Genomic DNA, 115,343 nt, shown 5'->3' on the forward strand with positions numbered 1-115,343 from the left:
CGATCGTGCCGATGTTGCAGTGCGGCTTGGTGCGTTCGAACTTTTCCTTGGCCATTCTCTTCTCTCCGTCCCCTGAAAAAGGGGGCTTCAGTCCTTGGGGTTTTCAGGGGTCCGGCGGACCCGAAGGCCCGCCGGGATTGGTTGGTGCTTAGGCGCTGTACTTCTTGATCACTTCGTCGGCGACGTGTTGCGGCACCGCTTCGTAGTGGTCGTACTGCATGGTGAAGGCGGCGCGGCCCTGCGACATGCCGCGCAGCGTGTTCACATAGCCGAACATGTTGGCCAGCGGCACGAAGGCGTTCACGACGGTGGCGTTGCCGCGCATGTCCTGACCCTGGATCATGCCGCGACGGCCGTTCAGGTCGCCGATGACCGAACCCAGATACTCTTCCGGGGTCACGACCTCGACGGCCATGATCGGTTCCAGCAGCTTCGGTCCGCCCTGGGTGCGCAGTTCCTTGAAGGCGGCGCGGGCCGCGATTTCGAACGCCAGCACGCTGGAGTCGACGTCGTGGAACTTGCCGTCGGTCAGGGTCGCCTTGAAGTCGATCAGCGGGAAGCCGGCCAGCAGGCCGTTGTCCTTGGCCGATTCCAGGCCCTTCTCGACGCCCGGGATGTATTCCTTCGGCACGGCGCCGCCGACGATGGCCGACTCGAACACGAAGCCCGAACCGGGTTCGCCCGGCTCGAAGGTGATCATGACGCGGGCGAACTGACCCGTACCACCGGTCTGCTTCTTGTGCGTGTAGTCGATCTCGGCCTTGCGGCTGATCGATTCACGGTAGGCCACCTGCGGCGCGCCGATGTTGGCTTCCACCTTGTAGGTGCGCTTCAGGATGTCGATCTTGATGTCCAGGTGCAGCTCACCCATGCCCTTCAGGATCGTCTGGCCCGACTCGTGGTCGGTCGAAACGGTGAAGGACGGGTCTTCCGAGGCCAGCTTGGCCAGGGCGACGCCCAGCTTTTCCTGGTCCGCCTTCGACTTCGGCTCGACGGCGATCTCGATCACCGGCGCCGGGAACTCCATGCGCTCCAGGATGACCGGGTTCTTGATCGGGTCGCACAGGGTGTCGCCGGTGCGGGTTTCCTTCAGGCCGGCCAGGGCGACGATGTCGCCGGCGTAGGCTTCCTTGATGTCCTCGCGGTTGTTCGAGTGCATCAGCAGCATGCGGCCGACACGCTCCTTCTTGTCGCGCGACGAGTTCAGCAGGCCCATGCCCGTTTCCATCTTGCCCGAATAGATGCGGCAGAAGGTGATCGAGCCGACGAAGGGGTCGTCCATGATCTTGAAGGCCAGAACCGACAGGGGCTCCTCGTCCGACGCCTTGCGGGTCACCGGCTCTTCGGTCTTGTAGTCGATGCCCGGGGTCGGCGGGATGTCGATCGGCGACGGCAGGTAGTCGACGACGGCGTCCAGCAGCGGTTGCACGCCCTTGTTCTTGAAGGCCGAGCCGCAGAGGATCGGGTAGAAGGCGCCGGTCAGCACGGCCTTGCGGATGCACTTCTTGATGGTCGCTTCGTCGGGCTCGTTGCCCTCGAGGTAGGCTTCCATCGCCTCGTCGTCGAGTTCGACGGCGTTGTCGATCAGGTACTGGCGGGCTTCGTTGGCCTTGTCGACCAGATCAGCCGGGATTTCCTCGTCGCGGTACGACGCGCCCAGGCCGTCGTTGTCCCAGACAACCGCCTTCATGCGGACCAGGTCGACGAGGCCCTTCAGCTCGCTTTCGGCGCCGATCGGGAACTGGATCGGCACGGCCTTGGCGCCCAGACGGTCGCGGATCGACTCGACCGACTTGTCGAAGTCGGCGCCGATCTTGTCCATCTTGTTGACGAAGACGATGCGCGGCACGCGGTACTTGTCGGCCTGACGCCAGACGGTTTCGGTCTGCGGCTCAACGCCCGCGTTGCCGTCCAGCACGGTCACGGCGCCGTCGAGGACGCGCAGCGAACGCTCGACTTCAATGGTGAAGTCCACGTGGCCGGGGGTGTCGATGATGTTCAGGCGCTTGTCGTTCCAGAACGCGGTCGTCGCGGCCGACGTGATGGTGATGCCGCGTTCCTGCTCCTGGTCCATCCAGTCCATGGTGGCGGCGCCGTCGTGGACTTCACCGATCTTGTGGCTCTTGCCGGTGTAATACAGGATCCGCTCGGTCGTCGTCGTCTTGCCGGCGTCGATGTGCGCCATGATGCCGAAGTTGCGGTAGTCTTCGATTTTATGCGTGCGGGGCATGAGAGCGTGCCTTGCGGTCAGATGCGGCGCGGAAACGCGCCTCGGGAATGTTCGGATAAGCGAGCGCGGGCGATTTAGCTCAAACCGCCCGCGCCGGATAGTCACGTAAATAGGAAGCCGGTCGGCCTCCCGAAAGTCTTACCAGCGGTAGTGGCTGAAGGCGCGGTTGGCTTCAGCCATCTTGTGGGTGTCTTCGCGCTTCTTCACGGCGGTGCCGCGGTTGTTCGAAGCGTCCAGCAGCTCGGCCGCCAGCTTTTCGGTCATGGTGTTTTCGCCGCGGTTGCGGGCGGCGTTCACCAGCCAACGGATGGCCAGGGCCTTGCGGCGGTCCGGACGAACTTCGACCGGCACCTGGTAGGTGGCGCCGCCGACGCGACGCGAACGGACTTCGACCGCCGGGGCGACGTTTTCCAGCGCGCTGTGGAAGGTCGCGACGGCTTCCTGGTCCTTCTTCTTCTCGGCCAGGATGTCGAAGGCGCCGTACACGATGTTTTCGGCGACGGCCTTCTTACCTTCGTACATGACGTAGTTCATGAACTTGGTGACGGTCAGATCCTTGTACTTGGGATCCGGCAGGACTTCACGCTTCTGGGCGCGGTGGCGACGGGACATGGGCTCAGCCTTCTAAAGTCGTATCGTACGGCCGGTCCGCCACCCCTGGGGCGCGGACCGGCGAATGGAGTGAAGCGGTCGCTTACTTCGGACGCTTGGCGCCGTAGTGCGAACGGCGCTGCTTGCGGTCCTTGACGCCCTGCGTGTCGAGCACGCCGCGCAGGATGTGGTAGCGAACGCCCGGAAGGTCCTTCACGCGGCCGCCGCGGATCAGCACCACCGAGTGCTCCTGCAGGTTGTGGCCTTCGCCCGGGATGTAGCACACGGCTTCGATGCCGGTGGTCAGACGGACCTTGGCGACCTTACGAAGCGCCGAGTTCGGCTTCTTCGGGGTCGTGGTGTAGACGCGGGTGCAGACGCCGCGGCGTTGCGGGCAACCCTTCAGGGCCGGGACCTTGTTACGGACCGGCTTGGGGGCGCGCGGCTTGCGGATCAGCTGGTTGATAGTCGGCATCGAGTACTCGTTCTCTTCTAGTCGATGGGGGCGTGTGCCTTTCGGCCGGAGCGCCCCGGTGAGCCTTCTTTTCGGACGGCGGGAGCCGCCCTCGGGTGAGGTTCCGAGCCTTGACCGCGACAAACGCAAAAGCCGGAACGTGCGCTTTGGACGTTCCGGCGGGCAACAGCCCGTTCGCTCGATTGTCTCGATCTCGACGGAGGTCCGGAGACATCCTTCTCGAAAGTGGGCGGCTTCTACGCGCGCGGGGCCGTCAGGTCAAGGGCGCTGCGCGGCCCCAATACCGCCACGCTCGACCGATCACCTGCCGGTCTGACAGGGAGGATGGATGAGCGGGCGCCTGGAGCTCCGGACCGGGATACAGCGACGCTGGCGCAAGCCGGCGCTGATCGGTGTTTCCGCCCTCGCCCACCTCCTGATCCTCGGCGGCCTCGGCCTGCGGGTTCTGACTGTTGATCCGCCGCGCCTGCCGGACGCGCCACAGCCCCTCTACCTCGAGATCGAGCCTCGCCCCCTGCTGGAGGACGAGACGCCCCGTCCGCGCGTCCAGCCGACCCCGGCGCCGGTCGAGGCCGCCCCTTCCACCACGGAGAGCCGCCCCACCTTCCTGGGGCTCCCCCTGCCCCGCCCGCGCGATGAGGACGAGGAGGATCAACCGCCGTCTCCGCCCTCGCCCCGGGCCGTCGCCCCGGGCGCGCCGGCTCCGCCGCCGGACGCCGGGGCCTGGCAGGTGCGGCCCGAGACCCTGGGCGACCGGGTCGGGAGAGGCCTGCGCACGCGCGGTCCGGGCTGCGCGAGCCCGCAGCTGCTGAGCCCGGATGAACGCCGCATCTGCGAGGACCGGTTTGGCGAACGCGCCGCCGCCGCCCCGCCGATCAGCGGCACCGGCAATCCGGAACGCGACGCGCGCTTCGCCCGCGAGGGCGCCGCGGCCCTCGCCCAGTATGAGGCCCGCCGCCGTCCGCTCGCCGGCGGCACGGGCGTCGTCGGCCCGCAGGACGGCCCGGGCTCGAACTTCGGGATGGGCGTGGCCGGCGCCCATCTGGACCCGTCGCTCCGTCCGGACTCGACGTCCAATGTCCGCACCCGTCGCGACGGCGGCCGCGCCGCAGACCAGCCCCTGACGCCCGGCGGCGGCGGCTTCAGTCGCGAGTAGATCGCCGGGCAAAAAGAAAGGGCGGCGCCTTTCGACGCCGCCCCTCTTTCAGTTCAGGTCCGTGACCCGGATCAGCCTTCCGACTGCTCCAGCTCCAGGGCCAGATCGGCCGGCAGCGGCTCGACCGCGTCTTCGCGGGCTTGCGTCAGCTCGGCGTCACGCTCGTTGGCGATCTTCTGCAGGCTGCGCAGGTAGGCGCCCGTACCGGCCGGGATCAGACGGCCGACGATGACGTTTTCCTTCAGGCCTTCCAGGGTGTCGCGTTTGCCGTTGACCGAAGCGTCGGTGAGGACGCGGGTGGTCTCCTGGAACGACGCCGCCGAGATGAAGCTGCGGGTCTGCAGCGACGCCTTGGTGATGCCCAGCAGGACCGGCTGCGTGGTGGCGACACGACCGCCACGCTTCTCGACCTTGGCGTTCTCGAGCGCCGCTTCCGCCACTTCGACGGTGTCGCCGCGGATCAGGGTGGTCTCACCCGAATCCAGCACTTCCACCTTCTGCAGCATCTGACGGACGATGACCTCGATGTGCTTGTCGTTGATCGGCACGCCCTGCAGTCGGTAGACCTCCTGCACTTCGTTCACCAGATACTCGGCCAGCGCCTCGACGCCCTGGATGCGCAGCAGATCGTGCGGATCCGGGTTGCCGTCGATGATGTAGTCGCCCTTCTGGATCAGATCGCCGTCGTGGACGGAGATGTGCTTGCCCTTCGGGATCAGGAATTCCACCGCCTCGGCCTGGTTGCCGTCGGCATCCGGCTCCGGGGTGATCTTGATGCGGCGCTTGTTCTTGTAGTCGCGGCCGAACTCAACGCGGCCATCCATTTCGGCGATGACGGCGCAGTCCTTCGGACGGCGGGCTTCGAACAGTTCGGCGACGCGCGGCAGACCGCCGGTGATGTCGCGGGTCTTGGCGCCTTCGGTCGGAACGCGGGCGATGATCTCGCCCGGCTTGACCTCGTCGCCGTTCGCCACGGACAGAACCGCGCCGACCGGCAGCAGGTACCGGGCGTCAGAGCCCGAGGCCAGCTTGGCGTAGGCGTCGCCCTGGGTCACGCCCATGGCCGGACGCAGGTCCGAACCACGCGGCGAGGCCCGCCAGTCGCTGACGACGCGCTGGGCGATACCGGTCGCCTCGTCGGTTTCTTCCTTGACCGACAGACCTTCCACCAGGTCCTCGAAGCGCACCGTACCGGCGACTTCGGTGAGGATCGGGGTGGTGTACGGGTCCCACTCGGCCAGGCGTTGACCCTTGGCGATGTCGCCGCCGTCCTTGACGCGGATGCGGGCGCCGTACGGGACCTTGTGGGTCTCGCGGTCCTTGCCGTCCACGGTCACGACAACGGTCACGTTGCGGCTCAGGGCCACCAGATCGCCGTGCGCGGCCTTGACGACCGGTCCGTTGATCTTGGCCACACCGGCGTTGGTCGCCTCGTAGAACGAGGTTTCCGCCACCTGCGCGGTGCCGCCGATGTGGAAGGTCCGCATGGTCAGCTGGGTGCCCGGCTCGCCGATCGACTGGGCGGCGATGACGCCCACGGCTTCACCGATGTTCACATTGGTGCCGCGCGCCAGATCACGGCCGTAGCACATGGCGCAGATGCCGGCTTCGGCTTCACACGTCAGGGCCGAACGGACCTTGATCGACTGCACGCCGGCCGCGTCGATGACCTCGACTTCCTCTTCCTGCAGATAGGTGTCCGCCGGGAACAGGACCTTGTCGCCGCCGGGCTCCTTGATGTCCTCGGCCGCGTAGCGACCCAGGACGCGCTGGCCCAGCGAGACCAGGACGTCGCCGCCCTCGACCACGGCGCGCAGGGTGATGCCCCGGGTCGTGCCACAGTCTTCCTCGGTGACGATCGAGTCCTGCGCGACGTCCACCAGACGGCGGGTCAGGTAACCCGAGTTGGCGGTCTTCAGCGCGGTGTCGGCCAGACCCTTACGGGCGCCGTGGGTGGAGTTGAAGTACTCCAGCACGGTCAGGCCTTCCTTGAAGTTCGAGATAATCGGGGTCTCGATGATCTCGCCCGACGGCTTGGCCATCAGGCCCCGCATGCCGCCCAGCTGCTTCATCTGCGCCTGCGAACCACGGGCGCCCGAGTTGGCCATCATGTAGACGGAGTTGATGTCCGGGTTCTGACCCTTGGCCAGAACGCGCGGCTGCGCGATCTCGCCCATCATCGCGTCGGCGATCTTGTCGGTGACCTTGGCCCAGGCGTCGACGACCTTGTTGTACTTCTCGCCCTTGGTGATGAGGCCGTCAGCGTACTGCTGCTCGTACTCTTCCACCTGGGTGCGGGTTTCCGCGACCAGACCGGCCTTGGCTTCCGGAATGACGATGTCGTCCTTGCCGAACGAGATGCCGGCCTTGGCGGCTTCGCGGAAGCCCAGCTGCATCATCTGGTCGGCGAAGATGACCGTCGCCTTCTGACCGCAGTGACGGTAGACCTGATCGATCAGGTTGCCGATTTCCTTCTTGGTCAGGTTCTTCTCGAGCAGGCGGTAGCCGATGTTCGGGTTGTGCGGCAGCAGCGCGCCCAGCTTCATCCGGCCCGGGGTCGAGTCGATGACCTTGGTCACGGTCTCGCCGTCGGCGTTCATCTCCGTCCAGCGGGCCTTGATCCGGGTGTGAAGCGACACGGCCTTGGCGTCGAGCGCGGCGTCGATTTCGCCCATGTTGGCGAACAGCTTGCCTTCACCCGGCTCGCCGTCCTTGACCAGCGACAGGTAGTACAGGCCCAGGACGATGTCCTGCGACGGCACGATGATCGGCTTGCCGTTGGCGGGCGACAGGATGTTGTTGGTCGACATCATCAGGACGCGCGCTTCCAGCTGGGCCTCGAGGCTCAGCGGGACGTGCACGGCCATCTGGTCGCCGTCGAAGTCGGCGTTGAACGCGGTACAGACCAGCGGGTGCAGGCGGATCGCCTTGCCCTCGATCAGCTTCGGTTCGAAGGCCTGGATGCCCAGACGGTGCAGGGTCGGGGCGCGGTTCAGCAGGACCGGGTGCTCACGGATGACCTCGTCGAGGATATCCCACACCTGCGGCTGCTCGCGCTCGACCATGCGCTTGGACTGCTTGACGGTGCCCGACAGGCCCTTGGCGTCCAGACGCGCGTAGATGAACGGCTTGAACAGCTCCAGCGCCATCTTCTTCGGCAGGCCGCACTCGTGCAGCTTCAGCTCCGGACCCACGGTGATGACCGAACGGCCCGAGTAGTCGACGCGCTTGCCGAGCAGGTTCTGACGGAAGCGGCCCTGCTTGCCCTTCAGCATGTCGGCGAGCGACTTCAGCGGACGCTTGTTGGCGCCGGTGATGACGCGGCCGCGGCGGCCGTTGTCGAACAGGGCGTCGACCGATTCCTGCAGCATCCGCTTTTCGTTGCGGATGATGATGTCCGGCGCGCGCAGCTCGATCAGGCGCTTCAGGCGGTTGTTCCGGTTGATGACCCGGCGGTACAGGTCGTTCAGGTCCGAGGTCGCGAAGCGGCCGCCGTCCAGCGGCACCAGCGGGCGCAGTTCCGGCGGGATGACCGGAACGACGTTCAGGATCATCCACTCGGGCTTGTTGCCCGACTCGAGGAAGGCCTCGATCAGCTTCAGGCGCTTGGACGCCTTCTTGGCCTTCATTTCCGACGGATTGTCGGCCAGCTCGGCGCGGTGCTTCTCGGCTTCCGCGTTCAGGTCGATGCCCATCAGCAGGTTGCGGACGGCCTCGGCGCCGATCTCGGCGGTGAAGCCGTCGTCGCCGAACTCTTCCTGGTAGCGATAGAACTCGTCTTCCGTCAGCAGCTGGTTCTGCTTCAGCGGGGTCAGGCCCGGCTCGGTGACGATGTAGTTCTCGAAGTACAGGACGCGCTCGACGTCCTTCAGCGCCATGTCGAGCATCAGCGAGATGCGCGACGGCAGCGACTTCAGGAACCAGATGTGGGCGACCGGCGAGGCCAGTTCGATGTGACCCATGCGCTCGCGACGGACGCGGGCCAGGGTGACTTCAACACCGCATTTCTCGCAGATGATGCCCTTGTACTTCATGCGCTTGTACTTGCCGCACAGGCATTCGTAGTCCTTGGTCGGGCCAAAGATACGGGCGCAGAACAGGCCGTCACGCTCGGGCTTGAACGTGCGGTAGTTGATGGTTTCCGGCTTCTTGATCTCGCCGAACGACCACGAGCGGATCTTCTCCGGCGAGGCCAGGGCGATGCGGATCTGGTCGAAGGTCGGGGTGACCGGGACCGGGTTGAAGATGTTCAGGACTTCCTGGTTCATCTGTCAGTTCCTTCTGCGGCGGGAGGGCCGCGTAAAATTCAGTGTGGATCAGGTGAACGGTGGCAGTGAGTACTGAGTAGGAGGAAATGAGCGGGGCCTCGCCCTACTCACTCCTCACCACTCACTCTTCACTCGCGTCAGCCGTTCTCCAGCTCCACGTTCAGGCCCAGCGAGCGCATTTCCTTCACGAGCACGTTGAACGACTCGGGGATGCCCGCCTCGAAGCTGTCGTCGCCGCGGACGATCGCCTCGTAGACCTTGGTCCGGCCGGCCACGTCGTCGGACTTCACCGTCAGCATTTCCTGCAGGGTGTAGGCCGCACCGTAGGCTTCCAGCGCCCACACTTCCATTTCACCGAAGCGCTGGCCGCCGAACTGCGCCTTGCCGCCCAGCGGTTGCTGGGTGACGAGCGAGTACGGCCCGATGGAGCGGGCGTGGATCTTGTCGTCGACCAGGTGGTGCAGCTTCAGCATGTAGATGTAGCCGACCGTGACCGGACGCTTGAACTGGTCGCCCGTCTGACCGTCGAACAGGATCGACTGGCCCGAACGGTCCAGACCGGCCTTCTCCAGCAGGTCCTCGATGTCCGAGATGTGCGCACCGTCGAAGACCGGGGTCGCGAACGGAACGCCCTTCGACAGGTTGCGGGCCAGCTCGACCAGCTCTTCCTCGTCCTGCGGCAGCGGGGTGTCCTTGCCGTAGACGTCCGACAGATGGTCGATCAGCGCCTGCTTCTGGCCGCCCTGTTGCCAGGCTTCCAGCAGGCCCTGGATCTGCTTGCCGAGACCGGCGGCGGCCCAGCCCAGGTGGGTTTCGAAGATCTGGCCGATGTTCATGCGCGAGGGCACGCCCAGCGGGTTCAGAACGACGTCCACCGAGGTGCCGTCTTCCAGGTGCGGCATGTCCTCGATCGGCAGGATCTTGGAGATGACGCCCTTGTTGCCGTGACGGCCGGCCATCTTGTCGCCCGGTTGAAGCTTGCGCTTCACGGCGACGAAGACCTTGACCATCTTCATCACGCCCGGAGGCAGTTCGTCGCCGCGCTGCAGCTTCTCGACCTTATCCTCGAAGCGGCGGTCGAGGGCCTTCTTGGCGTCCTCGAACTGCTTCTTCATGGCCTCCAGCTCGCCCATCGCCTTCTCGTCGTCGAGGGCGATCTGCCACCACAGACCCTTGGACAGCTCACCCAGCTTCTCGAGGGTGACCTCGCCGCGGCCCAGACCCTTCGGACCCGAGACGGCGGTCTTGCCCAGCAGCAGCGGCTGCAGGCGGCCGTAGACGTTGCGCTCGAGGATCTTGAGCTCGTCGTCGCGGTCCTTGCCCAGGCGTTCGATCTCGGCACGTTCGATCGCCATGGCGCGCTCGTCCTTGTCGACGCCGTGGCGGTTGAAGACGCGCACGTCGACGATGGTGCCGGCGACGCCGGGCGGCAGACGCAGCGAGGTGTCGCGGACGTCCGAAGCCTTCTCGCCGAAGATGGCGCGCAGCAGCTTCTCTTCCGGGGTCATCGGGCTTTCGCCCTTCGGCGTCACCTTGCCGACCAGGATGTCGCCCGGCTGGACCTCGGCGCCGATGGCCACGATGCCGGCCTCGTCGAGGTTGCGCAGGGCTTCCTCACCGACGTTCGGGATATCGCGGGTGATTTCTTCCGGCCCGAGCTTGGTGTCGCGGGCCATGACCTCGAATTCGTCGATGTGGATCGACGTGAAGATGTCGTCGCGCACGATGCGCTCCGAGATCAGGATCGAGTCTTCGAAGTTGTAGCCGTTCCACGGCATGAAGGCGACGAGGGCGTTGCGGCCCAGGGCCAGTTCGCCCAGATCCGTCGACGGGCCGTCGGCGATCACGTCGCCGGCCTTCACCGCGTCGCCCACGCGCACGATCGGGCGCTGGTTGATGCAGGTCGACTGGTTCGAACGCTGGAACTTCGACAGGCGGTAGATGTCGACGCCCGAGCGGCCCGGCTCCAGTTCACCGGTGGCGCGCACGACGATACGGGTGCCGTCGATCTGCTCGACGACGCCTTCACGACGGGCGACCACGACGGCGCCGGAATCCACGGCCACGACGGCTTCCATGCCGGTGCCGACCAGCGGCGCGTCCGACTGGACCAGCGGCACGGCCTGACGCTGCATGTTCGCGCCCATCAGGGCGCGGTTGGCGTCGTCGTTTTCCAGGAACGGGATCAGGGCGGCGGCGACCGAAACGACCTGCTTCGGCGACACGTCCATCATGTCGACCGTTTCCTTGGTCAGCAGCTGGGATTCACCGTTGATCCGGCCCGGGACCAGATCGTCGACGATCTGACCGTCCTTCAGTTCGATGTTCGCCTGGGCGATCGTGTACTTCGACTCCTCCATGGCCGAGATGTAGACCACCTCAGCCTGGGCCTGACCGTCCTTCACGCGACGGTAGGGGCTTTCGATGAAGCCGTACTTGTTCACGCGGGCGTGGGTGGCCAGCGAGTTGATCAGGCCGATGTTCGGACCTTCCGGCGTCTCGATCGGGCAGATCCGGCCGTAGTGGGTCGGGTGCACGTCGCGGACTTCGAAGCCGGCGCGCTCGCGGGTCAGACCGCCCGGTCCAAGGGCCGACAGGCGGCGCTTGTGGGTGATTTCCGACAGCGGGTTGGTCTGGTCCATGAACTGCGACAGCTGCGAGCTGCCGAAGAACTCACGCACGGCGGCCGCGGCCGGCTTGGCGTTGATCAGGTCGTGCGGCATGACCGTGTCGATATCGACCGAGCTCATGCGCTCCTTGATCGCGCGCTCCATGCGCAGCAGGCCGACGCGGTACTGGTTTTCCAGCAGCTCGCCGACCGAGCGGACGCGACGGTTGCCCAGGTTGTCGATGTCGTCGATCTCGCCCTGGCCGTCCTTCAGGCCGACCAGGATCTGCAGGACCTTCAGCACGTCTTCCTTGCGCAGGACGCGGATCTCGTCCGAGACCTCCGGGCTTTCCAGACGCATGTTCATCTTGACCCGGCCGACGGCCGACAGGTCGTAGCGCTCGCTGTCGAAGAACAGCGACTGGAACATGGCTTCGGCGGCTTCCGGCGTCGGCGGCTCGCCCGGACGCATCACGCGATAGACGTCGAACAGCGCGTCCTCGCGGCCGGTGTTCTTGTCGATGCGCAGGGTGTTGCGCATGTAGGCGCCGACCGTGACGTGGTCGATATCCAGCACGTCGATGGTGGTGAAGCCCTGCTCTTCCAGCAGGTTGATCGCGGCCTGGTCCAGCTCGTCGCCGGCCTCGGCGTAGATTTCACCGGTTTCGTAATTGACCGCGTCAGCGGCCAGGTAGCGGGTCAGCAGGGCGTCGGCGGCCAGCGACAGCGACTTGGTCGTGTCACCCAGCTTCTTGGCCTGACGGGCGCTGATCTTGGTGCCGGCGGCGGCGATCACCTCGCCGGTGTCCGCGTCGACCAGATCGAACTCCGGCTTCACACCGCGCCAGCGTTCGGCCTTGTACGGCGTGACCCAGCCTTCGCCGCGCTTCTCGTAGGGCACGGTCTCGTAGAAGGTCTTGAGGATTTCCTCGCCGTCCATGCCCAGGGCCATCAGGAAGGTCGAGGCCGGCAGCTTGCGACGACGGTCGATACGGACATAGACGATGTCCTTGGCGTCGAACTCGAAGTCCAGCCACGAACCGCGGTACGGGATCACGCGCGCGGCGAACAGCAGCTTGCCCGAGCTGTGCGTCTTGCCCTTGTCGTGGTCGAAGAAGACGCCCGGCGAACGGTGCATCTGGGACACGATCACCCGCTCGGTCCCGTTGACGATGAAGGTGCCCTTGTCCGTCATGAGCGGGATGTCGCCCATGTAGACGTCCTGCTCCTTGATGTCCTTGACCGAACGCGCGCCGGTCTCCTCGTCCATCTCGAACACGATCAGGCGCAGCTTGACCTTCAGCGGCGCGGCGAAGGTCATGTCGCGCTGGATGCACTCCTCGACGTCGTACTTGGGCTCCTCGAACTCGTAGGAGACGTACTCGAGGATGGCGCGTTCGTTGAAGTCCTTGATCGGGAAGACCGACTTGAAGACCGCCTCGATGCCCTCATCGGTGCGCAGGCCCGGACGGCTCTCGCGCTGGAGGAACTGTTCGTACGACGCGCGCTGAACCTCGATCAGGTTCGGCATCTGCACCGCTTCCGGAATGCGACCGAACGAGTGACGGATGCGCTTCTTGCCGGTGAACGAGGTGGCGGTGAGGAACTGACCGTTGACGGTGAGCTCCGCTTTGGACTTGGCCATTCTGTCTTCCCAATACGAGCCGGGCAGCTCGTTTCAAATGCAGCAGCCACGGGCCGCCGGGTGGCGATCCGTGACAATCGGTTTCGGCGTCCACCCTCGGGCCTTGCGGTCCCAGGACACCTGAATTGTAAGGCTCCCTTGGGGAGGAGCGCGCCTTCGCACCGGTCGGAGGGCGACAAACCGGGCCTCGGCGCTTTCGCGCAGACTCATACGGAGTTAGCGGAACGGGCTGATATACTCGCTTTGACGGCGAAATAAAGGTCGCTGTGGAAAAACTTCGCGCCCTGTCGGAATTCGGCTTGCCCCGCCCGAAACGCCCGTTGCCGCCGGCGCATATGGGGTCCCTTCCCGTCCCCGCCAACTCCCGCTAGCGTCACCTTATGACGCGCCCCCTGATCGCCCCCGCCGCCACGTTCGCCCTCGCCGTCCTCGGCCTGTCCGCCTGCGCCTCTGGGCCGGCGGAACGGACCGCCCCGACCTCGGTCGTCCGCGCCCCCGTCGGCGAGTCGAGCCAGGCCAACTGGGACGCCGGAAACCGGGCCTATCTCGACTGGAACGGCGCGCAGAAGGGCTGGACCACCACCGCCAGCGGCCTGCAGTACCGCCGCATCGGCCGCGCCAGCCCCGAGGGCCGTCAGCCCGCCGCCACCGACACCGTTCGCGTCCACTATCGCGGGACCTTCATCGACGGGCGGGAGTTCGACAGCTCCTGGTCGCGCAATGAACCGACCGAGTTCCCCCTCAACCGGGTCATCCGGGGCTGGACCGAAGGCGTCGGCCTGATGCGCGAGGGCGAGCGGTTCGAGTTCGTCATCCCGCCGTCGCTCGGCTACGGCGAGCGGTGGATCGGCGGCGACGAATTGCCGCCCAACTCGACCCTGTTGTTCACGGTGGATCTGCTGGAAGTAAAGCCGGCGTCCTGACCCGAGCGGCCGGCCGACGCCGTCCGATCACCGCGAAAGGCCGCCCATGCTTCGCTCCCTCCCCCTCGCGGGTGTCATCGTCGCCCTCCTGGGTGTCGTCGCGCCGGCTGTGCAGGCGCAGACGGCGGTCCATCCGGTCTACGGCCCGCGGCTGGAGGGCTACGACTACCCCTTCCCCGTCCACATCTACGCCTTCACCTCGCAGCGCCAGACGCTGGAGATGGCCTATATGGACGTCGCGCCGACCGGTGCGCCGAACGGCAGGACGGTCGTCCTGCTCCACGGCAAGAATTTCTGCGCCGCCACCTGGGCCCCGACCATCAACGCCCTGACCGGCGACGGCTATCGCGTCGTCGCCGTGGATCAGGTCGGCTTCTGCAAATCGTCCAAGCCCGGGGCCTACCAGTTCTCCCTGCCCCAGCTGGCCGCCAACACCCGCGCCTTGCTGGACAGTCTCGGCGTCGAGCGGCCGATCGTGATGGGTCACTCCATGGGCGGCATGCTGGGCGTCCGTTACGCCCTGCAGAACCCGGAGGCCGTCTCGCGGCTGGTTCTGGTCAACCCGATCGGGCTGGAGGACTGGCAGGCCGAGGGCGTCCCCCGCGCCGGGCTGGACGACGCCTTCGCCGCCGAGCGAGGCGCCACCTTCGACAGCATCAAGGCCTATCAGCGCCGCTTCTACTACGACGGCGACTGGCGGGACCGGTATGACGAACCGGTGGCCATGCTGGCCGGACTGTACGCGGGGCCGGGCGGCGAGATCGTCGCCTGGAACCAGGCGCAGACCTCCGACATGATCTTCACCCAGCCCGTCGTGCACGAGTTGCCGGCCCTGCGGGTCCCGACCCTGCTCTTCATCGGCGAAACGGATCGCACCGCTCCGGGCGCCGCCCGCGCCACGCCCGAGGTTCAGGCGCGGCTGGGTCGCTACGACCAGCTCGGCCGGCGGACCGTGGAGGCCATCCCGCAGGCCCGGCTGATCGCCTTCCCGGACCTCGGCCACTCGCCCCAGGTCGAGGCGCCCGAGGTCTTCCACGCCGCCCTTCTGGCGGCGCTCGCCAGCGCGAGATGACAGGATTGTAATATCGTATCAGCCTCGCCGGGTTGACCCCCGCGTCAGGGCGAAGTGATCTGCACCCCCCGGTTTGCCCTGCCTGCGAGTCCCTCATGCGTCCATCCGCCCGCCTGCTCGTCTCCGCCTGCGCCGCGGCGCTCCTGCTGGGCGCGTCTCCCACCCTGGCCCAGGTCGGCACGCCGGCGCTTCCGGTGGCCCTCGCCCCGATCCCCACGCCGCGCGACGCGCCCTATCCCGGCGTGATCGGCATCACGGTGGACGCCACGGACATCGATCGCCGCATCGTCTCGGTGAAACAGACCGTTCCGGTCGCCGCGCCCGGCCCCCTGATCCTGCTCTACCCCCAGTGGCTGCCGGGCAATCACGGACCGGTCGGCCCGGTGGACGACATCGCGGACCTGCGGATCACGGCCAACGGGCGGCCCCTGCGCTGGGTGCGCAACACGGTCAACACCAACGCCTTCCAGGTCGAGGTGCCGGCGGGCGTGTCGTCGGTCGAGGTCGACTTCAAATGGTTGACGCCGCTGGACGGATCCCAGGGCCGGGTGGTCATCACCGACGAGATGCTGAACATCCAGTGGGAGAAAGCCCTGCTCTATCCGGCCGGCTACTACTCCCGCCGGATCACCTTCCAGCCGACCCTGCGCCTGCCGGCGGGCTGGCAGTACGGCACGGCGCTGGAGACGCAGTCCTTCGAGAACGGGGTGGCGACCTTCGCCCCGATCACCCTTGAGCATTTCGCCGACAGCCCCCTGTTCGCGGGCGTCCACTACCGTCAGATCGACCTTGATCCGGGCGGCCGCTCGCCGGTGCGTCTGAACGTCGTGGCGGACAGCGCGGAACAACTCGCCGCCACCGAGGCCCATATCGGGCAGCACCGCGAGCTGGTGCGGCAGGCCGACCGGCTGTTCGGCGCCCGGCATTATAATCACTATGACTTCCTGCTGGCCGTCACCGATCGCCTCGGCGGCATCGGGCTCGAGCACCAGCGCTCATCCGAGAACAGCGTCGACACCAAATACTTCACCGACCCGACCGGAACCCTAGCCGACCGCGACCTGCTGGGTCACGAGTACACCCACAGCTGGAACGGCAAGTGGCGCCGGCCCGCGGACCAGCTGACCCCGACCCTCAACGAGCCGCTGCAGAACTCCCTGCTCTGGGTCTATGAGGGCCAGACTCAGTACTGGGGCCTGATCCTGACCGCCCGCGCCGGACTGATGACCAAGCAGCAGGCGCTGGACGTGTTCGCCAATACCGCCGCGACCTACGCCGACGACAATCCCGGTCGCGCCTGGCGGGCCATGCAGGACACCACCAACGACCCGATCATCGCCCAGCGTCGGCCCCAGCCCTGGCCCAGCCGCCAGCGGGCCGAGGACTATTATCGCGAAGGCGCCATGATCTGGCTGGATGCCGACACCCTGATCCGGGAGCAGTCGGGCGGCCGGCGCTCGCTGGATGATTTCGCCCGGGCGTTCTTCGGAGTCCAGGACGGCAACTGGGATCCCGCGCCCTACACCTTCACCGATGTCACCTCGACCCTGAACGGCGTGGAGCAGAACGACTGGGCCGGTTTCCTGCGCGACCGCCTCGACGCCGTCGGCCCCGAGGCGCACGGGCCGCTGGCCGGCATTGAACGCGGCGGTTACCGGCTGGTCTGGCGCGAGACGCCGAACGCCTATTCGCGCGCCCTGAACACCGAGCTGGGACGCGTCGACTTCCAGTATTCCTTGGGCCTGTCCCTCAACGCCTCCAACCGCATCACCGGCGTCCGCTGGGGCTCCCCCGCCTTCGAGGCGGGCCTGACCTCGGGCTGGGAAGTCGTCGCCGTGAACGGTCGCGCCGCCAACGCCGCCGCGATCGCCGAAGCCATCACCGCCTCCAAGGCCAACACCACGCCGGTTCAGCTGATGGTGAAGCGGGGCGACCGGTTCCGCACCATCGATTTCGACTACCACGACGGCCTTCGCTACCCGCATCTCGAGCGGATCGAAGGCGCCCCTGACCGTCTCGGCGACATCCTCGCCCCGCGTCGCCGTTGATCCCGGGTATGCCTATGTCCAAGTCCGCCGCCCTCGCCCTGCTGCTCGCCTCCGTGGCCCTGCCCGCCATGGCCCTGCCCGCCATGGCCCAGACCGTCCCGGCCTCGCAGGCCCAGGCGCCCCTTCCCGCGCCGACCAGCCTTCCGCACGCCCTGCCGCCGATCCCGGCGCCGCAGGATCGGGACTATCCCGGCGTCATCGGCATCCGGGTCGACCTGACCGATCTCGATCACAAGGTCATCCGCACCCGCCAGACGATCCCGGTCTCGGCCGGCCATCTGGTCCTGCAGTATCCGAAATTCATTCCGGGCAACCATGCCGACACCGGCCCCATCCAGCTGATCTCGGGCCTGACCGTCACGGGCGGCGGCCGACGGATCGAGTGGGTCCGTGACACCGTCGACCCGCACGCCTTCCATCTGGACATTCCCGCGGGCGTCTCGACGATCGAGGTCGACTTCGAATGGCTGACCCAGCCGGACAATGCGACCTGGCGCGTGGTCATGACCCAGGAGATGGTCAACCTGCAGTGGGAAAAGGCCCTGCTCTATCCGGCGGGTTACAATCACAGCCGCATCACCTTCGCCCCGTCGGTCGTCCTGCCCGAGGGGTGGAGCTATGGCGTGGCTCTGGACACCACCGGCCGCGAAGGCGACGTCGCGACCTTCGCTCCCATCAGCCTCGAACATCTGGCCGACAGCCCGATGTTCGCAGGCCGACACTATCGCCGGGTGGATATCGACCCGGGCGGCCGTTCGCCCGTGCATCTGAATCTGGTCGGCGACACCGCCGCCTCGATCAACATCACGCCCGAGTGGACGGCGAAATACGAAGCCCTCGTCGATCAGGCCGACCGCCTGTTCGGCGCCCGCCACTATGATCGGTACGAGTTCCTTCTCGCCCTCACCAACCAGATGGGCGGCATCGGGCTGGAGCATCACCGCTCGTCGGAGAACACCGCCGCGCCCAACTACTTCTCCAGCGCCAATCCGGCCTACGGCGCCCGCGGCCTGCTTCCGCACGAGTATGTGCACAGCTGGAACGGCAAGTTCCGCCGGCCGTCCGACGAATACGTCGCCAATTTCAACGTCCCGACCCAGAACACCCTGATGTGGGTCTATGAGGGCCAGACCGAATACTGGGGCGACGTCCTGACCCCGCGATCCGGGCTCGGCACCGTCGAGGAGGCGATCATCAATCTCGCCGAGGTCGCCGGTTTCTACGACAACCAGCCCGGCCGCCAGTGGCGCGCCCTGCAGGACACCACCAACCACAACCTGCTGGGCTACCGCACGACCAATCCGTGGTCGTCGTGGATGCGCGGCACCGGGGACTATTACCGCGAGGCCCTGCTGGTCTGGCTGGACGCCGACACCCTGATCCGGGCCGAGACCAACAATCGCAGGTCGCTGGACGACTTCGCCAAGGGCTTCTTCGGCGTCGAGGACGGCGTCTGGGAGGCCCGCCCCTACACCTTCGACGACGTGGTCACGGCCCTGAACGCCGTGCACCCGCACGACTGGGCGACCTTTCTGCGCAGCCGTCTGGACGCTGTCGGTCCGGACGCGAAGGCCCCGCTGGACGGCATCGAACGCGCCGGCTGGCGTCTGACCTATGTCGACGAACTGACCCCGGTCGAGAAGCGGATGCTGGGCGGCTGGGCTGGCGACTTCCAGTATTCGCTCGGCTTCAGCGTGTCAGGCACGCGCATCACCGGCGTGCGCTGGGGGTCTCTGGCCTTCGAGCAGGGGCTGGGCGCCGGCTGGGAGCTGATGGCCGTCGGCGACCGGGTCGGCTCGGCCGAGGCCCTGCGCGCCGCCGTCACCGCGGCGAAGACCAGCCCGGAGCCGATCCGCCTGGTCCTGAAGCGCGGCGACGAGTTCCGCACCGTGGCCTTCGACTACCACGGCGGCCTGCGCTACCCGCGTCTGGTCCGCATCGACGGCACGCGCGACCGCCTGGCCGACATCTTCGCGCCGCGCAGCCGCTAGGGCGAGTCCGCCGCCCGGTTCACGGCATCGGGCGGATTACGGAAACATAATGCGGCGGCCGGCATCTGACCGCGCCGCCGCACGCCTCTGGTCTGCAGTTGTCACACTCAGGGGCTGTTCCGATGACCACCATCTCCACCCTCCGCGCCGGGGGCCGGTCGCTGCTGACCGGGCTGATCGCGCTGACGCTCACGGCCGCGCCCGCCTTCGCCCAGGACGTCGCCCGCATGGACGAGGTGATCCGCGCCTTCACCGACCGGGACGCCTTCTCGGGCGCCGTCCTCGTCGCCCGCGGCGATGAGATCCTGCTGGACCGCGGCTACGGACTGGCCAACCGCGAGTGGGCCATCCCCAATGACGGCGACACCAAATTCCGCCTCGGCTCGGTCAGCAAGCAGTTCACGGCGGTCGCGATCCTGCAGCTGCGCGAGCGGGGTCTGGTCGACCTCGACGCCCCGATCCGGGCCTGGTTCCCCGACGCACCGGCGAGCTGGAACGCCATCACCCCGCGCCACCTGCTGACCCACACCGCGGGCCTGCCCAACGTCACCGATCTCGACGGCTTCCAGGCCTACAAGATGCAGGACACCACCCCCGAGGCGACCATCGCCCTGTTCCGCGACCTGCCCCTGGACTTCCAGCCCGGCGAGGGCTGGGCCTACTCGAACTCCGGCTACCTGCTGCTGACCGCCATCGTCGAGAAGGCGTCCGGTCAGTCCTACGCCGACTATCTGGTCGAACACCTGCTCCGTCCGCTCGGGATGGCCGACACCGGCTATGACGTCTCCTCCGTCATCCTGCCGCGACGGGCGTCGGGCTACACCCCGACCCGGACCCGCGGCGTGGTCAACGCCGAATACGTCAACATGGTCATTCCGCAGGGCGCCGGCGCCCTTTACTCAACCACCCGCGATCTCCTGAAATGGGAGCAGGGCCTGTTCGGCGGTCGTCTGCTGTCCCCGGAGTCCCTGACCCTGCTGACCACCCCGGTCCGCAACGACTACGCCTTCGGCCTGATCGTCAAACCGGAGGGCGACGGTGCGATCGTCCAGCACAGCGGCGGCATCGAAGGCTTCAACACCTGGATGGGACGCGACACCGGCAGCGCGATGACTGTCATCGTCCTGGGCAACCTCAACGGTCGGGGTCCCGACCGGATCGGCGCCGACCTGCTGACGCTGGCGAACGGCGGAACCGTGGCCACGCCGGAGGAACGCGAGGCCGTCGCGCTTCCCGCGGAAACCCTGCGGGCGTACGCCGGGGTCTATGATCTCGCGCCTGATTTCGCGATCACCGTGACGGAAACGGACGGCAGGCTGATCGCCCAGGCCACCCGCCAACCGCCCTTCGAACTGTTCGCCGAAGGCCCGGACGCCTTCTTCCTGCGGGTGATCGACGCGCGCGTCACCTTCTCCCGCGACGCGTCGGGCGCGGTCGACGGCCTGATCCTGCATCAGAACGGCCGCGAAGCGCCCGCCCGCAAACGCTAGGCGGAAGCCCGACAGGGGACCGCCGGAACTCCCAAAGAAAACGGGCCGGAGGTTTCCCTCCGGCCCGTTCAACTGTTCAAGCTGCCGCTCCGAAGAGCGACACGCCAGAAGCCAGATTACTTGATCTGGATCTTGGCGCCGGCTTCTTCCAGCTTCTTCTTGATTTCTTCGGCGGTCTGCTTCGAGACGTTCTCGACGACGTTCTGCGGAGCGCCTTCGACCAGGTCCTTGGCTTCCTTCAGACCGAGGTCCGAACGCACGCCACGGACTTCCTTGATGACGTTGATCTTCTTGTCGCCGCCGTCGATCAGGACAACGGTGAACTCGGTTTGCTCTTCGCCGGCCGGAGCGGCTTCACCGCCGGCAGCGCCACCGGCCGGCATGGCCATGGCGACCGGAGCAGCGGCGCTCACGCCCCACTTTTCTTCCAGCAGCTTCGACAGTTCAGCGGCTTCCAGGACGGTCAGAGCCGACAGGTCTTCAACGATTTTGGCGAGATCAGCCATGGGGTAGTTCCTTCGGTAGGATGAGGTTCAGAGAGTGTGCAGAGATGAAAGGTGCGGTTCCGCTTACGCGGCGTCCTTCGTGGCGTAGGCGTTGAAAACGCGGGCCAGTTGGGCCGCCGGAGCTTGAACGACGCCGGCGATCTTGGTCGCGGGAGCGTTGAGCAGGCCCAGCAGTTGAGCGCGGATCTGGTCCAGCGACGGCAGCTTGGCGAGGGTGTCGACACCCTTCGCGTCCACGACCGTCTCGCCCATGAAGCCGCCCAGGATCACGAACTTGTCGTTGCCCTTGGCGAACTCGGACGAGACCTTGGCGGCCGTCACCGGATCGGAGGCGTAGGCGATGCCCACCGGACCCTTGAACAGGCCGTGGTAGTCGCTGCCTTCTTCGGCTTCGAGCGCCTTCAGCGCCAGGCGGTTCTTCACCACCTTGAACGCGCCGCCTTCTTTACGAAGACGGCCACGCAGGTCTTCCATTTCCGCAACGGTCAGACCCAGGTTGTGGGTCACGACCACGGCGCCCGCGTCGGCGAAAACGCCCTTCAGCGTTTCGATCGACTCGGCTTTTTGTGCGCGGTCCATTGCGGTCTCCAGTCTTGGTACTCGCCCCCGGGCTTATTCCCGGAAGCGTATGGCCAAAGCGCCGCGCATCGCTGCGAGACGTTCAGGCCGGTCGTATTGTCCGAAGGAAGCTCAAACCCCGTGCCCCCGTTTCCGGGTGACGGCGATCGTCTGCATCCCCATCTCCCCACGGCGCCAGAGGGCTCTCTGACAGTTACGGCGGTGGGTGGCCCCCACGCCCCGAAGTTCTCGGACAGGACCGCCGCGTCCCGAAGGCTGCGACGGAGAAGGCGCGCTCTATACACGCAATCGCCGCAAACTCAAGCGGGTTCGGCGTTTGCACCGCTTCTGCACCGGAAATCCTCGAGACAGCAGCGGGAATCCGGGGCAGGTTCGCTCTCATAAAGGGAGGGCACCCCATGAGCGACGCCATCGAGGCCACCGGCCGCAACAGCCTGGGCCGGGCCGGAACGCCCGCGCTGGCGGGCTTTCGACTCGCCGTCGGCCTGCTGCAGGGCGCGGCCCTGTGGTGGCTCTATCGCAGCGCCGAGGTCAGCGACTACAGCCAGGCCGCCGAGCAACTGAACTGGCCCGCCAACGTCCCGGAGCTGTTCGGCCCGCTGTCGATGATCCTCGTCATGGTCCCTGTCCTGCTGCTGGCGGGCGCCGGACGGATGCGCATCCGCACACTGGTTCTCTGGGCGCTCGGCGCCACCGTCTTCCTCGCCCTGCTGGGCTGGCACGGCGTCGCCGCCCAGTCGATCACCGAGTACGGCCCGCGCAGCCGTCCGCCCTACCTCCCCTGGCCCATGCCCCTGTTCGCCGGCGCCGCCCTGTTCATCGGTCATCACCTGGTCCTGCCCGCCGATCTGGAGCGCCGGTGGATCGCGGCCTTCCCGACCTATTTCGACACCGCGTGGAAGGCCGGGGTGCAACTGGCCCTCTCCGTCGGCTTCACCGGCGCCTTCTGGATTCTGCTGTTCCTCGGCGCCGCCCTGTTCAGGGTGATCGGTCTGACCTTCCTTTCGGACCTGATTGCGGAGGACTGGTTCTTCATCCCCGTCACCACCCTGATGTTCGCGACCGCCGTGCACCTGACGGACGTCCGGGACGCCCTGATCCGCGGCGTGCGCAGCGTCGCCCTGATGCTGCTGTCCTGGCTGCTGCTGCTCATGACCGTTCTGGCGGCGGGCTTCCTCGCCGCCCTGCCCTTCACCGGCCTGGACAGCCTGTGGGACACCGGCAGCGCCACCGCCCTTGTCCTGACCGCCGCCGCCGCCCTGATCATCCTGATCAACACCGCCTATCAGGACGGGCGCGCCGACAACCTGCCGCCGCGCGTCCTGCAGTGGGCCGTGCGCCTCGCCGCCGTCCTGCTGACGCCTCTGGTCATCCTCGCCTTCTGGGGCCTGGCCCTGCGCATCGGCCAGCACGGCCTGACGCCCGATCGGATCATCGCCGTCGCCTGTGCCCTGATCGGCGCCGCCTATGCGGGCGGCTACGGCTACGCCGCCCTGCTGCCCTTCACCCGCTCCCGTCGCGGCAAGGGCACCGACTGGATGCAACCTCTGGAGCGGACCAACGTCCTGACCGCCGTGCTGGAGGTCGCCGTCATCCTCGCCCTGTTCAGCCCCCTGGCCGACCCGGCCCGCCTGTCCGTCGCCGATCAGGTCGCCCGGCTCGAGCGGGGCGCGGTGAAGCCGGACCAGTTCGACTTCCGCTTCCTCCGCTTCGAAAGCGGCAAGGCGGGCGAGGCGGCGCTGGAGCGACTGACGCGGTCGTCCAGCGCCGACGTCGCTGAACGCGCCAGACGCGTCGCCGCCATCCGGAACCGCTGGGACTCTCGTGACGAAGGCGAGCCGGACCGGATTCCCGTCTTTGAAGTCGTCGGATCACCGCTCCCGGCGGATTTCGTCACCGGCGTCCGTCCCGACGACGACAGGTATGCTTGCGTGGATAAGGGAACCTGCGTCGCCCAGGCGATCGACCTCAACGGCGACAACGTCATGGAAGTGCTCATCGCCAGATCGTTCAGCATCGATCTTTGGGCCCGGAACAGTGACGGCGTCTGGACCCGTCAGGGCGCCTATCCGCACCTGCGTTGTGTCGGCGGGCGCCGCGAGGATGCGCGGGAGCGGCTGAAGCAGGGTGGCGTGCGGATCGCCGAACCCCGCTGGCCCGCGCTCGCCTTCGGCGACGGCCCGGCCGTGACGCCCCAGCTGGAGCAGGACATCCGTTGCGCGCCGGCGTCCGCCGACGCGACGGCCCCTGTCCCGGTTACGGTGACCGCGACGCCCGCGTCCTAACCCCTCGTTCACCCTGCCCGACCACCCGATCTTCACCTTGTGACGGTTAAAACGTCCCGGAATGAGCCAGCTCCGCTATCGAGAGCCGGCCGGGACGTGATGGAACAGGGGCCGTTCGCATGGCGAAGACCGTACTTGTCGTGGACGATGATCCGACCCAGCGCCGCATCGCGCAGGCCGTGCTGGAACGCGAGGGCTATATCGTCGTCCACGCCGAGGGCGGCGGTCAGGCCATCGACCGCCTGACCAAGGGCGGCGGGGCCGACGTGGTCCTGCTCGACATGGTCATGCCGGGCATGAGCGGCATGGAGGCCCTGGCCGAAATCCGCACCGCGGGCGTCGCCACCCCCGTCATCGTCCTGACCGCCAACGGCGGCGTCGACGCCGTGGTGAAGGCCATGCAGGCCGGCGCCCAGGACTTCTTCGTCAAGCCCGTCTCCGCCGAGCGCCTGCTGGTCGGCGTGCGCAACGCCCTGCAGCTGACCCAGCTGACGGCCGAGGTCGGCCGCCTGAAGAAGCACCACGGCGGCCGCACCTCCTTCGACGATCTGGTCGGCAACAGCCCGCCCATGCGTCTGGTGAAGTCGCTCGGCGCCCGCGCGGCCAAATCCGGCATCCCGGTCCTGATCACCGGCGAAAGCGGCGTCGGCAAGGAAGTCATCGCCCGCGCCCTGCACGGCGCTTCGGACCGCTCGGGCAAGCCCTTCGTGGCCGTCAACTGCGGCGCCCTGCCCGCCAACCTGGTCGAGTCGATCCTGTTCGGCCACGAGAAGGGCGCCTTCACCGGCGCCACCGACAAACACCTCGGCAAGTTCGCCGAAGCCTCCGGCGGCACCCTGTTCCTGGACGAGATCGGCGAACTGCCTCTGGACATGCAGGTCAAGCTGTTGCGCGCCCTGCAGGAAGGCGAGATCGACCCGGTCGGCTCCAAGCGCTCGGTCAAGGTCGACGTCCGCATCGTCTCGGCCACCAACCGCGACCTGGCCGAACAGGTGCGCGAGGGCCGCTTCCGCGAGGACCTCTTCTACCGCCTGAACGTCTTCCCCATCGAGGCCCCGGCCCTGCGCGAGCGTCGCGAGGACATCCCGGCCCTGATCGACCACTTCATCGGCCGCTTCAATGTCGAGGAAGGCAAGCGGATCGCGGGCGTGTCGCCGGCGACCGCCGCCCTGCTGACCGCCTTCGACTGGCCGGGCAATGTCCGCCAGCTGGAGAACGCCGTCTATCGCGCCATCATCCTGGCCGACGCCCCCTTCCTGCAGCCCCACGACTTCCCGGCCATTTCGGGCGTCTACTCGGCCCCCTCGGGGGAGATGGCCGAAGGCGACAGCCCCGAGACGGAGGGGCTGTTCGCCGACAGCTCGCTCCCCCACCAACCCGACATCGACCTCCCGCCCCTGCCGGACACGCCCATTCGCATCCTCGACGACCGCGGCCACCTGCGCACGCTGGAGGAGATCGAACGCGACCTGATCCAGCACGCCATCGAGGTCTACGCCGGCCACATGTCCGAAATCGCCCGCCGCCTCGGCATCGGCCGCTCCACCCTCTACCGCAAGGTCCGCGAACAGGGCCTGGAAGGCGCGCTGAAGGACGCGGGCTGAACGGGGCGCACACGCCGCCGTCGGTTGCGCCAGCGGCGGCCCGCCAGCGCTCGAATGAACGTGTCTCCCCAATTCCCGCCCCGTCTACGACATGGGGCAGTCAGGCCTTCCGAACGCTCAGGTAACTCACAACATTCGATCCGTCATAAACAACCGTTACGTTAATATTGCCGCCAAGATTTAGGTACTTGCTACCGACAAAATCGCGAATATCCGGCTCACCAAGTAGCCTATGTATATCCGCGTCAGACATGCCCACCTTTATTCCAAATGGAAGTTCGTCGGAGAATGGAGCATGGGTCTCAGATCGCTGGACGAAAAACTGGACATCCAAAACCTTTCCACTCTCGGAAAGTAAATCGACTCCCTTGGTTGACGACCCGACATAGATCCGTAGGGGCGGATCGTCGTAGACATCCGCAAGCCCGTACCGGCTCGTAACCTCGGCCACCTCCGCGCTCGCCGTGTCTTTTCCCAATGTGGAAATCAAATCTTCTGCAAAAGACACGGCTTCGGCTCCCATATGCTAGGACTAAAGAACTGCATGCTGCTGGACCGGATGACGGCGGAACTCCGCGGGACGCCGCCCGGCGAGGGTTAGCGTAGCGGCCAATCGTCCGGATTGGCCTTGAGGAAGTCCAGGAACCGTCGCGCCGCGACCTTCATGCCGGGCGTGACGACACCGGGCCCGGCATTGCGCTCGAGGAATTCCGCAAGCTCGGCCTGCGCGCCCCCGCTCAGGTCATACCGCGTCAGCGCCCCTGACAGGACGGCTTCGCAGATGACCTGCAGCTTCTGGAAGACGCTCCGGGATTTCTCTCGAAGGTACAGGGTGTCGAGAAGAAACAGGGAGTTCAGGCTGTCGATCTCATCCGGAGTCAGCGGCCCGCTGTGCTCGATCAGCATGGCCACCAGGGGATAGAGGTCCCCCGGCATGATCTCGAAATCCGGCGCGTCAAAGGGCCCGAGGGAGAGGGTCGGTATCACGGCTAGAGCCCCCTGGAGGTCACCTCGAACGCGCAACAAGTACACGTGATCGAGTATGCCGATCCGGCATCCGTGAATGACAATTCACCAGAACACCATGGACACTTCTTATCAGTTTCGCCGCCTGCCCTGTATTCGGCAAAAGCAGAGTTAGCATAGAAAAATTCCGCCTCAGTGAGGCTTCTATCGTTCTCAGCATTCATACAAGATTATGCTCTCCCCCGACGGCGGATCCACAAACTATCGAACGAGCGTGCCTCCCCGGCTCGTAAGAGCGTTCTCCCGGTTCTGTCCATATACATTGTGCGCCCCCGGTGCAGCCCCCCGTGCTCAAGGACACCGGCTGAGCCCGCGCCTGACCCTGCTGCAAATCGGCAACGCCTCAGGGAAGCCCTCAACCTGAACTAAAGTTCATTGGCATGGACACGCGCCGCCCTCGAAGACAGGCGGGACCGCGAACGGCAACTCCCGGTTTCATCGCTGCAATGCGACGGAAACACGAACGCCGTACGTTTGCCGCTTAGTTCGTTCTCCCCCGAGGCTCCTCGTATGCTGCTTGTGACCACCGCCTTGTCCGGCCTGATGGCCGGCGTGATCCAGACCGCGCCGACCCCGCCGCAAACGCCGCCGCAGCAGACGCCCGCCCCGACGACCGCGCCCGCGGCCGAGGATGACGACGCCTATGACCTCGGCACGGTGTCGGTCACGGCGGCGCGTCCGCGGGGCAGCGTCGACACCGACATTCCGGCGGACGTCACCCTCGACGCCAGCCAGATCCAGGCCTACGGCGCCTCGAACATCGCCGAGCTGATGACCTATCTGGAGCCGCTGACCCGCAGCTCCAGCGGCCGGTCCGACCTGCAGCCCGTCTTCCTGGTCAACGGCCGCCGCATCTCCGGCTTCCGGGAAATCCAGGGCATTCCGACCGAGGCCATCGAGCGGACCGAAATCCTGCCGGAACAGGTCGCCCTGCAGTTCGGCTATCGCGCCGAACAGCGGGTGGTGAATTTCGTCCTCAAGGCCAATTTCAACTCCTTCACCGGCGAGCTGACCGCCCGCCTGCCCGAACAGGGCGGACGGACGACCGCCGAGGCCAAGGGCAATGTGCTGCGTATCAGCGGCGCCAACCGCTGGTCGCTGGACGCCGAGCACACCCGCTCCAGCCCGCTGTTCGAGGCCGAGCGTGACCTGCGCCGTGACCCGGGCGCGACGCCGTACGATCTGATCGGCAACGTCACCAGCGCCGACTACACGGCCGCCTGCGCCGACGATCCGTCCGGCTGCACCGTGATCGACCCGGCGTTGGGCACGGCGATCACCCCGGTCCCCGGCGGGACCGCCAACCCGACCCTGGCGGACTTCGTCGCCGCGGCCTCCGGCGGCGTCCGCACCGGCGATCTGGGCGCCTATCGCACCCTGCTGTCCGAAAGCGACAGCACCACGGTGCGCGGCACCATGAAGCGGGACCTGAACAGCACGACCCAGCTGACTGTCAGCGCCAGCCTGCAGGACTCGTCGAGCCGCAGCTTCAACGGCCTGCCGGGCGTCGCCCTGAACCTGGCCGACACCAACAGCTATTCGCCCTTCTCGGAGGATGTGACGGTCTTCCGCTACCTCGACGACGCCGCCTCGCTGCAGCGCGAGACCGACAGCCTGAACGGCGAACTGGGCGTCGTTCTGGACGGCTATCTGGGCGAGGACTGGCGCTGGACCTTCACCGGCGAGTACGAGCGCACCGAAACCGACACCACCACCGGACGCGGCTATGACGCGAGCCTGTTCAACGCCCGGCTCGCGGCCGATGACGCCACCGCCAACCCCTTCGCGGCCCTGTCGACCGCCGACTTCACCCGCATCGCCAACGACACCGCCAACTCGGTTTCGGAAGTGCTCAGCGCCGAGGTCGTCCTGAACGGCGACCTGTATGAACTGCCCGCCGGCAGCATCTCCTCGACCTTCAAGTTCGGGGCCGACACCCGGTCGCTGGATTCGACCAGCGTCCGCAGCGGCGTCGTCACCGACCGCTCCCAGTCGCGCGACCGGTTCAACGGCCAGGGCACCTTCAACTTCCCGATCGCCAGCCGGCGCGCCGACGTGCTGCCGATGCTCGGCGACCTCTCGGTCAACGCCACGGTGGGCTACGAGGACCTGTCCGACTTCGGCGGCCTGTCCAGCTTCAACATCGGTGTGAACTGGTCGCCGGTCGAGCCCCTGTCCTTCCTGGTCAGCTATGCCGACGAACAGGGCGCGCCCAGCATCAGCCAGCTGAACGACCCCGTCATCCAGAACGTCAACGTTCCGGTCTTCGACTTCGCCACCGGCCAGACGGTGCTCGTCAGCCAGACGACCGGCGGCAATCCCGGCCTGGACGCCGACAACCGCCACGTCTGGCGGGTCGGCGGCACCTGGCGGCCGATCGACGGTCAGGACCTGTCGCTGCAGTCGACCTGGACCTGGAGCGTCACGGACGACTATCTGGCGGCCTTCCCGACCATCACCCCGGACCTCGAGGCCGCCCTGCCCGGCCGCTTCACCCGCGACACCGATGGAAACCTGCTGTCCATCGACGCCCGCCCGCTGAATTTCGACAAATACGAGCGTCAGGACATCCGGACCGGCATCAACTACTCGCGCGCCTTCGGCACGCCCAGCGCGGCGGCCAGCCAGTCTCCCCTGCCGGGCATGCCGGGCGGCGTCCGTCCGCCGGTCGGCGGCCCGATCCGCGTCGAGGGCGGCGGCGGGGGTGGCGGCGGCCGGATGGAAGTCCGCATGGGCGGAGGCCCGGGCGGCGGCCGGGGCCGCGGTCCCAGCATGCAGCCCGGTCAGGGCCGCTGGAACATCTCGCTGTACCACACCGTCCGTCTGCAGGATGAGATCACCATCGCCGACGGCCTGCCCGTCATCGACATGCTGGACGGCGGCGCCACCTCGGCCAACGGCGGCAGCCCGCGCAATGAGCTCCAGCTGATGTCGGGCGTGTTCCGCAACGGCTTCGGCGGCTTCATGTTCGCCACCTGGCGCGAAGGCACCACCGTCAACGGCGGCACGGGCCCGGACATCACCTTCGCCGACCGGACGACGGTGAATCTGAACCTGTTCATGGACCTGAACCAGCGCACGGAGTGGGTCGCCAAATATCCGATCCTGAAGGGCACGCGCATCCAGTTCGGGATCCAGAACCTGTTCGACAGCCGCGCCGAGGCCTCGACCTCGTCCGGCGACCTGCCGCTGAACTACCAGTCGGACTATCTCGACCCGCAGGGCCGGGTGATCAGCCTGACGCTGCGGAAGATCCTGTTCTAGGGTCGAGGGATGAGGGTCGAGGGGCGAGAACGCCGATCCCTCGACCCTCGCCCCTCGAATCTCGACCCTAACCTTCCCTCTTCTTCCCCCATCGCCGCTTCGGCGCCTCGCCCTTCGCCTTGGCGGTGATCTCCTTCAGCTTGCGGCCCTGCATGGCCGACAGCGCCTGACCGGGCGCGCCGAGTTCGGGATCGCCGAAGGCGCGGCCGTGGGTCTTCACCCGCTCGGACACCGAGTCCAGGAACTCGCCCTCCCAGTCAGACAGCGAAACGCCCGCCTGCTCGGCCGAGCGGCGGGCGCGTTTCAGGGCGTTCAGCGCCGCCCGCTGGGCGGCCTTGCGCTGGGCTTCAAAGGGAGATGCCGGCGGCTTGCGCTTCATCTGAGGGCGAGGGCTTGGGAACTAGGGAGTAGGAACTAGGGCGCTGAAGCCAGCTTGGCCCGCGACCGCGCTAATTCCTAATTCCTACGCCCTACGCCCTCAAACTTCGCCGAGCGCCGACAGATACAGGTCCAGGATCGCTTCCTCTTCCTGGCGCTTGGCCTTGTCCTGCTTGCGGATGCGGATGACCTTGCGCAGCGTCTTGACGTCATAGCCCTCGCCCTTGGCCTCGGCGAAGACCTCCTTCATGTCGGTCATGACGGCCTGCTTGTCCTCTTCCAGACGCTCCAGACGCTCGATAATCGAGCGCAGGCGGCCCTGGGCGGTGGCGGTCAGGACGTCGGGCGACGAATCGAAGGCGGCGTCATCGGCCATGGGAGAACTCCGGAGAAAGAAGACGCCCCACCGGTCAACCGAGGGGGCGGTTATCGCCCTCAAGTCGCCCGAAGGGCGGTAGGGCGAAAAGAATGTCGGACGCTAACCACGTCGCATCGCGCGACTCAACGCCGGACGCGAAAAAGGCTGCGGACAAAATCCGCAGCCCTGTTCATTCCAACCTGCGCTCAAGCAGCAGGCGACCGCGTCGCCTGCATTAGCGCATCAAGGCAATCAGCCTTGCTTGGCCTTGAAGCGCGGGTCGGTCTTGTTGATCACGTACACCTTGCCCTTGCGGCGCACGACCTTGCAGTCGCGGTGGCGGGTCTTCAGCGACTTGAGCGAGCTACGGACCTTCATGGTCGTACGTCCTGGGCAAATCAAAACAGAAAAGCCGCGGGCGGACCTGCGGCGGAGCGGTGCGTATAGAGAGGACTCGCCGGGAGGTCAACCGGGAGAGGACGTGTTCCGATAAACGCCCTGAGCCTCATGTCTGCAATGGGTGCGAAGCGGACCGTCAACCTTTCACCCGGAAGGGGTGGTCTGGATTGTCACGGATAAAAGCTTCCACCTCCCTCAGCCGCTCTGGATAGGGGGCCGCCTCCCTCCAGCCTTCATGGTTGATGAAGCGATACCCGGCGCTCCACAAGGAGCTAACCTTGTTCCACTGCTCCTTGTCGGTCTTCCTCGGCGCTTTGAACGCGCGACCCATCCAGTGCAGCGGATCTCCACACTCCGGGCACTTCGCGCTGGAGCGCTCATCAAGCTTCCAAGACTTGCGGCACGCAAAGCAAGCATGGGGCCAATGGCACGGGGCGGACATAGGACAAGTATGTAGGCTGTCGAGAATGCCAGCAACGGCTCGGGAGTGATCGTGGGGATTGTCCGCTGATCGCGCTCAAGCAGCGAGGCTCCACGAGCCGAGCGCTAGCGCCACTAAATATCCAGAGATCGCTCCGCGATCTCTGGAGGCCTGGCCTCCGAGTTGAACGGAGGGTCTGCGGAGTTGCACCTCCGCCGCGTAGCCCCTCCGCCACCAGGCCGTATCAGAGGACCCGGTTCTCCTACGCCCGCGCCCGTCACCGGACCAAAAAGAAAAAGGGTTAATGACGCTGAATGGGGAAGCGCACGGCAACGCTTTCTCCATCCGGGCGCTTTATGGCGAAAGCGGCGACTCGCGCACTTGTTATGAGGGCGCCGCACGTGGGGACACTAGACTCTTGATCATGCGTATCAGCCTCCGCCTTCTCCTGCTCGGAACCGTCGCCGCCTGCGCGCCCATGCTGCCGGAGCCGCCGCCGGTCGCGCCTACGCCCGCGCCGCCAGAGGCGCCCGCCCCGGCGCCGGCTCCCACGCCCGCTCCGCCCGCCGCGCCCGTCGTCGATCAGGCCGGGTTCGAAGGCTGGAAGCAGGGCTTCCTGGCTCGCCACGGCGGCGTCCGTCGCGCCCAGTACGAGCGCGAGCTGGCGGGCCTGACCCCCGATCCGTCCGTCATCCGTCTGGACCGCAACCAGCCCGAGTTCAGCCGCCCCGCCGGCGCCTATGTCCAGAACGCCGTCACCGCCACCCGCATCGCCCAGGCGCGTCAGCGGGTGGATCGCGTGCCGTGGGCCGTGGTCCAGCGCTTCGGCGTCCCGTCGGAAATCCTCGTCGGCATCTGGGCCCAGGAATCCGCCTTCGGCCAGGTCCAGGGCGACTATGACGTCATCCGCTCGCTGGCGACCCTCGCCTTCGACGGCCGCCGCCGCGACTGGGCCGAGGGCCAGCTGAAGAACGCCCTCGACATCGTCATCGACGGCAAGCGCGCCCGCGCGGGCCTGAAGGGCAGCTGGGCCGGGGCCATGGGCCAGACCCAGTTCATGCCGGACAACTACCTGCGTCTGGGCATCGACCAGGACAATGACGGCATCGTCGACATCTGGGGCGACGACGCCGACGCCCTCGCCTCGGCCGCCAACCTGCTGGCCTCCGCCGGCTGGAAGCGCGGCCAGACCTGGGGCTATGAGGTCACCCTGCCCGCCAACTTCGACTACGCCGAGGCCGAGGGCCCCCGCCACAACTGGTCGTACTGGGCCGCCCGGGGCGTGACCCTGGCGGGCGGCGGCCAGCCCAACGCCGCCGAAGCCGCCGAACAGGCGACCATTCTCCTGCCCCAGGGCGCGCGCGGGCCGGCCTTCCTGGCCCTGCCGAACCACTACGTCATCCGCGCCTACAACAACTCGGTCAGCTACGCCCTGGCCATCGGCCTGACCGCCGACGGCATCCAGGGCAAGCCGGCGCTCAGCAAGGCCTGGCCGTCCGACGCCCCCCTGTCGCGGGACCAGCGGATCGGGGCCCAGCGCGCCCTGACCGCCCTCGGCTATGACACCCAGGGCATCGACGGCGTCATCGGCGCGAACACCCGTGCGGCGCTCCGCCGCTGGCAGATCGCCAACGGACGACTGGCCGACGGCTATCTGACGGCTGATCTGGCCGATGAGCTGATCCGCCGGGCGGGGTAACCCCCTCTCCCGACGGGAGAGGGAGCGCACCCCCTACGTCCAAATCTGACGCACCGCCGTGTCACACTACACCCCGGTCTTTGACATCGCGGTCCGTGCAGTTCCCTCCGGGTCGAGCGCACGCTGCCTCCGCCACACAAAATCTCATCGCGGCGCCCCACGCCCGATCCCGGCCTTGCGCCCAGGCGCTCTCTCCGGCGGTTGAACCCGCGCCCCGCACACCCCGTCTCACGGGAAAAGTGCACAATGTGCACTCCATTTTTTCTCGAGTGCACTTTCGGCGTCTTGCCCCGACACCCGACACCCCACACCCCACACCCCACACCCCCACATGATCGTTGTTAACCGCCCCCGTCTTCGGTAGGCGTCTTCTATCCGTCCGCAGGAGCCGCCATGTCCCGCTTTGAAGGCACGTCGAACTATATCGCCACCGACGACCTCAAGATCGCGGTCAACGCCGCCGTCGCCCTGGAGCGTCCGCTGCTCATCAAGGGCGAGCCGGGCACCGGCAAGACGGTTCTGGCCTATGAGATGGCCAGGGCCCTGAACGCCCCCCTGATCACCTGGCACGTCAAGTCGACCACCAAGGCCCACAACGGCCTGTACGAATATGACGCCGTCTCCCGTCTGCGCGACAGCCAGCTGGGCGAGGAGAAGGTCCACGACGTCCGCAACTATCTGAAGAAGGGCAAGCTGTGGGAGGCCTTCACCTCCCCCGTCCGCCCCGTCCTGCTGATCGACGAGATCGACAAGGCCGACATCGAGTTCCCCAACGACCTGCTGCAGGAACTCGACCGCATGGAGTTCTACGTCCAGGAGATCGACGAGACGATCCGCGCCGAGGTCCGTCCCGTGGTCGTCATCACCTCGAACAACGAGAAGGAACTGCCGGACGCCTTCCTGCGCCGCTGCTTCTTCCACTACATCCGCTTCCCGGACGCCGAGACCATGCGGGACATCGTCGAGGTCCACTTCCCCGGCATCAAGGGCCGGCTGGCCTCCGAGGCGCTGAAGACCTTCTATGAAATCCGCGACACGCCGGGCCTGAAGAAGAAGCCCTCGACCTCGGAACTGCTCGACTGGCTCAAGCTCCTGCTGGTCGAGGACATCGACGCCGAGACCCTGCGCGAGAAGTCGCCCAACAAGCTGATCCCGCCGCTTCACGGCGCCCTGCTGAAGAACGAGCAGGACGTGCATCTGTTCGAACGCCTGGCCTTCCTGAACCGCCGCGAAGGCGGCCGTCCGGGCGGCTGACGCCGCGTTCGATCATGTCCAGTCTGCTTCGCAAGGGTCCGGGGGGATCGATGACGACACAGCACCGCTTCCCACCACGGCCCGATATCCGGTCGGGTTTCGTCACGCCCGTTACCGCGATTTCACTGGATTCGGATTTGTCCGGGCGCAGGATGGCTGTGAGTTGAGGATCCGGATCATGCCGCTGAGGCCCTACATCCTGCCCGTCGTCTGCGCCCTGGCCGCCTTCACCGCCGCCTGCGACGATGAGCGCGGGGTGCACATCACCTCCACCCGCACCGAGACCAACGACGCCAAGGGCGTGCTCAACGTGGTGCAGGCCCTGCAATGCCCCCAGACCCTCGGCTCGCTCACCCGCAAGGGCTCGGCGACCAATGAGGGCCGGGTCTGCACCTACGTCGGGCCCAAGGGCGCCGAGGTCACCCTGCAGCTGGTCCCCCTCGACGGGAAGACCCCGCCACAGGTGCTCAAGCCCTTCGAGGACCAGTTGTCCGCCTCCCTGCCCATGGCCCTGGCCGGGCTGAACCGCGCCTCGCCCGCGGGCGACGGGGCCGGCAACGGGGCTGGCGACGGGGCCGACGACGCGCCGTCGGGCGACAGGGCGACGGTCCAGGCGCCGGGCGTCGATATCCGGGCCGAAGGCGACGACGCGACCGTCAGCCTGCCGGGCATGAGGATCGAGGCCCGGGGCGACCAGGCCAGTGTCCGCATCGGCGGTCTTCACATCGACGCCAACGACAGCGACGGCTCGGTGAAGGTCGAGGGCTCGGGCGGCCCCGACGGCGACAACGTCAGCGTCCGCGCCCACAACGACGCCGCCGAAGTCCGCGCCGTCGCCTCGGGCGACGCCACCCGCGTCAGCTGGATGCTCAGCGACAACCGCGCCTCGGCTGAGGGCTGGCGCCGGGTCGGCTACGAGGCCCGCGGGCCGGTCGGCGGCCCCCTGGTCGTCGCCACCATCCGGTCCCGGGACCGCAACGGCGGGCGCGTCTTCGAGGACGCGAAGGAGCTGGTGACCCTCAACGTGGGCGAATAAGCCGGGGATGAACGCCCGTCGCCCTTGATCGCGGCGGCCCTATGCTCCACCACGTCCAGCCGACTGAACTGGATAACGTCTTGGCTTCCGCACCCCGATCCTCGTCCAAAGCGCCCCGCGCCTGGCAGCGCATGCTGTCCGGCCGCCGACTGGACCTGCTCGACCCGTCGCCGTTCGACATCGAGATCGAGGACATCGCTCACGGTCTGGCCCGGGTCGCCCGCTGGAACGGCCAGACGATCGGCGAACACGCCTTCTCCGTCGCCCAGCACTCCTGCGTGGTCGAGGAGATCGCCGCCTACATCAAGCCGGGCCTTGAGCCGAAATGGCGGCTGGCGGCTCTGCTGCACGACGCGTCCGAATATGTGATCGGCGACATGATCTCGCCCTTCAAGGCGGCGCTGGGCATGAACTACAAGGCCTTCGAGGCGCGGCTGGAAAGCGCCATCCATGTGCGCTTCGGCCTGCCGCCCAAGAACCCGGTGGCGATCAAGACCCTGATCAAGAAGGCCGACCGCGCCTGCGCCTTCTTCGAGGCGACCCAGCTGGCCGGCTTCAACCGGACCGAAAGCCTGCAGATCTTCGGCGCCCCGCCCGCCGGCTACGACCTCATCATCGAGCCCCTGCCCGCCCCGGTGGCCCAGCAGCGCTATCTCGAGCGCTACCGGGTGCTGGCCGAGGCCGTCGGCCTGATCTCCGCCCCTGACGCCTGGCACACCGAATAGCCATGGCCGAACAGGGGGTCCGCATCGGCCTGTCGGCCGTGGTCATCGCGCTTCGGGACGGCACGGCCTGTGTCCTGACCACCGGCGGCGACGACGGATCGGCGGCCCTGCCCTTCGGCCCCTTCGACCCGGCCCGGGACCGCACCTTTGAACTGGCCCTGCGCGCCTTCGTGACGGCCCAGACCGGCTTCAGGCTCGGCTATGTCGAGCAGCTCTACACCTTCGGCGACCTCGGCCGGGCCAGTCCCCGGGCGACCCCGGGTCCCGGCCACCATCGCGAGGTCTCGGTCGGCTACCTCGCCCTGACCCCGGACGCCGCCGACCCCGCCCTCGCCGGCGCCCGCTGGACGCCGGTCCTGGACTTCTTCCCCTGGGAAGACCGGCGCGACGGCGCCGCCGCCTGCCTGTCCCGCCTGATCGACGGCCTGCGACTATGGGCCGGTGACGACGCCCGGCGCGGCGGCCGGATCGACGCCCTCTTCGCCGCCGCGCCCGGCCAGCGCTGGAATGAGGGGCAGGTGCTGGAGCGCTACGAGCTTCTCTATGAGGCGGGTCTGGTGGCCGAGGCCGCCCGCGATCAGGAGCGGTCGCCGCCGCCCGCCTCGCCGGGGCTGCAAATGGCCTCCGACCACCGCCGCATCCTCGCGACCGGTCTGGGCCGATTGCGCAGCAAGCTGAAGTATCGCCCGGTCCTGTTCGATCTGATGCCGGAGACCTTCACCCTGTCCGGCCTGCAGGCCGCCGCCGAGGCCGTGGCGGGCCTGTCCCTGCACAAGCAGAACTTCCGGCGGGGGGTCGAACGCACCGGCCTCGTGGCGGCGACCGGCCGCCTGTCCGCCGCCACCGGAGGGCGTCCGGCCGAGCTTTTCAGGGTCGCCGACGGCGACCTGTCGACCGGCGAGGCCCTCGGCCTGCCGCTTCCCGCCCTGCGCTGACGATTTTCCTCAAATCGCCGCTTGCGGCGCACGGCCTCCCCCATTAGAGAAGCCGCTCTCGTTCGACCAATGAACGTTCGGCCCCGCGGAGAGGTGGCAGAGTGGTTGAATGTACCGCACTCGAAATGCGGCGTGCGTGAAAGCGTACCGGGGGTTCGAATCCCCCCCTCTCCGCCACCGGCCCTGCCCCTGAACCCGAACAACTGACCCCGCCCGCCGGGCCCGACGCGCGAGCGTCCGTACACGCGACTGACGTCACGGATCCGCCTGTAGAGAGCCGCGACATTGACCGGTCCGCGCCGGGGCAGCCCAGGACGATTCAGTACATCCGGAACCGGCGACGGCTCGCCGTCGTCCACCTCACGTCGCCCTGACCGACGCCCCCTATGTGATAATGATTTGCAAATTCATTTGATCCCGGATACGCCCACGCCGTTCAGCGTTTCGGGGTGTCTTGATGAGCGTGCGTTTTCTTCTGTCGTCCGCCGCGGCGGCGGCCCTTCTGTCTCCCGCCGGCGTCGCCGCCGCCCAGACGGCCCCGCAGCCGGGTCAGGCCATTCCCACCGTCGTGGTCGATGACCGCACCGCCCCGCCTCCGGCCGCGCCGGCCTATGGCTCCGGCGGAGACTCCGGGACCACCACGCTGAACCTCGAGGCGATCGAGGCCCGGGCGCCGGGCTCGGGCGACGCGAACGGCATCCTGCGCATCCTGCCGACCGCCCAGTTCAGCACCTCCGCCGGAAATGCGACCCGGGACGACCTGCAGGACCTGCGCCCGGAGACGGTTTCGATCTCCGGAGGCTCGATCAACGACAACCTGTTCATTCTCGATGGCGTCGGGGTGAACAACTACGGCTATGACGAGGACGCCAACCCGGGCGACTTCACCGGCGCCGGCGTCGCCTCCGCCTCGGCCCAGACCCATTGGGTGGACACCAGCCTCCTCGGCGAGGTGACGGTCCGCGATTCCAACATCCCGGCCCGCTACGGCGATTTCCAGGGCGGCGTGGTCGAACTGACCACCCGGGCGCCCGGCCCTGTCTTCGGCGTCCAGGGCTACTACGGCCTGACCAGTGACGGAATGGCGCAATACCGCATGTCCGACCTGGCGCGCGACAGCTTCGCAGGCGCCGCGCCGGACGCGCCGGAGTTCGAGAAAGAGCGCTTCGGTTTCAATGTCGACCTGCCGGTCAGCGCCCGCTTCCGTCTGCTCGCTGGCTACAACCAGACTACGGCCACAGTGACCAATTTCCCGGGCGCCAACTATGTGGCCTGGGGCGCGTGGGGCCAGCGCAGCCGGTCCGAAAACTACTTGCTGAAGGGCGAGTATGATCTGGCCGACTCGCTGCGGATGACCGCCCAGGTCAGCTATTCGCCCTATGAGAGCGAGGCCCGGCAAACCAACACCGCCTATGACAACCGGATCGTCTCGCGCGGCGGCGGCCTGACCACCCGTCTCGGACTCGAAGGCACGCGGGGTGAGGCGGCGTGGAGCCTGGACCTCAGCCATGCCGACACGGACAATGATCGCGACGCGCCGTGGGGCACCTTCAACATCTCCAGCGCCGCGCCCGGCCTGTCGGGCTGCTCGCTGAGTTCGTCCTGCACCATCGGTTCGGCCGGCGACTTCTACCAGGATCAGCAGCTCACGACCCTGAAGGGCGACTGGGAGCAGCCGCTGGGCTTCGGCGTCCTGTCTGCGGGCTTCGAGCTGTCACACGTCGAGGCGCACCGTGAACGACCACAGGAGCTGGTCTCGCACCTGACCACCGACATCAGCGCCAATACGGTCTGCACCACCGGTGAGAGCCTGGCCTGCCGCAACGGCGCCTACGCCCTGACGACCCAGCTCCGCTACGCCGCCTTCAGCGCCGACGCGGAGATCGACAGCTACGCCGTGTGGGGTGAGTACCAGTTCGATCTCGCCGGTTTCGACGTTCGCGCCGGACTCCGGTACGACCACGAGACCTTCCTGGACAACCACAATATCGCGCCCCGCCTGTCGGTGTCTCGCGACCTGCCCTGGGCCGGGGTCAACGTCACCGCGGGCGTGAACCGCTACTACAATCGCAGCTTCGTCGGCTACACCCTGCGGGAAGGGGCCGGCGTGATCCGCCAGTACCGCCGGACCCCGACCACCGTGGGCGCCGAGCGTCGCTGGGACGACACCTGGGTCCTGACCAGCCACACCGACAGCAATCGCTATTCCGGCCTGGGGCTGGACACCCCCTATTCGGACGAAGCCACCCTCGCCCTGACCGGCCCGTTCGCCTGGATCGGCGGCCAGTACCGCATCAAGGGCATCCTGCGCGAGGGCCGCGATCAGATCTCGCGTTCGGCCCGTTTCACCGAAATCTACGACCGCGAAACCGGCTCCACCGCGACCCGCAGCGTCTACTACGCCACCAACGACGGCGAGCGCAGCTACCGGGGCCTGTCCCTGGAGTACACCCGCCCGGTGGGCGAGGATCATACCCTGACCTTCAGCACCAATTTCTCGCACACCGACGCGACCAATCTCAGCCTGTTCGACATGGCGGACGAGAGCGAGTTGTCGGGCGTGATGGTCTACTACGACGGCGAGGTGGTCGACGTGCTGCAGGCGCTGTCCGACAACCAGGTCGAGGACTACGCCTCGCCCTTCATCGTCAATGCCGACTGGAGCGCGCGCTGGCTCGACGGTCGGGTCCGAACCAACCTCAACGCCCGCTATCGTCAGGGCATCGAGGTCGTCGCCGACACCGGCGCGAACATCAGCGTCGGCGGCGCCACCTACGACGTCTATGACAAGGTCGAGTACTCGGACTCGGTCGATGTGAACCTCGGCGTCGAGGCGGAGATCGTCCGCACCGCCTACGGCGTGGTGAGCGTCGACGCCCGGATCAACAACCTCTTCAACACCGTCCTGAACCCGGACTACCAATCGGCCACCCAGCCTTATCAGTTGGGTCGTAACGCATGGATTTCCATCAAATTCCGCTACTGAGCCCCGGCCTCCGGCGGGCGATCCCGACGGCCCTTGTCCTGGCGATCAGCGCGATCGCCGGGGCGTGGGCGTTCGACGGCGTGCGCGCCCAGGAACACGCCTCATCCGCCCGCGTGGTCCTGACCGGAGCGCCCACGATGGACGCCTTGCGCGCCGCCTATGCCGGCGCGCCCGAGACCTGGCCCGCGCCGGTCCTGAGAGAGGGCGCGGTCTTCGTGGAGTTCGGTCCGGTTCCGCCCACGCCCGCCCCGGCCGACAACCCGACGACGCCCGAAAAGGTCGCACTGGGCCAGCGCCTGTTCGACGACCCCCGCCTGTCCGCCTCGGGCCAGATCGCCTGCGCCTCCTGCCACGCCCGCGAGCTGGGCTTCGCGGACGGGCTTCGCACCTCTTTCGGTCACGACCGGCGACGCGGACGCCGCAACTCGCCGTCCGTCGCGGCGGCCGGCCACCTGCCGGTTTTGTTCTGGGACGGCCGCGCGGCGACGCTGGAGGCGCAGAGCCTGCACCCCATCGTCGACCCGCTGGAAATGGCCGGGACCCTGCCGGTGATCGAGGCCCGCATCGCCGCCGACACGACCTACGCGGAGGACTTCCGCAAGGCCTTCGGGGACGATGGGGTGACCGTCGAGCGGATCGCCATGGCCCTCGCCGCCTTCCAGCGCGATCTGCGCCCGGGTCAGGCGCGCTGGCGGCGGTTCATCGAAGGCCGGCGCAGCGCCCTGAATGACCAGCAACTGCGCGGCCTGCATCTGTTCCGGACCAAGGCCGCCTGCGCCAGTTGCCACAGCGGCCCGGTGTTCAGCGACGGGCGGTTCCACAATCTGGGCCTGACCTTCTACGGCCGCGAACGCGAGGACCTCGGCCGGTATGAGGTGACGGGGCAGGCGGCCGACGTCGGCGCCTTCCGCACGCCCAGTCTGCTCGGCGCCTCGCGGACCGGGCCATGGATGCACAACGGACTGTTCCCGACGATGGAAGGCATCGTCCGGTTTTACGACGCCGGCGGGGCCCGTCCGCGCCCCTCCCCCGGACAGGAAGACGATCCGCTGTTTCCGATGACGGACCCCATGCTTGAGCCGCTCGACCTGACCCGCGAGGAGATCGACGACCTCGTCGCCTTCCTGGAGACCCTCTAGGAGTCCGGCCGGCTGCGGTACTCGATGTTCACCGTGAACTCCCGCGTCGCCCATCGGACGCCGGGGTCGGGGCGCGGAAAAGGCTGGGTCGAGCGGATCTGCTCCAGCGCCGCCCGGTCCAGCGCCCGCACGCCACTGGAGCGTAAAAGGCGCAGGCCCGCGACCCGTCCGCCGCGATCCAGCCGGAACCGGACCGTCACACTCCCTGCGACGTCCCCGGGATGGCGCTTGTGCTGCTCGATCCAAGAGACGACGCGGGCGAAATAGGGATCGGCCTGGGCGGCCGCCGCGGCGCCCTGGACCCGCCCGCCGCCGCCCTGCGTCGCTCCCGCGACCGAGGCCTCGACGGATGACCGCCCCTGACCGGCGTCATCGCCGTCCTGCCGGGGGTCGCGCGCCTCGCCGGTTCGCCGGACGTCCTCAAACCCCGGGGCCGTCGCTGCCGGACGTAGCGCAGCCGGGATGACCGGATCGACCGGCGGGCGCGCGGCGACCTCCCGGGCGGGCGGCGAGGCCGGGACCGGGGGAGCAGTCGCGGCCGGAGCCGCCGACCGATCCGCGACGGCCTCCGCGGCGGGCGGCGTCCGGGACTCAAACCGGGGCGACGGTTCCAGGGTGAGATTGATGACCGGCGCCGCGCCGCCGTCCTGGACCGGCGCAACCTGGAGACCGACCAGAACCAGCAGTCCGGCATGGGCGGCCGCCGCCAGAATCGCCGCCCCGGTCCGACGACCCGCCGGGGCTCGCGACTGTCGGCCCTTGCCGAACGGACGGGGTTCAAGCGGGATCGACGCCATGCGTTCAGGTTGTCGGACGCGACAGGAAGAACGGGTCGGCGGGGGTGAAAACCATACACCTCGTTAGCGAGAATGACTCTCAATATCTACCCACATCCAGGATTTTCCTGACACGGGCCGGGCGGTGATTTACTGCCGGATCACGCCCCCTCGGGACCTGCCGCGCAAGAATTTTGCTTAACAGTCTTGTGCGACGCAGCGAGGCGTGGTTTCTTAACGGCGTTGAACAGGAGCCCCCGTGGCCAATCGCGTCCACATCGCTGACCGCAAGAGCGCCGCCAAGGCGATCGCGGCCGTGCGCGCGCCGTCGATTGAACTGGCCCTGAACACCCTTATTCTCTCGGTAATTCTCGTCCTCCTTACCGGAGCGGCGTGGACGCACGCGACCTGACCTAACCCAGCCTCAGGATCGCCCGCAGCCACCCGCTTCCACCCAGGAAGCGGGTTTTTTGTTGCGCGCGGTCCGGACACCCCCGGAACGACCCTTCGCAATGACGCAAGATTTCACCTCGAACGATCGGCCTCCCAACGCCAGAAGCCGCGCCGTCACCGCCGGTCCGAACCGCGCGGCGGCCCGCAGCTATCTGCGCGCGGCCGGCATGCAGGACGCCGACTTCGACAAGCCGATGATCGCGGTGGTCAACACCTGGTCCTCGGTCACCCCGTGCAACATGCACCTGGACCGCCTGGCCGCCGATGTGCGCGCCGGGATCATCGCCGCGGGCGGCTATCCGGTCGACTTCAACACCATCGTCGTCACCGACGGCATCTCGATGGGCACCCCGGGCATGAAGGCCTCGCTGATCAGCCGCGAGGTCGTCGCCGACAGCATCGAGCTGGCCGTCGAGGGCCACCAGCTGGACGGCGTGATCTGCATCGTCGGTTGCGACAAGACCATTCCGGCCGCCGCCATGGCCCTGGCCCGCATGGATATCCCGGGTCTGGTCTACTACGGCGGCACCATCATGCCGGGGACCATCGGCCAGAAGGAGGTCTCGGTTCAGGAGATCTTCGAGGCCATCGGCGCCCATGCCGCCGGAGCCCTGGACGACGCCGGCCTGAAGGCGGTCGAGACGGCGGTCTGCCCCGGCGCCGGCGCCTGCGGCGGCCAGTTCACCGCCAACACCATGGCCATGGCCCTGTCGGTCATGGGCCTGTCGCCGATGGGCGCCAACGACGTCCCCGCCGTCGATCCCGCCAAAGCGGCCGAGGGCGAGCGTTGCGGCCGCCTGATCGTCGAGCGCGTCTTCGCCGGCGACAGCGCCCGCAAATACATCACCCGCGCCTCGCTGCGGAACGCCGCCGTCGCCGTCTCGGCCTCGGGCGGCTCGACCAACGCCGTCATGCACCTGACCGCCATCGCCGCTGAAGCGGGGGTCGAGTTCGGCGTCGAGGACTGCCATCAGGCCTGCGTCGACGCCCCGGTCATCTGTGACCTGAAGCCGGGCGGCCGCTTCCTGGCATCGCACCTGTTCGCGGCCGGCGGCACCCGTCTGGTCACCCAACGGATGGCCGAGGCGGGCAAGATCGTGAACGCCCCCACCGTCTCGGGCCGCAGCCTGTTCGCCGAAGCCGCCGACGCCGAGGAGACCCCCGGCCAGCAGGTCGTCACCACCTTCGAGGCCCCGGTCATGGATCGCGGCAGCTTCGCCGTCATCTACGGCGACGTCGCTCCCGACGGCGCGGTCATCAAGCTGACCGGCCACAAGGTCGACCGGTTCGAAGGCCCGGCCTGCGTCTTCGACAGCGAGGAAGACGCCTTCCACGCCGTCCAGGACGGTTCGGTCGGCGAGGGCGACGTCATCGTCATCCGCTACGAAGGCCCCAAGGGCGGTCCGGGCATGCGCGAGATGCTGCAGGTCACCGCCGCCCTGAAGGGCCGTGGCGTGCACAACGTCGCCCTGATCACCGACGGCCGGTTCTCGGGCGCCAGCTACGGCTTCGTCGCCGGCCACGTCTCGCCGGAAGCCGCCGTCGGCGGCCCCATCGCCCTGATCCGCGATGGCGATCGCATCGCCATCGACGTCACCCACCGCCGCATCGACGTCATCGGCGTCGATCTGGCGACGCGCCGGGCGGACTTCGCCCCCCGATCGATCCGTCCGGCGCACGGGGTCTTCGCCAAATACCGCGCCGCGGTGGCCTCGGCCGCCCAGGGCGCCGTGACCATCCCCAACCCGCCTCCGGTCCAGCGTCCCGCCGAGACCGAAACCCGATCCGCCCGAGAGGACGCCTGACCCATGGCCATCACCATCTACACCAACGACGACATTCGCCCCGGCGCCATCGCCGGCCAGCGCATCGCCATCATCGGCTACGGCTCGCAGGGCCGGGCCCACGCCCAGAACCTGAAGGACTCCGGCCACGACGTCGTCGCCGGCGTCCGCCACGGCGGCAAGGGCTGGAAGAACGCCACCGCCGACGGCGTCCCGACCGCCGAGCCCGCCGAGGCGGTCAAGGGCGCGGACATCATCGCCATCCTGACCCCGGACATGATCCAGGCCGAGGTCTATCGCGACATCATCGAGCCGAACGCCAAGCCCGGCTCGGCCATCCTGTTCGCCCACGGCTTCTCGATCATCTACGGCCGCATCACGCCGCGCGAGGACATGGACGTCATCCTGGTCGCCCCCAAGGGTCCGGGCGATCTGGTTCGTCGCGAATACCAGCGCGGCCGGGGCGTCCCCTCCCTGTTCGCCATCGAGAAGGACGCGACCGGCAAGGCCCGCGACCGCGCCATGGGCTACGCCAAGGGCAACGGCGGCGCGACCGGCGGCCTGCTGGAGACCACCTTCCGCGAGGAAACCGAGACCGATCTGTTCGGCGAACAGGCCGTCCTGTGCGGCGGCGCCAAGGAGCTGGTCATGTCCGGGTTCAACACCCTGGTCGAGGCCGGCTACCAGCCCGAGATCGCCTATTTCGAGTGTATGCACGAGCTGAAGCTGATCGTGGACCTGTTCTACGAGGGCGGCATCACCAAGATGAACGAGTTCATCTCGGAGACGGCCAAGTGGGGCTCGGTCAAGTCCGGCCCGCGCGTCATCACCGACGAAACCCGCGCCCGCATGAAGACCATTCTGGACGAGATCCAGTCGGGTCAGTTCGCCAGCGAATGGATCGCCGAGAACGAGGCGGGCAAGCCCCGCTACGACGCCTGGGTCAAGGCCGACGGCGAGCAGGCCATCGAGCAGACCGGCGCCAGGCTGCGTGAACGCATGGCCTGGCTGCACGCCCCCAAATCGGAAGCCGCCTGAACCATGACCGCCTCCGCCGCCCGCATGACCGCGCCCGAAACCGCTCCCCGGAGCGGCGCCCGCCTGCTCGTCTCCACCCTGGAGCGACTGGGGGTGGAGGTCGTGTTCGGCTATCCGGGCGGCGCGATCATGCCCGTCTATGACGCCCTGGCCGGGTCGAAGCTGCGCCACATCCTGGTCCGGCACGAACAGGCCGCCGCCTTTGCCGCCGACGCCTATGCGCGCCGAAGCGGCAAGGTCGGGGTCTGCATGGCCACCTCGGGCCCCGGCGCCACCAATCTGATCACCGGCATCGCCAATGCGATGATGGATTCCATCCCGGTCGTCTGCATCACCGGCAATGTCGCCCAGGGCGTCATGGGCACCGACGCCTTCCAGGAGATCGACATCCTGGGGGTCACCCTGCCGATCGTGAAGCACTCCATCCTGGTCCGCGATCCGGCCGACGTTCCGGCCGCCATCGAGGAAGCCTTCCACATCGCCGCCTCGGGACGTCCGGGTCCCGTGCTGGTCGATCTGCCCAAGGACGTCCAGGTCGGCCAGACCACCGAGGATTTCGGCTTCAGCTATCCCAACGAGACCATCCCGACCGACCATGACGCCATCGCCGCCGCGGCCGAGGCGATCCGCGGCGCCCAACGCCCGCTGATCTATATCGGCGGCGGCGTGAAGATCGGCGGCGCCGTCGAACAGGTCCGCGCCTTCGCCGACGCCACCGGCATCCCGTCGGTCGCCACCCTGAACGCGCTGGGAACCATCCCGACGGACGCCCCCGGCATGCTGGGCATGCTGGGCATGCACGGCACGCGCGCGGCCAATGAGGCGGTGCAGGACGCCGACCTGCTGATCGTCTTCGGCGCCCGCTTCGACGACCGCGCCACCGGCAAGCTGGCCGAGTTCGCGCCCCATGCCCGGGTCATCCATTTCGACATCGACGCCTCGGAGATCGGCAAGCTGCGGGAGACCTGGATCCCGGTCCAGGGCGAACTGGCGCCGGGGATCGAGGCCCTGACCGCCCGTCTGGCCGGTCGCGGCCCGGCCATCGATCCGTGGATGATCCACTGCGCCAGCCGGGCCCGCAACACCGCCTTCCGCTATGACGCCCCGGGCGAGGGCGTCTACGCCCCGGCCCTGCTGAAGGCGATCTCGGAGGCCGCCGGTGACGACTTCGTCGCCGCCTGCGACGTCGGTCAGCACCAGATGTGGGCCGCGCAGCACTGTCGCTTCGCCCGGCCGGAATCCCACATCACCTCGGGCGGTCTGGGCGCCATGGGCTTCGGCCTGCCCGCCGGTATCGGCGCCAAGCTGTCCGACCCGGACGCCACGGTCGTCGTCATCGCCGGCGACGGCGGCTTCATGATGAACGTGCAGGAACTGGCCACCCTGCGTCGCTACGGCGTCGCGGTGAAGGTCCTGCTGCTGGACAACAGCTCGCTGGGCCTGGTCCGCCAGTGGCAGGAGCTGTTCTTCGACGGCAACTACTCGGAGATCGACCTGTCCGACAATCCGGACTTCGTGAAGGTCGCCGAGGCCTTCGGGATCGAGGCCTTCCGAATTAGCCGGCGCGAGGAGGTGGAGGCCGGGATCGCCCGCCTGCTGGCCGCCGACGGCCCCTGCCTCGCGCACGTGATCATCGATCCCCGGGAAAACGTGTGGCCGCTGGTCCCGCCCGGAAAGAACAACGCCGAAATGATGGAAGGCGCCTGACCATGAGCTCCGACACCCTGCACCTGCACATTGACCGCGCCGACGGCTCGCTCCAGCGCCTGATCGGTCTGGTGGAGCGCCGCGGCTTCCACATCGACGGCATCACCATGCGTGATGAGGGCCCCGCCCGCCGGATCGAAATGGCCGTGCGCGGCCGCGATGAGGCGCGCTGCACCCGAACCCTGGGCCGCCAGATCGACAAGCTGTTCGGCGTCACCCGCGTCAGCGCTCCCACCTCGACCTTCCATCCCGAGGTAGCGGCATGACCCGGGTCCAACAGGCCGTCGCCGCCGATCCGGACAAGGTCGTCGTCTTCGACACCACCCTGCGCGACGGGGAACAGGCGCCCGGCTTCTCCATGGGCCCGGACGACAAGGTCCGCATGGCCCACGTTCTGGCTGACCTGAAGGTCGATGTGGTCGAGGCCGGCTTCGCCGCCGCCTCCCCCGGCGACGAGGAAGGCATCCGTCGCGTCGTCGGCGAGGTCGAGGGCCCGGTCTTCTGCTCGCTGGCCCGTTCGAACGAGGCGGACATCGACGCCGCCTGGCGCGCCCTGTCGGGAACGGAGGAACGCCGCATCCACATCTTCCTGGGCACCAGCCCGATCCACCGGTCGGCCAAGCTGAAAATGTCCAGGGCCGAGGTGCTGGCCGCCGCCGAGCGCTCGGTCGCCTATGCCCGCACCCGGTTCGAGGATGTGGAGTTCAGCCCCGAAGACGCCATCCGCACCGAGCCGGAGTTCCTGGCCGAGGTGTGCGAGGTCGCTGCGGCGGCGGGCGCCACGACCCTGAACATCCCCGACACCGTCGGTTATTCGACCCCGGGCGAGATCGCCGAGATCTACCGCAACCTGATGGCCGCCGTTCGCGTGCGCCATCCGCACGTGGTCTTCTCGGCCCACTGTCACGACGATCTGGGCATGGCTGTCGCCAATTCACTGGCGGCCGTCGAGGCCGGCGCCCGTCAGGTCGAAGGCGCCATCAACGGCATCGGTGAGCGGGCCGGCAACGCCTCGATCGAGGAGATGGTCATGGCCATCCGCACGCGCTCGGACCGCTACGGCCTGCACACCGGCGTGGACTGCACCCACCTGGTTCGCGCCAGCCGCCTGCTGAGCGAGATCACCCACACCCCGGTCGTGCGCAACAAGGCCATCGTCGGCCTGAACGCCTTCGCCCACGAGGCGGGCATCCACCAGCACGGCATGATGGCCGATCCGTCGACCTACGAAATCATGCGTCCCCAGGACGTCGGCTTCGAAGGCACCTGGTTCGTGCTGGGCAAGCACTCGGGTCGCCACGCCGTGGCCAAGCGGGCCGAGGCCCTGGGCCAGCCCGTATCCGGCGCCCATCTGGCCGCCGCCTTCGCCGGCTTCAAACGCCGCGCCGACGAGATCGGCGAGATCAATGACAAGGAACTGCTGGCGATCATCGAGGCCTCGCGCCCGGACGCCACCCGCCCACAGGAGTACGCCTATGCAGCCGCTGGCTGAGCACATCTGGGTCAACGGCGAACTGACGCCGTGGGCCGACGCCAAGGTTCACGTGATGAGCCATGCCCTGCACTACGGCACCTCGGTGTTCGAGGGCATCCGCGTCTATGACACCCCCGACGGCCCCTGCGGCTTCCGCCTGACCGACCACGTCCGCCGCCTGTTCGACAGCGCCCGCATGTATCATTTCGAGCTGCCGTATACGGTGGACGAACTGGTCGAGGCCTGTCGCGCCACCGTGCGCTCGACCGGACTGAAGTCGGCCTACATCCGTCCCATCGCCTTCCTGGGCGCCTGCGGCATGGGCGTCACCCCGTCGCCCGACAACATGAACGTCGACGTCGCCATCGCCGCCTTCCCGTGGGGTGCCTATCTGGGCGAGGAGGCGCTGGAGAAGGGCGTCGACGCCTGCGTCGCCAGCTGGTCGCGCATCGCCCCTAACACCGTGCCCTCGGGCGCCAAGGCGGGCGGCAACTACCTGTCCTCCTATCTGATCGGGCGCGAGGCCCGCGTCGGCGGCTTCGGCGAGGGCATCGCCCTGGGCGTCGACGGTCGCCTGTCCGAGGGCGCCGGAGAGAACCTGTTCATCGTCAAGGACGGCGAGATCGTCACCCCGCCCGCCGCCGCCTCCATCCTGATGGGCATCACCCGCGACAGCGTGCTGAAGCTGGCCCGTGGCCTGGGTTACGAGACCCGCGAACAGATCCTGCCGCGCGAGGCCCTGTACGTCGCCGACGAGATCTTCATGACCGGCACCGCCGCCGAGATCACCCCGGTGCGCTCGGTCGACGGCATCACCACCCGCGCCGCCGGCCCGGGCCCGGTGACCAGGGCCGTCAACGCCGCCTTCCGCGGCCTGTTCACCGGCGCCACGCCCGACCGCCACAACTGGCTGGAGCCGATCGGCGCCCCTGCCCCGGCTCCGCAGCGTGAGGCCGAATATGCCTGAGACCCTGTTCGAAAAGGTATGGAACCGGCACGTGGTGCAGGCGGAAACGCCGGACGCCCCGGCGGTGCTCTACATCGACCTGCATCTGGTTCATGAGGTCACCAGCCCGCAGGCCTTTTCCGAGATCGAGAGCCGCGGCCTGAAGGTGCGTCGCCCCGACCGCACGTTCGCGACCCTGGACCACTCGACCCCCACCCTGCCCGCCGACGCCAACGGCGAGCGGCCCTACTACACGGCGGCGTCGAAGGCGCAGGTCGAGACGCTGGAGGCCAACTGCGCCCGCCACGGCGTGTCGCTGGCGGGCTGGGACTCGGCGGACCGGGGCGTCGTGCACGTCATGGGACCGGAGCTGGGCCTGACCCAGCCCGGCATGACTGTCGTCTGCGGCGACAGCCACACCGCCACTCACGGCGCCTTCGGCGCCCTGGCTTTCGGCATCGGCACCTCCGAGGTCGGCCACGTCCTGGCCACCCAGTGCCTGCTGCAGCGCAAACCGAAGACCATGCGCGTCACCGTCGACGGGCAGTTGCAGCCGGGCGTCTCGGGCAAGGACGTCGCCTTGGCCGTCATCGCCCGCCTGGGCTTCGGCGGCGGCACCGGCTTCGTCGTTGAATACGCCGGCGAGGCGATCCGTTCGCTGGACATGGAAGGGCGGATGACCGTCTGCAACATGTCGATCGAGGCGGGCGCCCGCGCGGGCATGATCGCCCCCGACCAGACCACGGTGGACTGGCTGAAGGGCCGCAAGCACGCCCCCGACGCCGCCGTCTGGGACCAGACCGTCGCGGACTGGCTGTCGCTGGCCTCCGACCCCGGCGCGACCTACGACGCCGAAGTCCACATCGACGGCGCCGCCATCCGGCCCATGGCCACCTGGGGCACCACCCCGGACGCAGGCTCGGCCATCGGCGAGCCCGTCCCCGCCCCGCGCGACGCCTCGGGTGAAAAGGCCCTGGCCTATATGGGCTTCACGCCCGGCGAGGCGACCACCGGCCATGCGGTCGATGTCGTCTTCATCGGCAGTTGCACCAACGGCCGCCTGCCGGACCTGCGCGCCGCCGCCGAGGTCCTGCGCGGCCGCAAGGTCAAGCCGGGCCTGCGCATGCTGGTCGTTCCCGGCTCGGAGGCTGTCCGCCGCGACGCCGAGGCCGAAGGCCTGGACCAGGTCTTCATCGAGGCCGGGGCCGAATGGCGCATCCCGGGCTGCTCCATGTGTCTGGCCATGAACGGCGACATGGTCGCGCCCGGCCAGCTGGCCGTCTCGACCTCCAACCGCAATTTCGAAGGCCGCCAGGGCCCCGGCTCGCGCACCATCCTGGCCAGCCCCGCCACCGCGGCGGCGACCGCCGTCACCGGCGTCCTGACCGACCCCCGCGTCTTCCTGCAGGAGAAGGTCGATGCCTGATCCCTTCAAATCCCTGACCTCAAAAGCCGTGGTCCTGTCGCAGTCGAACATCGACACAGACCAGATCATCCCGGGTCGCTTCCTGAGCACCACCAGCCGTGAAGGGCTGGGCGCCTGGGCCTTCTATGACTGGCGCTATGAGTCCGATGGCTCGCCGAAGCCGGAAGCGGTCCTGAACCGCATCGATCCGAGCGAGCGCCGCATCCTGCTGGCCGGGAAGAATTTCGCCTGCGGCTCCTCGCGCGAGCACGCCCCCTGGGCGCTGATGGACTACGGCTTCCGGGCCGTGGTCTCGACCGGGATCGCCGACATCTTCACCTCCAACGCCCTGAAGAACGGCTTCCTGCCCATCGTCGTCGATCAGGCGACCTGGGATGACCTCGCCGCCCACGCCGACCAGCCGATCACCATCGATCTGGAAACCTCCACCATCCAGCGCGGCAATGCAGCGCCTGTCGCATTCACGGTGGAGAGTTTCGCCCGCCAGTGTCTGCTGGACGGGGTCGACACCCTCGGCTGGCTGCAAGCCCGCCTGCCCGCCATTGAAGCCTTTGAACGCCAAACGGAAACCGCCTGATGTCCGCCCCCAAGACCTACAACATCGTCGTCCTGCCCGGTGACGGCGTCGGCCCCGAAGTGGCCCATGCGGCCCGCGCTGTTCTGACGGTGATCGGCGATTTCTACGGCCACACCTTCAACTTCAGCGAACACCTGATCGGCGGCGCGGCCATCGACGCCACCGGCGACCCCCTGCCGCCCGAAACCGCCGACGCCTGTCTGGCCGCCGACGCGGTCCTGCTGGGCGCCGTGGGCGGACCCAAGTGGGATGGCGGCAAGCGCCGTCCGGAGGAAGGCCTGCTGGGCCTGCGCAAGGTTATGGGCCTGTACGCCAACCTGCGTCCGCTGCAGGTCTCGCCGGTTCTGGCCCACCGTTCGCCGCTCAAGAAGGAGATCGTCGAGGGCGTCGATCTGATCGTCTTCCGTGAACTGACGGGCGGCATCTATTTCGGCGAAAAGACCCGCACCGCCGACCGCGCCACCGACCTGTGCGAATACACCGTGCCGGAGATCGAGCGCGTGGCCCGCGCCGCCTTCCAGACCGCACAGCAGCGGCGCGGCAAGGTCACCTCGGTCGACAAGGCCAACGTCATGGAGACCAGCCGCCTGTGGCGCGAGGTCGTCAGCCGCGTCCACGCCGAGGAGTTCCCGCGCAGCGAGCTGGAGCACGCCCTGGTCGACTCCATGGCCATGCACCTGATCCGCAAGCCGCGCGACTACGACGTCATCCTGACCGAGAACATGTTCGGCGACATCCTGTCCGACGAGATCTCGGTGCTGGGCGGCTCCATCGGCCTGCTGCCGTCGGCGTCGCTGGGCTCCGGCGGCCCGGGCCTGTTCGAACCGATCCACGGCTCGGCCCCCGACATCGCCGGCCAGGACAAGGCCAATCCGGTCGGCACCATCCTGTCCGCCGCCCTGTTGCTGCGCCACAGCCTGGGGCTGGAGGACGAGGCCGCCTCCATCGAGGCCGCCTGCGCCGCCGTCCTGTCCGCCGGGGCCGTCACCGCCGATCTGGGCGGAGAGCTGGGCACCCGGGCCGCGGCCAACGCGGTCATCGACGGCATCCGCGCCATCCACTGGGCCGCCGCCCATCGGGTCCAGATGCACTGGGCCTGACGAAAGAACCGTGCTCCGCCCGCCCGGAAGTGGCGGTCGGGGCGCAATTTTCCACCTTTCGGGTTGACGGACCCCCGTCTTGTCGGTCAGCCTCCCTTCCGAACTTCAACCGAGCAGGTCCGCCGTGAGCCGCCTCGACGCCCGTATCGCCATCGCCTCGACCGCCTCGTGCGGCGGCGCGACCGCGCGCGTCATCGGCATGACCACCGGCACCACCACCATCACCGCTCCGGCGGGGACAGGTTAGCGCGCACCGAAGCTCAGGAACGCAAAAACCCAGCCCCGCCCGGATCGCCCCGGGCGGGGTTTTTCTTTTCCAGATCTCTCCGAAAGACCCCCTCATGTCCGCCAGTCTCGCCGTCCTGGAACGCCCCGCTTCCGCCCCCCTGCCCGCCGCCGCCCCCGAGGTCGTGGTGATGAAGTTCGGCAGCTCCGTGCTCGTCGATCCCGCCGACGCCCCCAAGGTGGCGTCTGACATCTATGCCGAGGTCCGCAGGGGGCGCCGGGTGGTCGCCGTCGTGTCGGCCCTCGCCGGCGAGACGGATCGTCTTCTGGGCGAGGCGCGCGCCCTGGGCCTGGCGCACGACAACAGCCTCCTCCCCGCCTACGTCGTGCAGGGCGAGGAACGGTCCGCAGCCCTCGTCGCCCTGGCCTGCGACCGGGTCGGCCTCAGCGCCGCGACGCTGACCGTCCGCGAACTCGGGCTCGTCGCCGAAGGGCCGTGCGAGCACGCCCGCCCCGTCTCCCTTGATCGCGCCGCCCTCGACCGCGCCCTGCTGAAGCATGAGGTGGTGGTCGTCCCCGGCTTCGGCGCCGTTTCGCCTGAAGGACAGGTGGTCCTGCTGGGCCGCGGCGGGTCGGACCTGACGGCCCTGTTCCTCGCCGCCGAGCTCGAGCTGGACAGCGTTCAGCTGGTGAAGGATGTCGACGGCCTCTACGACCGTGATCCGAACCTCCACCCCGACGCCCGTCGCTACGACCAAGCCAGCTGGGCCGAGGCCAAGGCCCTGGGCGGCGGTCTGGTCCAGCCGGACGCGCTCGATCTCGCCGAAGCGCGCAAGCTGAAGGTCGAGGTCCGCAACTACCTCGACGGCCATCGCACGGTCGTCGGCCCGGTCGGCGCACCACCGAAACCCGCGCCCGCCCCTCGCCGCCTGCGCATCGCCGTGGCCGGCTGCGGCGTGGTCGGCGGCGGGGCCCTGGCGCGGCTGCTGGTCGACCCCCGCCTCGACGTCGTCGGCGTCCTTGTCCGCGATCCGTCCAAGCCCCGCGACGTGCCCGGCGCCGCCGACGCGCGGCTCGCTCCCCTGCTGGTCAGCGACGCCGAGGCCCTGCTGGACCGCCGCCCCGACATTGTCCTGGAGGCCTTGTCGGAAGCGAAGGCCGGCTACGACGTGATCGTGGCGGCGCTGTCCCGCGGCGTCGACGTGGCGACGGCCAACAAACAGGCGGTCAGCGCCGATCCCGACGCCCTGCTGGAGCTGGCCGACCGCAACGGCGCGCGCCTGTTGTGGTCCGCCTCGGTCGGCGGCGGCGTTCCCATGGTCGAAGCCGTCCGGGCGGCCCGCGACGAGGGCTGCATCGCCGCCTTCGAGGCCGTGCTCAACGGCACGGTCAACTTCATGCTGGCCCGTCTCGGTGAGGGCGCCTCCTTCGATCAGGCCCTGGCGGAATCCCGCGCCGCCGGCTTCGCCGAGGAGGATCCCTCCTCCGATCTGGAAGGCCTGGACGCCCTGGCCAAGGTCCGGCTCCTGTCGTTCGAAGCCTTCGGCGTCATGCCGGACGAGGTCGACATCCCCCGTGACGTCCTGGACCCGGCCGCCCTGCCGCCTGCCGGATCACGGCAGCTCTGTCGCTGCGAGCTGAAAGACGGCAAGCTGGTCGCCGCCGTGCGGCTGGTGTCGGGCCAGCTCGATCCGCTGTTCGCGGAGCTGAAGGGAGAGGGCAACGCCTTGAAGGTGGTTTCGTCTGACGGATCGGCCGTACGCCGCCGCGGCCGCGGCGCGGGACGCTGGGCCACGGCCGAAAGCCTGCTGGCCGACCTGTCCGATCTGGCCGCCGCCCGCCTGTCGAAAGTCGCCTGACGATGGCGGTCTTCACCCCTGTCGAGGAGGCCGACGCCGAGCCCTTCATTCGTCGCTACGGGCTGGGCCTTGTCGCGCTCACGCCCATTGCGGAGGGGGTGGAAAACACCAACTACCGGCTCGACACGGACCGGGGCCGTTTCGTCCTGACCCTGTTCGAGGGCCGCACCGACGCCGCCGCCCTGCCCTTCTGTCTCGGCCTGACCGCCCACGCCGCCGACCGGGGCCTGCCCTGCGCCCGCGCCCTCGTCGCCGCCGACGGCGAGGCGGTCGGCGCCCTGAACGGACGCCCCGCCGCCGTCCTCGAATGGCTGCCCGGCGCCTGGAAGCGGGGACCGACGCCGGCGCATCAGCATGCCGCCGGCGCCCTTCTGGCCCGGCTGCACCTCGCCGCCGTCGACTTCCCGCTGACACGGGACAACCCGGTCGGCCCCGCCGCCCGTCGCGCCCTGTTCGACCGCTGCCTGACCCGGGCGGAGGCCGCCGACAACGCCCTGCTGGATCGCATGGCTCCGTGGGTGACCGGACCCTGCGCCGATCCGGGCGCCGCCCTGCCGCGCGGGCCGATCCACGCAGACTACTTCCCCGACAACCTGCTGTTCGACGGCGACGCGCCCAGCGGGCTGATCGACTTCTATTTCGGCTGCACCGACGCCTTCGCCTACGACCTGGCCATCGCCCTGTCGGCCTGGGGGTTCGACGCCGACGGCCTGCCCCTGCCGGGCGCCCTGGCCGCGTTCCGCTCCGGCTATGAGAGCATGCGGCCGCTGGCGCCCGCCGAAGCCGCCGCCCTGCCGGCGCTCGGCGCGATCGCGGCGGTGCGCTTCACCCTGACCCGCCTGCATGACCGGCTGTTCCACGACCCGACGCGTCTGGTCACGCCCAAGGATCCCGCGCCCTTCCTGCGTCGGCTCGACTGGTGGACGGAGCAGGCCCTGGCGGCCTGAATACAAAAGCCCGCTCATCCCGGCGAAAGCCGGGCCCCGGTGCTTTGGATGACGGGAGCCTTCCGGCGGAGAGCGAACGCCACCCCCGATACGCCTGCGTCACGCTGGACAGGACTGGGTCCCGGCCTTCGCCGGGATGAACGGATCAGAAAATCACCCGATCGCGGCCAGCACGGCCTCCAGCGTCGCGTCCACGGTCTCGAACCGCTCGGTCTTCCCCTCCAGCCCCTGCAACTGTGGCGGACGTTCGGGCGCAAAGCCCAGGGCGGCTTCCACGCTGTCGGGGAATTTGGCCGGGTGCGCGGTGGACAGGGCCACCACGGGTCCGACGCGATCCACCCGCCGCGCCGCATGCAGGGCCACCGCCGTGTGCGGACAGATCACCCGGCCGTTCTCGCGCCAGGTCCGCTGCATCTCCGCCGCCGTCTCGGCCTCACTGACCGACACCGCCGCCACCTCGCGCCGCAGGGCCGCCAGCACGTCGTCGGGCAGGGTCACCCGCCCGGCCCTGTTGAAGTCCTCGAACAGCCCGCGCGTCAGGTCGGCGTCCCGTCCCGTGGCCTCGAACATCAGCCGTTCGAAATTGGACGGGGCCTGAACGTCCATGCTCACGCTGGCGGTGGGTTCGGCCTGCATCCGCTCATAGACGCCGGTGTGCAGCGCCCGGACCAGGGCGTCGTTGCGGTTGGTCGCTGCCACCAGATCGCCGATCGGCAGGCCGCACCGGCGCGCCACCCAGCCCGCGAAGGCGTCGCCGAAATTGCCCGTCGGCGCCACATAGGTCGCCGGCTCGGCCAGCCTGGCCGCCGTCGCCGCATAATAGGGCGCCTGCCCCGACAGCCGCGCCCAGTTGATCGAGTTGACCGAGCTGACCCGCCGGTTCGCCTTCAGCGCCTCCACGCCCAGCAGGGCCTTCACCAGCCGCTGGCAGTCGTCGAAATCGCCGCGCACCGCTAGGTTCAGCACGTTGGACGCGCCGGTCGTGGTCATCTGCAGCCGCTGCATCGGCGACACCCGGCCCAGCGGGTGCAGCACCACCAGATCGATCCGCTCGGCGTCTGCGAACGCCTTGACCGCCGCCGCGCCGGTGTCGCCGCTGGTCGCCGTCAGCAGCAGCAGCCGCTCGCCGGTGTTCGCCAGCAGGCTCTCGGCCATCCCGGCCACGAGCTGCATGGCCAGATCCTTGAAGGCCGCCGTCGGGCCGTGGAACAGCTCCAGCACATGCAGGCCGGGCTCCAGCTCGACCAGCGGAACCACGTCCGGATGCAGGAACCGGTCCTGCACCCGCCGCGTCGCGGTCGCCAGCGCGCCGTCCGGCAGTCCCTCGCCCACGAAGGGCGTCAGCAGCCGCTCGGCCAGGGTCGCATAGTCCGCCCCCCCGGCGGTCAGCGCCTCCAGCGACAGACGCGGCCAGGCGGACGGCGCGAACAGGCCGCCGTCCGGGGCGATGCCGTTGATCACGGTCCCGGCGAAATCGACGAGCGGGGAACGGCCGCGGGTGCTGACATAGGACGGGGAGGTCATCCCCTTTCGTCGGCGACCGGACCGCTGCCGTCAATGCATCTCAGCCCGCCGGAAGGAAGCGACAGGCCGATGCCGATGCGAGCGCCAGACACCGTTGCTGGAAGGTCGCGGGATCGGGACGCTGGCCCGTATCCAGCCACCGCTCCAGCGCGTCCAGAGCGGTGAGATAGCCGCCGTCCTGCAGCTTGCTGTGCTGGTCCTCGTCCGTCAGCGCCTGCGCCAGCAGGTGGGACCGACCGGCGGCGGCCACGGTCTGCGCGTATTGGGCATCCGCCTGCCAGGTCACGGTCGGATCGTGGCGGGCGTGGATCGTCACCGTCGGGGCCACGATCAGGCCGGACAGGTCGGCGTCATACGCCAGCCGGGCCACCGCCCGGGGATCGGCGCGGAAGCGCTCGACCCCGGCATTCAGCGCCGCATCGTCGCTCGACCCGCTGTAGACCGTCGCGCTGTTGTCGAACGGGTTCAGTCCGCCCAGACGCTTCTGCACCAGATCCTGGAACAGGAAGGTGGCCCAGCTCAGGTGGGCGACCAGCTCGTCCTCCTCGACCCCGGTGACCGCCAGGATGTTGCGCAGGCGGCGGGTCTGGTCGGCGTGGCGGTCCCGCTGCGACAGGCCCGCGCCGGTGCACGCCTCGACCCGCCGGCGCAGCTCGGCCCGCGTCATCGAGGCGTTGGCGGGCAGGCCCTGCCACACCGGATAGGCCCCGTCCTGCCGGGAGGGGTGGTTCCCGCAGTAGAACTGGTAGACCGCGCGCAGATCGGCCCGGAACTGGTAGGCGCGGGTGCCGCCCATCAGCACGCCGTTGGTCAGGAGCACGCCGTCATAGTTGGCCCGCCCCTCCACATCGAGGGCGTACAGCTCGGCCGCCTTGGCCGCGACATTCCCGCCCCAGGACTGGCCGTGCAGCAGGGTCCGCTCGGGTCGCCCGAAGCGGGCCCAGAAGATCTTGCGGCTGTTGTCGGCGTCCTCGGCCGCCATCCGCACGCCGTAGCCGCCGCGACGGTAGGTCGAGCCGATCCAAGCGTAGCCCTGCTTCACCATCACCGAGAAGCGGTCCAGATCCTCCAGCGAGTCCCCCGCTTCCGGATCGCCGGTCCGCGGCCCGCCGTGGGTATGGACGATGAGCTTGTGATTCCAGGTCGCCGGCAGGGCGATGATGTAGAAGGCCCCGTTCACGTCGCGGCCCGACAGGCATCGCACGTCACGCCCGACAGACGCCGGACAACCGATCGGCGTCGGCGCCGCGGCCTCCAGCGGCGACGGGGTCCCCGCCGTCTCCTGCGCCGCCGCGGCTGCGGGCGACGCCATCATCAGGGCCCCGAACAGGGCGGCCAGTCGTTTCATCGAAACCCTCTTGAGGAATGTCCGGCGCGGGTCGGGGGAGGAGCGACCCGCGCCGGTTCGACCCGGTTCAGTCTCAGAACGTCTTGGAGATATCGACGTACCAGTAGCGACCGTACGGCCGCTGGACCGAACCGAGATAGCCGTTGTCCGCCAGCGAGGGCCCCTCGTCCGTCAGATCGCGCACGCCGATCCGCAGTTCGGTGTCCGACGCCGCGCCGAAGCGTTCGTCGAAGGTGTACTGACCGTACAGATTGACCGTGGTCTGGTCGGTGACCTTCCACGGCTGACCCGTCGCGCTGAGCAGGCCCGTCTGGAACACCTCGCTGACGTACTGGCTGGACGCCCCGACCCGCCAGGGGCCGTGCCGCCAGGTGAAGCTCGCATTGATCTTCCACTCCGGACGGCCGTTCTGGGCGATCAGCTGGCTGGAGTCCGGCAGCGGCGTCAGCGCATCGATGATCCCGGCCTCGCGGGCGGCATACAGCGAGTCCACGATCGGACCCGGATCACGCGAGAAGGTCAGCATCTGCTGGGCGTTGGCGCGGAAGATGAAGGTCCCCCACTCCGTCCGGCGCTTGGCCCAGGTGAAGCCGAAGTCGAGGCCTTCCACAGTCTGCGGCAGCAGGTTGATGAACTGGTCGCTGATGGACTGCGCCGTGCCGACCGGCGCCAGGCCCGTGCCGTCGAACAGGTCGACGTCGTCCGAGGTCGGCGCGGACCGCACCACGTTCGGATTGGTCCCGCCCTGGACCCGGTTCAGGTACTCCAGCGCCAGGGCCGTCTGGGCGCCCAGCAGGCCGACGATCTGTTCCTGCTCGATCTTCCAGCGATCGACGGTGAAGGTGAAGTCGCCGAGGGCTTCCGGCAGGAAGGTCGGGCGGAAGACCAGACCGTAGGACTGGTTGGTGCTTTCCTCCGGCTGCAGGTCCGGATTGCCCGAGATCAGCAGCGAGACGCTGGCCGTGCGGCTGCACTGGCTCATGTTGGCGATGGTGCCGTTGCGGATGTCCGCCTCACAGCGGATGAAGTCCGGCGCGCTGGCCAGGCGGGCGTACTGGGTCGCGTTCACCTGTTCCAGGTTCGGCGCCCGGAAGCCTTCCGAATAGGAGCCGCGGATACGCAGGCCGTCGACCACATCCCAGGCGAAGGCGATCTTCGGCTTACCGACCGACCCGAAGTCCGAATAGTCCTCGAACCGGCCGGCCAGCTGGACGTCGATCGCCTGGACGAGCGGGATGTTCATTTCCGGCGAGACCACCGGAATGGCGAACTCGACGAAGGCGCCGGCGACCGTGCGGTCACCCTTGGTGTCCGGGTTCGGGCTGACCGCCGAGACGTTGGACAGATTGGTCTCGCCCGTCACCATGTCGACGAAGGTGAAGGTGCCGTCCAGGTTCTCGTCGCGATCATCCATCTGGGTCTCGCGACGGAACTCGACCCCCATGGCGATCCCGACCGGCCCGGCCGGCAGATCGAACAGATCACGGCGCGACATCTTGAAGTCGGCCAGGGCCAGGGTCGTCCGCGAGAAGCGCCGCATGTCGAAGACGATGGCGTCGATGGCCGCCTGCGAGGACGGCACGCAGTCGCCGACGCTGGTGCTGGTCACGCAACCGCCGTTGAAGGGATTGTAGGCGTCAGGCGTCGACAGGGCGAGCTGCTGCTGCAGCGCCGTCATGTTGATGTTCGGCGAGATGTCCTCGGCCTCGGCTTCCGAGTAGAGCAGCGCGCCCTCCCAGTTGAAGCCGCGCCATTCGCCGCGCAGACCGCCGAGGAACCGGGACTGGTAGTTCTTGACGGTGACGGTCTGGTAGCCCGCGTCGACAAAGCGATAGTTGCCCAGTCGCACCGGCAGGCCTTCCGCCGGAACGTTCGTCAGGTTGGGCAGCCGGTTCGGGTTCGGCGCGCCGTTCAGCATCGTCGGCCCGAACGGGTTCCAGTAGTTGTTGGCCGGGATCCACAGGCCGTTCAGGTTCACCACCGGCGGCTGGATCGCGCGGCTCTCGGCCCCGTAGAAGCCGATTTCACCGAAGACGGTCAGATTGTCCGTCAGGTCGTAGTGGCCGGTCAGGAACAGGTTTCCACGCTCGACCGACGGGCGAACCGTCGTCCCGGGGCGGGTGTCGAAACGCTGTTCCCGGTTCACGCCCGAATAGGCCGTCGTGCCGCTGACCAGGCAGGTGTCGCCCAGATCGACGCCGGTGCAGCCGAAGCTTTCCGGCTGATAGTGGAAGGCGCCCGCGGCGGTGGTTACCACCACGCCGTTCGACCGCGGCCGCAGGGCGGTCGTCGTCGCCGGAATGCTGAACTGGCCCCACGGCGAGTGGGACGAGCGGCCGTCCGGCACCGTCGAGGTCTCGTAGCCGGCGAAGCTCGAGAAGAAGGGCCGCATGTCGTCGCTGGACGTGAAGTCCTGCTCATCCGCCATCAGCTTGGTGCGGTCGGCGTAGTTGGCGAACAGCGACAGGTTGCCCCGCTCGAAATTCTTGCCGGTGAACAGGTTGAACTCGAACTCGCGCAGACCGGTGCCCTCGGCGCCGCCGTATCGCGTTTCGAAGGTGAAGCCCTCGAAATCATCCTGCAGGACCGTGTTGACCACGCCCGCCACGGCGTCTGCGCCGTAGATGGCCGCGGCGCCGTCCAGCAGGACTTCGACCCGCTCCAGACCGGCGACCGGGATGGCGTTGGAGTTGTAGCTCAACACCGGCACGGTGCCGGTGTCCGACGTGCCCTGGCTGGTCGGGTGCTGGACCATGCGGCGCCCGTTCACCAGAACCAGGGTGTTGCCGACGCCCAGCGAGCGCAGGTTGACGGAGTTGACGTCGCCCCGGGCCGAGTTGGAGGTCTGCGGACCGTTCGCGGCCTCGAAGAGCACGTCCCCCATCTGCGGAATGGAACGCAGGAGGTCATCGCCGGACACGGCGCCGACGGCGTCGATCTGCTCCTGATCGACCACGACCACCGGCAGGGCGTTGGTGGTGGAGGCGCCGCGGATCTGCGACCCGACGACCACCACCTCGCTCAGCTCCGACGACGGCGCATCCTGCTCGGGCGCCGTCTGGACCGGAGCCTCCTGGGCGGCGGCGGCGCCGGCGCTCAGCAGGGCCAGGACCGCCGCGCCGCCCAGCAGCGCGCTTCTGTGTTTCGACTTCATATCCGTTCCTCCCATTTACCCCCGCCGTTTCTCAGTCGGCTGTCAGGGCGTCCTTGTCTCCCGGCCCCGCGGCCGGATCCGGCGGCGCGGCGAGCGCCTTCGGTGTTGATCCCAGGGCCGCGTGCAGGGCGTCGCGATCCAGCTCGCCCTCCCAGCGGGCGACGACCAGGGTCGCCACCGCATTGCCCACGAAATTGGTCAGCGCCCGGCACTCGCTCATGAAGCGGTCGATGCCGAGGATCAGGGCCATGCCCGCCACCGGCACGCTCGGCACGACCGCCAGGGTCGCCGCCAGGGTGATGAAGCCCGCGCCCGTGATGCCCGCCGCTCCCTTGGAGCTCAGCATGGCGACCAGAAGCAGCAGGATCTGCTGTTGCAGGCTCAGCTCGATGTTCATGGCCTGGGCGATGAACAGGGCGGCCAGCGTCATGTAGATATTGGTGCCGTCCAGATTGAACGAATAACCGGTGGGCACCACCAGGCCGACCACCGACTTCGGCGCCCCGGCCCGTTCCATCTTCTGCATCAGGCTGGGCAGCGCGGCTTCGGAAGACGAGGTGCCCAGCACCAGCAGCAGCTCTTCCTTCAGATAGGCGATCAGCTTGAAGATCGAGAAACCGTTGGCGCGCGCGACCAGACCCAGGATGCCCAGAACGAAGACGATCGCGGTCAGGTAGAAGGTGGCGATCAGGGCGATCAGATTAGCGATCGAGGCCAGACCATAGGCCCCGATGGTGAAGGCGAAGGCCCCGAAGGCGCCGATCGGCGCGGCCTTCATCAGGATCGCCACCAGGCGGAAGATCACCTGGCTCAGCGACTCGAGCGCCCGCACCACGGGCTGGGCCGGCGCGCCGACGATGGCCAGCGACAGGCCGAACAGGATCGACACGAACAGGGTCTGGAGAATGTTGCCCTCGACGAAGGCGCTCACCAGCGTCGTCGGGATGATGCCAGTCAGGAAGCCGACGATGGTCGATTCATGGGCGGCCTGCGCGTATTGCGCCACCGCGCCGCCATCCAGCGTGGCCGGATCAATGTTCAGGCCGTGGCCCGGACGCACGACGTTGGCGATGACCAGACCGACGATCAGGGCCAGGGTCGAAAACACCAGGAAGTAGGCGAAGGCCTTGCCCGCCACGCGGCCGACCCGCTTCAGGTCGCTCATGCCGGCGATGCCGGTCGAAATGGTCAGGAAAATCACCGGGGCGATGATCATCTTCACCAGCTTGATGAAGGCGTCGCCCAGCGGCTTGAGGTCCTTGCCCAGCTCCGGCCAGAAATGGCCGATCAGTCCACCGGCGATGATGGCGCCGAGGACGAGCACGTACAGGCTACGGTACCAGGGCTTGCGCGTAGCGGCGCCCGCCTCCGGCGTGGATGCAATCTGGATCAAAAGACCCTCCCAGGTGAGACCGCTTGCCGGTCCCGGATTGGTTCACCGTCTGGCGCGGTGACGTGGAGCCATTATCGAAAGCCCCGCTCCGGCCTCGCAAGCGTGAGACCGAAATCGCCTAATGCGCTGACATTGTTTGACTAAAATCCGCTTTCGCGGTCGCAAAAAAGCCGTACTGAGCGGATTTCCGCACACCCTTTCTGGACTTGTGTGCGAAATCCCGCATTATTGCCCCCATGCCTCGCTTCCTCGATTCCGCAAAGGGCCAGTGGCGGGTTTTCGCCCTGTTCTGGTGTCTTGTCGCGGGGGTCGTGACCCTGTTCGCCGGTGAATTCGCCCGGCGCGAGGCCCGCGCCGAGGCCCTCGGCCAGTCCGCCACCGCCACCGCCCTGCATGCCGCCGTCCTGCGCAGCGAGCTGGAGCGGCATCGGTCCCTGCCGCTCGTGCTGGCGCAGGACCCCGACCTCCAGGCCCTGCTGGCCGCCCCCTCCCCGACCGGCGTTGATCGTCTGAACCGCAAGCTCGAGGGGCTGGCGCGCGAGACCCGCGCCGCCGTCATCTACGCCCTGGACGTCCGCGGCCGGGCGTTGACCGCCAGCAACTGGAACCAGCCCGCCAGCTTCGTCGGCTCCGACTACCGCTTCCGGCCCTACTATTCCGAGGCCATGCGCGACGGGCAGGCCAGCCTCTTCGCCCTGGGCACCGTCAGCGGTCGCCCCGGCCTTTACCTCGCCCGCCGGGTCGACGGGGCGGACGGTCGCCCGCTCGGCGTCGTGGTCGCCAAGCTGGAGTTCGACGCCCTGGAAACCGAATGGCGCGCCTCGGGCGAGCCCACCTATGTCACCGACAGCGACGGCGTGGTGCTGATCACCACCGTGCCCGAGTGGCGCTTTCACACTACGCGCGATCTGCCCGCGGATCGACGGCGGCGGCTGGAGGTCGATCAGACCGCGCGCCGGGCCGACCTGTCGCCCCTCCCCTTCGAGGCCCTCTCGCCCGGTCTTATCCGCCTGTCGCGCCACGTCCCGGCGGATGTCTACGCACGGACGGTCGCGCCCGTGCCCGACATCGGCTGGCGCCTGCACCTGCTGTCCCCGGCGGGCGCCGGCATCACCCGCGCCGTCGCGGCGGCCCGGGTCCTGGCCCTGCTCAGCGTCGCCCTTCTGGCCGGTCTGACGGGCATTCTCCTGCGTCGCCGCCAACGCGCCCGCGCCCGCGCCGCAGAGGCCGAGGCCGCCCGTCTGGTGCTTGAGCAGACCGTCGACGCCCGCACCGCCGAGCTTCGCGCCGCCAACAGCCGGCTCAATCGCGAGATCGACGAGCGCCGGCGTCTGGAGAAGAGCCGGCAGGACCTGCAGGACGAGCTCATCCAGGCCAACAAGCTGGCCACGCTCGGCCAGATCGCCGCCGGGGTCGCCCACGAGATCAACCAGCCCCTGGCCGCCATCCGCACCCACGCCGACACCGCCTCGGTCTATCTGGAGCGCCAGGACGCGGCGGCGGCGGGCCGCTCCCTCGAGCGCATCAACGCGCTGACCGAACGCGTCGGGACCATCACCGATGAACTGCGTGCCTTCTCGCGCAAGACCCGGTCCGGCGCCGTCGCCGTCGGCGTGGACGCGGCCATCGACGGCGCCCTGTTGCTGGTCAACCCCCGCCTCCGGGAACAGGGCATCGCCCTGAAGCGCAGCCGCGCGCCCGACGGCCTGGAGGTGCTGGCGGAGCGGAACCGCCTCGAGCAGGTCGTCCTCAACCTGCTCCAGAACGCCATCGAAGCGCTGGACGGCGTTTCCGATCCGGCCATCGCCATCGCCGTCTCGGTGCGGGGGGACAAGGTGACCCTTCGCGTCTCCGACAATGGCCCGGGCGTCGCGCCGGAGGTTCGGGACCGGCTGTTCACCCCCTTCACCACCGACAAGCCCGACGGCCTCGGTCTGGGGCTGGTGATCAGCCGGGACATCGTCGCCGGCTTCGGCGGCGAACTGCTCCATGCCGCGCCGCGATCCGGCGAGGGCGCCGTCTTCAGCATCGTTCTGGCGAGAGCCGCATGAGTTTCCAGCCCTGCAACCGCATCGCCCTGGTCGAGGACGATGACGCCTTTCGCGCCGCCCTTGCCGAGCGGCTGTCCCTCGCCGGCCTGGCGGTGTCGGAGTTCCCGTCCGGCGACGCGGCGCTCAAGGGGCTGGACGCCCGGTTCGACGGCGTCGTCGTCACCGACCTGCGCATGCCGGGCCTCGACGGCCGCCAGTTGATCGACCGCCTCGCCGCCGTCGACCCCGACCTGCCCGTGGTCGCCATGACCGGCCATGGCGACATCGCCGAGGCCGTCGATGTGATGAAGCGTGGCGCCTACGACTTCCTGGCCAAGCCCTTCGCTCCGGAACGTCTGCTGGAGACCCTGCGCCGGGCGCTGGAGAAGCGGGCGCTGGTGCTGGACAACCGTCGCCTCGCCGCCCTCGCCGTCGAGGACGAATGGTCCATTCCGCTCAGCGGGGAAAGCCGGGCCGTCACCGCCCTGCGCGCCGCCATCCAGCGCCTTGCCGACGCCGAGGTCGATGTACTGATCGAGGGCGAGACCGGGGCCGGCAAGGAGGCCGTCGCCCGGGCCATCCACAACGCCGGCCGCCGTCGGCTGAAGCCGTTCGTACCCGTGTCCTGCGCCACCCTCAGGGACGAGGGGCTCGAGAGCCAGCTGGTCGGACACGCCGCCGGCGCCTTCCCCGGCGCCCTGCGCCGCCGCGAGGGCCAGATCGAGCAGTCCCATCAGGGCAGCCTCTTCCTCGACGAGATCGACCTCGCCCCCCGCGCCGCCCAGTTGCTTCTGCTCCGGGTGCTGGAGGAGCGCGAGGTCATGCCCCTGGGCGCCGCCGAGGCTCACGCCCTCGACCTGCGCATCGTCGCCGCCACCAAGTCCGATCCGGCCGAGGCCGTCGCCCGCGGCGACCTGCGCGAGGATCTTTTCTATCGTCTGAACGTCGTCCGCGTGCGCATCCCGCCCCTGCGCGAGCGGCGCGAGGACGTGCCGGTGCTGTTCGCCCGTTTCCTCGATCAGGCCGCGCGACGGCTGGGCCGCGAGATTCCCGCCATCGACCACGCCATCCGTCGACGTCTTCTGGAGCACGACTGGCCAGGCAATCTCCGCGAGCTGTCGAACTTCGCCAGCGAAGTCGCCGTGGGCATCGCCGCGCCCGTCGAACGGCCACAGACCGACCGCAGCCTGTCGCGACAGGTGCAGGACTATGAGGCCGAACTGATCCGCGAGGCCCTGACCGCCCACGGGGGCGATATCCGCCGGGTCACCGAGACCCTGCAGATCCCGCGCAAGACCCTCTACGACAAGATGGCTCGCCACGGGATCCAGCCGTCGGAGCACCGGCGGCGATGATCGCAAACAACGCCGCTCAGAGCGCCTCCAGCCCCACCGCGATCGCTCCCATCGGCCCGGCTTTCGAGCCCAGCCCCGGCGGCTGGATGAAGGCCTCGATATCCGCCGCGACGGCGCCCGCCGTCCCGTAGCCTGCGAGGCTTTCGACCAGCGCCTTGCGCAGCCGTTCGAACAGCCAGGGCTGGCCGTCCGCCACCCCGCCGCCGATCAGCACCCTTTGCGGACAGGTCGTCAGCACCAGATTGTGCAGCATCCCGGCCAGCGCATGGACCACCATGTCCCAGGCCGGATCGTCCGGCGGGACCGCGATCCCCGGCCGGCCCGCCCGCGCCTCGACCGCCGGTCCGGACGCCAGCCCCTCGACGCAGTCGCCGTGGTAGGCGCAGACGCCCGGCCAATGGTCGCCCGGCAGGCGGCCGACCTTCAGGTGCCCCAGCTCCGGATGGCCCAGGCCCCGCACGGTCCGGCCGTTGACCACCACGCCGACGCCGATGCCCGTGCCCACGGTGGCGTAGGCATGGCTGTCCAGCCCCCGCGCCGCGCCCCAGCGCCCCTCGGCCAGCGCCGCGCCGTTCACATCCGTGTCCAGCGCCACCGGCACGCCGAAGCCCTGGTGTATGACGTTCAGATTCGCCCGGCGCCAGGCCCGCTTGGTCGTCTCGGTGACGTGGCCGTAGGTGTCAGACTTCGGATCCAGATCGACCGGGCCGAAGCTGGCGATGCCGATCGCGTCAAACCCCGGCCCCGCCGCCCAGCGCTCCAGCACCGCCCGGATCGCACCCAGGGTCTCCTCCGGCGTGGTCGTGGGAAGGCGCACCTCGTCGCGGATGTCGTCCGGCCCGGACGCCAGCACGCAGACGCATTTGGTCCCGCCCAGTTCGATGCCGGCGACCCGCGGAGATTCGTTTCCCTCGACCATGGCCGCACCCTGCCGTCTCGGACCGGAGTCCGCCAGACCTTGCGGGTCTCCGGGGTGAACAGCCGTCCGCCTTGGCGACGGACGGCCGTTCCGGCCCGGAAGCGAGAACGGTCCTAGCCGCCGAGCAGTTCGTCCGTCTGGGGCGGAACCAGGTGATCGCCGTGGCTGAGACCCGGCTCGAACGGCCTGTGGTGGGCCTGGAAGATCGAGCCCAGGTCGTCATTCTCCAGACCCGGCAGGACCAGGGCGGCGCCGGCCAGCTTGTCGAGAACGAACAGATCATCCGATCCCGGCAGGACCAGGGGCTCGTCCAACCCCTTGCCGATCGGCAGGAAGTCGTCGTCCACCAGCGCCGGGAGCACCAGCGCGCCGGCATCCTTGTCCGACAGCAGCGGCACGGACGCCTGCGCCGACAGCGCAAGGGTGAGGCCGTCGCCGAAACGGACCGTCTCGATCCCGTTCACCAGCGTCATGCCGTCACGGCCGCCGACGGTGTCCGTGATCCGGTAGGAGTCCCCGCCCAGCCATTCGACCTGATAGTCGGAGCCGACCCCGCGCAGAACCACGGTGTCCGCGCCCAGCCCGCCGTTCAGGGTGTCGTTCCCGCCGCCGCCGATCAGCACGTCGTCCCCGGCGCCGCCGGTGATGACGTTATCCAGCCCGTTGCCGGTCCCGGCGAACGAACCCGCGCCGAAATAGCTCAGGTTCTCGACATGGGCGCCCAGGGTATAGGCGGCCCGGTTGGTCTGGACCGTATCGACGCCTTCGCCGACGAACTCGGTGATCGTGTCGTTGGCGGTCACGACATAGATGTCGTCGCCGGCGCCGCCCTGCAGGGTGTTCGCCGCGCCGTCGCCGCCGATCAGGACGTCGTTGCCGCCCAGCCCCAGCAGGATGTCGGAACCGAGCCCGCCGTTCAGGACATTGTCGCCGCTCGAACCGAACAGCAGGTCGTCGAAGTTCGACCCCGTCGCGTTCTCGATCGACGACAGGGAGTCGGTCACCCCCGAGCCGTCGTCGAGCGTCAGCTGAATCCCAAGACGGACCGACACTCCGGCCGCGGCGTTGGCGTAGCTGACGGTGTCCGTCCCCGCGCCGCCCAGCAGGATGTCATGCCCGGCGCCCCCGGTCAGGACGTCATCGCCGTCCCCGCCGTCCAGGATGTCCGCGCCGGCGCCGCCCGTGATCGCATTGTCCGAGGCGTTGCCCACACCCACAAAGTCACCGGCGCCGGTGAAGATCAGGTTCTCGAGGTTGGCCGACAGGGTCCAGGTCGCGCGATTGGTCTGGACGGTGTCGACGCCCTCGCCGGCGAACTCGGTGATCGTGTCATTGGCGGTCACGATATAGAGGTCGTCGCCCAGACCGCCCTGCAGCGTATTGGCCGCGCCGTCGCCGCCGATCAGGGTGTCATTACCCGCGAAGCCCAGCAGGATGTCCGACCCCAGGCCGCCGTTCAGCACGTTGTCGGCGGCCGATCCGAACAGCAGGTCGTCGAAGGCCGAGCCCGTGGCGTTCTCGATCGAGGACAGCTGGTCCAGCGCCCCCGTGCCGTCGTCCAGCGTCAGCTGGAGACCGAGGCGCACCGACACCGCCCCCGCGGCGTCGGCGTAGCTGGCCGTATCCTGGCCGGCGCCGCCGATCAGGATGTCCGCGCCCGCGCCGCCGATCAGGATGTCGTCGCCCTCGCCGCCGTCCAGGGTGTTGTTCTGGGCGTTGCCCGTCAGGGTGTTGCCCAACGCATTGCCGGTCCCGTTCAGCGCCGAGCCGGTCAGGATCAGGTTCTCGACATTGCTGGTCAGGGCGTAGGAGATCGAGGCCTGAACCGTATCGATGCCGGCGTCCGCCTTCTCGACCACCAGATCGCCGACGTGGTTGACCACATAGGTGTCATTGCCGCCGAGGGCCGCCATCGTGTCCGCCCCGGCCGTTCCGGTGACGAGGTTCGCGCCCGCCCCGACCACGATCAGCTGGGCCAACAGGGCGTCGTGATCGCTCGCCTGGTCGGCCACGAAGCTGTTGATGTGCACGCCGTCGAACTGGGCGCCGGTCAGCAGCGAACCGGACACCAGCATATGGTCCAGCGTCTGCGAGTTGCCGCCGAACACATAGGAGTAGCGCTCCTCTTCCGGCAGCAGGCTCCAAAGGTTGTTCAGGCCGCCGTCCTCCAGCAGCCGCACCGATTGCTCGAAGTAGAAGGCGTTGAAGTCGCCCGACACCACGATGTGGGCATCCGGGTCCACCAGACGCAGCTGGTCCAGATAGGCCTCGATGGCCTGAGACTGGGCCAGGCGTCCGCCCTCCCCGGCGTTCGCCGGCGGCTGGGTCGAGCCCATGTAGGGGTCCGAGCCGATGCGGGAGGTCGAGTGGATCGACAGGGCGGTGACGATCTCGCCGTTGAACTCGAACTGGGCCGAGAGCGGCTTGCGGCTGCCGTTGAAGGCCGGGTCCAGCAGGGCCACGGCCGAGCCGGGGACGTAGTCCACCCGGTCCGGATTATAGAGGAAGCCATTGCGGATGTTGCCGCCGGGCTCGCCGCCCGACGAGCCTTCCGACGCGGGCTCGACCTCGACGTAGACGTAGGTCGGACCGCCCTGGGCGATGATCTGGTCGATCAGGGCCTGGGCCGAGGCCTGGCCGGACAGGGTGCCGTCATTGCCGTCCTGCACCTCGATCAGGCCGATGATGTCCGGCGTGCCCATGTTGGTGACGATGTCGATGGCCAGTTCGGTGATCCGCGCGCCGTCGCCCGGATCGAGGTTCTCGACGTTGTAGCTGGCGATGGTCAGATGCTCGTTGGCGCCGGTGTCGGCCTGGACGAGGTCGGTGACCTCGTCCGTCGCGGTCACGTCCTCGACCACGGTCACCGGGTCGCGCACGATCAGTTCGTACTCGCCGCCGAAATAGCTGATCACCCCGGTCACATCGCCCAGCCGGTCGCCGACGCTGTGGTTCGGCGAATAGGCGCCCGAGATGGTCGAGTCGTCGTAGATGATCAGGGCTTCGGGATTGAAATCGCCTTCCGAGTTGGTGATCCCGCCCCGGTCGTTCATCCCGGTCGCGTCGGCGCCCGAGTTGGCCACCACATAGGTCGAGCCGGAGGCGGTGTCGGACACCGCCTGGGCGTCCCGCACCGTGACCAGCATTCCCTCCATCGACTCATAGAAGTCGATGGCGTCCGTCTCCGGATCGAAGGAGGTGAAGTTGTCGTCGTCGACCTGGGCCGTCGGCGGCAGATATTCGCCCACCCCGTTGCCGATATAGGTCATCTGCACGACGCCCGTGCCGTTGGCGGCGTAGTTCAGGCCGTTCGCGCCGGCGGCGATCTGGGTGATGCTCAGGCTGCCGGCCGCGCCCACATACTCCTGCACCACGCCCGACACGGTCACGGCGCTGCCGATCACGATGCCGGTCGGCGCCGTCCCCGTCGAGATGAAGATGGCGTCCGAGGTGCGACGGTCGCCGTCGCCGTTGGGGTCCTGGATATAGAAGCCGTTGTTGTCGATGGCCGTGACGACGCCGGTGGTCGTCACCTCCTCGCCGACATAGCTCGACACATGGCCCGCGCCCTGGATGGTGTAGATGGCGGTCAGGTCGTCGTTGGTGATCGTGCCGGTCGCCGAACCGTCGGTGATCACCGCGTCATTGGTGGCGTTGGACAGGTTCAGGGTGAAGCGTTCGGTCGCTTCCGACGCCGTGTCGCCGTTGACGGTGATCGTCACGGTCCGGGTCAGCTCGCCGTCCGCGAAGCTCAGGGTTCCCGACGAGGCCACATAGTCCTCGCCCGCCGTGGCGGTGCCGTCGGCGGTGGCGTAGTCGACGCTGAAGGCGCCCGTGCCGCCGGCCCGGGTCACGGTGAAGGTCAGGGTGACCGTGCCGCTGTCGCCCTCGGTCACGCTGACGTCGGCGACCGACACCGTCGGCGGGGTCGCGTCATCATTGGTGATCGTGCCGACGCCGACGCCGTCGCCGACGACCAGTCCGCCGGTCGGGTTCGACAGATGGACCTCGAAGCGCTCCGCCAGTTCAGGGGTCACGTCGCCGTTCACCGTGACGGTGACCGTGGTGGTCAGTTCCCCGTCGGCGAAGGTCGCGGTGCCGCCGGCGGCCACATAGTCGACCCCGGCCGTGGCGTCGGCGCCGTCGCCGCGCGCCGAATCCTGGGTGTTCCAGTCCACGGTCGCCGCGCCGTCGGCCGTGGTGCGGCTCACGGTGAAGGTGATCACGCTCGTGCCGTTGTCGCCCTCGGCCACCGAGGCGTCGCCGATCGAGACCACCGGGGTGAAGGTCTGGCCGGTGTTGATCGCGCCGGCGGTGTCGCCCCCCGTGATCAGCTGCCAGGTGAAATTGTCCTGCCCGCCGGTGCCCACGCGGCCGATCGAGGTGCCGTTGGCGTCGCCCGGCTCCTCGACGCCGACGTCGACGCTGGTCAGGCCGCTGGCCGGACCGTTGGTCGCCGTCATCACGCCTTCGTAGCTGATGAACTCGACCACATTGCCGTTGTTGTCGACGAGGGCGATCCCGTCCGGCGAGCCGTTCTGGATGCCCGTGGCGGCGAAGCTCAGCACGCCCATGCCGTTCTGCATGTCGGCGAAGGCGCCCGACAGGTTGATGGTCGTGTACGACTGACCGTTGCCGCCGTTGTACAGCACCAGGGTCCAGCCGTTCAGGTTGGTCCCCGCGCTGCCGGCGATCTCGATGAACTCGCCGGTGTCGGTCGAGGCGTTGTCGTAGTGGAACTCGTTGATGAAGGGCGTCACCGCGCCGGCGGGCACGTCGTCATTGGTGATCGTCCCCTCGCCCGAGCCGTCCGAAATCGTTCCGGTCGACGGATTGGTCAGGGTGACCGTGAGGGTCTCGTCACCTTCGACGAGGGTGTCGCTGTTGACCGTCACGGTGATGGTCGTGGTCGCCTCGCCGTCCGCGAAGCTGACCGTGCCCGAGCCGGCCACATAGTCCACGCCCGCGGTCGCCGTGCCGTCCGACGTCGCCCAGTCCACCGTCGCGGCGCCCGCGCTGTTGGTCCGGGTGACGGTGAAGGTCAGGGTGACCGTCCCGCTGTCGCCCTCGGTCACCACGGCGTCGCCGATCGAGAAGGACATGCTGCCGCCGACGCTGAAGCTGCCCGGGGCGGTCTGGTTGACGCCGTCGTTCAGGGTCCAGTTCGACTGGTTGCCGATCAGGGCCAGCAGCTCCGCGCGGGTGCCCGACACGGCGCCCGAATAGGCCGCATTGTCGATCTCGTTCAGCGCGATGGCCGTCACGCCCTCGGTCAGGCCGGGCGGCAGGGCCGAGGTGTTGGCGTTGGTCGCCGAGGCCTGCCAGCCGGTGGCCTCGTTGTTCACCGCGTACAGGAAGGTCGGCGAGGCGTCGGCGCCCTGATAGGCCAGGATCTGGTCGCCCGACGTCGAGAAGTTGACGTCGCCGCTGTCGCTCACCGTGCCGAAGTTGACGGTCGAGACCGTCGCCGTCGTATCGATGGTGATGACCGTGCCGCGGGTGATGCCGCCCGCCGGAGCCGTCCAGGTGATCGTCCCCTCGCCGGTGCGGAAACTGCCGGTGCTGAGCCAGCCGTTGTCGGTGAATTTGATCACCTCCCCGGCCGGGATATCGACCAGGCAGACGAACGAGAAGGTCTTGTTGGTGTCCGCGTTCATCGAGATGATCGCGATATCGCCGGCGGCCAGGGTCATGATGCGTCCTCGGTTCTTCAAAAGCCGGACACACGAATGGCGCCCGGCGCAAATGCTCCGGGGCCGGACCACTTCACAGTGTGGCGACGATCCCCCTAGGGATCGCAGCTTTTACTGCTGACCTATTGGATTTCAAGACTTTCTTAAGACTTAAAACCGTCGCAAAACCGACAACTACATGAACATATCGCGTCCCGCGCGAGTCCCGGCTTCAGCGCCCGGCGGAGGGGCGGGACGGATGCTTCGACCGGGCCTTCGCCGGCGACTCCCCGGTCAGGTCCCCGACCCTCGGCGCCGGATCGCCCTTGATCGGTCCCGCGGGCTTGCCGCGGTGCACGGCGATCCCCCGCGCCTCGACCTCCCGCAGGATGGCGTCCAGCTCCGCGTCGGTCAGGTGCTCGATGCCGATGAAGCGGGCGTCGGCCTTGTGCTGGGCGTACAGCAGCTCGTCCAGCTTCGCCTGCATCGCCGCCCCGTCGCGGTTCTGGGTGTTCTGGATCAGGAACACCATCAGGAAGGTGATGATGGTCGTGCCGGTGTTGATCACCAGCTGCCAGGTCTCGCTGAACCGGAACACCGGCCCGGAGACAGCCCAGATCAGAACGATCCCGACACAGGCGATGAAGGTCCACGGCTTGCCGGCGATCTTCGCCGTCAGGGTGGCGAATTTGACGAACAGCTTTTCCATGAGGGCGAAACCCGGCGGTACGGTGAAGGTTGCGTCGATGCAGCGCGCGGGTTCCGGCGAGGTGCGGACAAGTGGTTAGGGGTTGGTGATTGGAGGGTGGCCGCTGAACCGCCGGTGCGAGTGCGGCCGCCGACCGGGAAGCTGCGATCCACTAGTCACCAACCACCAATCACTTCCCACGCGCCGCCCTCAAAAAGGGCCCGCCGCCTAAGGCATCTCCGGCGCCCGCCGCGCCCGCGTCAGCTGCTCGAAGGCGTAGCCCAGCGACAGGACCTTCGCGTCCTCCCACTTGCCGGCCATGACGCTCAGCCCCACCGGCATGCCGCGGTCGAAGCCCATCGGCACGGTCAGGTGCGGATAGCCGGCGATGGCCGCCAGACGGCTGGCCGAGCCCTGCATGTTGTCGTCGTCCTCCCGGTCATTGGTCCAGGCGCGCGAGGTGGTCGGCGCGATCAGGGCCACGACATTGTGCTCCGCCATCATCCGGTCGATGCCCTCCGGCCCGGCGGCGCGCAGAGAGCTTGCGCGGGCGTTCAGATAGACCGGATCCTCCAGCCCCGTCGTCGCCTCGGCCCGCAGGAAGAGCTCCTGCCCGAACAGGGGCGTCTCGCGCGGCTCGGCGTCGTTGAAGGCGATCAGGTCCGCCAGGGTCCGCGTCTTCACCTGTTCCGGGTCGGTCGAGGCCAGATAGGCGTTCAGATCGACCCTCAGCTCCGTCATCAGGACCTGCAGCTCCCAGGTCCCCAGATTGCGCCAGTCGGCGGGCGGCTCGGTGATGTCGATGATCTCGGCCCCGGCGTCGCGCATCACCTGCAGCGAGCGCTCGAACACCGCGCGGGTCTCCTCCGAATAGGACGGCAGCAGATAGCGCATCACCCCGATCCGGGCGCCGCGCAGCGACCCGGCGTCCAGCGCAGCCCGATAATCCACCTTGCGCGCATCAGCCTCGGCCGTCGCGGGATCCAGCGGATCGCTCCCCGCGATGACCGACAGCACGATGGCCGCGTCCTCGACCGTGGCGGTCATCGGTCCGGCGGTGTCCTGCGAGTGGCTGATCGGCACGATGTGCGTCCGCGACACCAGCCCGACGGTCGGCTTGAACCCGACAATCCCGTTCACCGAGGCCGGACAGGTGATCGACCCGTCCGTTTCGGTCCCGATCGCCGCCGGCGCCAGGCCGAGGGCCACCGCCGCCGCGCTGCCTGACGACGACCCGCACGGGGTGCGCGCCGGATCATAGGGGTTCAGCGTCTGCCCCCCGACCGCGCTCCAGCCGCTGATCGAGTTCGACGAGCGGATGTTGGCCCACTCCGACAGGTTGGTCTTGCCGAGGATGATCGCCCCGTTCTGACGAAGGCGCGTCACCAGCGGCGCATCCCGCCCCGGCGCATTTTCGGCCAGCGCCAGCGAGCCCGCCGTGGTCGGCATGTCGGCGGTCTCGATATTGTCCTTCAGGAGGATGGGGACCTGAAACAGCGGAGGCATTTTTCCGCCCATGAACGGATCATGCACCGGATCGAAAACCCAGGGTGACAGCCGGATGATGCTGTTCAGGTCCGACCTTTCGCCTTCCACGCGCGCCCTGATTCCGGCGGCATAGTCGGACGGGCTCTCATAAACCCGCCGCGCGGTCTGATACAGGGGCGAACCCGCGTCCAAATCAGAACTTGATGCGACATAGGCGTTGAAGTCACGGCGGATCACCGGCTGGTAAGTGCGATCCGCGATTTGCGCCTGCGCCGTCCCCGCCGCGAGCATCACCAGCGCGGCGACCGCCCCCGCCAAAGCCCTCCCCTCGAGGGGGAGGGTTGGGAGGGGTGGAGGCAGGCTGCGTCCGGATGGACTGCCAGAGGCTCCGTCGAACCGGAGCCCCAGCCGCTCGCGCCACATCCTGACCATCACTGCCTCCACCCCATCCCCCAACCCCTTCCCCCTCGAGGGGAAGGGGAGATCATCAATGCGACCGCGTCCCGATCGTCCGGTCCAGGAAGTCCAGATACGTCCGCCACTGCTGCAGCTGACGCTCGTTCCCGCGCACCCCGTGACGCTGTCCCGGATACAGCATCAGCTCGAACGGCTGGCTGTTCTGCTGCAGGGCGTTGATCACCCGCGTCGAGTTTTCCAGGATCACATTGTCATCAGCCATGCCGTGCATCAGCAGCAGCCGTCCCGTCAGGTTCGGCAGGCGCGGAATGACGTCCGAAGCGGCATAGCCTTCGACGTTCAGTTCCGGCGTCGACATGTAGCGCTCGGTGTAGGCCGTATCGTACAGGCCCCACTCGGTCGGCGGCGCGCCGGCCAGCGCCCCGGCCAGTCCCATCTTCGGCTCCGTCGCCGCCATCAGGGTCATGAAGCCGCCGTAGGACCAGCCCATCATGGCGATACGGTCATCGTCCACAAAAGGCAGCGTTCTCAGATAGTCAGCGGCCAGAACCTGATCCTCGATCTCAGGTTGCCCCATGCGCAGATAGAGCGCCTGCTTGAAGGCCGCCGACCGGTCGCCTTCGCCCCGGTTATCCAGGCGGAAGACGATGTATCCCGCCTCCGTCAACAGTTGATTGGTCGAACCCTGCCAGGCGCGTTTCACCCCGCCGCCCGACGGTCCGCCATAGACCTGCATGACCACCGGATAGGTCTTGGTCGGGTCGAAGCCCGGCGGGGTGGTCATCTGCCAGACGAGCGTCTCGCCGTGGCTCTCCAGCGTGCCGAAGGTCACCTCGCCGCGGCGCGAGGCGAACGGATAGGCGGGGTGCCCCGGCTCCAGACGGTTCTCCTCGATCCAGCGGATACGGGTCCCGTCGGCGCGGTACAGGGCCGATTGGGACGGCGTGTTCAGGTCGGTGTAGGTCCCGACGAAGGCCGTCCCCGTCCGGTTCATCGACGCGCCCCACCAGCCGCCGGCCGAGGTCACCGCCACCGGCGTCATGGTCCGGCGCAGGGAGGCGCGGAACAGCTGCTGCTCGATCGGCAGCTCTCGCCCGTCGCGCATGGAGGCGGTGAAGAAGACCTCGCCCGTGCGCTGGTTGACGCCCGCCAGACCCTTGACCGGATACTGGCCCGAGGTGATCGCGCGGATGCGGCGGCCGTCGCGGTTGTACAGGTACAGGTGCTTCCAGCCGGTCTCTTCCGTCGACCAGATGAAGTCGCCGTTCTCCAGCGCGCGGAAGTCGTGGCTCAGCGGCACCCAGGCGTTGGAGGTCTGGCTGACGATCACGCGCGAGGCGCCCGTGGCCGGATCAACGCTCAGCAGGTCCAGCGTCTTCTGGTCCCGCGACAGACGCTGGACGTACAGCACGCTGCCGTCCGACGACCAGTTCACCCGCGCCAGATAGATGTCGGCGTTCGCGCCCAGATCGACCTTGATCCGGTTCCCGGTCTCGCGGTCATGCACATACAGTTCGACCACCGCGTTCGGGCGGCCCGCCCGCGGATAGCGCTGCTCCACCGTCGTCGCCCCGCCGCCGGTGATGTCCAGACGCGGGATGATGTCGACGGTCGACTCGTCCGTGTGCTGCAGGGCGATGTAGCGCTCGGTCGGGCTCCACCAGTAGCCGGTGTCGCGATCCAGCTCTTCCTGGGCGATGAACTCGGCCGTCGCCCAGGTCTTCAGCCCGTCGCCGTCGGCGGTGATGGCCGTCTCGGTGTTGGTCGCCAGATCATAGACGACCAGATCCTGATCCCGGACGTATGAGACGAAGTTTCCACGCGGCGACACCTTGGCGTCGATCTCGTCCGCGTCGGTCTCGGTCAGGCGGCGCACCGAACCGTCCGCCCGCGTCGCCAGGAAGATGTCGCCCTCCAGCGGCGCCAGAATGTAGCGGCCCTGTTCGTCCCACGAATATTCGACCACGCCGCGGGCGCTGATGCGCATCCGCTCGCGCCGGGCCTTCTCGGCCTCCGACAGTTCCCCCGCGTCCGGGACCAGCGCGCGCGCGTCGATCAGCTTGAACGGCTCCCCGTCCCCGGTCGGGGCGGCCCACAGGTCCTGCACGTCGACGTCATCCGGGCGCGACCGCAGGAAGGCGACCAGTTCGCCGTCCGGCGACAGGCTCACGCCCTTGGCCACCGGCCCGGCCAGCGACGGGTTCGCGAACACCCGCTCGGGCGTCAGGATCGCGCTTTCGGACGGCGCCGCGGCGGGCGCGGCCGCCGACTGGGCCATCGCGGCGGTGAAGGGCGACAACGTCGCCACGAGCAGGGTGGAGGCCAGCAGAAGATTACGCATGAACGCCCGACGATGGATTTTTGAACCGGACCCGGACGCTAGAGCCGGAATCCGGTTCCGTCACCCCCTCCGCGACACCGCCGCCCTTTCCCCCCGCCGCGACGCGTCCTAAGAAGCGCGGCAATGACCGACGCCGTCGCCCCTCCCCCCGCCAAGGCCTCGCCGTTCCACGAACTCGAGGTCCTGTCCGTCCATCACTGGACTGACCAGCTGTTCAGCTTCCGCATCCGCCGCCCGGAGGACTTCCGCTTCCGCTCCGGCGAGTTCGTGATGATCGGCCTGCCGGGCGAAGACGGCGGCAAGCCGGTGCTGCGCGCCTACTCCATCGCCAGCCCGCACTGGGACGAGGAGCTGGAGTTCTTCTCGATCAAGGTGCCCGACGGCCCCCTGACCTCGCGTCTGCAGAAGATCCAGGTCGGCGACACCGTCCTGATGGGCAAGAAGCCGACCGGCACCCTGGTCCTCGACGCCCTGACCGGCGGCGAGCGCCTCTGGCTGATCGGCACGGGCACCGGCCTGGCCCCCTGGCTCAGCGTCGCCCGCGACCCGGACACCTACAGCCGCTTCGGCCAGGTCATCGTCTGCCACACCGTCCGCAACGTGGCCGACCTCGCCTACCGCGACTTCTTCACCTCGGGCATCCACGAGGACCCGCTGGTCGGCGACGAGGCGAAGGCCCAGCTGGTCTACTATCCGACCGTCACCCGCGAGAAGTTCGAGACTCCGGGCCGGATCACCGACCGCATCAAGTCGGGCGACGTCTTCGCCGACCTTCAGCTGCCCATCGGCTTCTCGCCCAACACCGATCGCGTCATGCTGTGCGGCTCGATGGCCATGATCAAGGAAACCGGCGAACTGCTGGAGACCTACGGTCTGAAAGAGGGCTCGAACGCCGAGCCCGGCGACTATGTTCTGGAGCGCGCCTTTGTCGGCTGAATCCCCCGCCACCGTCCCCATCGACGCCCGGACCGCGCCGGAAGCCTGCCAGTCCATGGCCGAGGTCCGGCAGGGCGTCGACGCCCTGGACCGCGCGCTGGTGACCCTGCTGGCCGAGCGCCAGCGCTATATGCACGCCGCCGCCCGCATCAAGCCCGACAGGGGCGCCGTCCATGACGACGCCCGCATCGAGGATGTGGTGTCAAAGGTCCTCGCCGCCGCCGGTCCGGCCGGGCTCTCGCCCGCCATCGCCGAACCGGTCTGGCGCACCCTCGTGGACCGCTGCATCGCCCACGAGTTCAGCGTCTGGGATCGGACGCGGGTCTAGCTCCCGGGCGACGCCACGGGGCGCAGGGAGGCGATCCGGCGCAGACCCGTTCTCGAGACGCTGTCGTAGCGCCCCTCGATGACCCGGCACTCGCCCTCGAAATTGGGCCGATCGCAGACCTCGAAGGCCCCGCCCACGGTCCGCAGGCTTTCAAAGCGGCGCATCGGCGGCAGCCGGTCGGCCTCGGCGACCCAGAAGCGGTGGCCGTTCAGTCCGTGCTGCTCGTAGATATAGACGTAGGTCGCGGGGGCCAGCGACGACCTCACCGTCCCTTCCGGCTCCTGCGCGACCACGGCGGTGGCGGCGGCGGCGGTGGCGGTGGCGGCCAGGGCGCAAACGGCGAGCTTCATCTTCAGCATGGGAGCACCTCGTTTATGGACACCCGAGCTTCCTCCCGCTTTTGGAGAAAGTCAAACGCCGCTCAACCCTTCAACGATCTCAGCATGAGCTCGTGCCGGTAGGCCGCCACGTCGGCCAGGGCGACTTCCAGCTGATCCCGGACCCGGTCCAGCAGCGGCGGCGCCTCGGCCTTCTGCGCCGCCTCCGCCGTCTGGCAGGCCTGCGCCAGCGCGTCCGCTCCGATGCCTGACGCCGCGCCCCGGATCGTGTGCACGGCGTCGCGCCAGCCCTCCTCGCGGACATCCAGCATCGGCGACCACATCGCCGCCTGCTGGCCGAACAGGCCCAGGACCTCGTCGGTGATCGCGTCCTCGCCCCCGGTCATCCGCTCCAGAACGGCGAAGTCGACCGCCCCCGACAGGTCCCTGCGCGCCATCAGCCCTCGACCTCTTCGCCCTTCGCCAGCCGCGAATGGCGCGATGACCAGAGGAGGTAGACCACGAGGCCCAGCACGTTCCAGCCGAGGAAGGCCAGTTGGGTGAAGGGTTTCAGGCTCAGGAAGAAGGTCACACAGCCGATCATGGTGATCGCCCCGACCAGCCACCACAGGGGGGCCTTGAAGACCCGGGGCCGGTTCGGATCCCGCACGCGCAGCACGATCAGGCTCAACCCGACCGCAAAGAAGGCCGCCAGTGTCCCGGCGTTGGCCAACGAGGCCAGTTCGTCCAGCCGCATCACCCCGGCCAGCAGGGCGACGACGATGGCGGTGAAGATGGTCACCACCGCCGGGACGCCCCGGGTCGAGACCTTGGCGAGTCTGCGCGGCAGCAGGCCGTCCCGCGCCATCCCGAGGAAGATGCGGCTCTGGCCGAACAGGAAGGCCAGCAACACGGTCGGCAGCGCGATGACGGCGCTGGCCGCGATCCACTGGGCTGCCGTCCCCTGCCCCATTTCGCGCAGGATCAAAGCCAGGGGCTCGGGACTCTCGGCAAAGCTGGCGACGGGCCGGGCGCCGATCGCGGCGGCGGCCACGATCAGATAAAGGGCCGTGCAGACGACCATCGAGCCGACGATGCCGATAGCCAGATCGCGCTCGGGCCGCTTGGTCTCCTCCGCCGCCGTCGAGATGGCGTCGAAGCCGTAGAAGGCAAAGAAGATGATCGCCGCCGCCGCCATGACGCCGGTCTGCACGAAGGGGGCGCCGAAGCCGTTCGGCATGAAGGGGGTGAAGTGGCTCTTGTCGAAGGCCGGCAAGGCGATGGCCACGAAGGCGATCAGGGCCACGATCTTGATGACCACCAGAACGGCGTTGAGCGTCGCGCTCTCGCGAGTGCCCAGCAGCAGCAGGCCGGTCACCACCGCGATGATGGCGACGGCCGGAAGGTTGATCACCCCGCCCGGCACATGCGGCCCCACCGTCAGGGCCGTCGGCAGATCGATCCCCAATCCGCCCAGGAAGCCGATCGCATAGCCGGACCAACCGACCGCCACCGCCGAGACCACCAGCGAATACTCCAGGATCAGGCTCCAGCCGACGATCCAGGCGATCATCTCGCCCAGCACCGCGTAGGAATAGGTGTAGGCGCTGCCCGCGGCGGGCATCATGGTCGACAGCTCGGCATAGGCCAGGGCCGCGCAGGCGCAGACCAGTCCCGCCAGCGCAAAGCTGATCAGCACCGCCGGCCCCGCCAGCCCGGCGCCCACGCCGATCAGCGTCAGGATGCCGGTGCCGACGATGGCGCCGACGCCCAGCGCCATCAGGTGCGGCCAGCCCAGCGTTTTCTTCAGCGCCGGTCCGTCGTGCGGCGCCAGCATCGCGTCGATCGAGCGACGGCGGTTCCAGAAAGCCATGTCTGCGTTTCCCCTGCGCCGCTCCCCGGCGGCTGATTCCGCAGCGACCCTAGAGCAAAATCGGCCGGGTTGGACATCGTCCAACCCGGCTCGGATTTTACTCAAGCACGGCGCCGGGCCATTTTTCTGGAGTCAGGTCGGATCGACCCGAAGCAAAAGCGGCCCGGCTTCTCCTGCGACAAACCGAAACGGACACGAAAAAGCCCCTTGCCTTCCGTCCGGCGACCCTCTATCTCCCGCCCCTCGCCGACGCCGGTCCCGACCGGATGTCAGCGGGATGACGATGAGTCCGGGTGATTAGCTCAGTTGGTAGAGCAGCTGACTCTTAATCAGCGGGTCCACAGTTCGAACCTGTGATCACCCACCATCGTCCCCCTCCCCCGCAAAATCTGACCGGCGCCCGCGAGGGCCGTCGCGGTGGCCCGGGTTGATCTAGGGATAGTTCGCCCAGGGCAGCTGGAAATGCGGCCCGTCCCTGAACGTCCGCCAGTCGCCGCCCCATTCGATCGGAACGCCGACCTTGGCCGCGCCGGCCTTCATGGCCGCGGCCAGCTGCTGGTACAGGGGCCAGTCCCAGCGGATCTCGCCGTTGACCCGCGCCGCCAGATCGACCGCATGGCCGTTCAGATGCCGGCTCTTCATCGTCCGCGAGGCCCCGCTGGCCACCAGGGCGCGCTGTCGCTCAAGCGTGCGCAGCCCCTCGGTCACCACGAAGTCGATCGGCGACAGATGGGCCGCAGCCCGCACCACCCGGACCAGGTCAGGATGCACGCCGGTCAGGTTCTTCTCGGACCGGGCGTCCAGGACCACCGCCGTCGTCGCCGCAACGGCGTCCGTCGCCTTCAACCCGGACAGCGCCTGCCTCAGCGCCGCCCGGGTGTCCTTGCCCGCCACACCGTCGACCTTCAGTCCGTACTTGCGCTGGAAGAGCCGAACCGCGGCCTTCGTGCGGTCGCCATAGTCGCCGTCCGCGGGGCCCGGATCGAAGCCGAGCTGCGCCAACGCCTGCTGTATCTCGATGACCGTCATCGCTCACCTCGAGTAACGTTGATACTCGAGAATGCCTGACCGCACCCCGGCTGACAACCCATGATGGAAACTGAACTCGCCCTGAAGAGGCATGAACCGGCCGGCCACGGGCGCCGGCGTCGCCCGCCGGGCCGCGCCGCTGGCGTCCGCCGCGCAGGATGCTAGGGTCGCGCCCGTCTTGAATCGGGGGAGAAGGCGATGCAGCGCTTCGGTCGGAACGCGGTCCTGTCGGCGGTCATCGCCTGCACGCTCGCCGGCTGCGCCACAGCGCAGGAGGCGCCGCCCGCCCCGCCGACTCCCTATGACGCCGTCGACCCCTTCATCGGCACGGCGGGCAAGGGCCACACCTTCCCCGGCGCCGTCGCGCCCTTCGGCATGGTGCAGCTCAGCCCCGACACCGACTTCCGGCCCTTCCGTCAGTCCTACGACTGGGCCGCCGGCTATCGCTTCGACGACCCGACCATCCTCGGCTTCTCCCACACCCATTTCTCGGGCACCGGCCACTCGGACCTGGGCGACGTCCTGATCACCCCCGTCTCGGGGGAGGTGCGCTGGGACGCGGGCGATCCCGCCGTACCCAACTCCGGCTATCGCTCCCGCTACAACAAGGCGTCCGAGCGGGCCGAGCCCGGCTATTACGCCGTCAGCCTGACCGACTCCGGCGTCCGCGCCGAGCTGACCGCCGGGGTCCGTGTCGGCCTGCATCGCTACAGCTTCCCGCGCGCCCAGCCCGCCCGCATCCTGCTCGACTTCCGCCCGTCCATCTATGACTACCCGGGCAAGGTGCTGTGGTCGCGCATCCGGGTGCATCCGGACGGCACCGTCACCGGCTTCCGCGAGACGCGCGGCTGGGCCCCGGGCCGCCAGCTCTATTTCGCCATGCGCTTCTCCAAGCCGCTGGTCGGCTATCAGCTGCAGGACCGCGACAGCGAGGTTCCCTACCGCGGCTTCCGCCAGCCGGGCCGCACCATGGATGACCGGGCCCAGGTCCAGGGCCGCCAGCTCGAGGCCGCCTTCGATTTCGGCTCCATCACCGGCCCCCTGCTGGTCAAGGTGGCCATCTCGTCCGTCGACGAGGCCGGTGCCATCCGCAATCTGGACTCCGAGGGCGGAACGTTCGACTTCGACGGCGTCCGCGCCGCCAGCCGCGCCGCCTGGACCGAGGCCCTGGGCGCCGTCGACATCACCGCCCCGGAGGAAATGAGGACCAGCCTCTACACCGCCCTCTATCACTCGCTGATCGCGCCGTCGGTCCACGGCGACGCCGACGGACGCTGGCGCGGACCCGACAACGCCGTCCACGACGCGGACTTCACCGTCCACTCGACCTTCAGCCTGTGGGACACCTTCCGCGCCCAGCACCCGCTGCTGACCCTGGTCCAGCCGGACGCCCGCAACGCCGACATGATCAACTCCCTGATCGCGGCCCGGCAGGTCAGCCCCTACGGCATCCTGCCGGTCTGGTCCTTCGCGGGTCAGGAGACCTGGACCATGATCGGCTACCACGCCGTTCCGGTCATCGCGGACGCCTACCTCAAGGGCGTGCAGGGCATCGACGGCGAGGCCGCCCTGGACGCCATGGTGGCCAGCGCCACCTACCGCCCCTACGGCGGGCTGGGCGACTATATGGACTTGGGCTGGGTGCCCATCGATCGTGAGCCCGAGGCGGCGTCCAAGACCGTCGAATACGCCTATGACGACTGGACCATCGCCCGCATGGCCCAACGGCTGGGCCGCACCGATGTGCAGGCCGTCTTCGACCGCCGCGCGGGGAACTGGCGCAACACCTTCGACCCGGAGACCGGCTTCGTCCGCGCCCGTCTGGCCGACGGAACCTTCCGCACCCCCTTCGACCCGACCGCCATCAACTACGGCTCGGACTACACCGAGGGCAACGCCTGGCAGTATTCGTGGTTCGTGCCGCAGGACATGGCCGCCCTCGTCACCGCCATGGGCGGGGATCAGGCCACCGTGGCGAAGCTCGACGCCATGTTCGATTACGACAACACCGGGCTGGACTACTCCCACGCCGAGGACATCGCGGGCCTGATCGGCCAGTACATCCACGGCAACGAGCCCAGCCACCACTCGGCCTACGCCTATGTCTTCGCCGGCGCCCCGTGGCGGACGCAGGCCCGGCTGAAGCAGATCATGGACACCCAGTACCACCCCGGCCCGGCCGGTCTGGCGGGCAATGACGACGTCGGCCAGATGTCGGCCTGGCTGATGTTCACGGCGCTGGGCTTCTATCCGGTCACACCCGGCTCGGGCCAGTACGTCATCGGCCGCCCCTTTGTGGAGCGCGCGGTCCTGAACCTGCCCAACGGCAATCGCTTCACCATCTCCACCGAGGGCCTCGCCGACGAGAACCTCTACGTCCAGTCCGTCAGCCTCAACGGCCGCCCCCTCGGCCGCACCTGGATCGGCCACGACGAAATCCAGGCGGGTGGAGAGCTCCACTTCGTCATGGGCGCGGAGCCGAACCTGATCTGGGGCACGACGGCGGCGGAGCGACCGTATGCGATGAGCGGTTACGGGGGATCGGCTTTGGGATTGAGCCAGTAGAGCCCGATGTCCGACAACGACCTGATGGCTGCGCTTGAGCAGTTCGACATTACCGAGGCAAATCTCTCCAAGCTCGAACGACTCTGGTCGGAGATGGAAGCATTGCTTCCGACGGGCCCTGCATTGGGTTCAAGCCTAGAATACGATGAACGCCGCCGTGCGTATGATCTCGTGCTGCGAGAGTTGCCATCCGCTAGCGGCTTCAAGCCGAACGATGATCCGCCGACACCGGATGCAGTAGGTCAAGCTCGCTTAGACTACATGGAGCTTGGCGAACCGGGAGCCGAGTTTGCAGTCGATCGCTGGATTGAAGAAACTTCGCAAAGCCTCAGCGAGTACCGCTTTCACCTACAGTCACTCCGCCGGGCGTTAGTTCGGGATGCTATCGTCGGGTTGATTTCCGATGTGGACGACGAATTGCCGCGTATCCGCGCAACAATCGGCGAAGCTGCATCGCATGTGAAAATCGGGGACGGGCTCGCCCCCTTAAAATCGCTCATCGAACAAATAGGTGTTCTCATCGGCAGCGGATCAAAGCCCGCGCGGTGGGGCATGCTTCATCGCCATCTACACTTCGGAATGGTGGGCGATCTCACCGACATCGAAACGTCCGATTGGCCCGAAGTGAGGGCTGGCCTTCAAGCTGATCTGTACGGGCAGAACGAGCCCAAACCGGTCGCGGTTAAGGAGTTAGGTGATCTAGTCGCGGCGAAGCCGACAGGCGTTGTAACGAGCAAACTTGCTTGGAAGAATATCGACGACGACGGGTTCGAACGTGTCTTGTTTGAACTTATCGCGAAAACGCCGGGATACGAGAATCCGCAATGGCTAACCGCCACACGTGCGGCTGATCGCGGGCGCGATCTCTCTGTCTGGAGAGTGACTGTTGATCCCTTGGCGGGCACGATCCGACAGCGCGTCATCATTCAATGCAAGCACTGGCTGTCCCGAAGCCTAAACATCGCGGACATCGCCGCGACGAAAGAGCAAATGCCGCTATGGGGTAACCCGAAAGTCGAGGTTCTCGTCTTTGCAACGAGCGGCCGCTTCTCAACCGATGCTGTTACCTGGATTGAACAGCACAACGCCGAAAACAAATCCCCCCGCATCGAGATGTGGCCCGACAACCATCTTGAGCACCTATTGAGCTCTAGACCCGGAATCGTCGGCGCACACGGCCTTCGTTAGCCCCGCACAACCCCCCTCAGCACACACGCCTCCGTGCTCAGCTGCAGCCGGTCCAGATCGACCCGCCGCGGCTCGGCGAACATGATGAAGTAGTATTTCATCTGCTCCGACCACCAGTAGCCGGGGCAGTTGTCGCCCTGCTCCATCGGGCGGGTCGTGATGTCCTTCAGTGAGGTGTAGCCATAGGCCGCCTTCGAGGTGGCCTTCATGTTGCGATAGTGGATCGCCGTCAGGGCCCGGTAGCGGTCGTCGCGGTCGCCCAGCCACAGGTTCAAACAGGCGTCGGCGAACTCGGGGCGCAGGCCGGTGCCCTTGCCGCGCGGGGTGCGGGTCCGCACGTCCGTCGATTCCGGGATGATGACGTACTGCTCCTGCATCTCCGTATAGGTGGCCAAGAAGTCGTCGCCGGCGGCCTTCAGCCCCACCTGCCCCAGCAGCCCGGCCAGATAGGCGCCCAGCACCGTCTGTGAGTAGCCGGTCGTCTCGGCGGTCTCATAGTCCACCATCGGGAACCACAGGCGGCCGTCGAAGCGCTTGCCCTGATGGGCCACCATCGCGCCCATGCACTCCTCGGCCCAGCGCTTCATGTCGGTGTCGCCGAACAGCTCCCAGCTGTCCCACAGATATTCGTAGAAGCTGTCCGCATAGACGTCGATCGAGGCGTTGCGGCTGGTGAACAGGCCCGTCTCGGCGTGGATGTTGGCGGCCATCAGCCCCTTGTCCGACCGCATATCCAGCGCGTGCTTCATCGCCCGCTTGGCCGCCGCATAGTAGCGGTCGTCGCCGGTCAGCTGGCCCAGCACCCCGAACTCGGTCGCATAGGTGCCGATCTCGGCCAGGTTGGTCTCCGGGTCGCGCACCGCCCCGGTCTTCAGGTTCACATAGCGGTACGGCAGGCCGTGCGGCGACGCGTCGAACGCCTTCATCAACCGGTCCGCCAGATCCTTCGCCTTCTCCAGCAGCACCGGATCGCCGCACGCCAGGTGCGCCGACACCAGACCGCCGACCAGACGGATGTTGGTCTCGAACACCTGCGAGAAGGCGTCCACGTCGAAGTTCAGGCTGGACTTCACCCAGTCCACGCCCGCCTGGAACTCCTCGTCCAGCTCCATGATCCACAGGGTGTCCAGCGCCTCGACCAGCGACAGGCCCAGATCATGGCCCTCGATGAAGAAGGAGCGCGCCGTGCCCGAGACCGGGTTGATCTCGTCCTTGCCCCAGGCCTTGGCGACATAGTGGTCCCAGGCCCATTTGAACTCGGCCTTCACATCGGCGCCGAGCGCGGCCCAATCTTCAGACTGCGCGGCGGCGCGGGCGGGAAGTCCCGTCAGGCCGAGCGCGGCGAGACCGCCGGAAAGGGCGAGGGCGTGGCGGCGAGTCAGTCGGTGCTGGGTCATGCCCCACCCTATCGCGACCGGCGGCGCGGGCAACGGCTCACCCCGCCTGATCGTCCAGTCCCCGACAGGCGGCGATGAAGGCCTCCGGGACCGGCACGGTCCGGCGCGGCGCGTCCGGCGCCACGCAGACATAGGTCAGCCCCACGTCGGCCAGCAGTTCCTCGTCCCGGAACACCGCCACCCGCGGCTGGAAGGAGGTCCGGCCGAACCGCTCGATCCGCGCCCCCAATCGCAGCGCGTCATCGAACCGCGCCGAGGCCCTGAAATCGACCGACGCCCCGGCCGCGAACATGTCGATGCCCAGCGTCGCCAGCCCGTCGACGCCCGCATAGCCGATGGCGCGCATGTACTCGCTCATCGCGACGTCGGCGTAGACCAGATAGTTCGGATTGAAGACCACGCCCTGCATGTCCACCTCGGACCAGCGCACGCGCAGGGGCTCGAAGAAGGCGAAATCGGCGGGCGTCGAGGGTGTGTCGAAAGCAGGCATGCCGCCACGCTAGGCCGGCGCTTCAGCGCCCCGCAAGGCGCCGCCACGTCAGCGGCCCGTCAGTGGCCCGTGAGCGGGATGACCTCAGCCGAAAGCCGCCGGCCCCTGCCCGACCATCCACGGCGGCTCGGGCATGGCGGCCCGGGCCTGCGCCTGGGCGCGGGTCCAGCGGTCGTGCAGGTCCATGAAATAGGGATCGTCCGCCTCGATCCGGCGTACATCGCCGCTGATCATGTCGCGGCGCAGGGTCAGCATGTCGAACGGCGCCCCGACGCCCACATTGCAGCGCATCGTGGTCGAGAAGGAGATCAGGCCCAGCTTGACCGCCTCCGCCAGCGGGGTGCTGCCGCGCATGCCGCTGACCAGGATGGGCTTGCCGTATTTGGACTCGCCGATCTGCAGGAAGGGCGTGTCGGGCCCGCACTCGATGAAATTGCCCTGGCTGTAGATCAGGAACAGCTGCATCGGCCCGCCGGCGATCTGGCCGCCCAGCAGCATCGAGGCCGAAGTGTTCAGGCTGTCCGCCTCCAGCGCCGGGGCGATCGACTGCCGCACGCTGCGCAGGGCGTGGCCCAGCAGCTGGGCGCAGCGGAACAGGGTCGGGGCCGTCTCCAGAGTCTCGGGGGGTTCGCCGACGTTCAGGTGCACGCCTTCGCGGACCATGGCCAGCGCCGTCTGGGTCACGGACAGGTTGCCCGCGGTGGCGATCGCCATCACCCGCTCGCCCGGCTGGTCGACGACGTGCAGCTTCCGATAGGATGAGATGTTGTCCACGCCCGCGTTCGTGCGGGTGTCGGCGATCATCGCCAGCCCCTCATCGACCAGCAGGCCTACGCAATAGGTCATTGGACGCGTCGTATCCCGCGAACGTCAGAATCCGGCGAACCGTAGCAGATTCCCGCGACGGCCAACCCCGCGTTCACGCCTGCTGCTGTCCCTGTTGCATGTCCGCATCACGGACGGTCAGCTTCACGGCCAGGGTTTCCCCGCTGCCGCCGTAGCTGGTCCCCCGCACCGGGGCGGCGCCGAGGTAGTCCAGGCCGGTGGCGATGCGGACGTAGCGCTCGGTCGGGCAGACGCCGTTGGCGGGATCGAAGCCGACCCAGCCCAGCCCCTCGATCCAGGCTTCGGCCCAGGCGTGGGCGGCTTCCTGATCGGCCCGGTCGCGCCGCGCCAGATGCCCGGAGACATAGCGGGCCGGCACGCCCATATGCCGCGCGCAGGCGATGAAGACGTGGGCATGGTCCTGACAGACCCCCCGCCCCAGCGCCAGCACTTCGCTGGCGGTGTGGGTCGGCGTCGTCACCCCGACCTCGAAGGCCACCGATCCGTGGATCGCCGCCATCAGCCGGTGCATCCGGTCCAGCGGCGGATGGGCCAGGAACTCCGAGGCGAAGACCGAAATCAGCCGGTCGCGCGCGGTCAGGTCGGTGTCCCGCAGGAACACCAGCGGCGACAGACGCTCCTGGTCCGGCGGGATCACCCCTGCGGTGTCGGTGGTCACCACCTCCCCGGTCACCCGGATGGTCAGGCTGTCGGTCGGCTGTTCGGTGTAGAGGGCGTGGACAATGTTTCCGAAAGCGTCCTCGGACTTGCGCAGACGGGCGTCGACGTCGGTCTCCACCTGCCAGTAGCGCACCGTCTGCGCCTCGCTGGACCGTGGCGTCAGACGCAGCGTCTGGATGATGAACCGCGCCGCCCGATCATAGGCGTAGGTGGTCGCATGGTCGATCCGGATCCGCATCAATCAGCTCAGGTACTGCTCGGTGATCGACTGTCCCAGCCGGATGTTCTCGGCCAGGAAGCCCTGGATGTATTCGTGCAGACCCGCCTGGAAGATGGTCTCGATCTTCGCCGACTCCAGCGCCCGCATCCGCTCCGCCGCCAGCCGTTGCGCCGGTCCGCGCCGCCCGTAGTCGCTGGCCAGCTTCTCCAGATAACGCACGATCGAGGCCTGGCAGCTGGCCAGCGAGCGCGGCATCTGCCGGTTCAGCACCAGCAGGTCGGCCACCAGCCACGGTTTGACGCTGTCCCGGTAGACCCAGCGATAGGCCGTCAGGGCCGAGACCTCGCGCAGCAGGGTCGTCCACTGGAAATAGTCCAGCTGTCCGCCCACCCGTTCGCCCTCGGGCAGCAGCAGGTGGTATTTCACGTCCAGCAGCCGGGCGGTGTTGTCCGCCCGCTCGATCGCCGCGCCCAGCCTCAGGAAATAGTAGGCGTCGTTGCGCAGCATCGTCCGTGAGGCCGCGCCCTCGACCGACAGGGTGACCGTCTTCACCCACTCCAGGAAATGGCCGAACTCGTCGCGCCGGGTCGGCTGCCCCTGTTCCGCCAGCCCGTTCCAGGCGCCGTTGATCGCCTCCCACAGCTCGACCGTCAGGGCGGTGCGCACCGAACGCGCATTGGTCCGCGCCCGGGTGATGCAGGCGGTGATCGAGGACGGATTTTCCGGCGAGAAGGCCAGATACTCGCGCACCGACTTCTCCGTCGGCGCCCGACCCAGGGCCTTGGGCGCGCCGGCCGAGGCCAGGGCGCTGGCCCAAACCGTCTCGGCGTCGCCGTCCCCGCGCGTGGGAATGGCCGCCAGCCGGATCGTGGCTTCCAGAATACGGGCGAGGAAGTCCGCCCGCTCGATATAGCGGCCCGTCCAGTACAGGCTGTCTGCGGTCCTCGAGAGCATACTAGAACCCGCTCATCCCGGCGGAAGCCGGGACCCAGTTCTGTGGGTGATGAGCCTTGGACAAGGGTTTGCTGAGGCCAATCCTGCGGCGCAGGCGCCCTGCTGGACAGGACTGGGTCCCGGCTTTCACCGGGATGAGCGGATGTTTGATCATCTCAAACATCCAGCACCCAGGTGTCCTTGGTCCCGCCGCCCTGGCTGGAGTTGACCACCAGCGAGCCCGGCTTCAGCGCCACGCGGGTCAACCCGCCCGGCGCCACCTTCACCCCCTCGGGGCTCGACAGGACGAACGGCCGCAGATCGACGTGACGCGGCGCCAGCTCCGCCCCCGAACCGATCTTGTCCAGCGTCGGCGCGGTGGACAGGGCCAGGGTCGGCTGGGCGATGAAGTCGTCCGGATCCGCGATCAGCTTCTGGCGGAAGCTCTCGATCTCCGCCCTGGTCGAGGCCGGGCCGACCAGCATGCCGTAGCCGCCGGAGCCGCCCACCTCCTTGACCACCAGCTCGCCCAGATTGGCCAGCACGTGCTTCAGGGCGTCCGGCTCGCGGCACCGCCAGGTCGGCACATTGTTCAGGATCGGCTCCTCGCCGGTGAAGAAGCGGATGATATCCGGCATGTAGGTATAGACGGCCTTGTCGTCCGCCACCCCGGTGCCCACCGCATTGGCCAGGGTCACCGTCCCCGCCTCATAGGCCATCATCAGTCCCGGCACGCCCAGGGCCGAGTCCGGACGGAAGGTCAGGGGATCGAGGAAGGCGTCGTCGATGCGGCGGTAGATGACGTCGACCTGCTGCTGCCCCTCGGTCGTGCGCATGTAGACCTTGCCGTCATCGACGAAGAGGTCCCGTCCCTCGACCAGCTCCACCCCCAGCTTGTCGGCCAGGAAGCTGTGCTCGTAGTAGGCGGAATTGAACGGCCCCGGCGTCAGCACCACGATGGTCGGATCGCTTCCGGCCCCCACCGGCGCGCTGGCCCGCAGGGACGCCAGCAGCATGTCGGCATAGGTCTCGACCGGCCGCACCGGATAGTCCGCGAACAGGTCCGGGAACAGCCGCATCATCATCTCGCGGTTCTCCAGCATGTAGGAGACCCCCGACGGCGTGCGGCAGTTGTCCTCCAGCACGTAGAAGCCGTCCTCGCCCGTGCGCACCAGGTCCACCCCCGCGATCTGGACCCAGATGTCGCGCGGGGGGCGGCGGCCCTGCATCTCGGGCGCATACTGCGGATTGGTCAGGATCAGCTCGGCCGGCACGACGCCCGCCTTCAGGCACTCCTGCTTGCCGTACACATCCGACAGGAAGGCGTTGATGGCCGAGACCCGCTGGACCAGCCCCTTCTCCAGTCCGGCCCATTCCGCCGCCCCGATGATCCGGGGCACGACGTCGAACGGGATCAGCCGCTCGGCGGACTCGGCGTCGCCGTAGACCGCGAAGGTGATGCCCATGCGCCGGAAGAAGAGTTCGGCCTGGCGCGAGCGCGCCTGCAGCAGCCCCTCGGGCGCCTCCGCCAGCCAGCGCGCCAGTCCGCGATAGCTGTCGCGAACCTCGCCGTCGTAACCGGATGTCCCACCGGACATTTCGTCAAAGGCCATGCCGTCCCCGCCGCAAGGTTTTTGCAGCGTGGCCCGACAGGCGACGCTCGCGCAACAGGAATGTTGCGGTGCGGCAAAGGTTCAGCCGAAATCGAACGACCGACGCCTACTGAACATTGTTTATATATCCGACTCCCCAGCTTCATGCCGCGGTCGCTCCACCGTCGCCGTTGCGGCATACAGCCCCGCTAGATCGGCGCTCTCAAACCTCCGGGGGCAGCCATGATTCACCGCGTTCAACGTTCGTCCACCCTGCTCGGCGCCAGCGCCCTGGGTCTCGTCTGGGCCCTCGCCGGCGCCGCGCAGGCGCAGCAGGCCGAGCCGACCCAGCTGGACGAGATCATCGTCACCGCCCAGCTGCGCGAACAGAGCGCCGTCGAGGTGCCCTTCGCCCTGACCGCCCTGAACGGCGAGCGCCTCGAAAATCTGGGGGTGCAGGACTTCGAGGAGCTGTCGGCCTTCACCCCGGGCTTCATCGTCCAGAACCAGTCGCCCAACAACCCGGGCTTCGTGATGCGCGGCATCACCTCGGACTCGGGTGAATCCACCACCGAGCCGCGCGTCTCGGTCTTCCAGGACGGCGTCTCGATCTCCAAGTCGCGCGGCTCCTATGTCGAACTGTTCGACATCGAGCGGGTCGAGGTCGCCCGCGGTCCGCAGTCGACCCTCTACGGCCGCGGCGCCCTGATCGGCGCGGTCAATGTGATCCAGAACAAGGCGGACATCGACGGCTGGGACGCCGCCGGCCGCGCCGGCTTCGGCGACTTCGGCTACCGCATGGGCGAGCTGATGGTGAACGCCCCGGTCGGCGACAACGCCGCCATCCGCTTCGCCACCCGCATGAAGACCCGCGACGGCTATGTCGACAACCTGCTCGGCGGCGCGGACTACAACGGTTTCGACACCCAGGCCTTCCGCCTCTCGGGCGCCTTCGAGCCCGTCAACGGCGTTCGCTTCGATCTGATCGCCAACTACCAGACCGACGGTGCCCCGGGCACCTCGTTCAAGTCGCTGGCCTATGCGCCGCAGGACCCGAACACCGGCGCCGTCATCGGCTCCGCCGCCCCCTGGGAGGGCGCGGCCCTCACTCCGGGCGCCAACATCGACGGCGGCAAGCCTCTCGGTCTGGATCGCGAGGTCTGGGGCCTGACGGGCATCACCCGGATCGACCTGTCGGACAGCCTGACCCTGACCTCGACCAGCGCCTACCGCAGCTTCGACTCCTATGAAGTCTTCGACGCGGACGGCCTGTCCCTGCCCCTGCTCACCGCCGTCGAGGACGCGCAGGGCGAGCAGTGGAGCCAGGAGTTCCGCCTGAACTGGGACAACGGCGGCGCCTTCTCGGGCTTCGTCGGCGCCGGCTATTTCAAGGAAGAGGGCTCGCAGCGCACCCCGACCGAGTTCAACGAGCGCATCGCCCTGGCCCAGCTGGCCGGCCTGCTCGACGGCGCGCCCGGCGTCGCCGGACCCAATTTCCTGCCGCTGGCCGCCTATTCGAACCCGGCCCTGCTGGACCCGATCCTGCTCGGCCTCGGCCTGCCGGCCCCGGCTGTCCCGGGCATCCGCAACAATCTCAAGGCCTCGCACATCGAGACCGCGACCAATGCCAGCGAACTGGAATCGATCGACCTGTTCGCCGACCTGACCTGGCGCCCGACCGACCGGCTGGAGCTGTCGGCCGGCGTCCGCTGGACCCAGGACGACAAGACCAGCGGCTTCTCCTCGGCGGTGCTGAACGGCCGGTCTGTCGCCGGCAGCCTGCTCGGTCTCCAGCAGATCCAGGGCCAGATCGCCCAGCTCATCGCGCTCGGCACGCCCGAGGCCCTGACCCAGGCCGCCCAGCTCGGCGCCTTCGCCAACGGCCTGGTCACCCAGCTGGCCACCCCGGGCGCCGCGACCGCCCCGGTCAGCGCCGCCTTCCCCGCCTTCGGCCTGACCTTCCAGCCGACCGCCAACAACGGCGACTTCATCTACCAGGATCTGGAGGACGACGGCTTCACCTGGCGCGTCACCGGCCGCTACGCCATCGGTGACGAGTCCAGCCTCTACGCCAACTACGCCCGCGGCCGTCGTCCGGCGGTTCTGGCCGCCGGCGCGCCCTCGGCCCCGTTCGCCGCGCCCGACTTCACCTTCGTCGACGCCGAGGAAGTCGACAGCTACGAGATCGGCGCCAAGACCACCGGCCTGTTCGACGGCGCCCTGCACCTCGACGGCTCGGTCTATCTCTACGACTACTCGAACTTCCAGACGACCATCCAGGTCGGCACCCAGTTCATCACCACCAACGCCGGCGAGGCCCGGTCCTACGGCTTCGAGGGCCAGGCCTTCCTGAGCCTGAACGAGTTCGTCGATGTCTTCGGCACCTACGCCTGGAACCACTCGCGGTTCGAGGCGGGCATCTACGACGGCAACCGCTTCCGCCTGTCGCCGGACCACCGCGCCTCGTTCGGCCTGTCGGTCCGCGTCCCGCTGCCGGGCGGCGAACTGGCCGTCCTGCCGACCTACGCCTGGCAGTCGAAGATGTTCTTCGACGACAACAACGACCGCACCGATCTGCAGACCGGCAACTTCGTCCCCGACACCGTCGTCGACGAATACCAGGACGCCTACGGGGTGCTGAACCTGCGCATCCGCTACACCGCCGCCCAGGGTCACTGGTCGGTCGAGGCCTTCGCCGACAACCTGCTGGATGAGAAGTTCATCAAGGACGCGGGCAACACCGGCGACGGCCTGGGTCTGCCGACCTTCATCGCCGGCGAGCCCCGCACCGTCGGTCTCGTCTTCGGCGTCAAATACTGAGGTAGGGTCATGAGCCTGCACCGTCGCGGTCTTCTCGGTCTCATCAGCGCCGGTGCGGCGGGCGCAGGCCTGCCCGCCGTCGCCCGGCAGGCCGTCGACGTCCGGTTCCTGCACGGGGTCGCTTCCGGCGATCCCCGTCAGGACGGGCTCCTGATCTGGACGCGGGTCACGCCGTCCGACCCGTCCGTCCGCAGCGTGCGGGTCGACTGGTCGGTCTGGCGCGACGGCGACGCGACCGCCTCGGTGGCGTCCGGTACGATCGAGACCGGGCCGGAGCGCGACTTCACGGTCAAGGTGGCGGTCAACGGCCTGCAGCCGGGCGTCGACTACCGTTATGCCTTCTCGGCCGGCGAGGTCCGCTCGCCGCAGGGCCGCGCCCGCACCCTGCCGGTCGGCCCGACCGCCGACGCGGTCCTGGCCGTCGCCTCCTGCCAGCTCCATCCGGGCGGCTACTTCAACGCCTGGGAGGTGGTGTCGAAGCTGGAACGCCTCGACGCCGTCATCCACCTCGGCGACTACATCTATGAGTACGGCGCAGAGCCGGACGCCTACGGCATGACCACCGGCGCGCGGCTGAACCGTCGGCCCGAGCCGCCGCACGAGATCGTCACCCTGGCCGACTACCGGCTGCGCCACGCCCAGTACAAGTCGGACCCCGACCTGCAGGCCGCCCACGCCCGGGCGCCCTTCATCTGCGTCTGGGATGACCACGAGGTCGCCAACGACACCTGGTCCGGCGGCGCCGAAAACCACCAGTCGGAAACCGAAGGCGACTTCCTGACCCGCAAGGCCGCGGCCCTGAAGGCCTATTTCGAGTGGATGCCGATCCGCGAGCCGGAAGGCGGCCTGACCGAGGACGCCATCTACCGCAGCTTCGACTTCGGCGATCTGGCCAGCCTGCTGATGGTCGAGACCCGCCTTCTGGCGCGTCAGGAAGGCCTCAGCTACGCCGCTGACATGCCGGTCGTCGGCGCGGGCCGCAGCGCGCGCCCGGACGTTGAGGCTTTCCGCGCCAAACTGAACGCCCCCGACCGCGACCTGCTGGGCGACGCCCAGCGCGACTGGGTCCGCTCGACCCTGACCGCCTCGCGCGAGGCCGGACGTCCCTGGCAGATCATCGGCAACCAGGTCGTCATGGGCCGGGTGCAGGGCCCCGACATCACCACCATGGCCTCGCCGCTGGAGGTCACCGTCCTGCTCGCCCGCCTGCCCGCCGCCGTCCGCGCCGAGGTGCGCCAGTCGATCGAGCTGTTCAAACTGGGCGTGCCCTTCAACCTCGACAGCTGGGACGGCTATCCGGCCGGTCGCGAGCGGCTGTACGGCGCTTTCGCCGACGCCGGCGTCCAGCCCATCGTCCTGGCCGGCGACAGCCACGCCTTCTGGGTCAACGACCTGAAGGACGCCTCGGGCCGCCGCGCCGCCGTCGAGTTCGCCACCAGCAGCATCTCCAGCCCTTCGCCCGGCGACCATGTCCAGGGCGTCCCCCTCGGCGCGGCGCTGAACGCCGCCAATGAGGAGGTCCTGCTCTGCGACCAGTCGGCCAAGGGCTTCGTCCTGCTGACCCTGACCCCGACCGAGGCGAAGGCCGAGCTGCACACCGTCTCGACCATCTTCGACAAACGCTACGACGCCTCGGTGCTGAAGACCTACACCGTGGCGAAGACCGCCGGGGGCAACGGGCCGCTGGTGGAGTCCTGATCCTTCTCCCCTTGAGGGAGAAGGTGGCTCGCGAAGCGAGACGGATGAGGGGGCTGGTTAGTCCTGAAACGGAAAGAGGGGGAGCCGTCTCCGGCATCCCCCTCATCCGGCCCTGACGGGCCACCTTCTCCCTCGAGGGGAGAAGGACTTACTGCTCCCGCGGCCCCGCGTTCTTCACATAGGTGTCCAGCCAGCGGGTCATCTCCCACAGGGTGTGACCGACCGACTCCCGCGCGCGATAGCCGTGGGCTTCCAGCGGCAGGACCACGTAGCGCACCTGCGCCCCGTTGCCCTTCAGCGCCGCATAGAAGCGCTCGGACTGGATCGGGAAGGTGCCCGAGTTGTCGTCCGCCTCCCCGTGGATCAGCAGGATCGGCTCATTGACCTGATCGGCGAAGGCGAACGGCGACATCTCGTTGTAGGTGTCCTCCGCCTGCCAGTAGGTCCGCTGCTCGGCCTGGAAGCCGAACGGCGTCAGGGTGCGGTTGTAGGCGCCCGAGCGGGCGATGCCGGTGCGGAACAGGTCCGTGTGGGCCAGCAGGTTGGCGGTCATGAAGGCGCCGTAGCTGTGCCCGCCGACGGCGATCCGGTCACGGTCCGCCACACCCATCTCGACCACCGCATTGACCGCCGCCTCGGCGCTGGCCGTCAGTTGCTCGATATAGGTGTCGTTCGGCTCGGCCCCGTCCTTGCCGATGATCGGCATCGACGGGTCGTCCAGCACCGCATAGCCCTGCGTCAGCAGGAACAGATGGCTCGACCCGCCCGGGCGCACGAAGCGGTTGGCGGTGTCGACCACCTGCCCGGCCACCGAGGCGTCGGTGAATTCGGCCGGATAGGCCCACATCACCAGCGGCAGCGGGCCGTCACGGTCCTTGTCGTATCCGGCGGGCAGATACAGGGTGCCCGACAGCTGCACCCCGTCGGCGCGGGTGTAGGTGATCAGCTGGCGCGACACGCCCGCCAGCTGCGGCGCCGGATCGGCGAAGGTCGTCAGGGCCGTGCGGTCGCCGCTGTCCAGATCGCGCACGAACAGGTTCGCCGGATCGGCCTTCGTCTCCCGGCGGGTGACCAGACGGCGGGCGCCGTCATCCAGAATGCCGACGACGCTCTCGTATTCACCGGTCGCCGAGGTCCACAGACGCTCCGACCGGCCGCTGTTCAGATCCATGGTGGCGAGGAAGGGATACTCCCCCTCACGCGTCGCGCCCGGACCGGTCATCAGCAGGCGGCCGTCCGCCGTGAAGCGCGCCACATTGAAGCCCTGGGCGTTCGGCTCGGTCAGCGGCGAGCCGGGGTTGTTGTACTGGTCCTGATAGTTCCGCTCCAGCAGCACCCGGCCGGTCCCCGGGTTCGAGGGATCGATCACATAGCGGGTCTCGTGGCGGGTGTTGAACCAGCGGCTGTTGACCAGCGCCGTGTCCGCATCGCCCCAGGTGATCCCGCCGTAGCGTTCGTTCAGATCGATCAGGGTCGTCGGCGGCGCGCTGAACGGGGCCGCCAGCATGAAGACCCGGTCGCGCACCTCGGCCGCCGTGCGCGGGTCGCCGCCGTCCTGCGCCTCGGTCCACACCAGGGTCGACGGCGCATCCGCCCGCCACTGGATCGAGCGCGGCCCCGGCGCCACGGCGTCAAACGGGGTCGGGATATTGTCCCGCAGCGGCAGGTCGGCGACCTGGTGAACGGTCCGCCCCTGCAGGTCGATGACCCTGGTCTCCGACGGGAACAGGCTGGCCGGCACCACATAGCTGAAGGGCCGCTTCACCGTCGTGGTCAGCACATAGCGCCCGTCCGGCGAGGTGCTCGCCCCCAGATAGACCGCCGGGGCGCCGAGGGTCCGCGCCCGCCCGTTCAGCGGCACATAGGTCAGCTGCGAGGTGAAATAATAGTCGAACAGGGCCTCGTCCCCGGCGTTCGACAGCAGGTCCTGATAGGTCCGCGCCGGGGCCACCCGGCCCATGCTTTCAGCGACGGTCGGACCGGCGGGCGGACGGCTCACGTCCGGCGCGGCGCCCCGGCCCTCCGGCGTCAGACGCACCACCAGACCGGCGCTGTCGGCCAGCCAGTCGAAGGCGCCGCCCGAGGCCGCGTTCACCCGCGCCTCCGTCAGCTTCCGCGCCCGCGCCGTGGCGACGTCCACCACCCACAGCTCCAACCCCGTCGGGGCGTCCATCAGCAAGGCCACCTTCGATCCGTCCGGAGACCAGCTGGGCGACAGGAAGCGGGCGTTGGCCGGGAGTTGCACGGTCCGCGACGCGCCGCCGTTCACCGGCTGGAAGCTCAGCCCGGTCAGCCAGCTGACCCGACTGTTGGCCGCGCCGTTGTTGCGCGGATTGATGCGGTAGCCGCCCAGCCGCAGCATCGGCTCGGCCAGCTCGGCGATCGGCGGCAGGTTCGAGCGGTCGAACAGCGCCAGGGTCGAGCGGTCCGGGCTCAGGCTCGAGCTCGGCGTCGGCTTCGTATCCAGAATGTCGGCGATCGGCGCCGGGGGCTGCTGGTAGGTCAGGGCCTCCTGCGCCAGGGCGGGGCCGGCCACGGCGGCCAGGAGGACGAAGGCGGGCAGAGCCCGGGCAAGCAGACGATGACGCATGGAACAGCCCCTTGAGCGCCCGCCGACTTGCGGGCGGGGCACGCTAGAGGCCGCCTCCCCGCACGGTCAAGCCGCTGTTACGGTGTATCAGGGCGGGGCGGCGGCGGCTCCTGCCCCGGGAAACGGGCGTCCCGGGCCCCGAACCAGGCCTCGCGCAGGCCCTGCCGCGGCATGTCGACGCCCAGCTGCGCCAGCTGCCCCACCCAGGCTTCGGACACCCTTTCCACCGTCTCGGACACCCAGCCCGGCGCCTGCTGGTGCGACCAGTTCAGAGGGGAGACAGCGTTGAAGACCAGCAGGAAGACGCCGGCGATCACCAGGGTCTGGGTCGTCCAGCGCAGGTCGCGCGCCGCCAGCCCCTCATCGTCGATCGGCGGCCCCGGCGGGAAGGCGAACCGTCCCAGGGCGAGCAACGGATTGGGCCGGGCCGGCTCCGGCGCGGTCGGCAGGTCATGCGCATCCGCCGACTGGATCCAGTCGCTGGGCGGGTCCCGCGGCGGCAGGCTCTCGTACAGCGGCGGGAAGGGCGATTCCGGCCGATGCGTCGGGAAGGGCTCCAGCGGGATGACCTGCCCGGCCCCGTTCTGATCCTTCTCGTCGGTCATGGGTGCTCCAACGGTTCAGAACTGGAAATAGATGAAGGGCGCCACGCCCTCGGGCCGCACGGCCTCGACCAGCAGGATGGCGATGCCGATCAGGACGCCGAGCGTGATCGACGGCGCCGTCTTCAGCCGCTCGGCCATCCCTTCCACCGCCCGCGGCGGCAGCCAGTGCATGGCCAGCCCGCCCAGGATCAGCACCAGCAGCAGCGGCGTCAGCATCGTCACCGGCCCGATCCGGCCCAGCCCCGCCAGCATGGCCATGGCCAGGTCGAAGGTCTCGGCCCGGAACAGGATCCAGCCCAGGCAGACGATGTGGAAGGTGATCAGCACCCCGACCACCGTCGGCATGATCTTGCGGTCCCCGAACACCGAACGTCCCAGACGCTCGACCACCTGCACGCCCCCGTGCAGCGCGCCCCACGCCAGGAAGGTCCACGCCGCCCCGTGCCACAGCCCGCCCAGCACCATGGTGATGAAGACGTTCAGGCAAGACCGGATCAGCCCCTTGCGGCCCCCGCCCAGCGGCACATACAGATAGTCGCGCAGCCAGCTGGACAGGCTGATGTGCCACCGCCGCCAGAAGTCCTGCATCGACGACGCCCGGTAAGGCTGGTCGAAATTGCGCGGGAAGGAGTAGCCCAGCAGGGCCGCGATCCCGATGGCCATGTCCGAATAGGCCGAGAAGTCGCAGTAGATCTGCACCGCATAGCCATAGACCGCCGCCGCGATGTCGATGGCCGAATGGGCCGACGGGTCGAAGAAGACCGGATCGACCAGATTCACCGACAGCTCGGACGCGATCACCGTCTTCTTGAACAGGCCCCAGCAGATCAGCAGCAGGCCGTGGGCGGCCATCTCCCGCGTCAGCCGCGGCGCCCGCTCGAACTGCGGCAGCAGGTCCGACGCCCGCACGATGGGCCCGGCCACCAGATGCGGGAAGAAACTCATCAGCAGCATGACGTCCAGCAGGCTCTTCGCCGGCGGCGTCTTTCCGCGATGCACGTCCACGACATAGCTGATGCCCTGGAAGGTGAAGAAGCTGATCCCCACCGGCAGCACGATCTCCAGCAGCGGCAGGTCCCGCTCCCAGCCGAACTGCGCCAACAGGTCGCCCGCCTGCTCCACGAAGAAGCCGTAGTATTTGAAGAAGCCGAGGATCAGCAGGTTCGCCGCCACGCCCAGCCCGACCAGCCAGCCGCGCTTGGCCCCCTCGCCCTCCCGCTCCATCTTCCGCGCGATCAGGGCCGCTATGCCCCAGTTCAGCACCGCCGACAGGATCAGCAGGCCGACGAACCGCCAGTCCCACTGGGCGTAGAAGAACCAGCTGGCCAGCAGCAGGAACAGCTTGCGCCGCCCGTTCTCGCGATCCAGCGACCAGGTGGTGAAATAGACGAACAGGAAGAAGACGCCGAAGGCGAGCGTGGGAAACAGCACTAGTCCACGCCCCCCTCTGCAGCCTTCCAGCGGTCATAGGCGGCCATCAGGTCGCCCGACAGGATGCCGCCGATCCAGTCGGCCCCCGCACTCGTGAAATGGACCCGGTCGCCGCGCATCAGGGGCTCGGCCCCCAGCGCCAGACGATCCGCCGAACAGTCTCCCCCCATCCGACCGTGCCAGTCCCATAACGCGACGCCCAGATCGGCGGCGACCCGGCGCTGCACATCCCGGACCACCGCCAGCTTCGGCGGCGGCGCCCGCGTCCCGTCGGCGCTGCAGCCGCCCGCCGCGCCGCTTCTCAGACCGTCCGGCGCATCCAGAATCAGCAGGGCGGCGCCCGGCGACAGCCGGCGCAACCGGGCGATCTGCCCGCGCAGCAGGGCCTCATAGGCCGCCCCGTCCAGGCCATCGTCGAATCCATCATTGATTCCGTAGGCCAGGACGATCAGATCCGGCCGCCAGGCCGCCAGCTCCGTCGCCACGGTCGCCTCATCCCGCACGGCCAGATCACGCAGGGTCGCCCCGACCCGACCGAGATTGGACACCGTCACGCCGCGTCCGGCGCCGTCCAGCCGCACGGAATCGATCACCGTCCCGTCCCCCCCGGCCACCAGCCGCACCGAGCGGGCGGGCCCGGGCAGGGGCATGTCGCGGCAGACGGTCGTCCCGCCCCGACCCAGATCCAGTTCCCGCGCGACGCCGCCCGCCTCGACCGACAGCACCGCACCCGACGGGGCCCCGCGCCCGCAGACGCCCAGCACCGTCGCCTCGGCGCCCGGCTCCAGATCGAAACCCATCACCGCATCGCGCGTGCCGGTCGCGCGTGTGCCCGCCAGCCCCGTCCGCGGCGTCGGCGCGCCGGCCGGCGGCTGCAGGGGCGCGTTCTCGATCACCCAACCCCGCTGCGCCACGGTCATCTGGTAGGGCGCATAGCCCTCGTAGGGGAGCCCCGGCGGGGCCACGCCGCGCCCGGCCCGACCGAACCGACGCTGCAGGTCGACCCGCAGCTTGCCGGTGATCCGGTCCCCCGCCGTATGGCTGTCGCCCAGTTGCAGGATGTGGACGGGTCGGCTGCGGTCGCCCGCCTCGGCCGCCGCAAGGGCTGCGAAGACACCCGCCATCGCCTCCGGCTGGCACAGCCCGCCCGGACAGAGTCCCGCGCCCGGCTCCGGCAGGGTCTGCGCCACATAGGGGGTCTGGGCCGCGGCCGGAGCCGCCGCAGCCAGAAGGATCGCGATCAGCGCCCCTCGCGCCGTTCTCATGGTCAGGCCGCGGGTTCGGCGGTCAGGCCCGCATCACGCTTCAGCCGCTCGGCCACCGGCGCGCTCATCCGCAGGTATCCGGCCATCGACATGTGGATGCCGTCGTTGGCCCGCATCAGCGTGCGGCGGCCCGCAGCGTTCGGCAGATAGGCCTCATACCCGCCGTCATCGTTCGAGGTCAGGGCCGTGGTCTCGATATAGGGGACGCCCAGCGCCCGCATTCGCGCCGACACCACCTCGTTGATCAGGCTCATCCGCCCGTCAAAACTCTCGCGCTTCATGCGTGGCAGGCCGACCCAGTACACGGCCACATCGCGGCTGCGCAGCAGGGTCACCAGATCATCCACCCGCTTCGCATAGGCGGCCTTCCAGCCCTCGGTGCCGAAGGCGTGGACGGTCCCGTCCAGCTCGATCCCTTGCGCGTCATTGGTGCCGAACAGCACCACGGCCACATCCACGGGCTGCTGATCCAGCTGGCCGCGCGTCCTGGCCTGAATGTCCACATAGTCGTAGCGGCTCAGGCCCGTGGAGACCTGCGAGAACTTGGTCACCGACACGTTCGGCGTGCCGTGCAGGTCGCGATACAGGCCCGCGTACAGGCCGTCCGCCATCGAATCTCCGAACACCCCGATCCGCAGCGAACCCTTGGCCAGACGCTCGCCCAGCGGCGTCACGGCGGTCACCACCGGCGCGGGCGCGCTCGGCGCCACGACCGGCGCGGCCTCGGCTTCAGCGGACGGCGGCGCGGACGCCGCGGCCTGTCCGCCCAGCAGCAGGGTCGGACGGCGCATCCAGTCGCGGCCGTCCGGCGTCAGCGCCAGCCCGGCGATGACCCCGACCACAAAGGTCGCCGTCAGTGCGTTGATGCCCGCCTTCACTCTCAAGCCCCCGGAACGCCTACGGATCGCCTTTTACCCTATCAGCGGTCGCCTGCCACCAAACGCCCGCGTGACGCGAAGAAAAAGGTTAACCCGTGTCCCGGAGATCAGGCCCTCAGCCCCACTTCCCCTCGGCCCAGCGGGCCGCGAAATAGCCTGCCGTGGCGCAGGTCCCGGTCAGCACCGTGCCCCAGGCCAGATCGATCAGCGTCAGCCGTGTCGACCAGTTCTCCAGCGTCGCCTGGTTGGTCAGGTCGTAGGTCGCATAGGCGACGAACCCCAGCACCGCCCCGCTGACCGTTGCCCGCGCCCAGCCGCCGGACTGCAGCGCGGGCGCGATGGCCAGCACCACGGTGCCGAGGATGGAGATCAGGTAGAAGGCCACCGCCGCAACCATGTTCGGCTTGTCGGCGAGGATCGGCCCCAGCACGGGCTTGTACAGCCGGTCGGTCATCGTGGTCAGCCAGACCGCATCGATCGCCGCAAAGGTCAGCCCAGCGCCCAGATAGGCGAACACATACTTCAGCATCCTTCCCTCCTCAGGCCGGCTTGAGTCGATAGTGGGTCACGTCCCAGGTCCGGCCGCCGTCGTTCCCGAACAGGCCGGCCGTGGCCATGTAGAACCGCCGCCAGCGCCGCCGCCACAGCTCGGCGTCCGCGCCGTAGGTCTCGCGCATCAGGGCCATCACCCGTTCGGGTTCGGCGTCCATGTTCTTCAGCCAGTCATCGGCGGTGCGTTTGTAGTTCACCCCGTTCCAGGTCCACTCCTGCTCGACCTCGAACAGGTCCGGGAACTCCCGCATCAGTCCGCGGCTGGGCATCACTCCGCCGGTGAAGAAATGCTGGGCGATGAAGTCGCCGCTGTCGGTGTGGTCGAAGCGATAGGGCGCGTCGCGGTGGGTGAAGATGTGCACGAACATCCGCCCGTCGGACTTCAGCCAGCCCTTGGCCCGCGTCAGCAGCGCCCGCCAGTTGGCCATATGCTCGAACATCTCGACCGAGACGATCCGGTCGAACAGGCCCTCGGTCTGGAAGTCGTTCATGTCGCAGGTAATGACGGTCAGGTTCGTCAGCCCCCGCGACGCCGCCTCGGCCTCGATGTGGCCGCGCTGGCCGTGGCTGTTCGACACCGCCGTGATCCGGCTGTTCGGATAGGTCTCGGCCATCCACAGGCTCAACGAGCCCCAGCCGCAGCCCAGCTCCAGCACCGACTGCCCGTCCTCAAGACCCGCGTGCAGGCCCGTCGCCGCCAGGGCCGCCTCCTCCGCCTGATCCAGCGTCGTCGTCGCATCCGGATACAGGCAGCACGAATATTTCAGCCGCTTGCCCAGACAGATGCGGAAGAACTCCGGCGGCAGCTCGTAGTGCTGGTCATTGGCCGCATCCGTGTGTTCGGCGATGGCCCGCTCGGCCATCTGTCGGGCGAAGGCGCCCTGGTCGTGCGGCCCCTCCCGGTCCAGACGCTTGCGCGCCTCGGTGACGAGGCTGTCGATGGCGGGGCGCGTCACGAAATCCGGGAACGGCGCGTCCTGCAGATGGCGAATGGCGACATTGGCGATGTTCATGCCCTGCATACGCGGAGCGGCCCGGATTGGATGCGATCGCCGCGCCTTTCGGTATGCCCCCCCGAAGCCCCCGCTACGGATGCCGGGACGACGACAGACGACCGGACGACCCGACACGTCCATTCCTGACGCATCGGGCTGTTACCCTTCCGTCGATCGCCTCACCTCAACTGATCAATCATCACCCGGGTAATATTCCGCCCGCTCTTCCCATGACCGCCCCTGAAACCCCGCCGCCACTGAATTTCAGCCCGTAAAGCCCCATAGACGATTCAGACGGTCTGGACGGTCTGGACGGTGTTTTTCGACAGTCCCGGACACCTCCGCCGCCTCGCACCCGCGACCATCGCCCGGCCCCGCTCCCGCCGATCAGCCCCGGGGCCGATCCGCCACACTTGCCCCGCCCGGTCCCGCGCGTTAGGGACGACCCAAGGTCGCCGATATTCATCAGGCGATGAAAACATGAGGAAGCGATGCGGAAGATCTTTCCCGACGTGGCGTCCGCGCTGGACGGCCTGACGTTCGACGGCATGACCGTGATGTCCGGCGGCTTCGGCCTGTGCGGCATCCCCGAGAAGCTGATCGCGGGCCTGCGCGACTCGGGCGTGAAGGGGATCACCGTCATCTCCAACAACGCCGGCGTCGACGGCTTCGGTCTCGGCCAGCTGCTGGAGACCAAACAGATCGCCAAGATGATCTCGTCCTACGTCGGCGAGAACAAGGAGTTCGAGCGCCAGTACCTGGCCGGCGAGCTCCAGCTGGAGTTCAACCCGCAGGGCACCCTGGCCGAGCGCATCCGCGCCGGCGGCGCGGGCATCCCCGCCTTCTTCACCGCCACCGGCGTCGGCACCCTGGTCGCCGAGGGCAAGGAAGTGCGCAACTTCAACGGCCGCGACTACGTCATGGAGACCGGCCTCGTCGCCGACCTGGCCATCGTCAAGGCGTGGAAGGCCGACGGCCGCGGCAACCTCCAGTTCCGCAAGACCGCCCGCAACTTCAATCCGATGATGGCCACCGCCGGCAAGGTGACCGTGGTCGAGGTCGAGCACATCGTCCCCACCGGCACGCTGGATCCCGACCAGATCCACACCCCCGGCATCTACGTCGACCGCATTGTCCTGACCCAGTCCGAGAAGCGCATCGAACAGCGCACCGTCCGTCAGAAGGAAGAAGCCTGATGGCCCGCACCCGCGAACAACTGGCCGCCCGCGCCGCGCACGAGCTGCAGGACGGCTTCTACGTGAACCTCGGGATCGGCATCCCGACCCTGGTCGCCAACTACATCCCCGCAGGGATGGAGGTCACCCTGCAGTCCGAGAACGGCATGCTCGGCATGGGCCCCTTCCCCTATGAGGACGAGGTCGATCCGGACCTCATCAACGCCGGCAAGCAGACCATCACCGAGATTCCCGAGAGCAGCTATTTCAGCTCCTCGGACAGCTTCGCCATGATCCGCGGCGGCCACATCAACCTGTCCATCCTGGGCGCCATGGAAGTGGCCGAGAACGGCGACATCGCCAACTGGATGATCCCGGGCAAGCTGGTGAAGGGCATGGGCGGCGCCATGGACCTGGTCGCCGGCGTCAAGCGCGTGGTCGTGGTCATGGATCACGCCAACAAGCACGGCCAGTCCAAGGTCCTGAAAGCCTGCACCCTGCCGCTGACCGGCACGGGCGTGGTCAGCCGCATCATCACCGACCTGTGCGTCTTCGACGTCAAGCCGAACGGCGCCGGTCTGGAGCTGATCGAACTGGCCGACGGCGTCACCCTTGAGGAGGTCGCCGCGAAGACCGAGGCGACCTACACCGTTGCCGACAGCCTGAAGTCGTAGTTAACCTTTCACCCAGCGGGCCGGGAGAGCCCGCCGGGTGGGAGTAGGCATATGGCGGACGGGGCTTATCGCTGGCAGGGCAACGCGCCCATGCCCGACGCGGCGCGGGTCGAGGCCATTCATGACGCCTGGCAGGACGATCAGGCGGACGCCTTCGCCGAGCCCGCCCGCATGGCCGCTGTCGAGAAGATCGAGCGCGCCCTCGCAGCCGCCCGCACCGGCGACCTGACCGAGGCCCAGGCCCAGCTGACCCATGCCCGCTCGGTGCTGGAGAGCCTGCGGCCCGAAGCGCTGGAGCCGCGCCGGGGCCTCGCCGGCCTGTTCGACAGCCGCAAGCGCCGCCTCAAGGCCTTCCGCGCCGCCTATGCCCGCGCCGCCGCCACCGTCGATGACGTCGGTCGCGACCTCGCCGGCTGGATGGAGGGCATCGGACGCCGCTCAACCGCGCTCGAGACGGTCTGGGCCGAGGCCCGGGACGCCGTGGTCGAGCTGGACGCCCACCTCGCCGCCGCCGCCCGCCGCCTGACCGGCCACGTCCCGACCGCCGACGCGGGCGAGGAGCAACCGCCGCATCCTCTGGAGGCCCGCAGGGCGACGCTCGACGCCTGCCGCAACGCCGCCGTGGCCGCCCTGCCCCTGATCCGCAACGCCCAGAACGCCGACATCCGCTTCGCCGACCTGCTCAAGCCCTGCGCCGAGGGCGCGGTGGCCTGGCGCGAGGACTGGAAGGATGCGCTGGGCCTTGCGGGCCGTCGGCCGAAGAAGGTCCGGCCGGACCGCGATCGCCTGCTGCGTCTCCGCGATGACCTGCTGGCCCGTATCGACCGCGCCCTCAAGGGCATCGCGGCCGCCCGCGACCGCCGCGCCGACGTCGAAAGCCGGCTGGCCGGCGTCCGCAACGGGCTCTAGCCCGCCGGGACGTTCCGGGCGTTCTGGTCCGTCCACGCCACGATCTGGCTGTTGATCTCGCGGCTCGCGTCGTCGAAGGCGCTGACGATCGCCCCGACCCGGTTCTCCGTCGCCGGACGCTCGACCATGAAGACCTGCTCGGACTGAACCGTGCGATCCTGGGCGTTCAGAAGACGGACACGGACGATGACCGTCGCCACCGGCGCAACGCCGGGCGAGCGATAGCGGGCCTCGAAGGTCCGGACGTCGATGTCCAGGGCCTGCGACGTGCGCGTCAGCTCCCGCGGACCGACAAGACGCACCCGTTCCGCCTGGGCCGCGAAGGCGCTCTCGAGGGACTCGCTGAACAGGACATCCGCCGAGCTCACCCATCGCGCGCCCTTGATGTAGGCCGCCTCGGCGCCGGTCACGCCGAGGATGCGATCGCCGCGGACGGCCTGGGCGAACTCGGGCCGGCGCATCACCACCTGCACCTCGGGACCGGCCAGCGCCCGCTCCACCGCCCCCATGGGCAGATTGCCGAAGCGGTACAGCTGGACCGGCTCGGGCGTCGCCAGCAGCGAACAGCCGCCCAGCGCGACGACGGCGGCCGCGATGGCGGCGCTCTTCAGGGTACGGCTCACGGCTGGACCTCCATTTCGCGGGTCTCGGGACGGGCGATGAACTCCCGCGGGCTGGATCGCACGTCGTCGATCAGGGACTGCAGCGAGCGGATGGCGTCATCCAGCTCGTTGATGGTCTGCTGCAGCTGCGGCAGGCCGGACGCGGCGAACTCGGCCAGAGGCTGTTCGACATTGGTGGCCGAGCGGTTGATCGAGGCCGCGGCGGCCTTGGCCTCTTCCGCGGCGCTGTTGACGTTGGCCACGGCCTGGGCGCCGCCGTTCTCCACCAGATCCCGCGCACTGATCGCCAGCCGTTCGTACTCGGCGACCGCGGAATTGGCGCGGGTCAGGGCCTGCTCCAGCTGCTCGAACATGGCCTTGCGAGCCTCCAGCTCGGTCGTCAGGGCCTCGACGTTCTTCAGACTGGTCGAGAAGCTGCGGACGTTGTCGTCCGACAGCACCCGGTTGATCCGGTTCAGCGCGTCCACCGTCTGGGCCAACACCGTGCCCGAACCCGACAGCAGCTCCGAGATCGGCGAGGGCTGGCTCTGGATGACCGGATAGACATTGTCCGGGTACTGCTCCTTGAGGATGGCGCTGTTCGGGTCTCCCGCCGTGATCTGGATGTAGTTCAGGCCGGTGATGCCCTGCGGCTCAAGCTGCGCCCGGCTGGTCACCCGGACCGGCGTCTTGGCGTCCACCCGGATGCGGGCGATGACCTGGTCCCCCTTGTTCGGGTCGAGATTCAGGTCCGTCACCTCGCCGACGCGGATGCCGTTGAAATGCACCTCGCCGCCTTCCGACAGACCGCGCACGGGACCGTAGAAGACGATGTCATAGACATCGTACTCGCTGTTGAACTGCAGGCGGGCCAACCAGATCGTGAACACGGCCAGCGCCGCCAGAAGGGCGACGGTAGCGATGCCGACGGCGGCGTAGTGGGCGTCTCTTTCCATTCTCCGGCTCTCCTCAAGCCGCCTTGTGAACCGCGCGTCCGCGCGGTCCGAGGAAGTATTCCCGGATCCAGGGATGGTCCGAGGTCTCGAGTTCCTGAACGGCCGCCTTGGCGACCACATGCTTGTCCGCCAGCACCGCGACCTTGTCGGTGATGGCGTAGAGGCTGTCGAGATCGTGGGTGATCATGAAGACCGTCAGGCCCAGATCGTCCGACAGCTGACGGATCAGATCATCAAAAGCCGCGGCGCCGATCGGGTCCAGCCCGGCGGTCGGCTCGTCGAGGAACAGCAGCTCGGGGTCCAGAGCCAGCGCCCGCGCCAGTCCGACCCGTTTGCGCATGCCGCCCGACAGCTCGGCGGGCTTCAGATGGTGCGCCTCCGGCTTGAGACCGACCATGGCGATCTTCATCTCGGCCAGCTCGCGGATCACCTCGCGCGACAGCTTCGTATGCTCCACCAGCGGCGACGCCACATTGTCGATCACGCTCAGCGACGAGAAGAGCGCGCCCTGCTGGAAGAGGACGCCGGTGCGACGCTCCACGTCCGCCTCCTGCGCCTTGGTCATCTCGGTGCGGTCATGGCCGAGGATGCGGACCGTTCCGCCCTCGGGCTCCTTCAGGCCCAGAATGGTGTTCAGAAGGACCGTCTTGCCGGTGCCCGAACCACCGACCACGCCCAGCACCTCGCCCCGAACGACGTCGAGATCGAGGGTCTCGTGGATGACGCGGTCACCGAACTGGCTCAACAGGCCGCGCACCTCGATGAGGGTCTCGGGCGGTTGGGGGAAGACCGGGATATGCGGAGCCGTCACAGGTTGAGCTCCAGGAAGATCAGGGCGAAGACCGCATCCAGCGAGATGATGGCGAAGATGGCCTGCACCACCGCCGCGGTGACCCGCCGGCCCAGGCTCTCCACGTCCCCGGCCACGGCCATGCCCTGACGGCAGCCGATGGCGGCGATGACGATGGCGAAGACGGGGGCCTTCACCATGCCGACCATCAGATGGTTGCCCATCATCGGGTCCTCGCTGATGCGCTGGATGAAGAAGGCCGGGCCGTAGCTCAGCTGGCTCCAGGTCACCAGAAGGCCGCCGAACAGGCCGGCGATGATCCCGATGAAGGTCAGGATCGGCAGCATGGCCAGCATGGCGGCCAGACGGGGGATGACCAGCGCCTGGAAGGGGTTCACCCCCATCACCTGCATGGCGTCGACCTCCTGATTCATGCGCATCGAGCCGATCTCGGCGGCGAAGGACGAAGCCGAGCGGCCCGCCAGCAGGATGGCGGTGATCAGGACCGCCAGCTCCCGCAGGGTCGCCACGGCGACCAGCTGCACGGTGAACACCCCGGCCCCGAACTGGGTCAGCAGGTTGGCGCCGAGGAAGGCGATGACGGCGCCGATGAAGAAGTTGGTCACCGCCACGATCGGGATGGCGTCCAGACCGGCCCGTTCGCCCTGGCTGAACCAGGCCGGCCAGCGGATCTGCTCCCAGTGCTTGATCGTCGATCCGGTCGCCGTGACCAGCCGGCCGAGAAACGCCATGGACAGGGTCGCCTCGGCGCCGATGTCGTGGACGCCCCGTCCGATCTTGGCGAAACCCCTGACCCAGTTGGACGATCGCTTCGGCGGGCCGGCGCTCTCGCGCTCCAGCTTCTCGATCATCGCATAGGTGCGGCCGGCTTCCGGCCGGTCGGCCCAGGCTCCGTCCGGCAGGCGGACATGGCCGGCCTGAATGATCGCCAGCGCGCCGGCGGTGTCGAACCGGCCCAGGCCGGACAGGTCGACCGAGTCGATGTCCCGCCCGTGCAACTGGTCGTCGAGGCGTCGCGAGACCCGGCCCAGCTGGGTCGCGGTCCAGTCGCCGGTCAGGCGCAGGGTCAGGCCCGCGTCCCCTTCATCGATCTGGAAATCCGCTGCGGCCATGCCCCTACCTAGATCGCCCCGTTCCGCTTGCCTATCGCCGCCTACGGCAAAGCTGCCCCTGTTCACCACAACGCCACGCGGCCGTATTCGTTCAGCCACGGTTTCAAACGTTTACGCATCAAAGCAGGCGTTGGACCATCTTCAGGTCGGCGAAGAACCGTTCGCGCTCCCTGGCCGCAGCCTCCGGATCCGGAAGACGCAACAGATACGAAGGATGGATGGTCAGCAAGGCCGTCGCGTCCGGAAGCGCCAAAGCCTGCCCCCGCATCCGGGTCACCGCGGGCTTTTGCCCCAGAACGCCAAGCGCCGCCGTCCCACCCAGACTCAGGATCACCCGCGGCCTGACCAGAGCCCTTTCGGCGTCCAGCCACCAGCGGCACGCCGTCACCTCGCTGGTCGTGGGGGTCTGGTGAATCCGCCGCTTTCCGCGCGGGACGTGTTTGAAATGCTTGACCGCATTGGTGACGAAGGCGTCGTCCCGATCGATCCCGGCCTCCGCCAGCGCGGCGTCCAGCACCTGCCCGGCGGGCCCCACGAAGGGCCGACCGGACAGATCCTCATGATCCCCGGGCTGCTCGCCGACGATCATCAGGCGGGCCTTGCGCGCGCCCTGACCGCACACCCCCTGGGTGGCGTCCCGCCACAGGGGGCAGCGCCGACAGGCCTGCACCGCCTGCCCCAGCTCTTCCAATGAGGACGGCGTGAACCCCTCCTCGAACGCCCGGTCCCGGTTCAATCGCGACAGGGTCTTCGCCAGCCGGGCGTTGGGTTCGGGCGCGGGCGTCGCGATCATGGCCTCGGACCGGGTCGCCGCCGAGGCGACCAGATCCGGAATGAGCGACGCCTCGGGCAGGTTGGCCCAGTACCGCTTCGGCATCTCGCCCCGCATGGTCCGGGTCTTCAGCCGCGCCGGATTGAAGGTCGAGGCGTAGTAGGTCTTCCAGAAGTCCTCGATCTCGTCCTCGGCCGGCGCCATGTCCCGTGTCGCGGGCGGCCCGAACGACAGCCGGTCGCCGTCCCAGTGCGCGGCGCCGTCGGGCGTCAGGATGGACCAGCGCATGGTCGCGAACCGGCGGGCGAAGAAGGGCGCCGTCCGCTCCAGCACCCTGTGGGCCGGCTCGAACCAGCTGATCCAGTGCTCCGCGCCCTCCTCCTCCGACAGGCGGAAGCGGACGAAGGCCTTCATCTTGTGGCTGGCCCGGCTGACGTTCTTCGCCCGCTCCAGGGCGTCGGCGACATCCCGGTCGCTGAGCACCCGGAGCAGGTCCGGCTCCCGCCCGAGCCTCCAGAGCAGCCGGTAGAGCAGGTCGAACCGATCCTCCGAGCGGTGCAGGATGACCGCCTCGGCCAACTCCACAAAGGCGCGCGGGACGGGAAACTGCGCGCCCCCGTCCCCGACGGGCGGCGCCTCGTCGAACAGACCGCCGCCCCCTTCGCCGACCCTGAAGGCGGCGTCCGCGGGCGGCGTCCCGGCCAGGCGGAACGCGCGCGCCGCCCGCCGCCAGCCGGCGAAGTCGGTTTCGCTCTCCAGCACGCCGACCCGCATCAGAACAGGCTCATCTGCCTCGGCGCCGCGTCGGGTGCGATGCGGGCTCTGAGGTCCGCCGCGTCGGTCAGCCCCCCCGGCGTCCAGTCCAGCGCCACGATGAAGGGCCGCACCTTGTCGATGCCCCGACAAAGTCGCGCCACGTCCTCAAGCCGAAGGGTCCTGTAGCGGCGGACCGAGATCATCCGGTCGACCGACTTGACCCCCAGCCCCGGAACGCGGAGCAGCATCTCCCTTGGCGCGGTGTTCACATCGACCGGGAATTGCTCACGGCGGTTCAGGGCCCAGGCCAGCTTGGGATCGATGGCCAGATCCAGCATCCCGTCCGTCGTCGCCTCGCCGATCTCGGGCGGGGAGAAACCGTAAAACCGCATCAGCCAGTCGGCCTGGTAGAGGCGGTGCTCCCGCATCAGGGGCGGCTTCTGCAGCGGGAGGTTGGTCGAGGCGTCCGGAATCGGGCTGAACGCCGAATAGTAGACCCGGCGCAGGCCGTAGCCGCCGTAAAGCGACGCGGACCGGTCGATGATCTCGGTGTCCGGCGCCCCGTCGGCCCCGACGATCAACTGGGTCGACTGACCGGCCGGGGCGAATTTCGGCGGCTTGATCCGGTCCCGCCTTTCCGGCCGGGCCGCCTCGGCGCGCAGCCGGACCTGCCCCATCGCCTTCTTGATCACCCCGACGTCCTTCTGGGGCGCCAGCCGCTGCAGGGCCTCGTCGCGCGGCAGCTCGATGTTGGCCGACAGACGATCGGCGTAGAGGCCCGCCGCCTCGACCAGGGCCGGGTCCGCTTCGGGGATCAGCTTCAGGTGAATATAGCCGCGGAACCCGTGCCGCTCCCGCAGCGTCTTCGCCACCAGGACCAGCTGTTCCATGGTGTAGTCGCCCGAACGGATAATCCCGGACGACAGGAACAGGCCCTCGATATAGTTGCGCCGATAGAAGTTCAGCGTCAGGTCGACCACCTCCTGCACGCTGAACCGCGCCCGCTCGACGTTCGAGGACGCCCGGTTGATGCAGTAGGCGCAGTCGTAGATGCAGAAATTGGTCAGCAGGATCTTCAGCAGGGACACGCACCGGCCGTCGGGGGTGTAGGCGTGACAGATGCCCATGCCTTCGGTGGAGCCGAGTCCCTTGCCGTCGGACGAGTCGCGCCGGGACGTGCCGGACGAGGCGCAACTGGCGTCATATTTGGCCGCGTCGGCCAGCACCGACAGCTTTCGTCTGAGATCAACCTGCGCCATTTGTTCCCACTATGTTCCATAGCAGGAAGGGCTGTCCAGCGGAGCCGTTTTCGATTTTTCCGGATTTAACTCAGGAAGTTGAGCAGGGACACCTGGCGAAGCTGGTTGATCACCTGGGCCGAGGCCTCGATCGCCACCTGGGACAGCTGGAGATCGGTCACCGCCTTGGCCATGTCCGCGTCAGTCCGCTTGGACACCAGCTCGGACAGCGACTCCAGCTGGGCGTTGTGGCCCTTCATGATGCTGTCGACCTGATTGGCCAGCGAGCCGGTCGTCGCCCCCTTGTCGATCACCCCCTGCCCCGCCGTCTCCAGACGGGTCAGCTGTGTCGCCAGCCAGGCTTTCTGATCCTCGGTGAGCTTGCCGGTCAGCGGACCGTTGGGTCCGGTGTTGTAGTTCTGGATGTCCCTCAGGATGTCCATGACATCCGTTCCGACCTCATTGGCGAGGAAGCCGGTTTCCAGCGTCGTGCCCTCGGCGACCCGGCTGGCGGTCTTGAGGGTGTCGTTGTGGAAGATCGAGGCGACCGACGGAGCCGCGGCCAGTTCGGTCAGGTTGGTGATGTCCAACGGCGGGGTGTTCACCTGGGTGCCCGCGAACAGATAGCCGCCCTGGTGCCGCATGTTCAGGCCGCCGCGAACGGTCTGGAATTGGCCTTCCAGCTCCAGCATCAGCGAGGTCGCGGAGTCCGAGGCCAGGGCGTTGCCGATGCTGGCGCGGATCGCCTCGACGCCGTCGCTGATCTGGGTCAGGGCCAGATCCTGGGTAGTCAGGCGCGAGGTCACAGCCTCCGACGTCTCCACGAAGCCCTGCAGTCGGCTCTGTGCGCCTTTCAGCGCGGTCAGGGTTTCGGACTGCCGGCCGAAACCCGTCAGGTCGGTGGCGTTCTTCTGGGTCGACACCCGCTCCTGGGCCTCAAGCGCCCGCGTCTGGGCGGCCATCAGATCAAGCAGGGCCGACTGGTAGTTTCCGAACGTCGCGACGCGGTTCATCAGACCATCCCCAGAATGGTGTCGTACATGTCCCGGGCCGCCTGGATCAGACGGGCCGAAGCGTTGAAGGCCTGCTGGTAGGTGGTCATCAGCACCAGCTCCTCGTCGAGGTTCACGCCCTCAAAGGCCGTCCGGCGGGCGGTGGCCTCGGTGTAGAGCGCCTCGGAGGTCTCCTTGCGGTTCTTCGAGGCCGTCGCCTTGCCGCCGATGTCGCCCGCCAGCTCCGACGCATAGCGCGACACCGAGATCGGACCGCCCGAGGATCCGCCCGCCGACTGGAAATTGGCCGTCCGCTCACCGGCGTCCGCCAGCAGCAGGGCGCCACGGCCGTCGCCGGAGCTGAGGGCCGGCGACCCCGCAGCCGCCGCGAGGTTCAGCTGCCCGA

The 115,343-nt window shown here is 68.4% G+C and carries 87 protein-coding genes and 2 tRNA genes (1 of these 89 running past the window's edge); 42 read left to right on the plus strand and 47 right to left on the minus strand.

From position 1 onward, the window contains the following. Positions 1 to 148 precede the first annotated feature (148 nt). From fusA to rpsL, 3 genes are all read right to left on the minus strand, one after another. Complete coding sequence (fusA, locus tag ACLQ7T_RS06555) at positions 149 to 2,230, minus strand: elongation factor G (RefSeq protein WP_420478699.1); 2,082 nt, start codon at positions 2,228 to 2,230, stop codon at positions 149 to 151. A gap of 138 nt (positions 2,231 to 2,368) precedes the next feature. Then, positions 2,369 to 2,842: a 30S ribosomal protein S7 gene (rpsG, locus tag ACLQ7T_RS06560; RefSeq protein ID WP_420478700.1), complete on the minus strand. Its 474-nt coding sequence runs from the start codon at positions 2,840 to 2,842 to the stop codon at positions 2,369 to 2,371. A gap of 82 nt (positions 2,843 to 2,924) precedes the next feature. Then, positions 2,925 to 3,296 (minus strand): 30S ribosomal protein S12, encoded by a 372-nt coding sequence (gene rpsL / locus ACLQ7T_RS06565; protein WP_056453566.1) that lies wholly within the window; start codon positions 3,294 to 3,296, stop codon positions 2,925 to 2,927. A gap of 328 nt (positions 3,297 to 3,624) precedes the next feature. Here rpsL and ACLQ7T_RS06570 point away from each other — a divergent pair, with 328 nt between their 5' ends. Continuing rightward, the gene (locus tag ACLQ7T_RS06570; RefSeq protein ID WP_420478701.1) at positions 3,625 to 4,452 is read left to right on the plus strand and encodes a hypothetical protein; all 828 of its coding nucleotides are present in this window, start codon (positions 3,625 to 3,627) and stop codon (positions 4,450 to 4,452) included. Positions 4,453 to 4,523: 71 nt separating this feature from the next. Here ACLQ7T_RS06570 and rpoC read toward each other — a convergent pair whose 3' ends face one another. Together rpoC and rpoB are read right to left on the minus strand one after the other, a co-directional pair. Next, positions 4,524 to 8,720 carry a DNA-directed RNA polymerase subunit beta' gene (gene rpoC, locus ACLQ7T_RS06575; RefSeq protein WP_420478702.1) on the minus strand — a complete coding sequence of 1,399 codons (4,197 nt, stop codon included), beginning with the start codon at positions 8,718 to 8,720 and terminating at the stop codon, positions 4,524 to 4,526. Positions 8,721 to 8,857: 137 nt separating this feature from the next. Next, the gene (gene rpoB, locus ACLQ7T_RS06580; RefSeq protein ID WP_420478703.1) at positions 8,858 to 12,973 is read right to left on the minus strand and encodes a DNA-directed RNA polymerase subunit beta; all 4,116 of its coding nucleotides are present in this window, start codon (positions 12,971 to 12,973) and stop codon (positions 8,858 to 8,860) included. 380 nt (positions 12,974 to 13,353) lie between these two features. Here rpoB and ACLQ7T_RS06585 point away from each other — a divergent pair, with 380 nt between their 5' ends. The 5 genes from ACLQ7T_RS06585 to ACLQ7T_RS06605 all read left to right on the plus strand — a co-directional run bounded on the left by ACLQ7T_RS06585 (position 13,354) and on the right by ACLQ7T_RS06605 (position 20,497). Then, the gene (locus ACLQ7T_RS06585; RefSeq protein ID WP_420478704.1) at positions 13,354 to 13,896 is read left to right on the plus strand and encodes an FKBP-type peptidyl-prolyl cis-trans isomerase; all 543 of its coding nucleotides are present in this window, start codon (positions 13,354 to 13,356) and stop codon (positions 13,894 to 13,896) included. 46 nt (positions 13,897 to 13,942) lie between these two features. Next, positions 13,943 to 14,968, plus strand: coding sequence for an alpha/beta fold hydrolase (locus ACLQ7T_RS06590; RefSeq protein WP_420478705.1), 1,026 nt, complete (start codon positions 13,943 to 13,945; stop codon positions 14,966 to 14,968). Positions 14,969 to 15,063: 95 nt separating this feature from the next. Next, positions 15,064 to 17,016, plus strand: coding sequence for a M61 family metallopeptidase (locus ACLQ7T_RS06595; protein WP_420478706.1), 1,953 nt, complete (start codon positions 15,064 to 15,066; stop codon positions 17,014 to 17,016). 14 nt (positions 17,017 to 17,030) lie between these two features. Continuing rightward, a complete protein-coding gene (locus ACLQ7T_RS06600; protein ID WP_420478707.1) occupies positions 17,031 to 19,007 on the plus strand; it encodes a M61 family metallopeptidase in 1,977 nt (658 codons plus the stop codon). 122 nt (positions 19,008 to 19,129) lie between these two features. Then, positions 19,130 to 20,497 (plus strand): serine hydrolase, encoded by a 1,368-nt coding sequence (locus tag ACLQ7T_RS06605; RefSeq protein WP_420478708.1) that lies wholly within the window; start codon positions 19,130 to 19,132, stop codon positions 20,495 to 20,497. A 116-nt stretch (positions 20,498 to 20,613) separates the two neighbouring features. Here ACLQ7T_RS06605 and rplL read toward each other — a convergent pair whose 3' ends face one another. Together rplL and rplJ are read right to left on the minus strand one after the other, a co-directional pair. Further along, positions 20,614 to 21,003, minus strand: coding sequence for a 50S ribosomal protein L7/L12 (rplL, locus tag ACLQ7T_RS06610; RefSeq protein WP_420478709.1), 390 nt, complete (start codon positions 21,001 to 21,003; stop codon positions 20,614 to 20,616). A 63-nt stretch (positions 21,004 to 21,066) separates the two neighbouring features. After that, on the minus strand, positions 21,067 to 21,582 hold the full coding sequence (rplJ, locus tag ACLQ7T_RS06615; protein ID WP_420470600.1) for a 50S ribosomal protein L10: 516 nt from the start codon (positions 21,580 to 21,582) through the stop codon (positions 21,067 to 21,069). 398 nt (positions 21,583 to 21,980) lie between these two features. Between rplJ and ACLQ7T_RS06620 the strand changes: the two genes are divergently transcribed. Both ACLQ7T_RS06620 and ACLQ7T_RS06625 read left to right on the plus strand, forming a co-directional pair. Further along, complete coding sequence (locus ACLQ7T_RS06620) at positions 21,981 to 23,867, plus strand: DUF4153 domain-containing protein (RefSeq protein ID WP_420478710.1); 1,887 nt, start codon at positions 21,981 to 21,983, stop codon at positions 23,865 to 23,867. A 119-nt stretch (positions 23,868 to 23,986) separates the two neighbouring features. Further along, entirely contained in the window at positions 23,987 to 25,471 is a 1,485-nt protein-coding gene (locus ACLQ7T_RS06625) for a sigma-54-dependent transcriptional regulator (RefSeq protein ID WP_420478711.1), read from the plus strand. Positions 25,472 to 25,571: 100 nt separating this feature from the next. Here ACLQ7T_RS06625 and ACLQ7T_RS06630 read toward each other — a convergent pair whose 3' ends face one another. Next, positions 25,572 to 25,994 (minus strand): DUF6392 family protein, encoded by a 423-nt coding sequence (locus tag ACLQ7T_RS06630; protein ID WP_420478712.1) that lies wholly within the window; start codon positions 25,992 to 25,994, stop codon positions 25,572 to 25,574. A gap of 74 nt (positions 25,995 to 26,068) precedes the next feature. Next, complete coding sequence (locus ACLQ7T_RS06635; RefSeq protein ID WP_420478713.1) at positions 26,069 to 26,458, minus strand: hypothetical protein; 390 nt, start codon at positions 26,456 to 26,458, stop codon at positions 26,069 to 26,071. A gap of 549 nt (positions 26,459 to 27,007) precedes the next feature. On the opposite strand from ACLQ7T_RS06635, the gene ACLQ7T_RS06640 reads away from it, so the two are divergent. Then, positions 27,008 to 29,761, plus strand: a complete 2,754-nt coding sequence (locus ACLQ7T_RS06640; RefSeq protein ID WP_420478714.1) for a TonB-dependent receptor — start codon at positions 27,008 to 27,010, stop codon at positions 29,759 to 29,761. A gap of 67 nt (positions 29,762 to 29,828) precedes the next feature. Here ACLQ7T_RS06640 and ACLQ7T_RS06645 read toward each other — a convergent pair whose 3' ends face one another. The 3 genes from ACLQ7T_RS06645 to ykgO all read right to left on the minus strand — a co-directional run bounded on the left by ACLQ7T_RS06645 (position 29,829) and on the right by ykgO (position 30,875). Next, positions 29,829 to 30,140 carry a hypothetical protein gene (locus tag ACLQ7T_RS06645; protein WP_420478715.1) on the minus strand — a complete coding sequence of 104 codons (312 nt, stop codon included), beginning with the start codon at positions 30,138 to 30,140 and terminating at the stop codon, positions 29,829 to 29,831. Between the two features lie 99 nt (positions 30,141 to 30,239). Beyond that, positions 30,240 to 30,515, minus strand: coding sequence for a nucleoid-associated protein GapR (gene gapR, locus ACLQ7T_RS06650; protein ID WP_420470605.1), 276 nt, complete (start codon positions 30,513 to 30,515; stop codon positions 30,240 to 30,242). A 234-nt stretch (positions 30,516 to 30,749) separates the two neighbouring features. Then, positions 30,750 to 30,875 carry a type B 50S ribosomal protein L36 gene (ykgO, locus tag ACLQ7T_RS06655; RefSeq protein WP_045655953.1) on the minus strand — a complete coding sequence of 42 codons (126 nt, stop codon included), beginning with the start codon at positions 30,873 to 30,875 and terminating at the stop codon, positions 30,750 to 30,752. 866 nt (positions 30,876 to 31,741) lie between these two features. Here ykgO and ACLQ7T_RS06660 point away from each other — a divergent pair. The 8 genes from ACLQ7T_RS06660 (at position 31,742) to ACLQ7T_RS06695 (ending at position 41,091) form a co-directional block, all read left to right on the plus strand. Then, complete coding sequence (locus tag ACLQ7T_RS06660) at positions 31,742 to 33,016, plus strand: lytic murein transglycosylase (RefSeq protein WP_420478716.1); 1,275 nt, start codon at positions 31,742 to 31,744, stop codon at positions 33,014 to 33,016. A 393-nt stretch (positions 33,017 to 33,409) separates the two neighbouring features. Beyond that, positions 33,410 to 34,270, plus strand: coding sequence for an AAA family ATPase (locus tag ACLQ7T_RS06665; protein ID WP_420478717.1), 861 nt, complete (start codon positions 33,410 to 33,412; stop codon positions 34,268 to 34,270). A 178-nt stretch (positions 34,271 to 34,448) separates the two neighbouring features. Beyond that, positions 34,449 to 35,306: a methyltransferase type 11 gene (locus ACLQ7T_RS06670; RefSeq protein ID WP_420478718.1), complete on the plus strand. Its 858-nt coding sequence runs from the start codon at positions 34,449 to 34,451 to the stop codon at positions 35,304 to 35,306. A gap of 131 nt (positions 35,307 to 35,437) precedes the next feature. Further along, positions 35,438 to 36,031: a YfbR-like 5'-deoxynucleotidase gene (locus ACLQ7T_RS06675; protein WP_420470753.1), complete on the plus strand. Its 594-nt coding sequence runs from the start codon at positions 35,438 to 35,440 to the stop codon at positions 36,029 to 36,031. Positions 36,032 to 36,033: 2 nt separating this feature from the next. Next, entirely contained in the window at positions 36,034 to 36,966 is a 933-nt protein-coding gene (locus ACLQ7T_RS06680; RefSeq protein WP_420478719.1) for an NUDIX hydrolase, read from the plus strand. 87 nt (positions 36,967 to 37,053) lie between these two features. After that, positions 37,054 to 37,143: transfer RNA gene (locus ACLQ7T_RS06685), tRNA-Ser, on the plus strand. A gap of 280 nt (positions 37,144 to 37,423) precedes the next feature. Further along, positions 37,424 to 39,952, plus strand: coding sequence for a TonB-dependent receptor (locus tag ACLQ7T_RS06690; RefSeq protein WP_420478720.1), 2,529 nt, complete (start codon positions 37,424 to 37,426; stop codon positions 39,950 to 39,952). Next, complete coding sequence (locus tag ACLQ7T_RS06695; protein ID WP_420478721.1) at positions 39,925 to 41,091, plus strand: cytochrome-c peroxidase; 1,167 nt, start codon at positions 39,925 to 39,927, stop codon at positions 41,089 to 41,091. The genes ACLQ7T_RS06690 and ACLQ7T_RS06695 overlap by 28 nt, the downstream gene beginning before the upstream one ends. On the opposite strand, the gene ACLQ7T_RS06700 is transcribed toward ACLQ7T_RS06695, so the two are convergent. Next, positions 41,088 to 41,888 carry a TonB family protein gene (locus ACLQ7T_RS06700; RefSeq protein ID WP_420478722.1) on the minus strand — a complete coding sequence of 267 codons (801 nt, stop codon included), beginning with the start codon at positions 41,886 to 41,888 and terminating at the stop codon, positions 41,088 to 41,090. The two genes, ACLQ7T_RS06695 and ACLQ7T_RS06700, sit on opposite strands and share 4 nt — an antisense overlap. A gap of 238 nt (positions 41,889 to 42,126) precedes the next feature. Here ACLQ7T_RS06700 and ACLQ7T_RS06705 point away from each other — a divergent pair, with 238 nt between their 5' ends. The 13 genes from ACLQ7T_RS06705 to ACLQ7T_RS06765 all read left to right on the plus strand — a co-directional run bounded on the left by ACLQ7T_RS06705 (position 42,127) and on the right by ACLQ7T_RS06765 (position 55,403). Further along, complete coding sequence (locus ACLQ7T_RS06705) at positions 42,127 to 42,279, plus strand: hypothetical protein (protein ID WP_420478723.1); 153 nt, start codon at positions 42,127 to 42,129, stop codon at positions 42,277 to 42,279. A gap of 100 nt (positions 42,280 to 42,379) precedes the next feature. Then, positions 42,380 to 44,125, plus strand: coding sequence for a dihydroxy-acid dehydratase (ilvD, locus tag ACLQ7T_RS06710; protein WP_420478724.1), 1,746 nt, complete (start codon positions 42,380 to 42,382; stop codon positions 44,123 to 44,125). Between the two features lie 3 nt (positions 44,126 to 44,128). Next, positions 44,129 to 45,142 (plus strand): ketol-acid reductoisomerase, encoded by a 1,014-nt coding sequence (gene ilvC / locus ACLQ7T_RS06715; RefSeq protein ID WP_420478725.1) that lies wholly within the window; start codon positions 44,129 to 44,131, stop codon positions 45,140 to 45,142. A gap of 3 nt (positions 45,143 to 45,145) precedes the next feature. Then, the gene (gene ilvG, locus ACLQ7T_RS06720) at positions 45,146 to 46,849 is read left to right on the plus strand and encodes an acetolactate synthase 2 catalytic subunit (protein ID WP_420478726.1); all 1,704 of its coding nucleotides are present in this window, start codon (positions 45,146 to 45,148) and stop codon (positions 46,847 to 46,849) included. Between the two features lie 2 nt (positions 46,850 to 46,851). Beyond that, positions 46,852 to 47,115, plus strand: coding sequence for an ACT domain-containing protein (locus ACLQ7T_RS06725; protein WP_420478727.1), 264 nt, complete (start codon positions 46,852 to 46,854; stop codon positions 47,113 to 47,115). Next, on the plus strand, positions 47,112 to 48,341 hold the full coding sequence (locus tag ACLQ7T_RS06730; RefSeq protein WP_420478728.1) for a 2-isopropylmalate synthase: 1,230 nt from the start codon (positions 47,112 to 47,114) through the stop codon (positions 48,339 to 48,341). Before ACLQ7T_RS06725 ends, ACLQ7T_RS06730 begins: the two co-directional genes overlap by 4 nt. Next, a complete protein-coding gene (locus tag ACLQ7T_RS06735) occupies positions 48,325 to 49,290 on the plus strand; it encodes a branched-chain amino acid transaminase (RefSeq protein WP_420478729.1) in 966 nt (321 codons plus the stop codon). Before ACLQ7T_RS06730 ends, ACLQ7T_RS06735 begins: the two co-directional genes overlap by 17 nt. Next, a complete protein-coding gene (leuC, locus tag ACLQ7T_RS06740; RefSeq protein ID WP_420478730.1) occupies positions 49,283 to 50,695 on the plus strand; it encodes a 3-isopropylmalate dehydratase large subunit in 1,413 nt (470 codons plus the stop codon). Before ACLQ7T_RS06735 ends, leuC begins: the two co-directional genes overlap by 8 nt. Continuing rightward, positions 50,688 to 51,272: a 3-isopropylmalate dehydratase small subunit gene (leuD, locus tag ACLQ7T_RS06745; protein ID WP_420478731.1), complete on the plus strand. Its 585-nt coding sequence runs from the start codon at positions 50,688 to 50,690 to the stop codon at positions 51,270 to 51,272. The genes leuC and leuD overlap by 8 nt, the downstream gene beginning before the upstream one ends. After that, positions 51,272 to 52,372 carry a 3-isopropylmalate dehydrogenase gene (leuB, locus tag ACLQ7T_RS06750; RefSeq protein WP_420478732.1) on the plus strand — a complete coding sequence of 367 codons (1,101 nt, stop codon included), beginning with the start codon at positions 51,272 to 51,274 and terminating at the stop codon, positions 52,370 to 52,372. Before leuD ends, leuB begins: the two co-directional genes overlap by 1 nt. A gap of 124 nt (positions 52,373 to 52,496) precedes the next feature. Then, on the plus strand, positions 52,497 to 52,619 hold the full coding sequence (locus ACLQ7T_RS06755) for a hypothetical protein (RefSeq protein WP_420478733.1): 123 nt from the start codon (positions 52,497 to 52,499) through the stop codon (positions 52,617 to 52,619). A 94-nt stretch (positions 52,620 to 52,713) separates the two neighbouring features. Beyond that, the gene (locus ACLQ7T_RS06760) at positions 52,714 to 54,456 is read left to right on the plus strand and encodes an amino acid kinase family protein (RefSeq protein ID WP_420478734.1); all 1,743 of its coding nucleotides are present in this window, start codon (positions 52,714 to 52,716) and stop codon (positions 54,454 to 54,456) included. A gap of 2 nt (positions 54,457 to 54,458) precedes the next feature. After that, positions 54,459 to 55,403 carry a homoserine kinase gene (locus ACLQ7T_RS06765; protein ID WP_420478735.1) on the plus strand — a complete coding sequence of 315 codons (945 nt, stop codon included), beginning with the start codon at positions 54,459 to 54,461 and terminating at the stop codon, positions 55,401 to 55,403. Between the two features lie 153 nt (positions 55,404 to 55,556). Here the strand turns inward: ACLQ7T_RS06765 and thrC are convergent, their stop codons facing one another. From thrC to ACLQ7T_RS06785, 4 genes are all read right to left on the minus strand, one after another. Then, a complete protein-coding gene (thrC, locus tag ACLQ7T_RS06770) occupies positions 55,557 to 56,927 on the minus strand; it encodes a threonine synthase (RefSeq protein WP_420478736.1) in 1,371 nt (456 codons plus the stop codon). Positions 56,928 to 56,967: 40 nt separating this feature from the next. Next, entirely contained in the window at positions 56,968 to 58,275 is a 1,308-nt protein-coding gene (locus ACLQ7T_RS06775) for an alpha/beta hydrolase (protein WP_420478737.1), read from the minus strand. Positions 58,276 to 58,348: 73 nt separating this feature from the next. Further along, positions 58,349 to 61,429 carry a TonB-dependent receptor plug domain-containing protein gene (locus ACLQ7T_RS06780; RefSeq protein WP_420478738.1) on the minus strand — a complete coding sequence of 1,027 codons (3,081 nt, stop codon included), beginning with the start codon at positions 61,427 to 61,429 and terminating at the stop codon, positions 58,349 to 58,351. A gap of 31 nt (positions 61,430 to 61,460) precedes the next feature. Then, on the minus strand, positions 61,461 to 62,822 hold the full coding sequence (locus ACLQ7T_RS06785; RefSeq protein WP_420478739.1) for a dicarboxylate/amino acid:cation symporter: 1,362 nt from the start codon (positions 62,820 to 62,822) through the stop codon (positions 61,461 to 61,463). A gap of 236 nt (positions 62,823 to 63,058) precedes the next feature. Here ACLQ7T_RS06785 and ACLQ7T_RS06790 point away from each other — a divergent pair, with 236 nt between their 5' ends. Further along, on the plus strand, positions 63,059 to 64,873 hold the full coding sequence (locus tag ACLQ7T_RS06790; protein WP_420478740.1) for a sensor histidine kinase: 1,815 nt from the start codon (positions 63,059 to 63,061) through the stop codon (positions 64,871 to 64,873). Beyond that, on the plus strand, positions 64,870 to 66,207 hold the full coding sequence (locus ACLQ7T_RS06795) for a sigma-54-dependent transcriptional regulator (RefSeq protein ID WP_420478741.1): 1,338 nt from the start codon (positions 64,870 to 64,872) through the stop codon (positions 66,205 to 66,207). The genes ACLQ7T_RS06790 and ACLQ7T_RS06795 overlap by 4 nt, the downstream gene beginning before the upstream one ends. Positions 66,208 to 66,223: 16 nt before the next feature. On the opposite strand, the gene ACLQ7T_RS06800 is transcribed toward ACLQ7T_RS06795, so the two are convergent. The 5 genes from ACLQ7T_RS06800 to ACLQ7T_RS06820 all read right to left on the minus strand — a co-directional run bounded on the left by ACLQ7T_RS06800 (position 66,224) and on the right by ACLQ7T_RS06820 (position 77,732). Beyond that, on the minus strand, positions 66,224 to 67,126 hold the full coding sequence (locus ACLQ7T_RS06800) for an ROK family protein (protein ID WP_420478742.1): 903 nt from the start codon (positions 67,124 to 67,126) through the stop codon (positions 66,224 to 66,226). Positions 67,127 to 67,239: 113 nt separating this feature from the next. Continuing rightward, positions 67,240 to 72,819, minus strand: a complete 5,580-nt coding sequence (locus tag ACLQ7T_RS06805; protein WP_420478743.1) for a Calx-beta domain-containing protein — start codon at positions 72,817 to 72,819, stop codon at positions 67,240 to 67,242. A 211-nt stretch (positions 72,820 to 73,030) separates the two neighbouring features. Continuing rightward, positions 73,031 to 73,507 carry a low affinity iron permease family protein gene (locus ACLQ7T_RS06810; RefSeq protein WP_420478744.1) on the minus strand — a complete coding sequence of 159 codons (477 nt, stop codon included), beginning with the start codon at positions 73,505 to 73,507 and terminating at the stop codon, positions 73,031 to 73,033. Between the two features lie 207 nt (positions 73,508 to 73,714). Further along, on the minus strand, positions 73,715 to 75,265 hold the full coding sequence (locus ACLQ7T_RS06815) for an amidase (RefSeq protein WP_420478779.1): 1,551 nt from the start codon (positions 75,263 to 75,265) through the stop codon (positions 73,715 to 73,717). A gap of 196 nt (positions 75,266 to 75,461) precedes the next feature. After that, entirely contained in the window at positions 75,462 to 77,732 is a 2,271-nt protein-coding gene (locus ACLQ7T_RS06820; protein ID WP_420478745.1) for a S9 family peptidase, read from the minus strand. 123 nt (positions 77,733 to 77,855) lie between these two features. Between ACLQ7T_RS06820 and ACLQ7T_RS06825 the strand changes: the two genes are divergently transcribed. Next, the gene (locus ACLQ7T_RS06825) at positions 77,856 to 78,668 is read left to right on the plus strand and encodes a ferredoxin--NADP reductase (RefSeq protein ID WP_420478746.1); all 813 of its coding nucleotides are present in this window, start codon (positions 77,856 to 77,858) and stop codon (positions 78,666 to 78,668) included. Then, a complete protein-coding gene (locus ACLQ7T_RS06830; protein ID WP_420478747.1) occupies positions 78,640 to 78,996 on the plus strand; it encodes a chorismate mutase in 357 nt (118 codons plus the stop codon). The genes ACLQ7T_RS06825 and ACLQ7T_RS06830 overlap by 29 nt, the downstream gene beginning before the upstream one ends. Here ACLQ7T_RS06830 and ACLQ7T_RS06835 read toward each other — a convergent pair. The 3 genes from ACLQ7T_RS06835 to ACLQ7T_RS06845 all read right to left on the minus strand — a co-directional run bounded on the left by ACLQ7T_RS06835 (position 78,993) and on the right by ACLQ7T_RS06845 (position 81,186). Next, positions 78,993 to 79,355: a beta/gamma crystallin-related protein gene (locus tag ACLQ7T_RS06835; RefSeq protein ID WP_420478748.1), complete on the minus strand. Its 363-nt coding sequence runs from the start codon at positions 79,353 to 79,355 to the stop codon at positions 78,993 to 78,995. The two genes, ACLQ7T_RS06830 and ACLQ7T_RS06835, sit on opposite strands and share 4 nt — an antisense overlap. 62 nt (positions 79,356 to 79,417) lie before the next feature. After that, positions 79,418 to 79,771 carry an Hpt domain-containing protein gene (locus ACLQ7T_RS06840; protein WP_420478749.1) on the minus strand — a complete coding sequence of 118 codons (354 nt, stop codon included), beginning with the start codon at positions 79,769 to 79,771 and terminating at the stop codon, positions 79,418 to 79,420. After that, positions 79,771 to 81,186: an amino acid permease gene (locus tag ACLQ7T_RS06845; RefSeq protein ID WP_420478750.1), complete on the minus strand. Its 1,416-nt coding sequence runs from the start codon at positions 81,184 to 81,186 to the stop codon at positions 79,771 to 79,773. Before ACLQ7T_RS06845 ends, ACLQ7T_RS06840 begins: the two co-directional genes overlap by 1 nt. 291 nt (positions 81,187 to 81,477) lie before the next feature. Between ACLQ7T_RS06845 and ACLQ7T_RS06850 the strand changes: the two genes are divergently transcribed. Further along, a tRNA-Lys gene (locus ACLQ7T_RS06850) sits at positions 81,478 to 81,553 on the plus strand. Between the two features lie 65 nt (positions 81,554 to 81,618). Here the strand turns inward: ACLQ7T_RS06850 and ACLQ7T_RS06855 are convergent. After that, the gene (locus tag ACLQ7T_RS06855; protein WP_420478751.1) at positions 81,619 to 82,215 is read right to left on the minus strand and encodes a peptidoglycan-binding protein; all 597 of its coding nucleotides are present in this window, start codon (positions 82,213 to 82,215) and stop codon (positions 81,619 to 81,621) included. Between the two features lie 198 nt (positions 82,216 to 82,413). Between ACLQ7T_RS06855 and ACLQ7T_RS06860 the strand changes: the two genes are divergently transcribed. Both ACLQ7T_RS06860 and ACLQ7T_RS06865 read left to right on the plus strand, forming a co-directional pair. Further along, positions 82,414 to 84,780 (plus strand): GH92 family glycosyl hydrolase, encoded by a 2,367-nt coding sequence (locus tag ACLQ7T_RS06860; RefSeq protein WP_420478752.1) that lies wholly within the window; start codon positions 82,414 to 82,416, stop codon positions 84,778 to 84,780. A gap of 6 nt (positions 84,781 to 84,786) precedes the next feature. Beyond that, positions 84,787 to 85,968 (plus strand): restriction endonuclease, encoded by a 1,182-nt coding sequence (locus tag ACLQ7T_RS06865; RefSeq protein ID WP_420478753.1) that lies wholly within the window; start codon positions 84,787 to 84,789, stop codon positions 85,966 to 85,968. Here ACLQ7T_RS06865 and ACLQ7T_RS06870 read toward each other — a convergent pair. From ACLQ7T_RS06870 to ACLQ7T_RS06895, 6 genes are all read right to left on the minus strand, one after another. Further along, positions 85,965 to 87,365: a glycoside hydrolase family 47 protein gene (locus ACLQ7T_RS06870; RefSeq protein ID WP_420478754.1), complete on the minus strand. Its 1,401-nt coding sequence runs from the start codon at positions 87,363 to 87,365 to the stop codon at positions 85,965 to 85,967. The genes ACLQ7T_RS06865 and ACLQ7T_RS06870 overlap by 4 nt on opposite strands. Positions 87,366 to 87,402: 37 nt before the next feature. Beyond that, complete coding sequence (locus tag ACLQ7T_RS06875; RefSeq protein WP_420478755.1) at positions 87,403 to 87,855, minus strand: acyl-CoA thioesterase; 453 nt, start codon at positions 87,853 to 87,855, stop codon at positions 87,403 to 87,405. 84 nt (positions 87,856 to 87,939) lie between these two features. After that, the gene (locus ACLQ7T_RS06880; protein WP_420478756.1) at positions 87,940 to 88,701 is read right to left on the minus strand and encodes a proteasome-type protease; all 762 of its coding nucleotides are present in this window, start codon (positions 88,699 to 88,701) and stop codon (positions 87,940 to 87,942) included. A 73-nt stretch (positions 88,702 to 88,774) separates the two neighbouring features. Further along, the gene (locus tag ACLQ7T_RS06885) at positions 88,775 to 89,599 is read right to left on the minus strand and encodes a transglutaminase family protein (RefSeq protein ID WP_420478757.1); all 825 of its coding nucleotides are present in this window, start codon (positions 89,597 to 89,599) and stop codon (positions 88,775 to 88,777) included. A gap of 3 nt (positions 89,600 to 89,602) precedes the next feature. Continuing rightward, on the minus strand, positions 89,603 to 90,535 hold the full coding sequence (locus ACLQ7T_RS06890; RefSeq protein WP_420478758.1) for an alpha-E domain-containing protein: 933 nt from the start codon (positions 90,533 to 90,535) through the stop codon (positions 89,603 to 89,605). Between the two features lie 155 nt (positions 90,536 to 90,690). Continuing rightward, positions 90,691 to 92,127, minus strand: a complete 1,437-nt coding sequence (locus tag ACLQ7T_RS06895) for a circularly permuted type 2 ATP-grasp protein (protein WP_420478759.1) — start codon at positions 92,125 to 92,127, stop codon at positions 90,691 to 90,693. 222 nt (positions 92,128 to 92,349) lie between these two features. On the opposite strand from ACLQ7T_RS06895, the gene ACLQ7T_RS06900 reads away from it, so the two are divergent. Beyond that, positions 92,350 to 94,926 (plus strand): TonB-dependent receptor, encoded by a 2,577-nt coding sequence (locus ACLQ7T_RS06900; protein WP_420478760.1) that lies wholly within the window; start codon positions 92,350 to 92,352, stop codon positions 94,924 to 94,926. Between the two features lie 9 nt (positions 94,927 to 94,935). Next, the gene (locus ACLQ7T_RS06905; protein ID WP_420478761.1) at positions 94,936 to 96,624 is read left to right on the plus strand and encodes an alkaline phosphatase D family protein; all 1,689 of its coding nucleotides are present in this window, start codon (positions 94,936 to 94,938) and stop codon (positions 96,622 to 96,624) included. Between the two features lie 148 nt (positions 96,625 to 96,772). Here the strand turns inward: ACLQ7T_RS06905 and ACLQ7T_RS06910 are convergent, their stop codons facing one another. The 7 genes from ACLQ7T_RS06910 to ACLQ7T_RS06940 all read right to left on the minus strand — a co-directional run bounded on the left by ACLQ7T_RS06910 (position 96,773) and on the right by ACLQ7T_RS06940 (position 104,958). Next, the gene (locus ACLQ7T_RS06910) at positions 96,773 to 99,214 is read right to left on the minus strand and encodes an alpha/beta hydrolase family protein (protein WP_420478762.1); all 2,442 of its coding nucleotides are present in this window, start codon (positions 99,212 to 99,214) and stop codon (positions 96,773 to 96,775) included. Between the two features lie 77 nt (positions 99,215 to 99,291). Beyond that, the gene (locus ACLQ7T_RS06915) at positions 99,292 to 99,819 is read right to left on the minus strand and encodes a hypothetical protein (protein ID WP_420478763.1); all 528 of its coding nucleotides are present in this window, start codon (positions 99,817 to 99,819) and stop codon (positions 99,292 to 99,294) included. 15 nt (positions 99,820 to 99,834) lie between these two features. Then, positions 99,835 to 101,250 carry an MBOAT family O-acyltransferase gene (locus tag ACLQ7T_RS06920; RefSeq protein ID WP_420478764.1) on the minus strand — a complete coding sequence of 472 codons (1,416 nt, stop codon included), beginning with the start codon at positions 101,248 to 101,250 and terminating at the stop codon, positions 99,835 to 99,837. Beyond that, complete coding sequence (locus ACLQ7T_RS06925) at positions 101,250 to 102,515, minus strand: GDSL-type esterase/lipase family protein (protein ID WP_420478765.1); 1,266 nt, start codon at positions 102,513 to 102,515, stop codon at positions 101,250 to 101,252. The genes ACLQ7T_RS06920 and ACLQ7T_RS06925 overlap by 1 nt, the downstream gene beginning before the upstream one ends. Positions 102,516 to 102,517: 2 nt before the next feature. Further along, a complete protein-coding gene (locus tag ACLQ7T_RS06930) occupies positions 102,518 to 103,393 on the minus strand; it encodes an SGNH/GDSL hydrolase family protein (RefSeq protein ID WP_420478766.1) in 876 nt (291 codons plus the stop codon). A gap of 115 nt (positions 103,394 to 103,508) precedes the next feature. Next, on the minus strand, positions 103,509 to 103,922 hold the full coding sequence (locus ACLQ7T_RS06935) for a DUF2177 family protein (protein ID WP_420470670.1): 414 nt from the start codon (positions 103,920 to 103,922) through the stop codon (positions 103,509 to 103,511). 10 nt (positions 103,923 to 103,932) lie between these two features. Continuing rightward, positions 103,933 to 104,958: an SAM-dependent methyltransferase gene (locus ACLQ7T_RS06940; protein ID WP_420478767.1), complete on the minus strand. Its 1,026-nt coding sequence runs from the start codon at positions 104,956 to 104,958 to the stop codon at positions 103,933 to 103,935. A gap of 473 nt (positions 104,959 to 105,431) precedes the next feature. On the opposite strand from ACLQ7T_RS06940, the gene ACLQ7T_RS06945 reads away from it, so the two are divergent. The 3 genes from ACLQ7T_RS06945 to ACLQ7T_RS06955 are packed head-to-tail and all read left to right on the plus strand — an operon-like array spanning position 105,432 to position 107,698. After that, complete coding sequence (locus ACLQ7T_RS06945; RefSeq protein ID WP_420478768.1) at positions 105,432 to 106,136, plus strand: CoA transferase subunit A; 705 nt, start codon at positions 105,432 to 105,434, stop codon at positions 106,134 to 106,136. After that, positions 106,136 to 106,789, plus strand: a complete 654-nt coding sequence (locus ACLQ7T_RS06950) for a 3-oxoacid CoA-transferase subunit B (protein WP_420470673.1) — start codon at positions 106,136 to 106,138, stop codon at positions 106,787 to 106,789. Before ACLQ7T_RS06945 ends, ACLQ7T_RS06950 begins: the two co-directional genes overlap by 1 nt. Before the next feature lie 51 nt (positions 106,790 to 106,840). Beyond that, positions 106,841 to 107,698, plus strand: a complete 858-nt coding sequence (locus ACLQ7T_RS06955) for a toxic anion resistance protein (RefSeq protein ID WP_420478769.1) — start codon at positions 106,841 to 106,843, stop codon at positions 107,696 to 107,698. On the opposite strand, the gene ACLQ7T_RS06960 is transcribed toward ACLQ7T_RS06955, so the two are convergent. The 8 genes from ACLQ7T_RS06960 to flgK form a co-directional block, all read right to left on the minus strand. Next, positions 107,695 to 108,321 carry an ABC-type transport auxiliary lipoprotein family protein gene (locus ACLQ7T_RS06960; RefSeq protein ID WP_420478770.1) on the minus strand — a complete coding sequence of 209 codons (627 nt, stop codon included), beginning with the start codon at positions 108,319 to 108,321 and terminating at the stop codon, positions 107,695 to 107,697. The genes ACLQ7T_RS06955 and ACLQ7T_RS06960 overlap by 4 nt on opposite strands. After that, positions 108,318 to 109,256 carry an MlaD family protein gene (locus tag ACLQ7T_RS06965; RefSeq protein ID WP_420478771.1) on the minus strand — a complete coding sequence of 313 codons (939 nt, stop codon included), beginning with the start codon at positions 109,254 to 109,256 and terminating at the stop codon, positions 108,318 to 108,320. The genes ACLQ7T_RS06960 and ACLQ7T_RS06965 overlap by 4 nt, the downstream gene beginning before the upstream one ends. Before the next feature lie 13 nt (positions 109,257 to 109,269). Next, the gene (locus ACLQ7T_RS06970) at positions 109,270 to 110,067 is read right to left on the minus strand and encodes an ABC transporter ATP-binding protein (protein WP_420478772.1); all 798 of its coding nucleotides are present in this window, start codon (positions 110,065 to 110,067) and stop codon (positions 109,270 to 109,272) included. Continuing rightward, entirely contained in the window at positions 110,064 to 111,179 is a 1,116-nt protein-coding gene (locus tag ACLQ7T_RS06975) for an ABC transporter permease (protein ID WP_420478773.1), read from the minus strand. Before ACLQ7T_RS06975 ends, ACLQ7T_RS06970 begins: the two co-directional genes overlap by 4 nt. 118 nt (positions 111,180 to 111,297) lie before the next feature. Beyond that, positions 111,298 to 112,725, minus strand: coding sequence for a UdgX family uracil-DNA binding protein (locus tag ACLQ7T_RS06980; RefSeq protein WP_420478774.1), 1,428 nt, complete (start codon positions 112,723 to 112,725; stop codon positions 111,298 to 111,300). Further along, on the minus strand, positions 112,725 to 113,966 hold the full coding sequence (locus ACLQ7T_RS06985) for a putative DNA modification/repair radical SAM protein (RefSeq protein WP_420478775.1): 1,242 nt from the start codon (positions 113,964 to 113,966) through the stop codon (positions 112,725 to 112,727). The genes ACLQ7T_RS06980 and ACLQ7T_RS06985 overlap by 1 nt, the downstream gene beginning before the upstream one ends. A gap of 65 nt (positions 113,967 to 114,031) precedes the next feature. Continuing rightward, complete coding sequence (locus ACLQ7T_RS06990; protein ID WP_420478776.1) at positions 114,032 to 114,958, minus strand: flagellin; 927 nt, start codon at positions 114,956 to 114,958, stop codon at positions 114,032 to 114,034. Continuing rightward, positions 114,958 to 115,343 carry the 3' portion of a flagellar hook-associated protein FlgK gene (flgK, locus tag ACLQ7T_RS06995; protein ID WP_420478777.1) on the minus strand. 1,732 nt of this gene lie beyond the right edge of the window, so only the last 386 of its 2,118 coding nucleotides appear in the window; its start codon lies beyond the right edge, outside the window; the stop codon is at positions 114,958 to 114,960. The genes ACLQ7T_RS06990 and flgK overlap by 1 nt, the downstream gene beginning before the upstream one ends.

It is taken from the genome of Brevundimonas sediminis (assembly GCF_048799765.1).
Lineage (GTDB): Bacteria > Pseudomonadota > Alphaproteobacteria > Caulobacterales > Caulobacteraceae > Brevundimonas.

Coding starts and splice junctions, on each gene's coding strand:
- ACLQ7T_RS06670 (WP_420478718.1), top strand. CDS start 34,449: ATGCCGCTGAGGCCCTACATCCTGCCCGTCGTCTGCGCCCTGGCCGCC.
- ACLQ7T_RS06805 (WP_420478743.1), bottom strand. CDS start 72,819: ATGACCCTGGCCGCCGGCGATATCGCGATCATCTCGATGAACGCGGAC.
- ACLQ7T_RS06775 (WP_420478737.1), bottom strand. CDS start 58,275: ATGAAACGACTGGCCGCCCTGTTCGGGGCCCTGATGATGGCGTCGCCC.
- ACLQ7T_RS06885 (WP_420478757.1), bottom strand. CDS start 89,599: ATGCGGATCCGGATCGACCATGCGACCACCTACGCCTATGATCGGGCG.
- rpsG (WP_420478700.1), bottom strand. CDS start 2,842: ATGTCCCGTCGCCACCGCGCCCAGAAGCGTGAAGTCCTGCCGGATCCC.
- ACLQ7T_RS06695 (WP_420478721.1), top strand. CDS start 39,925: ATGGATTTCCATCAAATTCCGCTACTGAGCCCCGGCCTCCGGCGGGCG.
- leuD (WP_420478731.1), top strand. CDS start 50,688: ATGCCTGATCCCTTCAAATCCCTGACCTCAAAAGCCGTGGTCCTGTCG.
- ACLQ7T_RS06765 (WP_420478735.1), top strand. CDS start 54,459: ATGGCGGTCTTCACCCCTGTCGAGGAGGCCGACGCCGAGCCCTTCATT.
- ACLQ7T_RS06570 (WP_420478701.1), top strand. CDS start 3,625: ATGAGCGGGCGCCTGGAGCTCCGGACCGGGATACAGCGACGCTGGCGC.
- ACLQ7T_RS06810 (WP_420478744.1), bottom strand. CDS start 73,507: ATGGAAAAGCTGTTCGTCAAATTCGCCACCCTGACGGCGAAGATCGCC.
- ACLQ7T_RS06955 (WP_420478769.1), top strand. CDS start 106,841: ATGGCGGACGGGGCTTATCGCTGGCAGGGCAACGCGCCCATGCCCGAC.
- ACLQ7T_RS06725 (WP_420478727.1), top strand. CDS start 46,852: ATGAGCTCCGACACCCTGCACCTGCACATTGACCGCGCCGACGGCTCG.
- rpoB (WP_420478703.1), bottom strand. CDS start 12,973: ATGGCCAAGTCCAAAGCGGAGCTCACCGTCAACGGTCAGTTCCTCACC.
- ACLQ7T_RS06890 (WP_420478758.1), bottom strand. CDS start 90,535: ATGCTCTCGAGGACCGCAGACAGCCTGTACTGGACGGGCCGCTATATC.
- leuB (WP_420478732.1), top strand. CDS start 51,272: ATGTCCGCCCCCAAGACCTACAACATCGTCGTCCTGCCCGGTGACGGC.
- ACLQ7T_RS06790 (WP_420478740.1), top strand. CDS start 63,059: ATGCCTCGCTTCCTCGATTCCGCAAAGGGCCAGTGGCGGGTTTTCGCC.
- rpoC (WP_420478702.1), bottom strand. CDS start 8,720: ATGAACCAGGAAGTCCTGAACATCTTCAACCCGGTCCCGGTCACCCCG.
- ACLQ7T_RS06835 (WP_420478748.1), bottom strand. CDS start 79,355: ATGCTGAAGATGAAGCTCGCCGTTTGCGCCCTGGCCGCCACCGCCACC.
- rplJ (WP_420470600.1), bottom strand. CDS start 21,582: ATGGACCGCGCACAAAAAGCCGAGTCGATCGAAACGCTGAAGGGCGTT.
- ACLQ7T_RS06590 (WP_420478705.1), top strand. CDS start 13,943: ATGCTTCGCTCCCTCCCCCTCGCGGGTGTCATCGTCGCCCTCCTGGGT.
- ykgO (WP_045655953.1), bottom strand. CDS start 30,875: ATGAAGGTCCGTAGCTCGCTCAAGTCGCTGAAGACCCGCCACCGCGAC.
- ACLQ7T_RS06935 (WP_420470670.1), bottom strand. CDS start 103,922: ATGCTGAAGTATGTGTTCGCCTATCTGGGCGCTGGGCTGACCTTTGCG.
- ACLQ7T_RS06855 (WP_420478751.1), bottom strand. CDS start 82,215: ATGACGGTCATCGAGATACAGCAGGCGTTGGCGCAGCTCGGCTTCGAT.
- fusA (WP_420478699.1), bottom strand. CDS start 2,230: ATGCCCCGCACGCATAAAATCGAAGACTACCGCAACTTCGGCATCATG.
- ACLQ7T_RS06640 (WP_420478714.1), top strand. CDS start 27,008: ATGCTGCTTGTGACCACCGCCTTGTCCGGCCTGATGGCCGGCGTGATC.
- ACLQ7T_RS06585 (WP_420478704.1), top strand. CDS start 13,354: ATGACGCGCCCCCTGATCGCCCCCGCCGCCACGTTCGCCCTCGCCGTC.
- ACLQ7T_RS06825 (WP_420478746.1), top strand. CDS start 77,856: ATGACCGACGCCGTCGCCCCTCCCCCCGCCAAGGCCTCGCCGTTCCAC.
- gapR (WP_420470605.1), bottom strand. CDS start 30,515: ATGGCCGATGACGCCGCCTTCGATTCGTCGCCCGACGTCCTGACCGCC.
- ACLQ7T_RS06665 (WP_420478717.1), top strand. CDS start 33,410: ATGTCCCGCTTTGAAGGCACGTCGAACTATATCGCCACCGACGACCTC.
- ACLQ7T_RS06950 (WP_420470673.1), top strand. CDS start 106,136: ATGGCCCGCACCCGCGAACAACTGGCCGCCCGCGCCGCGCACGAGCTG.
- ACLQ7T_RS06845 (WP_420478750.1), bottom strand. CDS start 81,186: ATGGCTTTCTGGAACCGCCGTCGCTCGATCGACGCGATGCTGGCGCCG.
- ACLQ7T_RS06645 (WP_420478715.1), bottom strand. CDS start 30,140: ATGAAGCGCAAGCCGCCGGCATCTCCCTTTGAAGCCCAGCGCAAGGCC.
- ACLQ7T_RS06760 (WP_420478734.1), top strand. CDS start 52,714: ATGTCCGCCAGTCTCGCCGTCCTGGAACGCCCCGCTTCCGCCCCCCTG.
- ACLQ7T_RS06795 (WP_420478741.1), top strand. CDS start 64,870: ATGAGTTTCCAGCCCTGCAACCGCATCGCCCTGGTCGAGGACGATGAC.
- ACLQ7T_RS06815 (WP_420478779.1), bottom strand. CDS start 75,265: ATGCTCGCGGCGGGGACGGCGCAGGCGCAAATCGCGGATCGCACTTAC.
- ACLQ7T_RS06620 (WP_420478710.1), top strand. CDS start 21,981: ATGAGCGACGCCATCGAGGCCACCGGCCGCAACAGCCTGGGCCGGGCC.
- ACLQ7T_RS06700 (WP_420478722.1), bottom strand. CDS start 41,888: ATGGCGTCGATCCCGCTTGAACCCCGTCCGTTCGGCAAGGGCCGACAG.
- thrC (WP_420478736.1), bottom strand. CDS start 56,927: ATGACCTCCCCGTCCTATGTCAGCACCCGCGGCCGTTCCCCGCTCGTC.
- ACLQ7T_RS06895 (WP_420478759.1), bottom strand. CDS start 92,127: ATGGCCTTTGACGAAATGTCCGGTGGGACATCCGGTTACGACGGCGAG.
- ACLQ7T_RS06905 (WP_420478761.1), top strand. CDS start 94,936: ATGAGCCTGCACCGTCGCGGTCTTCTCGGTCTCATCAGCGCCGGTGCG.
- ACLQ7T_RS06675 (WP_420470753.1), top strand. CDS start 35,438: ATGCTGTCCGGCCGCCGACTGGACCTGCTCGACCCGTCGCCGTTCGAC.
- ACLQ7T_RS06820 (WP_420478745.1), bottom strand. CDS start 77,732: ATGCGTAATCTTCTGCTGGCCTCCACCCTGCTCGTGGCGACGTTGTCG.
- ACLQ7T_RS06910 (WP_420478762.1), bottom strand. CDS start 99,214: ATGCGTCATCGTCTGCTTGCCCGGGCTCTGCCCGCCTTCGTCCTCCTG.
- ACLQ7T_RS06840 (WP_420478749.1), bottom strand. CDS start 79,771: ATGGCGCGCAGGGACCTGTCGGGGGCGGTCGACTTCGCCGTTCTGGAG.
- ACLQ7T_RS06940 (WP_420478767.1), bottom strand. CDS start 104,958: ATGAACATCGCCAATGTCGCCATTCGCCATCTGCAGGACGCGCCGTTC.
- ACLQ7T_RS06605 (WP_420478708.1), top strand. CDS start 19,130: ATGACCACCATCTCCACCCTCCGCGCCGGGGGCCGGTCGCTGCTGACC.
- ACLQ7T_RS06900 (WP_420478760.1), top strand. CDS start 92,350: ATGATTCACCGCGTTCAACGTTCGTCCACCCTGCTCGGCGCCAGCGCC.
- ACLQ7T_RS06780 (WP_420478738.1), bottom strand. CDS start 61,429: ATGAAGTCGAAACACAGAAGCGCGCTGCTGGGCGGCGCGGCGGTCCTG.
- ACLQ7T_RS06630 (WP_420478712.1), bottom strand. CDS start 25,994: ATGGGAGCCGAAGCCGTGTCTTTTGCAGAAGATTTGATTTCCACATTG.
- ACLQ7T_RS06880 (WP_420478756.1), bottom strand. CDS start 88,701: ATGACCTATTGCGTAGGCCTGCTGGTCGATGAGGGGCTGGCGATGATC.
- ACLQ7T_RS06975 (WP_420478773.1), bottom strand. CDS start 111,179: ATGGCCGCAGCGGATTTCCAGATCGATGAAGGGGACGCGGGCCTGACC.
- ACLQ7T_RS06595 (WP_420478706.1), top strand. CDS start 15,064: ATGCGTCCATCCGCCCGCCTGCTCGTCTCCGCCTGCGCCGCGGCGCTC.
- ACLQ7T_RS06990 (WP_420478776.1), bottom strand. CDS start 114,958: ATGAACCGCGTCGCGACGTTCGGAAACTACCAGTCGGCCCTGCTTGAT.
- rplL (WP_420478709.1), bottom strand. CDS start 21,003: ATGGCTGATCTCGCCAAAATCGTTGAAGACCTGTCGGCTCTGACCGTC.
- ACLQ7T_RS06865 (WP_420478753.1), top strand. CDS start 84,787: ATGTCCGACAACGACCTGATGGCTGCGCTTGAGCAGTTCGACATTACC.
- ACLQ7T_RS06915 (WP_420478763.1), bottom strand. CDS start 99,819: ATGACCGACGAGAAGGATCAGAACGGGGCCGGGCAGGTCATCCCGCTG.
- ACLQ7T_RS06925 (WP_420478765.1), bottom strand. CDS start 102,515: ATGAGAACGGCGCGAGGGGCGCTGATCGCGATCCTTCTGGCTGCGGCG.
- ACLQ7T_RS06600 (WP_420478707.1), top strand. CDS start 17,031: ATGTCCAAGTCCGCCGCCCTCGCCCTGCTGCTCGCCTCCGTGGCCCTG.
- ACLQ7T_RS06875 (WP_420478755.1), bottom strand. CDS start 87,855: ATGCCTGCTTTCGACACACCCTCGACGCCCGCCGATTTCGCCTTCTTC.
- ACLQ7T_RS06625 (WP_420478711.1), top strand. CDS start 23,987: ATGGCGAAGACCGTACTTGTCGTGGACGATGATCCGACCCAGCGCCGC.
- ilvD (WP_420478724.1), top strand. CDS start 42,380: ATGACGCAAGATTTCACCTCGAACGATCGGCCTCCCAACGCCAGAAGC.
- ACLQ7T_RS06680 (WP_420478719.1), top strand. CDS start 36,034: ATGGCCGAACAGGGGGTCCGCATCGGCCTGTCGGCCGTGGTCATCGCG.
- ACLQ7T_RS06985 (WP_420478775.1), bottom strand. CDS start 113,966: ATGGCGCAGGTTGATCTCAGACGAAAGCTGTCGGTGCTGGCCGACGCG.
- ACLQ7T_RS06730 (WP_420478728.1), top strand. CDS start 47,112: ATGACCCGGGTCCAACAGGCCGTCGCCGCCGATCCGGACAAGGTCGTC.
- ilvC (WP_420478725.1), top strand. CDS start 44,129: ATGGCCATCACCATCTACACCAACGACGACATTCGCCCCGGCGCCATC.
- rpsL (WP_056453566.1), bottom strand. CDS start 3,296: ATGCCGACTATCAACCAGCTGATCCGCAAGCCGCGCGCCCCCAAGCCG.
- ACLQ7T_RS06860 (WP_420478752.1), top strand. CDS start 82,414: ATGCAGCGCTTCGGTCGGAACGCGGTCCTGTCGGCGGTCATCGCCTGC.
- ACLQ7T_RS06830 (WP_420478747.1), top strand. CDS start 78,640: ATGTTCTGGAGCGCGCCTTTGTCGGCTGAATCCCCCGCCACCGTCCCC.
- ACLQ7T_RS06965 (WP_420478771.1), bottom strand. CDS start 109,256: ATGGAAAGAGACGCCCACTACGCCGCCGTCGGCATCGCTACCGTCGCC.
- ACLQ7T_RS06735 (WP_420478729.1), top strand. CDS start 48,325: ATGCAGCCGCTGGCTGAGCACATCTGGGTCAACGGCGAACTGACGCCG.
- ilvG (WP_420478726.1), top strand. CDS start 45,146: ATGACCGCCTCCGCCGCCCGCATGACCGCGCCCGAAACCGCTCCCCGG.
- leuC (WP_420478730.1), top strand. CDS start 49,283: ATGCCTGAGACCCTGTTCGAAAAGGTATGGAACCGGCACGTGGTGCAG.
- ACLQ7T_RS06980 (WP_420478774.1), bottom strand. CDS start 112,725: ATGCGGGTCGGCGTGCTGGAGAGCGAAACCGACTTCGCCGGCTGGCGG.
- ACLQ7T_RS06690 (WP_420478720.1), top strand. CDS start 37,424: ATGAGCGTGCGTTTTCTTCTGTCGTCCGCCGCGGCGGCGGCCCTTCTG.
- ACLQ7T_RS06660 (WP_420478716.1), top strand. CDS start 31,742: ATGCGTATCAGCCTCCGCCTTCTCCTGCTCGGAACCGTCGCCGCCTGC.
- ACLQ7T_RS06870 (WP_420478754.1), bottom strand. CDS start 87,365: ATGACCCAGCACCGACTGACTCGCCGCCACGCCCTCGCCCTTTCCGGC.
- ACLQ7T_RS06945 (WP_420478768.1), top strand. CDS start 105,432: ATGCGGAAGATCTTTCCCGACGTGGCGTCCGCGCTGGACGGCCTGACG.
- ACLQ7T_RS06800 (WP_420478742.1), bottom strand. CDS start 67,126: ATGGTCGAGGGAAACGAATCTCCGCGGGTCGCCGGCATCGAACTGGGC.